This is a genomic window from Rhodococcus sp. D-6, assembly GCF_040256695.1.
GTDB lineage: Bacteria > Actinomycetota > Actinomycetes > Mycobacteriales > Mycobacteriaceae > Rhodococcus > Rhodococcus pyridinivorans.
The window spans coordinates 3,501,863-3,616,059 of sequence record NZ_CP132970.1 but is presented as its reverse complement, the minus strand read 5'-3'; the positions used below and the strand labels follow the sequence as shown (position 1 = coordinate 3,616,059).

The 114,197-nt window shown below is 68.4% G+C and carries 103 protein-coding genes and 3 pseudogenes (2 of these 106 running past the window's edge); 51 read left to right on the top strand and 55 right to left on the bottom strand.

Annotation, left to right across the window (positions count from 1 at the left end; translation table 11 throughout):
* From RBB84_RS16810 to RBB84_RS16800, 3 genes and pseudogenes are all read right to left on the bottom strand, one after another.
* Positions 1-9, bottom strand: a pseudogene (locus RBB84_RS16810) (MFS transporter); its annotated part reaches 396 nt to the left of the window's first position; the annotation flags it as partial.
* 76 nt (positions 10-85) lie between these two features.
* Positions 86-1,372: an MFS transporter gene (locus tag RBB84_RS16805; RefSeq protein WP_228045185.1), complete on the bottom strand. Its 1,287-nt coding sequence runs from the start codon at positions 1,370-1,372 to the stop codon at positions 86-88.
* Positions 1,373-1,621: 249 nt separating this feature from the next.
* A pseudogene (locus tag RBB84_RS16800) lies at positions 1,622-1,765 on the bottom strand (fatty acid--CoA ligase); the annotation flags it as partial.
* Between the two features lie 286 nt (positions 1,766-2,051).
* Between RBB84_RS16800 and RBB84_RS16795 the strand changes: the two are divergent.
* Positions 2,052-3,386: a cytochrome P450 gene (locus RBB84_RS16795; protein WP_064257485.1), complete on the top strand. Its 1,335-nt coding sequence runs from the start codon at positions 2,052-2,054 to the stop codon at positions 3,384-3,386.
* Between the two features lie 360 nt (positions 3,387-3,746).
* A complete protein-coding gene (locus RBB84_RS16790) occupies positions 3,747-4,469 on the top strand; it encodes a M23 family metallopeptidase (protein WP_006553745.1) in 723 nt (240 codons plus the stop codon).
* Positions 4,470-4,567: 98 nt separating this feature from the next.
* Here the strand turns inward: RBB84_RS16790 and RBB84_RS16785 are convergent, their stop codons facing one another.
* Positions 4,568-6,538, bottom strand: a complete 1,971-nt coding sequence (locus tag RBB84_RS16785) for a M13 family metallopeptidase (protein ID WP_064257484.1) — start codon at positions 6,536-6,538, stop codon at positions 4,568-4,570.
* Between the two features lie 113 nt (positions 6,539-6,651).
* Between RBB84_RS16785 and RBB84_RS16780 the strand changes: the two genes are divergently transcribed.
* Positions 6,652-7,857, top strand: a complete 1,206-nt coding sequence (locus tag RBB84_RS16780) for a serine hydrolase domain-containing protein (RefSeq protein WP_064257483.1) — start codon at positions 6,652-6,654, stop codon at positions 7,855-7,857.
* Between the two features lie 242 nt (positions 7,858-8,099).
* Here the strand turns inward: RBB84_RS16780 and RBB84_RS16775 are convergent, their stop codons facing one another.
* The 4 genes from RBB84_RS16775 to RBB84_RS16760 all read right to left on the bottom strand — a co-directional run bounded on the left by RBB84_RS16775 (position 8,100) and on the right by RBB84_RS16760 (position 11,672).
* Entirely contained in the window at positions 8,100-9,023 is a 924-nt protein-coding gene (locus RBB84_RS16775; RefSeq protein ID WP_024102111.1) for a PaaI family thioesterase, read from the bottom strand.
* 125 nt (positions 9,024-9,148) lie between these two features.
* Positions 9,149-9,760 carry a DUF1707 domain-containing protein gene (locus RBB84_RS16770; protein WP_064257482.1) on the bottom strand — a complete coding sequence of 204 codons (612 nt, stop codon included), beginning with the start codon at positions 9,758-9,760 and terminating at the stop codon, positions 9,149-9,151.
* A 53-nt stretch (positions 9,761-9,813) separates the two neighbouring features.
* On the bottom strand, positions 9,814-10,470 hold the full coding sequence (locus RBB84_RS16765) for a response regulator transcription factor (protein WP_033096339.1): 657 nt from the start codon (positions 10,468-10,470) through the stop codon (positions 9,814-9,816).
* The gene (locus RBB84_RS16760; RefSeq protein ID WP_064256107.1) at positions 10,467-11,672 is read right to left on the bottom strand and encodes a histidine kinase; all 1,206 of its coding nucleotides are present in this window, start codon (positions 11,670-11,672) and stop codon (positions 10,467-10,469) included. The genes RBB84_RS16765 and RBB84_RS16760 overlap by 4 nt, the downstream gene beginning before the upstream one ends.
* A gap of 116 nt (positions 11,673-11,788) precedes the next feature.
* On the opposite strand from RBB84_RS16760, the gene RBB84_RS16755 reads away from it, so the two are divergent.
* Positions 11,789-12,322 carry a hypothetical protein gene (locus tag RBB84_RS16755; RefSeq protein ID WP_024102108.1) on the top strand — a complete coding sequence of 178 codons (534 nt, stop codon included), beginning with the start codon at positions 11,789-11,791 and terminating at the stop codon, positions 12,320-12,322.
* A gap of 117 nt (positions 12,323-12,439) precedes the next feature.
* Entirely contained in the window at positions 12,440-12,910 is a 471-nt protein-coding gene (locus tag RBB84_RS16750) for a hypothetical protein (RefSeq protein WP_064256108.1), read from the top strand.
* 9 nt (positions 12,911-12,919) lie between these two features.
* On the opposite strand, the gene RBB84_RS16745 is transcribed toward RBB84_RS16750, so the two are convergent.
* Positions 12,920-13,939, bottom strand: coding sequence for a sigma-70 family RNA polymerase sigma factor (locus RBB84_RS16745; RefSeq protein ID WP_064256109.1), 1,020 nt, complete (start codon positions 13,937-13,939; stop codon positions 12,920-12,922).
* Between the two features lie 186 nt (positions 13,940-14,125).
* Here RBB84_RS16745 and RBB84_RS16740 point away from each other — a divergent pair, with 186 nt between their 5' ends.
* From RBB84_RS16740 to RBB84_RS16710, 7 genes are all read left to right on the top strand, one after another.
* Positions 14,126-15,562, top strand: a complete 1,437-nt coding sequence (locus RBB84_RS16740) for an AarF/UbiB family protein (RefSeq protein ID WP_052039957.1) — start codon at positions 14,126-14,128, stop codon at positions 15,560-15,562.
* A 113-nt stretch (positions 15,563-15,675) separates the two neighbouring features.
* Positions 15,676-16,485: a crotonase/enoyl-CoA hydratase family protein gene (locus RBB84_RS16735; protein WP_064256110.1), complete on the top strand. Its 810-nt coding sequence runs from the start codon at positions 15,676-15,678 to the stop codon at positions 16,483-16,485.
* A gap of 40 nt (positions 16,486-16,525) precedes the next feature.
* Positions 16,526-17,683 (top strand): acyl-CoA dehydrogenase family protein, encoded by a 1,158-nt coding sequence (locus RBB84_RS16730; RefSeq protein ID WP_006553733.1) that lies wholly within the window; start codon positions 16,526-16,528, stop codon positions 17,681-17,683.
* A 2-nt stretch (positions 17,684-17,685) separates the two neighbouring features.
* Positions 17,686-18,717, top strand: coding sequence for an AMP-binding protein (locus tag RBB84_RS16725; protein ID WP_064256111.1), 1,032 nt, complete (start codon positions 17,686-17,688; stop codon positions 18,715-18,717).
* Positions 18,714-19,322: a TetR/AcrR family transcriptional regulator gene (locus RBB84_RS16720; protein ID WP_231911995.1), complete on the top strand. Its 609-nt coding sequence runs from the start codon at positions 18,714-18,716 to the stop codon at positions 19,320-19,322. The genes RBB84_RS16725 and RBB84_RS16720 overlap by 4 nt, the downstream gene beginning before the upstream one ends.
* On the top strand, positions 19,319-20,464 hold the full coding sequence (locus RBB84_RS16715) for an acyl-CoA dehydrogenase family protein (RefSeq protein ID WP_024102101.1): 1,146 nt from the start codon (positions 19,319-19,321) through the stop codon (positions 20,462-20,464). Before RBB84_RS16720 ends, RBB84_RS16715 begins: the two co-directional genes overlap by 4 nt.
* Complete coding sequence (locus tag RBB84_RS16710) at positions 20,461-21,501, top strand: acyl-CoA dehydrogenase family protein (protein WP_024102100.1); 1,041 nt, start codon at positions 20,461-20,463, stop codon at positions 21,499-21,501. Before RBB84_RS16715 ends, RBB84_RS16710 begins: the two co-directional genes overlap by 4 nt.
* 113 nt (positions 21,502-21,614) lie before the next feature.
* Here RBB84_RS16710 and RBB84_RS16705 read toward each other — a convergent pair whose 3' ends face one another.
* Entirely contained in the window at positions 21,615-24,191 is a 2,577-nt protein-coding gene (locus RBB84_RS16705; protein WP_064256201.1) for an AMP-binding protein, read from the bottom strand.
* Positions 24,192-24,450: 259 nt separating this feature from the next.
* Positions 24,451-24,873, bottom strand: a complete 423-nt coding sequence (locus RBB84_RS16700) for an STAS domain-containing protein (RefSeq protein ID WP_064256113.1) — start codon at positions 24,871-24,873, stop codon at positions 24,451-24,453.
* A gap of 293 nt (positions 24,874-25,166) precedes the next feature.
* On the opposite strand from RBB84_RS16700, the gene RBB84_RS16695 reads away from it, so the two are divergent.
* Positions 25,167-26,393: a DICT sensory domain-containing protein gene (locus RBB84_RS16695; protein ID WP_064256114.1), complete on the top strand. Its 1,227-nt coding sequence runs from the start codon at positions 25,167-25,169 to the stop codon at positions 26,391-26,393.
* Between the two features lie 16 nt (positions 26,394-26,409).
* Here RBB84_RS16695 and RBB84_RS16690 read toward each other — a convergent pair whose 3' ends face one another.
* The 3 genes from RBB84_RS16690 to RBB84_RS16680 all read right to left on the bottom strand — a co-directional run bounded on the left by RBB84_RS16690 (position 26,410) and on the right by RBB84_RS16680 (position 29,245).
* Entirely contained in the window at positions 26,410-27,420 is a 1,011-nt protein-coding gene (locus RBB84_RS16690) for a DICT sensory domain-containing protein (RefSeq protein ID WP_082921004.1), read from the bottom strand.
* Between the two features lie 134 nt (positions 27,421-27,554).
* The gene (locus RBB84_RS16685) at positions 27,555-28,331 is read right to left on the bottom strand and encodes a CoA-transferase (protein ID WP_064256115.1); all 777 of its coding nucleotides are present in this window, start codon (positions 28,329-28,331) and stop codon (positions 27,555-27,557) included.
* Positions 28,328-29,245: a CoA-transferase gene (locus RBB84_RS16680; RefSeq protein WP_006553722.1), complete on the bottom strand. Its 918-nt coding sequence runs from the start codon at positions 29,243-29,245 to the stop codon at positions 28,328-28,330. Before RBB84_RS16680 ends, RBB84_RS16685 begins: the two co-directional genes overlap by 4 nt.
* A 72-nt stretch (positions 29,246-29,317) precedes the next feature.
* Between RBB84_RS16680 and RBB84_RS16675 the strand changes: the two genes are divergently transcribed.
* Positions 29,318-30,214: a LysR family transcriptional regulator gene (locus RBB84_RS16675; RefSeq protein ID WP_024102093.1), complete on the top strand. Its 897-nt coding sequence runs from the start codon at positions 29,318-29,320 to the stop codon at positions 30,212-30,214.
* A 52-nt stretch (positions 30,215-30,266) separates the two neighbouring features.
* Here the strand turns inward: RBB84_RS16675 and RBB84_RS16670 are convergent, their stop codons facing one another.
* A complete protein-coding gene (locus RBB84_RS16670; protein WP_024102092.1) occupies positions 30,267-31,682 on the bottom strand; it encodes an MFS transporter in 1,416 nt (471 codons plus the stop codon).
* 205 nt (positions 31,683-31,887) lie between these two features.
* Here RBB84_RS16670 and RBB84_RS16665 point away from each other — a divergent pair, with 205 nt between their 5' ends.
* Both RBB84_RS16665 and RBB84_RS16660 read left to right on the top strand, forming a co-directional pair.
* The gene (locus RBB84_RS16665; protein ID WP_024102091.1) at positions 31,888-33,108 is read left to right on the top strand and encodes a CaiB/BaiF CoA-transferase family protein; all 1,221 of its coding nucleotides are present in this window, start codon (positions 31,888-31,890) and stop codon (positions 33,106-33,108) included.
* 184 nt (positions 33,109-33,292) lie between these two features.
* Complete coding sequence (locus tag RBB84_RS16660) at positions 33,293-33,586, top strand: WhiB family transcriptional regulator (RefSeq protein WP_006553718.1); 294 nt, start codon at positions 33,293-33,295, stop codon at positions 33,584-33,586.
* A gap of 5 nt (positions 33,587-33,591) precedes the next feature.
* On the opposite strand, the gene RBB84_RS16655 is transcribed toward RBB84_RS16660, so the two are convergent.
* Entirely contained in the window at positions 33,592-34,284 is a 693-nt protein-coding gene (locus RBB84_RS16655; RefSeq protein ID WP_064256116.1) for an SDR family NAD(P)-dependent oxidoreductase, read from the bottom strand.
* A gap of 217 nt (positions 34,285-34,501) precedes the next feature.
* Between RBB84_RS16655 and RBB84_RS16650 the strand changes: the two genes are divergently transcribed.
* The 4 genes from RBB84_RS16650 (at position 34,502) to RBB84_RS16635 (ending at position 38,889) form a co-directional block, all read left to right on the top strand.
* Positions 34,502-35,215, top strand: a complete 714-nt coding sequence (locus RBB84_RS16650) for a dienelactone hydrolase family protein (RefSeq protein ID WP_064256202.1) — start codon at positions 34,502-34,504, stop codon at positions 35,213-35,215.
* A gap of 129 nt (positions 35,216-35,344) precedes the next feature.
* Positions 35,345-37,279 carry a 2-oxoacid:acceptor oxidoreductase subunit alpha gene (locus tag RBB84_RS16645; RefSeq protein WP_064256117.1) on the top strand — a complete coding sequence of 645 codons (1,935 nt, stop codon included), beginning with the start codon at positions 35,345-35,347 and terminating at the stop codon, positions 37,277-37,279.
* Positions 37,276-38,346: a 2-oxoacid:ferredoxin oxidoreductase subunit beta gene (locus tag RBB84_RS16640; RefSeq protein WP_064256118.1), complete on the top strand. Its 1,071-nt coding sequence runs from the start codon at positions 37,276-37,278 to the stop codon at positions 38,344-38,346. The genes RBB84_RS16645 and RBB84_RS16640 overlap by 4 nt, the downstream gene beginning before the upstream one ends.
* A gap of 129 nt (positions 38,347-38,475) precedes the next feature.
* Positions 38,476-38,889, top strand: a complete 414-nt coding sequence (locus RBB84_RS16635; protein WP_060650299.1) for a hypothetical protein — start codon at positions 38,476-38,478, stop codon at positions 38,887-38,889.
* A gap of 69 nt (positions 38,890-38,958) precedes the next feature.
* On the opposite strand, the gene RBB84_RS16630 is transcribed toward RBB84_RS16635, so the two are convergent.
* Together RBB84_RS16630 and RBB84_RS16625 are read right to left on the bottom strand one after the other, a co-directional pair.
* Positions 38,959-40,002, bottom strand: a complete 1,044-nt coding sequence (locus tag RBB84_RS16630) for a MaoC family dehydratase (RefSeq protein ID WP_064256119.1) — start codon at positions 40,000-40,002, stop codon at positions 38,959-38,961.
* A 5-nt stretch (positions 40,003-40,007) separates the two neighbouring features.
* Complete coding sequence (locus RBB84_RS16625) at positions 40,008-40,883, bottom strand: CoA ester lyase (RefSeq protein ID WP_064256120.1); 876 nt, start codon at positions 40,881-40,883, stop codon at positions 40,008-40,010.
* Between the two features lie 211 nt (positions 40,884-41,094).
* Between RBB84_RS16625 and RBB84_RS16620 the strand changes: the two genes are divergently transcribed.
* Genes RBB84_RS16620 through RBB84_RS16610 form a run of 3 tightly spaced genes read left to right on the top strand, consistent with a single transcriptional unit; the run spans position 41,095 to position 43,500 of the window.
* On the top strand, positions 41,095-42,246 hold the full coding sequence (locus RBB84_RS16620) for an acyl-CoA dehydrogenase family protein (RefSeq protein WP_064256121.1): 1,152 nt from the start codon (positions 41,095-41,097) through the stop codon (positions 42,244-42,246).
* 26 nt (positions 42,247-42,272) lie between these two features.
* The gene (locus RBB84_RS16615; protein ID WP_006553711.1) at positions 42,273-43,019 is read left to right on the top strand and encodes a GntR family transcriptional regulator; all 747 of its coding nucleotides are present in this window, start codon (positions 42,273-42,275) and stop codon (positions 43,017-43,019) included.
* Positions 43,020-43,047: 28 nt separating this feature from the next.
* Positions 43,048-43,500 carry a MaoC family dehydratase gene (locus tag RBB84_RS16610; protein WP_006553710.1) on the top strand — a complete coding sequence of 151 codons (453 nt, stop codon included), beginning with the start codon at positions 43,048-43,050 and terminating at the stop codon, positions 43,498-43,500.
* Positions 43,501-43,503: 3 nt separating this feature from the next.
* Here the strand turns inward: RBB84_RS16610 and RBB84_RS16605 are convergent, their stop codons facing one another.
* The 4 genes from RBB84_RS16605 to RBB84_RS16590 all read right to left on the bottom strand — a co-directional run bounded on the left by RBB84_RS16605 (position 43,504) and on the right by RBB84_RS16590 (position 46,717).
* Positions 43,504-44,625 (bottom strand): PQQ-dependent sugar dehydrogenase, encoded by a 1,122-nt coding sequence (locus tag RBB84_RS16605; RefSeq protein ID WP_064256122.1) that lies wholly within the window; start codon positions 44,623-44,625, stop codon positions 43,504-43,506.
* A gap of 56 nt (positions 44,626-44,681) precedes the next feature.
* Entirely contained in the window at positions 44,682-45,119 is a 438-nt protein-coding gene (locus RBB84_RS16600) for a MaoC/PaaZ C-terminal domain-containing protein (protein ID WP_064256123.1), read from the bottom strand.
* Positions 45,116-45,562, bottom strand: coding sequence for a MaoC family dehydratase N-terminal domain-containing protein (locus RBB84_RS16595; protein ID WP_019290845.1), 447 nt, complete (start codon positions 45,560-45,562; stop codon positions 45,116-45,118). Before RBB84_RS16595 ends, RBB84_RS16600 begins: the two co-directional genes overlap by 4 nt.
* 93 nt (positions 45,563-45,655) lie before the next feature.
* Positions 45,656-46,717 (bottom strand): alanine racemase, encoded by a 1,062-nt coding sequence (locus RBB84_RS16590; RefSeq protein WP_024102079.1) that lies wholly within the window; start codon positions 46,715-46,717, stop codon positions 45,656-45,658.
* Positions 46,718-46,731: 14 nt separating this feature from the next.
* On the opposite strand from RBB84_RS16590, the pseudogene RBB84_RS16585 reads away from it, so the two are divergent.
* The 4 genes and pseudogenes from RBB84_RS16585 to RBB84_RS16570 all read left to right on the top strand — a co-directional run.
* A pseudogene (locus RBB84_RS16585) lies at positions 46,732-46,986 on the top strand (hypothetical protein); the annotation flags it as partial.
* Entirely contained in the window at positions 46,983-47,624 is a 642-nt protein-coding gene (locus tag RBB84_RS16580; RefSeq protein WP_064256125.1) for a TetR/AcrR family transcriptional regulator, read from the top strand. The pseudogene RBB84_RS16585 and the gene RBB84_RS16580, both read left to right, overlap by 4 nt.
* Positions 47,614-48,486: an alpha/beta hydrolase gene (locus tag RBB84_RS16575; protein ID WP_019290848.1), complete on the top strand. Its 873-nt coding sequence runs from the start codon at positions 47,614-47,616 to the stop codon at positions 48,484-48,486. The genes RBB84_RS16580 and RBB84_RS16575 overlap by 11 nt, the downstream gene beginning before the upstream one ends.
* 4 nt (positions 48,487-48,490) lie before the next feature.
* A complete protein-coding gene (locus RBB84_RS16570) occupies positions 48,491-48,964 on the top strand; it encodes a nitroreductase family deazaflavin-dependent oxidoreductase (protein WP_024102076.1) in 474 nt (157 codons plus the stop codon).
* A 7-nt stretch (positions 48,965-48,971) separates the two neighbouring features.
* On the opposite strand, the gene RBB84_RS16565 is transcribed toward RBB84_RS16570, so the two are convergent.
* The 5 genes from RBB84_RS16565 to RBB84_RS16545 are packed head-to-tail and all read right to left on the bottom strand — an operon-like array spanning position 48,972 to position 53,247.
* On the bottom strand, positions 48,972-49,793 hold the full coding sequence (locus RBB84_RS16565; protein WP_006553699.1) for an ABC transporter permease: 822 nt from the start codon (positions 49,791-49,793) through the stop codon (positions 48,972-48,974).
* Positions 49,790-50,962, bottom strand: coding sequence for an ABC transporter substrate-binding protein (locus RBB84_RS16560; protein ID WP_064256126.1), 1,173 nt, complete (start codon positions 50,960-50,962; stop codon positions 49,790-49,792). Before RBB84_RS16560 ends, RBB84_RS16565 begins: the two co-directional genes overlap by 4 nt.
* Positions 50,959-51,699: an ATP-binding cassette domain-containing protein gene (locus tag RBB84_RS16555; protein ID WP_064256127.1), complete on the bottom strand. Its 741-nt coding sequence runs from the start codon at positions 51,697-51,699 to the stop codon at positions 50,959-50,961. Before RBB84_RS16555 ends, RBB84_RS16560 begins: the two co-directional genes overlap by 4 nt.
* Entirely contained in the window at positions 51,675-52,724 is a 1,050-nt protein-coding gene (locus RBB84_RS16550) for an acyl-CoA dehydrogenase family protein (protein ID WP_024102073.1), read from the bottom strand. The genes RBB84_RS16555 and RBB84_RS16550 overlap by 25 nt, the downstream gene beginning before the upstream one ends.
* 7 nt (positions 52,725-52,731) lie before the next feature.
* A complete protein-coding gene (locus RBB84_RS16545; protein WP_016694511.1) occupies positions 52,732-53,247 on the bottom strand; it encodes a DUF4242 domain-containing protein in 516 nt (171 codons plus the stop codon).
* A 366-nt stretch (positions 53,248-53,613) separates the two neighbouring features.
* Here RBB84_RS16545 and RBB84_RS16540 point away from each other — a divergent pair, with 366 nt between their 5' ends.
* Entirely contained in the window at positions 53,614-54,144 is a 531-nt protein-coding gene (locus tag RBB84_RS16540) for a TetR/AcrR family transcriptional regulator (protein ID WP_228045181.1), read from the top strand.
* Positions 54,145-54,170: 26 nt separating this feature from the next.
* On the opposite strand, the gene RBB84_RS16535 is transcribed toward RBB84_RS16540, so the two are convergent.
* Positions 54,171-55,289 carry an energy-coupling factor ABC transporter permease gene (locus RBB84_RS16535; protein WP_064256128.1) on the bottom strand — a complete coding sequence of 373 codons (1,119 nt, stop codon included), beginning with the start codon at positions 55,287-55,289 and terminating at the stop codon, positions 54,171-54,173.
* 134 nt (positions 55,290-55,423) lie between these two features.
* Here RBB84_RS16535 and RBB84_RS16530 point away from each other — a divergent pair, with 134 nt between their 5' ends.
* Both RBB84_RS16530 and RBB84_RS16525 read left to right on the top strand, forming a co-directional pair.
* On the top strand, positions 55,424-56,650 hold the full coding sequence (locus RBB84_RS16530) for an acyl-CoA dehydrogenase family protein (RefSeq protein ID WP_064256129.1): 1,227 nt from the start codon (positions 55,424-55,426) through the stop codon (positions 56,648-56,650).
* Between the two features lie 166 nt (positions 56,651-56,816).
* Positions 56,817-57,569: a hypothetical protein gene (locus tag RBB84_RS16525; protein ID WP_019290857.1), complete on the top strand. Its 753-nt coding sequence runs from the start codon at positions 56,817-56,819 to the stop codon at positions 57,567-57,569.
* A 16-nt stretch (positions 57,570-57,585) separates the two neighbouring features.
* Here RBB84_RS16525 and RBB84_RS16520 read toward each other — a convergent pair whose 3' ends face one another.
* Together RBB84_RS16520 and RBB84_RS16515 are read right to left on the bottom strand one after the other, a co-directional pair.
* Positions 57,586-58,398 (bottom strand): alpha/beta hydrolase, encoded by an 813-nt coding sequence (locus RBB84_RS16520; RefSeq protein WP_064060499.1) that lies wholly within the window; start codon positions 58,396-58,398, stop codon positions 57,586-57,588.
* Positions 58,399-58,420: 22 nt separating this feature from the next.
* Entirely contained in the window at positions 58,421-59,956 is a 1,536-nt protein-coding gene (locus RBB84_RS16515; protein ID WP_064256130.1) for an ATP-binding cassette domain-containing protein, read from the bottom strand.
* Positions 59,957-60,149: 193 nt separating this feature from the next.
* On the opposite strand from RBB84_RS16515, the gene RBB84_RS16510 reads away from it, so the two are divergent.
* The 3 genes from RBB84_RS16510 (at position 60,150) to RBB84_RS16500 (ending at position 64,489) form a co-directional block, all read left to right on the top strand.
* Positions 60,150-61,919 (top strand): penicillin-binding transpeptidase domain-containing protein, encoded by a 1,770-nt coding sequence (locus RBB84_RS16510; protein WP_064256131.1) that lies wholly within the window; start codon positions 60,150-60,152, stop codon positions 61,917-61,919.
* 78 nt (positions 61,920-61,997) lie between these two features.
* Positions 61,998-63,677 carry an NTF2-like N-terminal transpeptidase domain-containing protein gene (locus RBB84_RS16505; RefSeq protein WP_024102066.1) on the top strand — a complete coding sequence of 560 codons (1,680 nt, stop codon included), beginning with the start codon at positions 61,998-62,000 and terminating at the stop codon, positions 63,675-63,677.
* A 74-nt stretch (positions 63,678-63,751) separates the two neighbouring features.
* Positions 63,752-64,489 (top strand): sulfite exporter TauE/SafE family protein, encoded by a 738-nt coding sequence (locus RBB84_RS16500; protein WP_006552709.1) that lies wholly within the window; start codon positions 63,752-63,754, stop codon positions 64,487-64,489.
* A 21-nt stretch (positions 64,490-64,510) separates the two neighbouring features.
* Here RBB84_RS16500 and RBB84_RS16495 read toward each other — a convergent pair whose 3' ends face one another.
* The 5 genes from RBB84_RS16495 to RBB84_RS16475 form a co-directional block, all read right to left on the bottom strand.
* On the bottom strand, positions 64,511-65,983 hold the full coding sequence (locus RBB84_RS16495) for a peptide MFS transporter (RefSeq protein ID WP_033096407.1): 1,473 nt from the start codon (positions 65,981-65,983) through the stop codon (positions 64,511-64,513).
* Between the two features lie 129 nt (positions 65,984-66,112).
* Positions 66,113-66,493, bottom strand: coding sequence for a DUF3054 domain-containing protein (locus tag RBB84_RS16490; RefSeq protein ID WP_006552707.1), 381 nt, complete (start codon positions 66,491-66,493; stop codon positions 66,113-66,115).
* Between the two features lie 133 nt (positions 66,494-66,626).
* Positions 66,627-67,181, bottom strand: coding sequence for a YceI family protein (locus RBB84_RS16485; protein WP_019290865.1), 555 nt, complete (start codon positions 67,179-67,181; stop codon positions 66,627-66,629).
* A gap of 89 nt (positions 67,182-67,270) precedes the next feature.
* Positions 67,271-68,392, bottom strand: a complete 1,122-nt coding sequence (locus RBB84_RS16480; protein ID WP_228044692.1) for a YbhN family protein — start codon at positions 68,390-68,392, stop codon at positions 67,271-67,273.
* Positions 68,393-68,476: 84 nt separating this feature from the next.
* On the bottom strand, positions 68,477-69,985 hold the full coding sequence (locus tag RBB84_RS16475; RefSeq protein WP_019290866.1) for an adenylate/guanylate cyclase domain-containing protein: 1,509 nt from the start codon (positions 69,983-69,985) through the stop codon (positions 68,477-68,479).
* Between the two features lie 174 nt (positions 69,986-70,159).
* Here RBB84_RS16475 and RBB84_RS16470 point away from each other — a divergent pair, with 174 nt between their 5' ends.
* The 3 genes from RBB84_RS16470 to RBB84_RS16460 all read left to right on the top strand — a co-directional run bounded on the left by RBB84_RS16470 (position 70,160) and on the right by RBB84_RS16460 (position 72,725).
* Positions 70,160-71,362: a DUF5931 domain-containing protein gene (locus RBB84_RS16470; protein ID WP_024102063.1), complete on the top strand. Its 1,203-nt coding sequence runs from the start codon at positions 70,160-70,162 to the stop codon at positions 71,360-71,362.
* The gene (locus RBB84_RS16465; RefSeq protein ID WP_006552702.1) at positions 71,362-71,988 is read left to right on the top strand and encodes a response regulator transcription factor; all 627 of its coding nucleotides are present in this window, start codon (positions 71,362-71,364) and stop codon (positions 71,986-71,988) included. The genes RBB84_RS16470 and RBB84_RS16465 overlap by 1 nt, the downstream gene beginning before the upstream one ends.
* Before the next feature lie 62 nt (positions 71,989-72,050).
* On the top strand, positions 72,051-72,725 hold the full coding sequence (locus tag RBB84_RS16460; protein ID WP_006552701.1) for a DUF1707 domain-containing protein: 675 nt from the start codon (positions 72,051-72,053) through the stop codon (positions 72,723-72,725).
* A 57-nt stretch (positions 72,726-72,782) separates the two neighbouring features.
* Here the strand turns inward: RBB84_RS16460 and RBB84_RS16455 are convergent, their stop codons facing one another.
* Genes RBB84_RS16455 through trmB form a run of 3 tightly spaced genes read right to left on the bottom strand, consistent with a single transcriptional unit; the run spans position 72,783 to position 77,635 of the window.
* Positions 72,783-76,190, bottom strand: a complete 3,408-nt coding sequence (locus tag RBB84_RS16455) for an MMPL family transporter (protein WP_350246289.1) — start codon at positions 76,188-76,190, stop codon at positions 72,783-72,785.
* A 9-nt stretch (positions 76,191-76,199) separates the two neighbouring features.
* Positions 76,200-76,892 (bottom strand): NYN domain-containing protein, encoded by a 693-nt coding sequence (locus tag RBB84_RS16450; protein WP_006552699.1) that lies wholly within the window; start codon positions 76,890-76,892, stop codon positions 76,200-76,202.
* Positions 76,889-77,635, bottom strand: a complete 747-nt coding sequence (gene trmB / locus RBB84_RS16445; protein WP_082921007.1) for a tRNA (guanosine(46)-N7)-methyltransferase TrmB — start codon at positions 77,633-77,635, stop codon at positions 76,889-76,891. The genes RBB84_RS16450 and trmB overlap by 4 nt, the downstream gene beginning before the upstream one ends.
* 135 nt (positions 77,636-77,770) lie before the next feature.
* Here trmB and RBB84_RS16440 point away from each other — a divergent pair, with 135 nt between their 5' ends.
* The 5 genes from RBB84_RS16440 to RBB84_RS16420 all read left to right on the top strand — a co-directional run bounded on the left by RBB84_RS16440 (position 77,771) and on the right by RBB84_RS16420 (position 83,037).
* Complete coding sequence (locus RBB84_RS16440) at positions 77,771-78,415, top strand: hypothetical protein (protein ID WP_064256133.1); 645 nt, start codon at positions 77,771-77,773, stop codon at positions 78,413-78,415.
* A complete protein-coding gene (locus RBB84_RS16435) occupies positions 78,412-79,797 on the top strand; it encodes a hypothetical protein (protein WP_064256134.1) in 1,386 nt (461 codons plus the stop codon). Before RBB84_RS16440 ends, RBB84_RS16435 begins: the two co-directional genes overlap by 4 nt.
* 38 nt (positions 79,798-79,835) lie before the next feature.
* Positions 79,836-80,213, top strand: a complete 378-nt coding sequence (locus tag RBB84_RS16430) for a DUF6802 family protein (protein ID WP_006552695.1) — start codon at positions 79,836-79,838, stop codon at positions 80,211-80,213.
* Positions 80,214-80,493: 280 nt separating this feature from the next.
* Positions 80,494-82,326, top strand: coding sequence for a phosphoenolpyruvate carboxykinase (GTP) (locus RBB84_RS16425; RefSeq protein WP_006552694.1), 1,833 nt, complete (start codon positions 80,494-80,496; stop codon positions 82,324-82,326).
* A gap of 342 nt (positions 82,327-82,668) precedes the next feature.
* Positions 82,669-83,037, top strand: a complete 369-nt coding sequence (locus RBB84_RS16420; protein ID WP_231911996.1) for a hypothetical protein — start codon at positions 82,669-82,671, stop codon at positions 83,035-83,037.
* A gap of 3 nt (positions 83,038-83,040) precedes the next feature.
* Here RBB84_RS16420 and RBB84_RS16415 read toward each other — a convergent pair whose 3' ends face one another.
* The 3 genes from RBB84_RS16415 to RBB84_RS16405 are packed head-to-tail and all read right to left on the bottom strand — an operon-like array spanning position 83,041 to position 85,312.
* Positions 83,041-83,517 carry a VOC family protein gene (locus RBB84_RS16415; RefSeq protein WP_019290872.1) on the bottom strand — a complete coding sequence of 159 codons (477 nt, stop codon included), beginning with the start codon at positions 83,515-83,517 and terminating at the stop codon, positions 83,041-83,043.
* A gap of 59 nt (positions 83,518-83,576) precedes the next feature.
* Positions 83,577-84,746: a zinc-dependent alcohol dehydrogenase gene (locus RBB84_RS16410; protein ID WP_033096319.1), complete on the bottom strand. Its 1,170-nt coding sequence runs from the start codon at positions 84,744-84,746 to the stop codon at positions 83,577-83,579.
* Complete coding sequence (locus RBB84_RS16405; protein ID WP_019290874.1) at positions 84,746-85,312, bottom strand: SRPBCC family protein; 567 nt, start codon at positions 85,310-85,312, stop codon at positions 84,746-84,748. Before RBB84_RS16405 ends, RBB84_RS16410 begins: the two co-directional genes overlap by 1 nt.
* Positions 85,313-85,788: 476 nt before the next feature.
* On the opposite strand from RBB84_RS16405, the gene cysK reads away from it, so the two are divergent.
* Positions 85,789-86,724, top strand: coding sequence for a cysteine synthase A (gene cysK / locus RBB84_RS16400; RefSeq protein WP_024102055.1), 936 nt, complete (start codon positions 85,789-85,791; stop codon positions 86,722-86,724).
* A gap of 8 nt (positions 86,725-86,732) precedes the next feature.
* Positions 86,733-87,311: a serine O-acetyltransferase EpsC gene (gene epsC, locus RBB84_RS16395; protein ID WP_024102054.1), complete on the top strand. Its 579-nt coding sequence runs from the start codon at positions 86,733-86,735 to the stop codon at positions 87,309-87,311.
* 86 nt (positions 87,312-87,397) lie between these two features.
* Here epsC and RBB84_RS16390 read toward each other — a convergent pair whose 3' ends face one another.
* Positions 87,398-88,846 (bottom strand): aldehyde dehydrogenase, encoded by a 1,449-nt coding sequence (locus RBB84_RS16390; protein WP_006552686.1) that lies wholly within the window; start codon positions 88,844-88,846, stop codon positions 87,398-87,400.
* A gap of 73 nt (positions 88,847-88,919) precedes the next feature.
* Positions 88,920-89,441 carry a nucleoside deaminase gene (locus tag RBB84_RS16385; protein WP_064256136.1) on the bottom strand — a complete coding sequence of 174 codons (522 nt, stop codon included), beginning with the start codon at positions 89,439-89,441 and terminating at the stop codon, positions 88,920-88,922.
* 110 nt (positions 89,442-89,551) lie between these two features.
* Here RBB84_RS16385 and RBB84_RS16380 point away from each other — a divergent pair, with 110 nt between their 5' ends.
* Entirely contained in the window at positions 89,552-89,968 is a 417-nt protein-coding gene (locus RBB84_RS16380) for a hypothetical protein (RefSeq protein WP_006552684.1), read from the top strand.
* Positions 89,969-89,974: 6 nt separating this feature from the next.
* Here RBB84_RS16380 and RBB84_RS16375 read toward each other — a convergent pair whose 3' ends face one another.
* The 3 genes from RBB84_RS16375 to RBB84_RS16365 form a co-directional block, all read right to left on the bottom strand.
* The gene (locus RBB84_RS16375; protein ID WP_024102052.1) at positions 89,975-90,406 is read right to left on the bottom strand and encodes a CBS domain-containing protein; all 432 of its coding nucleotides are present in this window, start codon (positions 90,404-90,406) and stop codon (positions 89,975-89,977) included.
* A gap of 106 nt (positions 90,407-90,512) precedes the next feature.
* Positions 90,513-91,415, bottom strand: coding sequence for an ROK family protein (locus RBB84_RS16370; RefSeq protein WP_006552682.1), 903 nt, complete (start codon positions 91,413-91,415; stop codon positions 90,513-90,515).
* 22 nt (positions 91,416-91,437) lie between these two features.
* Entirely contained in the window at positions 91,438-92,193 is a 756-nt protein-coding gene (locus RBB84_RS16365) for a class I SAM-dependent methyltransferase (protein WP_006552681.1), read from the bottom strand.
* Between the two features lie 165 nt (positions 92,194-92,358).
* Here RBB84_RS16365 and RBB84_RS16360 point away from each other — a divergent pair, with 165 nt between their 5' ends.
* Complete coding sequence (locus RBB84_RS16360) at positions 92,359-93,588, top strand: glycosyltransferase family 4 protein (protein ID WP_019290883.1); 1,230 nt, start codon at positions 92,359-92,361, stop codon at positions 93,586-93,588.
* On the opposite strand, the gene RBB84_RS16355 is transcribed toward RBB84_RS16360, so the two are convergent.
* On the bottom strand, positions 93,499-95,250 hold the full coding sequence (locus RBB84_RS16355) for a hypothetical protein (protein ID WP_041803457.1): 1,752 nt from the start codon (positions 95,248-95,250) through the stop codon (positions 93,499-93,501). The two genes, RBB84_RS16360 and RBB84_RS16355, sit on opposite strands and share 90 nt — an antisense overlap.
* 120 nt (positions 95,251-95,370) lie before the next feature.
* On the opposite strand from RBB84_RS16355, the gene RBB84_RS16350 reads away from it, so the two are divergent.
* Positions 95,371-96,594, top strand: coding sequence for a xylose transporter (locus RBB84_RS16350; RefSeq protein WP_024102050.1), 1,224 nt, complete (start codon positions 95,371-95,373; stop codon positions 96,592-96,594).
* A 28-nt stretch (positions 96,595-96,622) separates the two neighbouring features.
* On the opposite strand, the gene RBB84_RS16345 is transcribed toward RBB84_RS16350, so the two are convergent.
* A complete protein-coding gene (locus RBB84_RS16345; RefSeq protein WP_197481826.1) occupies positions 96,623-97,858 on the bottom strand; it encodes a DUF3068 domain-containing protein in 1,236 nt (411 codons plus the stop codon).
* A 246-nt stretch (positions 97,859-98,104) separates the two neighbouring features.
* On the opposite strand from RBB84_RS16345, the gene RBB84_RS16340 reads away from it, so the two are divergent.
* Positions 98,105-99,277, top strand: coding sequence for an acyltransferase (locus tag RBB84_RS16340; RefSeq protein ID WP_064256138.1), 1,173 nt, complete (start codon positions 98,105-98,107; stop codon positions 99,275-99,277).
* Here the strand turns inward: RBB84_RS16340 and RBB84_RS16335 are convergent.
* The 4 genes from RBB84_RS16335 to RBB84_RS16320 form a co-directional block, all read right to left on the bottom strand.
* Positions 99,166-103,452 (bottom strand): alpha-(1->3)-arabinofuranosyltransferase, encoded by a 4,287-nt coding sequence (locus RBB84_RS16335; RefSeq protein WP_064256139.1) that lies wholly within the window; start codon positions 103,450-103,452, stop codon positions 99,166-99,168. The genes RBB84_RS16340 and RBB84_RS16335 overlap by 112 nt on opposite strands.
* Positions 103,433-103,606 (bottom strand): DUF2613 domain-containing protein, encoded by a 174-nt coding sequence (locus tag RBB84_RS16330; RefSeq protein WP_006552672.1) that lies wholly within the window; start codon positions 103,604-103,606, stop codon positions 103,433-103,435. Before RBB84_RS16330 ends, RBB84_RS16335 begins: the two co-directional genes overlap by 20 nt.
* Before the next feature lie 140 nt (positions 103,607-103,746).
* Positions 103,747-104,829: an isochorismate synthase gene (locus tag RBB84_RS16325; protein WP_006552671.1), complete on the bottom strand. Its 1,083-nt coding sequence runs from the start codon at positions 104,827-104,829 to the stop codon at positions 103,747-103,749.
* A 55-nt stretch (positions 104,830-104,884) separates the two neighbouring features.
* Positions 104,885-105,352 carry a universal stress protein gene (locus RBB84_RS16320; protein ID WP_019290888.1) on the bottom strand — a complete coding sequence of 156 codons (468 nt, stop codon included), beginning with the start codon at positions 105,350-105,352 and terminating at the stop codon, positions 104,885-104,887.
* A gap of 113 nt (positions 105,353-105,465) precedes the next feature.
* Here RBB84_RS16320 and RBB84_RS16315 point away from each other — a divergent pair, with 113 nt between their 5' ends.
* Together RBB84_RS16315 and RBB84_RS16310 are read left to right on the top strand one after the other, a co-directional pair.
* Entirely contained in the window at positions 105,466-106,644 is a 1,179-nt protein-coding gene (locus RBB84_RS16315) for a glycoside hydrolase family 3 N-terminal domain-containing protein (protein ID WP_024102046.1), read from the top strand.
* A 75-nt stretch (positions 106,645-106,719) separates the two neighbouring features.
* The gene (locus RBB84_RS16310) at positions 106,720-107,328 is read left to right on the top strand and encodes a TetR/AcrR family transcriptional regulator (protein WP_024102045.1); all 609 of its coding nucleotides are present in this window, start codon (positions 106,720-106,722) and stop codon (positions 107,326-107,328) included.
* A gap of 114 nt (positions 107,329-107,442) precedes the next feature.
* Here the strand turns inward: RBB84_RS16310 and RBB84_RS16305 are convergent, their stop codons facing one another.
* Both RBB84_RS16305 and RBB84_RS16300 read right to left on the bottom strand, forming a co-directional pair.
* Positions 107,443-108,300 carry a MaoC/PaaZ C-terminal domain-containing protein gene (locus RBB84_RS16305; RefSeq protein ID WP_064256140.1) on the bottom strand — a complete coding sequence of 286 codons (858 nt, stop codon included), beginning with the start codon at positions 108,298-108,300 and terminating at the stop codon, positions 107,443-107,445.
* Positions 108,301-109,647, bottom strand: a complete 1,347-nt coding sequence (locus RBB84_RS16300) for a 3-oxoacyl-ACP reductase (protein WP_064256205.1) — start codon at positions 109,645-109,647, stop codon at positions 108,301-108,303.
* Between the two features lie 124 nt (positions 109,648-109,771).
* Here RBB84_RS16300 and RBB84_RS16295 point away from each other — a divergent pair, with 124 nt between their 5' ends.
* Positions 109,772-111,085 carry an acetyl-CoA C-acetyltransferase gene (locus RBB84_RS16295; protein ID WP_006552665.1) on the top strand — a complete coding sequence of 438 codons (1,314 nt, stop codon included), beginning with the start codon at positions 109,772-109,774 and terminating at the stop codon, positions 111,083-111,085.
* A gap of 231 nt (positions 111,086-111,316) precedes the next feature.
* Entirely contained in the window at positions 111,317-113,896 is a 2,580-nt protein-coding gene (locus RBB84_RS16290; RefSeq protein ID WP_064256141.1) for a VanW family protein, read from the top strand.
* Between the two features lie 231 nt (positions 113,897-114,127).
* Here RBB84_RS16290 and RBB84_RS16285 read toward each other — a convergent pair whose 3' ends face one another.
* On the bottom strand, positions 114,128-114,197 hold the end of the coding sequence (locus tag RBB84_RS16285; protein ID WP_006552663.1) for an acyl-CoA dehydrogenase C-terminal domain-containing protein. It continues 1,766 nt past the right edge of the window; only the last 70 of its 1,836 coding nucleotides appear in the window; its start codon lies off the right edge, out of view — the gene reads right to left on this strand; it ends in the stop codon at positions 114,128-114,130.

Here is a 114,197-nt window from a genome sequence, read left to right as displayed (position 1 = left end):
CGAGACGGTGCCACCGTCCACATCGACGACCGGGTCGTCGATTCACGAGCCGTCTCCGAACCTCGAACCTCGAACCGGGGCAACATCAGTGATGGGACAAGGCCGCGGGGCGTGCTTCGGTATCGATACCCGGGATACCGCGTCCCCGCAGCGATGCGCCCGCGGTCTCCGCCACGAAGTAGAGGGCGACGAGACCGACCGCGCACGCGCCCATCATGTAGAAGGCCGGCATGAGATCGTTGCCGGTCCGCTCGACGAGCCATTCGTTGATCGCGGGAGCCGTACCTCCGAAGATCGAGGTGGCCACGTTGTACGAGATCGCGAACCCGGCGAACCGGACCTGCGTGGGGAACATCGCGGGGAAGGTCGCCGAGATGGTCGACAACTGCATCACGTACAGCAGGCCGAGCACGGTGAAGCCGAGGATCGCCCAGCCGAAGCCCACCGACATCAACATGTACATCGGCACGGCGAGAACGAACAGACCGCCCAGCGACGCCGCCCAGAGGGGCTTGCGCCCGATGCGGTCCGACAAGGAGCCGGAGAACGGGATGACCGCCATCATCGCGAGCTGACCGATCAACACCAGGATCAGTGCCGAAGTGGTCGTCAGACCGATCCGGTCCTCGAGATAGGTCGGCATGTAGCTCAGCAACGTGTAGTTGCAGACGTTCAGCGCGATGACCAGACCCATCATCGTGATGATCGGTCGCCAGTAGCGGGTGAGCAGGTCCTTGAACTCGGCGCCGACGCTGGCCTCCTCCTGGTGCGCCTCCTCCAGTTCCTTGAAGACCGGCGTCTCGTCGAGTTTCGAACGAAGGTAGAGGCCCACCAGTGCGAGCGGGCCGGCGACGAAGAACGGCAGTCGCCAGCCCCAGGTCGCCATGAAGGCATCGGTGGACATCAGATCGATCATCAGGACGAGGAACGCACCGACGGAGAAACCACCCAGCGTGCCGAACTCGAGGAAACTACCGTAGAAGCCACGTTTGTGGTCGGGGGAGTACTCGGCCATGAAAGTCGCTGCGCCACCGTACTCACCGCCGGTGGAGAACCCCTGGATCATGCGCAACAGCACGAGCAGCAGAGGTGCCCAGAACCCGATCGACTCGTACGACGGGACCGCGCCGAGCAGAACCGTCGAACCACCCATCAACAGGATGGTGAGCGCCAGGATCTGGCGCCGACCCAACCGGTCGCCGAGTGGACCCCACACGAAACCGCCCAGCGGCCGCATGACGAAGGAGACCGCAAAGACACCCAGCGTGAGCAGTGTCGCGGATTCGAGATCGCCGGGGAAGAACGAATCGGCGATGTAGGTGGCCGTGTAGGCATAGACGCCGTAGTCGAACCACTCGGTGAAATTACCCATGGCCGACGCACCGATGGCGCGCCGTACCGTCTCCGGCTGCTCTTCGTGAGCGTCCGGCTTGGGGTCGACAAAACCGTTCTTCACTATGGTCTCCCCCTGCGATCGAGGTCAGTGCCTCAGCGGATACCCGAGTCGACAGAGGGTGAAACCGCTTCCCGTGAAGTTCCTCGAAGCCGTGGTCAGGCGGACAATCTGCTGAGCGGGCGTACCGACGAGGCATAACCGTGCCCGCTCACGCCGGCCCGCTGCGGAGTCGACGGTTGCGGCGGTGGCCTCCGGATCGTCGAGATAGCCCTGCATCACGTTGTATCCGCGGATTAGCACCTCGCTGTCGTCGGCGATGCTCACTTCCACACCGTCGCAGGGTTTTCCGACGGTCGTGGCGATCTGTTCGATGCGCACTGGGAGGCGGCCGACAAGGTGCTCTCGCGGCAAGCAGGCGCGCGGAAAATAGGGCACAGGGGAAATCGGGACGGGTAGTTGTCACTGCAGCGCCGACCGTTTGCGCGCCCTGAAGACAGTTGCATGCCGTCCGAAGGCGTGCTTCTGTCCGCGGACCGTGCAAGCCTGCTCGTTCCGGGGTTGCGGTGATCTCCCTCTGCGGGTCCGGACGGACGTTTGGATGTGCTCCCGACGGGAAGCCTTCACAAGTCCTGCCCCTCCGACGCCGGGAGCACCTGTGCCTGCAACGACCGCGACCGTTTCGCCCACCGACGCCGCTCGGCTCCTCGGGCAGGTGGCCGTGCCATTCGTGGCGGTGGGACCGATCGCTCGTCGGCGTTGGGCGATGAAGCTGCTCGAGAAGAACCAATCCGATGCCGGCGTGGTCCGCCTGGTCGCCGATCTACGGAAGCGGCACGGTGACGGACCGGTGGTCGTGCCGATCCCCGGCCGCACCCTCGCGATCGTCCTGACGCCCGAGGATGTGGACCGGATCCTGCGTACCGACACGGCATCGTTCACTGCGGCCAACAAGGAGAAGGTGGCCGCACTCAGCCCGTTCCAGCCCAACGGTGTGCTCATCTCCCGAGGGAACATCCGCGCCCAGCGACGCGCGTTCAACGAGTCGGTCCTCGAACCGGAACACGCCCTGCACCGTCTCGCGGCCGAATGGGTTCCCGTGATCGAGCAGGAGGCGCAGGATCTGCTCGAGCATGCGAGGTCGCGCGGTGAACTCGACGCTCCTGATTTCGTGCAGACCTGGTGGCGCCTCGTTCGGCGACTCGCGTTCGGCGACGCCGCCCGCGACGACGAGAGCATCACCGACCAGTTGTGGACGCTGCGCTCGAACGGGAACTGGTCGTTCGCGCATCCGCTCCGGCACCGCCTGCGCGATCGGTTCACCCAGAACCTGCACCGTCATGTCACGGCGGCTCCGTCCCAGAGTCTGGCCGGGGTGGTCCGGGACCTCGCAGCGCCGGCGTCCGTCGACCCGATCGGGCAGATGCCGCACTGGTTGTTCGCGTTCGACGCCGCAGGCATGGTCAGCGCCCGAACCCTGGCGGTGTTGTCGACCCATTCCGAGCAGCGTCTGCGCGTCGAGTCGGAATTGTCGGGAACCGAAGCCGGGACACCGCAGGTCTACGAGTACCTGCGGGCCTGCGTGCTGGACACGACCCGGCTGTGGCCGACCACTCCGGTGATCCTCCGGGACTCCGTGGAAGAGACCACGTGGAGCGACGGTGCGGGTGGTACCTCCACGATTCCCGCCGGTACGGGCTTCGTGATCCTGTCCTCGGCCTTCCACCGCTCCGACGACCTGCCGTTCGCCGACACCTTCGAACCCGAGATCTGGCTCGACGGCCGCGCCGAGCGCTATCCCGCGCTCGTGCCGTTCAGCGCCGGACCGACGGTGTGCCCCGGGCGCAGCATTGTGCTGTTCGCGGCGAGCACCTTCCTTGCGACTCTGCTCCGGTCCGCCGAGTTCACCGTGGTGTCGGATATGAAGCCGGATCCGGCGCGTCCGCTGCCCGCGACGTTCGACAATTTCGGTCTGCGTTTCGCGGTGCGGTAGGACCCTCTCGGCTGGGGCCGCAATACCGCCTCGATACCCCCTCGGAGATCGTTTCCCCGTTATCCGAAGGCGTGACGTCACTCACGGTTCACCCCGGTTTTGCGACCAACGCGTGAGGTCGATGGTGGCGATGTGAATCGAGTAGGGCAAATCGGGCGCTTTTTGTCCGATACCGGTCGGTTTGGAGTCAAGGCGACACGCTGAGGTCGTCAAAGGTCGAAGTACTCTGTGATGGAATCGTGACCCTTTCGTTACCGAGGGCCTGTCCCAGAGGAAACTGCTGTGATCCGAAATCCTGAATCCACCCACACCCGAGAAGCCACCGATCTGCGACGGCGCGCAACCCGCGCCGGCAGGTGGATGGCAGTCGCGGTCCTCGCGAGCGCCGTCACCGTCGGCGGAACGACGGTCGCGAACGCCGCAGGCGACCGGGTCCGCGTCGAGTCCGCCACCGCATGGACGGGCGCCGGGGAGAACCTCTCGACCGCACCGCAGGTGCTGAAGGTCGCCGGTGTCGACGCATCCCACTACACCGAGAAGCTGAACCGCGCCGCCGAGAGGGAAGCACAGCGTGTCGTCGAGGCGATCGCTGCCCAGGAGGCAGCACAGCGTGCCGAGGCCGAGCGGATCGCCCGCGAGGCCGCCGAGCAGGCCGCTCGTGAGGAGGCCGCGCGTCGCCCCGCGCTCGCCTTCCCCGCTGCAGGAACGCTGACCTCGGGCTACGGTCCGCGCTGGGGGACCAACCACAACGGTATCGACGTCGCCAACTCGATCGGCACGCCCATCCTCTCCGTCACCGACGGCGTCGTGATCGAATCCGGTCCGGCCTCGGGCTTCGGCCTGTGGGTGCGCATCGCGCAGGACGACGGCACGACCGGTGTCTACGGCCACATCGATCAGTCCCTCGTCTCGGTCGGCCAGCACGTCCGCGCCGGTGAGCAGATCGCCACAATGGGCAACCGCGGCCAGTCCACCGGCCCGCACCTGCACTACGAGGTGTGGCAGCCGGGCGGCGCCAAGGTCGACCCCATCCCGTGGTTCCACGCGCGCGGCGTTCCGGTGCCGAGCTCGCACCTCGGCTGATCCGGTAGGCGACAGCCCGAGAACGGCCCCCGAAACGAACGCCCCGAAACGACCACTGCCCCGACGCTGTCCGCGTCGGGGCAGAGTCGTGCGTGGAGTTACCAGATGCGCACGCGCTCCGAAGGATCGAGATACAGCCTGTCGCCCTCGGTGACGCCGAACGCGTCGTAGAAAGCGTCGATGTTGCGGATCACGCCGTTGCAGCGGAACTCCGGCGGCGAGTGCGGGTCGACGACGAGGCGTCGTGACGCCTCTTCGTCGCGAACCTTCGTACGCCACACCTGCGCCCATCCGAAGAACACGCGCTGCAGGCCGGTCAGGCCGTCGATGACCGGCGCGGGCTTGCCGTCGAGCGCGATCTCGTAGGCCTTCAACGCGATTGACAGGCCACCGAGATCACCGATGTTCTCGCCGATCGTGAAGCTGCCGTTGACACGCTGTCCGGGAAGGGCCTTCGGCTCGAACTCGTCGTACTGCGCGATGAGGGCCGCGGTGCGCTTACCGAACTCCTCGCGGTCCGAATCGGTCCACCAGTTCTCCAGATTGCCGTCGCCGTCGTACTTCGCGCCCTGATCGTCGAATCCGTGGCCGATCTCGTGCCCGATGACCGCGCCGATACCGCCGTAGTTCGCGGCGTCGTCGGCATGCAGGTCGAAGAACGGGGGCTGGAGAATCGCGGCGGGGAAGACGATCTCGTTCATCCCCGGGTTGTAGTAGGCGTTGACCGTCTGCGGGGTCATGAACCACTCGCCGCGATCGACCGGACCACCGAGCTTGCCGAGATCGCGGTCGTATTCCGCGGCGTACCCGCTGCGGTAGTTGCCCACCACGTCGTCCGGGGTGATCGTCACAGCGGAGTAGTCGCGCCAGGTGTCGGGATAGCCGACCTTGGGGGTGAACTTCTCGAGCTTGCGCAGCGCGGCCTCGCGCGTGGCCGGGCTCATCCATTCGAGGTCGGTGATGGACTGCCGGTACGCCTCGGTGAGATTGTCGACGAGCACCTGCATGCGCGTCTTCGCCTCGGCGGGGAAGTGCCGTTCGACGTAGAGCTTGCCGACGGCCTCGCCGAGCAGGTCCTGCACGAGCGACACACCGCGCTTCCAGCGGTCGCGGATCTCCTGCGTACCGGTGAGCGTGCGGCCGTAGAACGCGAAGTTCTCGTCGACGAACGCCTCGGACAGGTACGGAGCCCGCGCGCGCAGCACCCGCCACACCGCCCAGGCCTTCCAGTCGTCGAGGTCCTCGTCGGCCCACAACGTCGCGAACGTCTCGAGGAAGCTCGGCTGACGAACGACGATCTCGGCCCACTGTTCGGTGGTCGCGCCGGTCGCGGTGATCCATCCCGTCCAGTCGAACTGCGGAAGATCGGTGCGCAGCGAGTCGAGGGTGAGCAGGTTGTAACTCAGGTCGGCGTCGCGACGCTTGACGACGTCCCAGTGCCCGGCGGCCAGCCTCGTCTCGAGCGCGACCACCTTCGCCGCGTCGTAGGGCAGGTCGGCGAGGGCGAACATCCGGCCGATGTGGGCGGTGTACCGGTCACGGATCTCGGCGTAGCGGTCCTCGCGGTAGTACGACTCGTCGGGCAGCCCGAGCCCGCCCTGCGAAACGTGCATCAGGTACCGCTCGGAGTTCTTCGAATCGGTGTCGACGTAGTGCGCGAGCGCACCCGTCACGCCGGCGCGCTGCAACCCGCCCAGTACTGCCGCGAGCGCGGCGCGGTCGGCAGCGCCGGAGACCGCCCGGAGTTCCCCGCGGATCGGATCGAGACCGGCTGCCTCGATCGTCGCGGTGTCCATGAACGAGGTGTACAGGTCGCCGATCTTCTGGGCGTCGGTGCCCGGCTCGGCGCCGGACGCCGCGGCCTCTTCGATGATGGTCCGCACGTCGACCTCGGCCTTGTCGGCGAGCGTGCGGAAGGCTCCGTCGAGCGCGCGGTCGGCGGGGATCTCGTGTTCGGCGAGCCATCGGCCGTTCACGTGTTCGAAGAGGTCGTCCTGGGGGCGGACCCGTTCGTCGACGTGTCCGAGATCGATGCCGGAGCGAATCTCCGAGTTCTGCGCGAGGGTCATGCTCCCCATCCTTACACCGGAAGGGCAGGTCGTGCAGTCACCCTGCGGACCGGACCGCCGCGGAAGTGGGAGAACACCCTCGGGAGCGTTTACATACTCCTACCATCGCCCTCATGACCGAAGGTTCCACGACGGAGCCGCCCGTGGCGACCCCGCCCACACAGATGCTGGTCGATCCGCGCTTCATGCCTGTCGCGGATCTGTTCTTCCGGATGTTCTACAAGCCGAGTCAGGGCGGCGGCGCTCTCGCCTGCTACCTGCACGGCGAACCCGTCCTCGACATCTGGGCGGGCTGGGCCGCACGCGACAAGCGGTGGACCCGCGACACCGTGGTGCTGTCGTTCTCCACCGGCAAGGGGGTGGCCAGCACGGTGGTGCACCGCCTCGCCGAGCGTGGCCTGCTCGACTACGACGCAGCCGTGGCCGAGTACTGGCCGGAGTTCGCCGCGGCCGGCAAGGAGACGATCACCCTGCGACAGCTCATGTCGCATCGCGCCGGACTGCACAGGTCCCGCGGTCTCGTGCCCGGCAGGGAAGGACTGCTCGATTCAGAGGCGGTGGCCGCCGCGCTCGCCGCCTCCCCACCCGATCCACGACGTTTCCACGGGCCGGGTTATCACGCCGTCACCTATGGCAACCTCGTCGCCGAGATCGCATCGCGCGTGACCGGGGTGTCCTTCCAGGAACTCGTGCGCACCGAGATCGCCGAGCCGCTCGGCACGGACGAGTTCTGGTACCACGTGCCCGAGGACCAACGGCACCGCATCGCCCGGGTGTTCCCCAAGGTCAACTTCCTGCCGGCACCGTGGACGACGGCGTCGGCGGTGCTGTCGCACGCGCCGGGCGTGCGGGGTCTCGCCGAGGCAGGCATGGCGGAGGGCTTCGACGAGTTGATGCGCAGTCCGTCCGCGCACGACGCCGTCATGCCGGGATGGAACGGTGTGTTCACCGCTCGGGCCCTGGCCCGCATGTACGCGGCGATCGCGAACGGCGGAGCGATCGACGGTGCCCGCCTGTTGAAGGAGGACACCGTCGGCCAGTTGCTCGAAGTGCAGACCCGGCGACGCGACTACGTCCTCGGCATCCGGCCCAACTGGCGGCTGGGTTACCACCCCGGATGGGTCGCCCTGAGGCAGCAGCCGCTGCGGTCGGTCGGCCACTACGGCTTCGGCGGCTCCGGAGCGTTCGCCGACCCGGAGACCGGACTGTCGGTCGCGTTCGTCACCAACCGCATGGGCAACACCTTCACCACGATCTCCGACGGCCGGTTCCCGAGGCTCGGCGCCGCGGCGGTGACGGCCGCGCGCAGAGCAGCGTGATCAGACGTCGACACCCACGTTGACCGCGGCGAGGACCCGGTCACCCTCACGTGCGGTGACCGTCGTCCCCGTCGGGTCGTGGATCGAGTCGGTGTCGTTGCGAGTGTCGCGGCCGCTGTGCTCGGTGTACGGCTCGACCGTCCTCGTTCATGATCTCTCCTCCGTGCGTCCTCGTTCCGACCATCGTGCGTCCGGACGCTCGAGGCACGGTGCGAGAAAGCTGGGAGATTCCTGCGAATCCGTTACGCGCGGTGCAGCAGCTGGACGTTGGCATGTGCGCGCACGTAGACGGTGCCGTCGGTGGCGCACAGCGTCGTCTCGAAGGACGCGAGTCGCCGTCCGGCCCGCACCGCTTCGGATCGCAGTTCGATGACCGGCCCGGGGACGGCGGGCGAGCGGAGGTAGTCGAGGCCGATCTCCAGCACGCGATAGTTCTGATCGATGCCTGTCAGCGTCTGTGCGGCCAGGCCGGTGACGGCCTCCGCCATCGACACGAGCACACCGCCCTGCACCGAACCGATCACGTTGGCCATCCACTCGCGCGGCGACAGCCGGGCCTGCACGACGCCGCGCTCGGCGGCTGTCACCTCGAGTCCGAGCAGCCCGGCGAGCGGTCCGCGCGGAAGAGTCCCGGTGGAGATGCCCGTGACGATGTCGAGGCCGGGCAGTTCGGCCAGGATCGCCACATCGGACCACGGTTCCGGCTCGTCCCGCTCCGGCACGGCCTCCGACGCCTCGGCGCCGAGTTCCATCGGCGTGCGCCCGACGACGATGGAGCGGCCGACCAGGTGCGCGACGAGAGCACCCTGCTCGTCGCGCACGTCGGTGCCCGACACGGCGGTGGACTCGTCGAAGAACAGGCTGCTGCCGTGACCGACGAGGGCCCCCGAGGCGGGGAAGGGGTGGGCGAGCGTCGCCGTCACGTGCGACAGCACGCTCTGTGGTCGCTCACCGGTCTCCGCGAATCGCGCGATACCGGCGGGTGCGCCCGCGGCGACGTCGGTGAAGACGCCGATGGAGGCGAGCGTGGTCTGCCCGCGGTGGTCGAACAGGTGCGATCCGACGGACTGGGTGACCGAGACCGACGCGTCGTCGGCGACCTCGATGCCGACGCCCATGAAACGACCCGGACGATCGACGGTGAACTGTGCGGTCTCGATTGCCATTCCTTGCTTCTACCAGGAACAGCGCAATAAAGAGCAATCGGGGAGTGGTTCGTCCCGGTCCGCGATCACCGGTCGACCCCGCTCTGCGGTCACCCCTCGGCTCAGCTCCGTGACTGTCGGTCGCTTCAGCTCCGTGGCGTCTCCGGACCGCGACGACCCTCGAGTTCCCGGATCCGCTTCGACGCCTCCTCGAGCCGCTTCTTCCGTTCGGTGGCCTCCGACTTCTTGAGCTCTTCGTAGACCTTCTCGTCGTCGTCGCTGTACTTCAGGATCAACCGCGGAACGCTGAGCGTGACGATCAGCGACGGCCACACGATCCACGCGTAGCTCCAGTCGAGAGCGATCTGCAGGACGAGGAAGGTCACGAGCGTGACGCCGATGATGATCCAGTCCAGCGTCTCGACCATGCTGCCCCGTTCGCGGAGCGAGGCCAGTTCGTCCTCCGGGGACTGGGGTGCCGTCGCAGAGGAGCTGTCGTGGCTGACCGCCGGCGCGGAGGAGTCGTGGGTCATCCGGATGTGACCGTCGACCTGTTCGAGGGGAACACCGCCGGGTAGCCCCCGGAAGGAGGGGAGCAACGCCGAAAACGTTCGCGCCGAAGATATCTCTCCGGATCGTTCGTAGAACTCGGCGCTGTCGAGCCGGCCCGCGGCGTAGTGTTCGCCGAGTGCGTTCAACGCGTGCATGCGTTCGGCGTCGCTGAGCAGCAGGTCGTCGTGATCGGAAGTGCCGGTCATTGTTTTTCCCGCGCTTTCGGAGTCGGTTGTCGAATCCTGGTGCATCCTCGATCCTAGAGCTGATGGTCGGGCATGTCCCGGGCGAGGATGGCCGCCTGGATCCGCGATTGCAGCCCGAGTTTGTGGAGCACCCGGGCGACGTGTGTCTTCGCCGTGTTCTCACCGATGCCGAGGCGGGTGGCGATCTGGCGGTTGGACAATCCCTCGCCCAGGCACGCGAAGACCTCCTGTTCGCGTGCGGTGAGGGCGTCGATATCCGGACCGTCCGGAACATCCTCCCGCCGAGTCGATTTCGAGACGAACGCGTCGATGACGGTTCGCGTGATCTGCGGTGAGAGCACGGACTCCCCGGAGTGCACCGCCCGGATCGCGTCGAGCATGGCATCCGCGGAGGCGGTCTTGAGGAGGTATCCGGCCGCTCCGGCCCGAAGACTCTCGAAGACGTACTCGTCGATCTCGAAACTCGTCAGCACCAGCACCCGGGCACTCGTCTCCTCGGTGATGGTGCGGGTCGCGGCGATCCCGTCGACGTGCGGCATGCGGATGTCCATGAGGACGACATCCGGGGCGAGGGCGCGCGTCTGCGACACCGCGACGGCACCGTCGGCGGCTTCGCCCACCACCTCGATGTCCTCGCTCGTGTGGAGCAGGAGCCGCAGGCCCGCGCGGATGGCACTGTGGTCGTCGGCGAGCAACACCCTGATCGTCACGTCGTGCTCCTGGTCGCGATCGGCAGTTGCACGTATGTCCTCCATTCGTTCCCGTCGCGACCGGAGCGGGCGTGCCCGCCCACCGCGGCGGCGCGTTCGGCGATGTTGCGCAGGCCGTGCCCGGCGCCGCGGGCCGGTGACGGGTCCGGGGTGTCCGGGTCGCCGATCGGGTTCACCACCTCGATCCCGAGGCGGCCGTCGGTGTCGTCGAAACGAAGGGTCACCGGCCGTCCGGGTGCATGCTTGACCGCGTTCGTCAGGGTCTCCTGGACGATGCGGTAGGCCGTGAGATCGACCTCCGCGTCGAGGTCTGCGGGTGGACGACCGTCGATCCGGACGGAGGTGCCGGCGGCGCGTGCGGATGCGGTGAGCGGTTCGAGGTCGGCGAGGCGACCCGCGGTGGTGATCTCGTCGTCGGTGTCGTCGCTGCGCAGCAGACGCACCATCGACTGCATCTCCTGCAGGGCGGCCACGCTGCCGGAGCGCACGGACTCGAGCACGGTCAGCGCTCTGTCGGGATCGGAATCGCGGAGGCGGAGCGCGGCCTCGCTCTGGATCGCGATCGACGACAGGTGCCCCGCCACGACGTCGTGCAGGTCGCGGGCCAGACGCTGTCGCTCGGTGGTGATGGCGGCGCGACGGTCCAGTTCCGCGACCCGCGAGAGAGCCTCGGCGCGTGCCCGTTCGATCTCGGCGGCGTCCCGATGTGTGCGGACGGATCGGGCCCACCAGATCGGGACGACGATCACGAGCGCGGCGATCGACACGGCCCATACGGCGATGCGCAGTTCTCCGAAGTACACACCGAGCGCGACGGCGCCGACGACGATCGGGACCAACGGGGCGCGTTCGAGGAAGCGACTGGTCCGCGCCGAGCCGAAGAGCGTTGCGGTGTACAGCAGGTCGCCGTATGCGATCCAGACCGGCAGCGAAGGGCCGACGACGAGGTCGACCAGTACCGGAACCGTGCCCAGCAGGAGTGCGAGAAGCGGTCGTGTGCGACGCATCGTCATCGGTGCACACACGCACGCGAGCAGAACCAGCCACACCCACAGCGGCTGCGGCGGCCGATCCTCGACGAGCACACCGAGATCCAGGGCGTACAACAGCGCGCCACCCGCGAAGTACGCGAGGGCGACGAGCAGGGAGTTGTAGCGCGGGTTCACGAATCCCACTCGAATCTCGGATTCACGGTTGTCCACGGGAACGATTCGACCACAACCGGGGGAGGATCAGGGTCGGCGTCACCCGAAGTGATGAGGCATCTGCCGCCCATCGGGCGACGCGCGCGGGGGGATGTGCGCGCGATTCTGAGGTCATGTTCAGCCACATCGCCGCTTTCATCGTCGGGTGCGAGATCGCGTTCTGGGTCGTGCTCGCGGTCGGCCTCGTGTGCCGGTATCTGCTCCGGCTCCGGAGGACGGGCACGGTGCTGCTCGCCCTGATCCCGCTGATCGACGTCGTTCTGCTCGCGGCCGTCGCGGTGGATCTGCACAACGGGGCGGAGGTCGGCTGGGTCCACCGCGCCGCGGGTATCTATCTCGGTGCGAGTGTCGCCTTCGGGCCGAGCGTCGTCCGGTGGGCCGACCGGCGGTTCGCCTATCACCTCGCGGGTGGTCCGAAACCGGAACGCGCTCCGAAGGAGGGCCCGGAGGCCTTCCGCAAGGAATGTGTGGACTTCGGGCGATGGCTGCTCGCGGCCGGGATCAGTGCGGCAGCCGTACTCGGGCTCGGGTCGACCGTCGCGAACGGCGAACAGGCCTCGGCGCTGTACGGAATCTTCCCCACCCTCGCCACGATCACGGTGATCTGGCTGATCACGGGCCCGGTCTGGGTGCTCGGCAAGCAGTGACGACCACACCGCGGCGAGAAATCTCGGGGTGCGCGATGAGTTCTCGCGGGGCGGCCGGTCTGTATCCGTGACACCCACACCGCGCCCGCGCAGGACGGGCCGAACGCAGGAGAAACCATGTCGCGCATGCTGTTCGTCAACCTCGCCGTAGAGAACGTCGCCGCCTCCCGTGCATTCTTCGACACGCTCGGATTCACCTTCAACGACATGTTCTGCGACGAGAACACCGCGTGCCTGGAGATCAACGAGCAGACCTACGTGATGTTGCTCGAGAAGCCGCGATTCCGCGACTTCATCAACGACGACATCTGCGACACCACGAAGGCCCGTGAGGCGCTGATGTGCGTGTCGGCCGACAGTCGCGAAGGTGTCGACGCGCTCGTCGACGGCGCGATCGCGGCCGGTGGCAGCGAATGGGTGACGACCGGCGCGCAGAAGGCGCAGGAGGAGATGGGGGACTTCGCCCACCAGCGGGCCTTCCGCGACCTCGACGGCCATGTCTGGGAGGTCATGTGGATGGACATGTCGGCTGCGGCGCAGGCCTGGGCTCCGGAGGACGCCGAGGAGAACGCCACCGCAGAAGCCTGACCGCGACCGTCAGCGGGCTGCCGGGTCCTCCGGCAGCCCGAACCTGGCGAACAACCCGGCGGTGTCGTCGGAGAAGAAGACGGTGGCGTGCGCGACCCTACCGTCGACGATGTCGAGCACCTGCAGTTGGAAAGGGTGGTGGCGGCCGTCCTCCCCTCGCATGTACAGCCCGAATGCCGGCTGGCCGTTGGCCACGGTGGGAAGCAGCACCTGGTCGCCGGGGCCCTTCGCGGGGCACTGGTGCTTGATGAGGGTGACGATCGCGTCGGGGCCCTGGTACCAGCCCTCGAAGGGTGGCATCTCCCAGACGGCGTCCTGGGTGAGCATCTCGACGAGCGAATCGATGTCGTACTTCTCGAAGCCGTCGACCCAGCGCTGCAGCAACGCCTTGGTCTCGGCGCTGTCGGGTTCGGCGAGGTCGTCGTCGCGGACCTGGGCGTCTTTCAGCTGCGCACGTGCCCGTTGCAGAAGGCTGTTGACCGCCGCCGTCGACGTGTCGAGCGCGGCTGCGACCTCGGTGGCGCGCCACTGCAGGACCTCGCGGAGCAGCAGGACCGCGCGCTGACGAGCGGAGAGATGCTGCAGGGCCGCGACGAAGGCGAGGCGGACGGAATCGCGGGAGGCAGCGATGGTGGCGGGATCCGACGGATCGTCGGTGGCGTACCCCACGGGGAACGGCTCGAGCCACGGCACCTCGGGGCGGGTGACCAGATCGTCGGTGGGATCGGAGCTGGGCGCGCCGAGCCCGGTGGGCAACGGCCGGCGACTGCGGCCTTCGAGCGCCGTCAGGCACACGTTGGTGGCGATCCGGTGCAGCCACGTGCGCAGTGAGGAGCGGCCGCCGAAGTTCTCGTAACCGCGCCAGGCGCGCAGGTAGGTCTCCTGGACCAGGTCTTCCGCATCGTGCAGCGACCCGCTCATGCGATAACAGTGGGCGAGCAGTTCGCGACGGAACGGCTCGGCGAGTTCCATGAAATCGGTCGACGTCGATGTCGAACCGGCAGATTCTTCGAGCAGTTGTTCGGTCATGAGCGCGATACCCCCGGCTGGTCGGACCCGAATCCGCTACCCGTCAGAGAGTAGTCGGGGGCACCGACAGAAGACAGATGATCGCCGGGTCTCGATCGGGGGGCCGGATACAGGTACCGTGCACGAAGTCGCGCCGAGGTGAGCGCGTGGTGGACGGAGTGGGGACAGGTCGTGCACGAGTACACGCTGCGCGAAGGCGTATCCGGAGCGCGGGGTCACAGCAGGCCCGAGCGCAACGGGCCCGTCGGCCCCTTCGCCGACGTCCTTCCACCCGGGGCACTGGACGTCGAGCGGCCTCCGCTCGACCGGTTCGGGCCGGCCGAGCTCGGACGGGCCGTGGTCGTCGCCGCCGTCCTGATCGCCTTCGTGGTGTGGGCGGTGTTGCGGTGGACCGTCCGGCCCCGGCAGCACAGCGTCGTCGAAGCGGCCGCGCACGGCACCGTCGACGCCTTCGAACATCTCGGGCCGACCTTCGTGAAGCTGGGCCAGCTCATCGCGTCGTCACCCGGACTGTTCCCCGCGGCCCTCGCCGACGCGTGCCTGCGCATGCTCGACGACGTGCCGACCTTCCCTTCCGAGCAGGCCCGCGCGGTGATCGAGGAGGATCTCGGACACCGCATCGACGAGATGTTCGAGTCGTTCGACGATGTGCCGCTCGCCGCGGCGTCTGTGGCCCAGGTGCACGGGTGCGTGCTGCGCGACGGCCGACGGGCCGTGGTGAAGGTGCAGCGACCGGGGATCGCGCACCGCATGCTCGTCGATCTGCGCGCCGCCTACATGGGCGCGAAGCTGCTGCAGCTCTTCGAGTTCTTCCGTATCGCGAACACTCCGGGGATCATCCGCGATCTCTACAACGCGACGATGACCGAGCTCAACGCGGCGGTCGAAGCGGATCGTCAGGATCGTTTCCGCCGCAACATCTCCGCGTTCGGCGACAACGCCTACGTCACGGTGCCCGAGGTGTACTGGCAGTGGTGCGGTCCGCGGGTGATCTGCATGGAGCGTCTGCAGGGCAAGCCCGTCGACCGGGTGGTGCCGGGCCAGGACGATCTCGACACCTCCCTGCTCGTGCGCCGCGGAGTGAAGGTGTGGATGGAGGCGGTGCTCTGTCACGGCCCGTTCCACGGCGACGTGCACGCGGGCAATCTCTGGCTGCTCGACGACGGACGTGTCGCGCTGCTCGACTTCGGCATCGTCGGCGAACTGCCCGAGAAGTGGCGCGCGCTGCTGCGGGCGTTGTTCCGCGCGGCCCTGCTCGACGGGGACTTCACGGCGGTCGCGCAGAGTGTGCGGGCGCTCGGTGTCGCCGCCGATCTCGACGTCGACGACGCGGCGGTCGGCCGGCAGGTTGCCGAGATCTTCGGTCCGCTGCTCGGTCAGGACGTGGGGGAGTTGCGGCTCAGCGAACTGATCGGTGCGCTCGTCTCGCTCGGCCGCAAGTGGAACACGTCGACGCCCGAGGAACTCGTGTTGTTCGGGAAGCAGCTCGGATATTTCGAGCGCTACGCGACCGCGCTGGCGCCGGGCTGGGTGCTCGGCCGCGATCCCTTCGTCTTCCGGAACATCTTCCCGGACGAGGTAGCCATAAGAATCGCCGAATCGAACGTGAGCCTGCCCGACTGAGCCACGAGCCCGTTCGGTCTTTACAGGATCCGACCGGCCCCGTAATTTGAACGATCGTTCGACCAAATTATGGTGCGAGCCACACACTGGTTACCGGAAGGACCGCGACCGCAATGGCAACTTCGCAGGACGTCGTACTGAGCACGCGCGACGGAAACGTCGTGACCTGGACGATCAACCTTCCGGAGGCACGCAACCCGATCTCGGGTGACGACGTCATCGATCGCCTCGTCGAGCTCGCCGAGGAGGCAAACCGCGACATCGACACCCGCGTCGTCATTCTCACCGGCGCCGGATCGGCCTTCTCCGCCGGCGGCAACGTCAAGGACATGGACGAACGTCGCGGCATGTTCGGCGGCAGCCCCCACGCCCTGCGCGAGGGCTACCGTTACGGCATCCAGCGCCTGCCCCGCGCCATCTACCACTGCGAGGTCCCGGTCATCGCCGCGGTCAACGGACCGGCCGTAGGCGCCGGCTGCGACCTCGCGATGATGTGCGACATGCGGATCGCCTCGTCGAAGGCGTTCTTCGCGGAGAGCTTCGTCAAGCTCGGCATCATCCCCGGCGACGGCGGCGCCTGGCTGCTTCCGCGCGCGGTCGGGGCGGCGCGCGCCGCCGAGATGGCCTTCACCGGCGACCGCGTCGACGCCGCGACGGCATTCGACTGGGGCATGGTCTCGCAGGTCGTCGAACCCGAGCAGCTCCTCGACGCCGCGAACGCGCTCGCCGCCCGCGTCGCCGTCAACCCCCCGAGCGCACTGCGCATGACGAAGAAGTTGCTGCGCGAAGGTCAGCGCGTCGATCTCGACACGCTCCTCGAACTGTCGGCCTCCTTCCAGGCGCTCTCGCACCACACCGAGGACCACCGCGAAGCCCTCTCGGCGTTCCTCGAACGACGCACCGGCGACTTCACCGGCAACTGACCTTCCCCTCTCCTTGCCCCCACACCCCGGAGGACAAGCCATGCAGCGGACGATCTTCACCGAAGAACACGAGCAGTTCCGGAAGATGGTGCGCGACTTCATCGAACGTGAGGTCGCGCCGCATCGCGAGGAATGGGACGAGATGGGTCGCCCGCCCCGCGAATTCTTCCGCCGGCTGGGCGAACTCGGCATCCTGGGGATCCAGGTCCCCGAGGAGTTCGGCGGAGGGGGCGAGTCCGGCTTCAAGTTCAACACGATCGTCTTCGAAGAGGTTGCGCGCGCCGGAGTCTCGTTCGGCTCCTACACCGTGCACGCCTGCCTGATCCTGCCCTACCTGCTCGAGTACGCGACCGAGGAGCAGAAGCAGCGCTGGCTGCCCGGCTTCGCCGACGGCTCGATCATGACCGCGATCGCGATGACCGAGCCCGGCACCGGTTCCGACCTCGCCAACATCGCGACCTCGGCGAAGCTGTCCGAGGACGGCAAGCACTACATCATCAACGGCGCGAAGACCTTCATCACCGGCGGCGTCACCGCCGACCTCATCCTCACGGTCTGCCGTACGAGTCCGTTCGATCCTGAGAACCGCCGCGGCGGCCTGTCGATCATCGCGGTGCCCACCGACACCGAGGGCTTCGCGGTAGGCCGCAAGCTCGACAAGATCGGCCTGCACCAGCAGGACACCGCCGAGCTCTCGTACACCGACGTGAAGGTGCCGGTCGAGAACCTCCTCGGTGAGGAAGGCGCGGGCTTCGGCTACCTCACCCACAACCTGCCGCAGGAGCGTCTGAGCATCGCTCTGAACCAGGTCGGCTTCGCCGAGGCCGCCATCGCCCACGCGATCGCATACACCAAGGAACGCAAGGTCTTCGGCAAGCCCGTCGCCTCGTTCCAGAACACCAAGTTCGTGCTCGCCGAGTGCTCGGCCGAGACCCAGGCCGCGCGTGTCTACGTCGACCACTGCCTCGAACTGCTCGACCGCAAGGAACTGACGGTCGCCGATGCGGCCCGCGCGAAGCTGTTCTGCACCGAGGTCTCCGGTCGCGTCATCGACAAGTGCCTGCAACTGCACGGCGGCTACGGCTACATCACCGAGTATCCGATCGCCCGGCTGTACGCCGACACCCGCGTGACCCGGATCTACGGTGGCACCAGCGAGGTCATGAAGACGATCATCTCCAAGGATCTGGGGCTGTAGGCATGTACCCGGGCCGTTACGCCGCCGTCGCCCCGGATCGGCCCGCCGTGCACGAGGCTGCGACCGGCCGGACACTCACCTATCGGGAGCTCGAGGGCGCGTCCGTCCGGTTCGCGCACTGGCTGCGCGCACACGACGTCGGGAAGGGCGACCACATCGCGGTCGTCACCGTCAACGACGCCACTGCGTTCGAACTATACTGGGGGGCAGTTCGTTCGGGCGTCTACGTCACCTTCGTCAACACGCATCTCGCTCCCGTCGAGGCGGCCTACCTCGTCGACGACTGCGACGCGAAGGTGCTCGTCGTCTCGGCGCCGCTCGCCGATCTCGCCGAGGCGATCGTGCCGCTCACCCCGAAGGTGACGCACCGTGTCGCCTTCGACGAGAACACCGTTTACCTGTCGCCGGCACCGATCTACCACGCCGCGCTCTTGCGGTACGGCGTGTCGACGCAGGCGCTCGGTGGCCCGGGCACACTCGGCCTGGCGCGCATCTGCGACGAGAACGGCAATCGGCTACCCACCGGCGAGATCGGCACCGTCTACTTCGAGCGGGACGACTTCTCGTTCGAGTACTACACGGATCCGGAGAAGACGGCGTCGACCAGGCACCCCTTCGAGGGCAACTGGTACACGACCGGCGACATCGGATCTCTCGACGAGGACGATTATCTGTTCCTCACCGGGCGCGACAAGTTCACGATCATCTCGGGTGGGGTGAACATCTATCTGCAGGAGATCGAGAACGTCCTCGCGCTGCACCGGTCGATCGCGGATGTCGCGGTGGTCGGCGTGCCGGATGCGGACCGCGGTGAACGTGTCGAAGCGTTCGTGCAGCTCGTCCCCGGGGCAGAGGGATCCGACGAGGCCGAGGACGACATCATCGGGTTCTGCCGGGAGCGCCTCTCGCGTTTCAAGTGCCCCCGGCACGTGCGGTTCGTCGACGAACTGCCGCGCACGCCGACGGGCAAGATGGTCGAGGGCAGGCTCGGCGAGCTGATCGCGCAGTACGCCGATACCGGAGCGTTGTCGTGAGAGTGCTGTCGCCGAAGCAGCGCGTCTTCATCGAGGCGGGCCGGAAGGAGTTCGTGCGCAACGGATACGGCTCGTCGTCGATCCGGACCATCGCGCAGGAGGCAGGCGTGAGCCTGTCCGCCCTGTACTACCACTACAAGAACAAACAGGATCTGCTGCTGGCGATCCTGCTCGACGGCGTCGACACCTACGACGCGGTCTGTGACGCCGAACTCGCCCGCGTCGGCGACGATCCGGTCGAGCAGATCCGCGCGTTCGTCAAGGGGAACGTCATCTTCCGCACGCAGTTCCCCGAACAGGGTCGCATGATCGCGACGGAGGTGCGCAATCTCGAACCCGAGGGTGCGCGACTGTACGAGGAACGCCGGCGCGCCGGCCGAAGGCGGATCCGCGACATCATCGATCGCGGTGTCGCACAAGGCGTCTTCACCACGAAGTATCCCGACGACTGCCGCCGATCGATTTTGGCGATGGTCTCGGCTATCGCCAACTGGTATGACCCCGCGGGCCCGGACGACCCGGACGAGATCGCGGAACGCTACGCGGACCTGTCGCTGGCGCTGTTGTGTCCCACCATCACCGGTGGAGAAGGAGATCGACGATGAGTGCACGACTCGTACCAAGGGCGGGTACCCCCGACCCGGCACTGACGGAACTCCGTGCCGAGGTACGGGCGTTCCTGAAGGAACAGATCGACGCGGGCGTGTTCACGCCGGGCATCGACACCTGGCTGACGCGATGGAACCCCGATTTCACGCGTGCGCTCGCCGCTCGCGGCTGGGTCGGCATGACGATCCCCGTCGAGTACGGCGGACACGGACGAACCTTCATGGAGCGCTTCGTCGTCACCGAGGAGTTGCTCGCAGTGGGCGCTCCGGTCGCCGCCCAGTGGGTTGCCGACCGCCAGGCCGCACCGTCGCTACTGAAGTACGGCACCGAAGAGCAGAAGCAGCGGTTCCTGCCGGGCATCGCGGCCGGTGAGATCTGCTGGGCCATCGGAATGTCCGAGCCCGACTCCGGATCCGACCTCGCGAGCGTCAAGACGAAGGCCACGCAGGTGGACGGTGGGTGGCGGATCTCCGGCACCAAGTTGTGGACGTCCGGGGCCCACCACGCCGACGCCTTCTTCGGCCTCGCGCGGTCCGCCCCGCTCGATCCCGCGCACCGCCACGACGGGCTGAGCCAGTTCATCGTGCTGCTCGACTCCCCGGGCGTGACCATCCGCCCGATCCTGTCGATGTCCGGCGACCACCACTTCAACGAGGTGCTGCTCGACGACGTCTTCGTCCCGGACGACCTGGTGCTCGGACAGATCGGCGCCGGCTGGGAACAGGTGACGAGCGAGCTCGGTTACGAGCGCAGCGGTCCCGAACGTTTCCTGTCGACCTTCGGGGTGCTCGAATCCCTCGTACACGGTGTGGCCGACGGCAGCGTCGAAGCGGACACCCGCATCGGAGCGACCATCGGACGCATGGCGGGCCTGCACCGCATGTCCACCGCGGTCTCCGAGTCCCTCGAACGTGGCGAGAACGCCGAACTCGCGGCGTCGGTCGTGAAGGTGCTCGGCACGAAGACCGAAGGTGACCTGGCGGATCTCGCCGACGAGGTCGCGGGATACACCGCGGCCGACGCACATCTGGCCGAGCTCGTCCGGGCAGGAGTCATGCAACGACCGGGCTTCACACTGCGCGGCGGCACGAGCGAGATCCTCCGCGGGGTCATCGCACGAGGATTGGGGATGAGATGAGCGGGCAGGACGCACTGCAGTCGACGGAACTGCGCGATTTCGCACAGATGTTGTCCGAGGTGTTCACCTCGGGTGACGACCACCGCATCGGTGAGGTCGTGGAACTCGATCGTGCCCTGTGGAGCACCCTCACCGAGCTCGGCCTCGATCGGCTCACGGGTTCGGAGGAGAGCGGCGGAAGCGGCGCGGGATGGCTCGAGGCCGCCCTGCTGCTCGAGGCCGCCGGCAGCGCTGCTGCTGCCGTGCCGGTGGCCGAGAACGATCTGCTCGCGGGCTGGCTCCTCGAGCAGGCGGGCCTCGATGCGGCGCCGGCGGTGCGTACTGCCGCGGTGCTCGACGCCGACGGCCGCGCACGCCACGTGCCGTGGGCCCGGTTCGCGGACTCGATCGTCGTGTTGTGGGAGTCACCGCAGGGATGGCAGGTCGCCGAGGTCGCTCGCGGCGATGTCGAGATCGTCGAGGCCGTGAACCTGGCGGCGGAGCCCCGCGATCACATGTGCGTCGACCTGTCGGCACTGTCCGGGCGCGACGTTCCGGCGGGCACCGCCGACGAGTTCCGCCACCGGGGCGCGCTCGTCCGTGCGCTGGCCACCGCGGGTGCGATGGATCGGGTTCTCGAGCTCGTCGTCGATCACACCACTGCCCGCGTGCAGTTCGGTCGTCCGCTGGCCAAGTTCCAGGCGGTGCAGGCGCTCGTCGCCGACATCGCCACCGAGGCCTCGCTCGTGCACGCCGCCGCGGATGGTGCGGTCGATGCCGTTCTCGCCGGTGGTTTCGATGACGCGTCGACCCGCTTCGCGATCGCGGCGGCCGCGTCGTGTGCCGGACATGCGGCGTCGGTCGTCGCCCGAAACGCGCATCAGGCACTCGGCGCGATCGGCTTCACGATGGAACACGAGCTGCATCGGCACGCCAACCGGATCCTGTCGTGGCGCAGCGAATTCGGCACGGTCGCGTCGTGGGATTCCGAACTGCTCGCCGCGGCCGGTGAAGCCGGGGACGTGTGGGCGTTGATCACGGGTGGCCCGGCACGCTGACGAGCACGAGACATGTCGGTGCATGCTTCAACGCGGTCTTATCGATGTCGTTCACAGGGGCGAGGACTGCACACCACGCGTCCCGGGATCTTCGAACCAGTAGCAGTGACAGTTCACGCCACCGGGGATCTCCCCGGCATCTCCGCAGCGTGGGACGGGGGCGAACCACTGCTGGTACCGGCCGGATTCGGATCGGATTTCGCCCGCGCAGCACCGACCCGTCGACGCAGAGCAAGGGTGACCGTCACGGCTTGCCAGAAGAGAATGCCGACCAGAATCGACAGGGCGAACGCCAACCAGGGATGGTCCTCTCGCAGCGGCAGATACACCTGGAAGTGCGTCAGGTAGATGTAGAGCGACGCGCTCGCCAGCACCCCTGCGATCCGGCTCAGCACAGGTGGGCAGGGAACGGACTCGAGCCACACCAGCAGGCCCAGCCCACCGATGACGAGAAGTTCTCGCTGGAGATCACCCGAGAAGTATCCGGGCACCGTGGCTGCGATCACCGCCGTGACGATCATTCGGTGCCACACGGTCGTCGACGTAGCGGCAGCCCAGCCCAGGGCGAACAACCAGAAGACCATCGACGCGCTCAGAATCAGATTGTTGCCGTCCCCGAGCTCGATCACGCGGTAGCGGGGGAGCAGACCCACACCCACCAAGGCCATCGCGAACCAGAACGAGTGCCTGCGCTCAACACGGTCGATGAGCGGGATGGACAACACCGCGATGACTACGAGCAGGATGTACACGATCGCTTCGATGAACCAGTACCGCCATTCGGGCGTCCACCCGTCGGGGCCGAGAATGCCGTTGAGCAACAACGCACTGGTCACGAGATAGTCCCCGGTCAGTGCGATCACGACGCCGAGCCACACCATGCTGGGTACGGCAATTCGGGCGACGCTGCCCAGGACATGTCGCACCCGTTCGGTACGGGGAGTGGCGAGATGAAAGCGTGCGAAGTTGTATCCGGCGACCCCCAGCAGCACATGCGCGCCGCCGAGAACCCCGAACAACCGGATGTGCGAACCGACGATCAGCACGATCGCAACAGCGCGGAGCAGCACGTTGGTCTCGACCGCCCGCCACCATCGTCGCCGGGGCGTAGGCACGAAATCCTTGATCGCGGTGGTGTGCCAGTTCTGGGGTAGATAGCCGAGCATGCGCTCGAGCCGCAGAGACATCTGCACATAGGACAGCGAGTCGCCGCCCAGGCTCACGAACGAGCTGTCGTCGGTGACCTGCCCACTGTGCAGCACCTCGGCATACAGGGTCCGCAGGGCGGCCGTGTCCACGACGGTGCTCTCTGCCTCGGGTGAATCGGGCGTCGCGTGGTGCACGAGCTCGGCCACTGCCCGAAGGTCGGGTTTGCCCGTGCCGGTCCGCGGAAGCTCGTCGACGAGACACACCCGCACGGCCGCGACGGGAAGACCACAGGCCCGTGCGCTCGCGGACCGGATCGCCTCGAGATCGCTCGCGCCCTCGACCGCCACGATCATGTCGTCCGTCCCGCCGACACAGCATGCCGTCAGTCCCTGTTCGGCGAGGGTCGACTCGACCTGCTGCAGGTCGATCCGTAGCCCGAAGATCTTGACGAAACGGCTGCGTCGGCCCACCACCTCGTACACGCCGCCGTCGATCTGCCGCGCGAGGTCGCCGGTCCGCAGTTCACCCTCGAGGACGTCCCCGAGACCCAGATCCTCGGGCGTGTGCGCGTAGCCGAGCATCACGTTCGGCCCCGTGTAGATCAGTTCACCGGTGCCGTCCGGAGCGTCCGGTATCGGCTCGAGCCGGAAGGATCCACCGGGAACAGCTCGTCCGATCGACTGCGGATAGTCGGAGGCGAGTTCCGGAGGCAGGTACGCCATCCGTGCGGTCGCCTCCGTCTGCCCGTACATGACGAAGAAATCCCAGCCCCGCTCACGGCCCGACTGCGTATAGGCGCGGACCCGATCCGGTGAGAGTCGACCGCCGGCCTGGGTGATGTAGCGCAGGTCGGGTAGGTCCAGTTCGTCGAATCCGAACCGATCGAGCAGATCGAACGTGTAGGGCACGCCGGCGAAGCTGGTGCCGCGGTGGTCTCGGAACAGCTCCCAGAACGCCGGGTCGGTCACCGAGCGGCTCGTGAGGATCACTGCGGCTCCGCGCAGTAGGTGGCTGTGGATGACAGAGAGCCCGTAGCAGTAATGCATCGGCAGCGTCGTCACTGCCCGGTCGGTACTACGGATGTCGAGGTACTCCGCGATCGACTCTGCATTGGACTGCACGTTGCGATGGGACAGGCGGACGAGTTTCGGGGAGCCCGTCGAGCCGGAGGTGCTCAGCAGCAGCGCCAGGTCGGGGTGCAGTACATGCGCAGAACCGTTACCCCGTTCCTCGATCGTCACGGTCCCGTCGATACTGCGCACCACCACGTCGGGTCGGTATGCGGCGATCAGGCCTTCGAAGGCTGCGGGGTGGTCGCCCGGCGCCAGCAGAACCGGATGTCCGGCGAGTAGCGCTGCAAGGTAGACGACAAGAACATCGATCTCGTTGGCACCTGCGATCAACACCAGTCGGCGGGTGTTGCCCAGCCGGGCAGTTGCCCGATGGACTCGGTCGGCCAGGTCGCTGTAGGTGACGGTTTCCTGCTGGGTGATCAAGGCTGGGGCGTCACCGAAGTCTTCCAGATGGAGGACGAAACGCACGCGAGGATGTTCCTTGCGGAAGAACGGGCTGAGCACCGATAGAGTGTAAGGGCTGCCAAACCTGACAACCGAGGGCTTGAATTGGCCTTTACCACCACCTTATGGGGTTCGCCCCCCACACACATGTCGCCGCGGTCGTGGGTGGATCCGATGCTGCAGTCGTGTCCGAGGTGTTGCGACGCGCGCACGTGGCGGGCGCGCACTGCTACAGCAGTCGGTTGCACGCCGGCCGGACGCCGTCACGCGCCCCTTGCTGTGATCAGGCAGCGGGTGCTGTGCCCGCGTCGCAGGGTGCGGCATCGGCTGTGACGTCGAGGCCGGGAGCGAGGATGTCGAGCAGCATGCGCACCTGGCGTGTGGGTGCGACGACGTGGAAACGGCCGGGCCGGATGTGAACGGCATCGGCGAGCATCGAGGCGACCTCGGAGTACATGAAGGTCACCTCGGACAGATCGACGACGACGTGGTCGCCCGAGTGTGCGAGGTCGCCGAGAGTGGAGGCGAACTCCGCTCGGGCGGTCATGTCGAGATCTCCCTTCGCCCGCAGGACGCTGCAGCGACGGGAGGGCGAGTGGACGTCGAGACGGTAGCGCGGTGCTCGGGCGACCGTCTCTGCACCGACTCGTGAGAGTGCGCCGGTGTGGGTGACGATCCTGCGGGTGGTGCTCGTACGTGTGCTCATTGCGGTCTCCTGTCGGCGTGGATTTCGTGCCGTCCGGTGCGGGCTGGATCACGAGCAGACGGTCGGCCTGCTGGGGTCGTGGTGAGAACGTCGGGGTCCGGTGAGAACTCGCCTCGGGCTTGCACAGAGCCTGTCCGACGGATGTCGCTTCGCCACCAGCCGTTCCATAACGGAACGATAACGAAACATCACGGTTCTGTAACGTAGGCGTTCGGAGCTGCGAACATATCCTATGTTCCTGGCTCCGTCGGCCCGAGCGGACGATCGGTGGCCGGAGATGGGATGCTGGATCCATGAGCGCTGTTCCTGCCGACGCTGCCGCCGACGCGGAGGCCGCGTTCGGCGGCCTCGTCGTGGAGACGGAGCTCGCCCCCATCCATCGGCTCGGCAGCGGTGCGCTGTCCGCCGTCGAACTGCAACTGCGTGGTCCGGAAGGATCATCGTTGCACGATGCGACCGCTCTGAGCGAGGCCGCCCGGGCGATGCATCAGAAGTCGGAACTGGACCGGATCAAGTGGCGCAGGGCCGGACGGCAAGCCGAGTCGGCGGTTCCGCATCTGGTGACCGTCGATCTCGATTCGCTCGACGAACTCGGCGCGCTCGGGGATCGAGGGGGCCCGACCACGGTCGCTCTCATCACCGAGCAGGCGCTGATCGCCGCCCCTGCCAGGACGCTGCGCACCATTGCGGCGGCGCGCACCGCCGGCATGCTCGTCGCGGTGGACGGTGTGGGAGCGCGTGCTCAGGCCCTCGCGCTGCTGCCGCTCGTCGAACCGGATGTGATCATCACGTCGCCGGCCCTGATCGCGCGTGCGGCCGACGCCTCGACGGCGAGGATTGCCCACGCCGTCGCCGCGTACATCGAATCCAGCAGCGCGGTCGTCATCGCGCAGGGCGTCGATTCGGAACTGCATCGCCGCCGCGCTCTGGGATTGGCCGCCGAATACGGAATGGGCGCGCTGTATCCGACAGTCGGATCGACCGGGGATGCCGCGCAAGCGGATTCGGATGTCGAACCGATATCGCTGCGTCCGCGACGGGCCGTTCCCGGCGGCCCCGAACTCACTCCCTTCGCTCTGGCGTCCGAAGGACGCAGACGCACAAGTAGTTTCAAGCGACTTCTGGTGTCGATGAGCAAGCTGCTCGAGACCAACGCGGTGGGAGCGGGACCGGAGACGATCGTGCTCGGCACCTTCCAGCGCGCCGAGCACTTCACCCCGACCTCCCGGGTTCGATGGGCGCAGCTCGCCGAGCAGGTCGCCTACACCGGGGTCTACGGCGTCGGAATCGATCCCTACGTCGACTCCGCGGTACACCACGCGCCGTTGGACCCGAACGATCCGATCGTCGACGAATGGAACGTCGTCGTCCTCGGTCCGCACTTCGCGTGCGTACTCGCCGCGCTCGACATGCACACCGACGCAGCGGATCTCGACCGCGAGTTCCGCTACGTGCTGTCCTACGACCGCGGCACCGTGATCCGGTGCGCCCACAGCATCCTGGCGCGTTTCGAGGGGTGACCCGAGGGAGAGCGGCTCAGGACGAGGGTGGGACCTCCAAGGGGACCGGTCGGGGACGGGACAGGGTCGCGCGCGCCGCGCGGGCGACGGCCTCCCGGTCGTAGGAGACGACGTACTCGAACTCCCGCTCGCCGCCGGCCGTTCGACGGTGCAGGTCGAGGGCAGAGAGCGCGCACGCGAACGACTCTCCCAGGAGGATGACGTTCCACTCGTCGACGAGGGGATCGTGCGGCTCGATCGGGACGAGGTCCGGGCCCGAGGTGCTCGTGCCGAACCCGACCGCGAAGACCGCGACGTGCGCGAGGGTGTCGGCCATCGACAGCCATCGTCTGCGTGCGGCCCCGGTGAAGTGGTCGTGGTGCTGGAAGGTGCCGAGGGCGATCGTGTCGGGTCCGGCCTCCCCGGCTCGCGCCTCGAGGTCGGCGCTCATGGACACGAGCAGACCCTTGCCGCTCCGCACGCGTTCCCGACCGGCAGACAGGATGCGGAAGGGCGCGGCGGTCGCGTCGTCGAGCGGCGCACTCCAGGTGGGTTCACGGAACAACCCTCCGCGCGGCGACGAAGGGCCGGCTTCACCCTCCGCAACGTGTAGTGCTGTACCGCAACCGAAATCGATACCGTGGGCGAGGGCCGCCTCGCGATGAAGGTCGGAGTCGACGCCCTCGGCGAGAACGACGGAGTTCGTGCGCTCGCAGTGGGCCCGCAACGACAGCAGGGTAGTGGCGGCCCGCAGGTCGGATGCGACGAGCGCCTCGGCCGGTACGACGACCACCTCCGGCTCGACCAGAGCCAGGACGACCGTGGCGCGGGACGCCGATTCCGCGATGCGTACCGCCACGGCGAATCCGCGCTCGCGCACAGCGGCGATCCGGTGCAGGACCGTCGGGGGATCGGCGAACACCTCGTGCTCGTCGACCAGTGCGACGGCATCGCGTCCGGCCACCGGCCTGTGCGCGAGGTCGGTCAACGGCATCACAGCCGCGACGACCGTGTCGTCCACGAGGTCGTGGATCGTGCTCGCGTGCATGACGTGCCGCCTTCCCGCATCACGCGGCGGTCCGTCCGCCGAGCATCACGCCGGACGCGCGCAGGCTCGCAGGATCCGGGGCGTCGTCCGTTGCGGACATCCTGCCAGCCGCCACGTCGGTCACGTCGACGGGATCACCGCAGATACAGGCGGACCTTGTCGATCTCGTTGCGCAGCAGGTCGATCTCCTCGGCGGTGGGATCCTCGGTCAGCGTCAGCTCGTCGGAGACCTTCAGATCCCAGCCGGTGGCGGCGCGGACCTGGTCGACGGTGACACCGCGGTGGATGCTGGTCAGTTCGAGTTCGTCGAAGGAATCTTGCCGCGACAGCACGCCCAGACTGGTGAACACCTTCGTCACCCCGCGGCCGCGGGGCATGATGCCGACGCCCGCCTCACGGGCGCGCACCGGGCTCGGGGTCGTGCAGAAGTCCAGCTCGGCGGGGAAGGCACTCGGATCGTGGCGTCGCATGATCACGAACACCTCGCCGGCGTTGGGCATGATCTCGACGGCTCCGCCGCCGCCGGGCAGGCGCACGGTGGGCTTGTCCCAGTCGCCGATGATGCTGGTGTTGAGGCTGCCGTCGCGGTCGATCTGCGCCGCCCCGAGGAACCCGACGTCGACGTTGCCGCCTTGGAGCACGTACCCGAACAGCGACGCCATGGACACCACGGATTCGGCGCCGGAGACCACGACGGAGTCGGCGATGCCCTCGGCCATCGCCTCGGGGTGCGCACCACAGACCCCGGATTCGTAGATCAGCTCGACGTCGGGGTTCGACGTGCGGGCGGCGAGGTCGACGGCGAGGGTGGGCAGACCCACCCCGGCGAAGACCCGGACCTTGCCGGCCAGGGCCCGCGCGGCGACGGAGACGATCAGTTCGGTGGTGGAGAAGGTTTCGGCGGTGGTCACTTTCGGCTCCCGTAGTCGACGGTCCCGGAGGGGCGCGGCGCGACCTCGAGGTCGGCCCAGTACTCTTCGCCCAGTTTCTCGAGGTATTCGGCGTGATCGGCGGTGGTGAGGACCCATTCCTTCAACCAGGTGCGCAGTTGCTGGGGGTCCTTGCTGATCGCGGTCCATCGGCGGTAGAACGCGCAGTCGCGGTCGTAGTAACCCTGCGCGTAGGAGGGGTGCGCTCCGCGCGGGCTCAGCACCACCGCGTCCACCGCGTGCGAGGGGACGAGGGTGCGGCTGGGATCGGAGCGGATCACGTCGTCGTCGACGATCTCTTCGACCACCACGATGGCCTTCTTCGCAGCGTAGACCGCTTCCTGCTGCACACCGGCGATGCCCCAGATCTGGACGTTGCCGGAGCGGTCGGCGCGCTGCGCGTGGATGATCGTCACGTCCGGGTTCAGCGGAGGCACGACGTAGACGCTGCCGCCGCTGAAGGGATCCTCGACGAGCCGGATGTTCGGGTTGATCTTCGGCAGGTCGCTGCCGGCATACGAGCGCAGCGGGAAGAAGGGCAGCCCGGCCGCGCCGGCCTGGTAGCGGCAGACCATGCCGTAGTGGCTGTACTCCTCGACCTCGAGTGCGACGGGGTCGTGGCTCTCGATGCGCCGGCGGATCTCGTACAGCGACCCGGCCGAGCCGCTGGCGAAAAACGAGGCGACGAGCTTCGACACGCAGTCGGCGGCGATGAGCTGATCGGAGATGATGTCGGGGGTCATGCGGCACAACGTCAGGTCGCGCCTGCCCTGCCGGATGATCTCGTGCGCCGCGGCGAACGGGATGAGGTGCGAGAAACCCTCGAGGGCAACGGTCATGCCGTCCTCGACATAGGTGGCGATCGCCTCGCGCAGGGTCATGAGTTTGTCCGGCATACCCGGTCGTCCTCCGTGTGGTCGGTAATTCGGTGTCGGATATCAGGCGCCCGCAGGCGCAATAATCGACGGGTGGAGATCCAGCAGGTGAAGGCGTTCCTGGCGGTGGCGGAGGAACTGCATTTCGGTCGCGCGGCGCAGCGGCTGCACATGGCCCAGCCGCCGCTCAGCCGCACGATCCGCAGGCTCGAGAAAGAACTCGGAGCCGAACTCTTCGAACGCAACACCCGCAGCGTGCGGTTGACGGAGAGCGGTCGCGCGCTCGTGGAGCCGGCCCGGAACATCCTCGACGCCTGCCGGCTGGCCGAGATGGCGGTGACCGCCGCGGGGTCGGGCCAGACCGGCAGGGTCCGTATCGGTTTCGCCGGTTCGTCCTCGCACTATCTCGTGGGCCGGTGGGCGAAGCTCGTGCGGCGCACTCATCCCGGTATCGAATTCGTGCTCGACAGTTCGGCGTACGCGAGCGAGGCGCTCAACAAGCTGGCCGCGGGCAAGCTCGACATCGGCATCGTGCGCCTGTTGTTCTTCCCACCGGGGATCGCGTCGCGCGTCGTGGCCCGAGAGAACCTCGTCGTGGCGCTGCCCAAGGAGCACCCGCTCGCCGACCGTGAGCAGGTCCGGCTCGAGGACCTCGCGCACGAGGCGTGGGTGATGCTGCCCGCCGAACCCGGATCGATGCTGCGCGAGCTGTTGCTCCGTATCGCCCACGACGTCGGATTCACGCCCAGAATCGTTCAGAGCGCCCCGGATTCGCTGTCGCTGATCGCCCTGGTCTCGGCCGGGGTGGGATGTTCGATGACGGTCTCGTCGGTCGCGGCGAACGTCATCAACCCCGAGGTCGTGTTCGTTCCTCTCGCAGATCATCCCGAGCCGCTCGACGTGCGGCTCGTGTGGCGGGAGGACGACGACAGTGCCGCGCTGCGGGAGGTTCTCCGCCTCTCCGAGGAAGCGCTGCCGACTCCGGATTGACCGGGGCCGGCCGGCGACTGCGCCGGCCGGCCCCGAGTGCGAGCGATCCGTCCTAGGCATGGACGCGATCTCGTGGGGTGTCGTCGGTTCCCGGAGTACGGCGGTCGTGCTCGGCCGCCTCCGACTGCTCGAGGGCGAGTTCGTCGGCGTCGGACTTCTCGGCGACCGAGGGTGCCTTCGGGTCGTATCCGGTGCGCTCGAGCAGTGCCAGGGTGCACACGAGGGAAACCGCTGCGTAGCAGGCCGCCGCGATGGCCACGCCGGTGACGTCACCGGACGAGTTGAGCAGGTACTGGGCGAGAACCGGGGTGCCACCACCGACGATCAGCGAGCACAGCTGGTAGGCGAGCGACAGGCCCGAGTACCGGATGTTTGCCGGGAAGGCGCGGGCCAGGATGCCGGCGATCGCGCCGTAGAACATCGAGTGCGGAATCGTCGCGAGGCACATACCGATCACGGCGACCGCGAAGGTCTCGGTGCGAATCGCGAAGAACATCGCCGGCATGAGGAACAGCTCCGGGACGATCATCAGGAGCATGGCCCTGCGCATGTCGATTTTCGACACCAGCACGGCACCGAACGGCTGCACGATGAACTGCACGACGAGGGCGATGGCGATGATCGCGAGGAAGGTGCCGCGCTCGTAACCGAGTTCGCTCGTCGCCCACGACAGCGCGAAGGTGTTCTTGAAATAGGTCACCTGGGCGAGGGGCAGTGCACCGGCGCCGAGCAGGACCAGGACCCAGTGCTTGCGCAGCACTTCCTTGATCGGGAGCTTGACGGTCTTCTTGCGTGCCAGAACGGCTTTCATCGCGTCCGATTCCTCGAGCTTGAGGCGGATCACCATGCCTATGACGACCAGCACGCCCGACAGCAGGAACGGGATGCGCCAGCCCCACATCATGAACTGCGGGGTGGGCAGCGCTGCGAGGAAGAAGAAGGCCATCGTCGACAGCAGGTTGCCGGCGGGCGAACCCTGCTGCGCGAACGCCGAATACAGGATTCCCTTGCCCTTCGGGGCGTTCTCGCTGGCGATGAGGACGGCGCCGCCCCATTCGCCGCCGACCGCGACGCCCTGCACGATGCGCAGGAAGACCAGCAGGACCGGCGCCCACATTCCGATCTGCGCGTAGGTGGGGAGCAAACCGATGCCCACCGTCGCAATGCCCATCATGACGAGCGTGATGACGAGGGTGTTCTTGCGTCCGAGGCGGTCTCCGAGATGGCCGAAGATGACGCCACCGAGTGGGCGGGCGAGGAAGCCGGCCCAGAGGGTGACGAACGCGAGGAGGGTCGCGACACCGCTCGAGAGTTCGTCCGAGAAGAAGACCTGGCCGAACACCAGCGCGGCGGCCGTGCCGTAGATGTAGAAGTCGTACCACTCGATGGTGGTGCCGATGAAGGAGGCGATACCGGCCTTGCGGGCCTTCCTCGCGATCTCCTGATCGGTGGGTGTGGACGAACTCATGCGCCCTCCGTCTGCTACGCCCCCGGACGAGGCGGGTGGAATGTGGTCTGCGTCTCAACAGAGAGTGGCAGGGCTCGGCTTTCCAGTCCAATACCCAATAGGACCCGAATCGATACCGCAGAGGTATTACTGGGGAGTCCGTGTTCGTCCTGGTAGACATGCAGCGACGCCGGATGGGGGAACCGCGAACGCGAAAGGACATCAGGTGACGAGCGACCGAACCGATCGGACCGAGGTGGAGGTTTCTGCCGGCCTGCCGCTGGAGGGCATCACTGTGGTGAGCCTCGAACAGGCGGTCGCCGCGCCCCTCGCGACGCGCCATCTCGCAGACCTCGGAGCCCGTGTCGTCAAGGTCGAACGCGTCGGCGACGGCGACTTCGCGCGCGCCTACGACGGTGCCGTGCACGGCCTGGCCGCACACTTCGTCTGGCTCAACCGCGGCAAGGAATCGTTCGCGGTGGATCTCAAGGCTCCCGAGGGCATCGATGCGGTGAAGGCGCTGATCCGCGGTGCGGACGTCTTCTTGCAGAATCTCGCTCCCGGCGCGGTGGAGCGTCTCGGACTCGGTGCCGACGACCTGCGTGCCGACCACCCGGAACTGGTGGTGGTCAACATGTCCGGTTACGGCACCGACGGACCGATGCGCGACCGCAAGGCCTACGACATGCTCGTGCAGTCCGAGACCGGCCTGTGCTCGATCACCGGCACGCCCGAGACTGCGGTGAAGACGGGCATCCCCACCTCGGACATCGCCGCGGGCATGTATGCGCTCACCTCCATCCAGGCGGCGCTGTTGCGCCGGCACCGCACGGGCGTCGGCGCGACGATCGACGTGTCGATGTTCGACGCGACCGCCGAATGGCTTGGTTATCCGATGTACCTGCAGATGTACCAGGGACGCCAGGTGCCGCGGATGGGTCTGTCGCACACCTCGATCGCGCCGTACGACAAGTACCCCACCTCGGACGGCGAGATCCTCATCGGCGTGCAGAACGACCGGGGCTGGCGCACGCTCACCGATGTGCTCGGCATGCCCGAACTGGGCGACGATCCGCGTTACGCCACCAATCTCGAGCGGGTGCGTCGCCGCGAGGAGGTCGATGCGCTGGTCGGGCAGGCCACCAAGCAGTTCACGAGCGCGGAGCTCGACGAGAAGCTCGCCGACGCCGGTGTGCCGGCCGCGCAGCTGCGGGATCTACGCGGGCTCATCGAACACCCCCAGCTCGCGACGCGCGATCGCTGGCGTGAGGTGCAGACCGAGGCGGGTCCGGTGCGCGGCATCCTGCCGCCGATGAACTTCCGCGACGTCGAACTGCCGATGGGTGCGGTTCCGGGTCTCGGTCAGCACACCGACACGGTGCTCGCCGATCTCGGGCTCACCGACGAGCAGATCGCGGGTCTGAAGAAGGCCGGCATCGTCGGCTGATCCGCCCTGTCTCGTCCGCTCATCAAATGTGCGGCCATAGCGTCCGGTGCTTATAGGTATCCGAAGCGACTGGCATCGTCGATTCTGATGGATTTGTCCTGCTCAGCGATTGACGATCCCCGCCGGGTACCGAAAAATCGCCGTACAAATACTCGTTCGACGAGTGCGGGTCCGTGATGGCCCGATGGGCAAGGAGGCGGCGATGTACGGATCCGGGGACCGTGACTGGGTGGTCGCGGCGCGGTGCCGCGGGGTGGACACGTCGATGTTCTTCCCTCAGCCCGAGGACGGCCGTGGTGCGGTGCTCCGGGCCGAGCGGCAGGCGAAGGAGGTCTGTCGCTCCTGTCCGGTGATCGACGCGTGCCGAGTGCACGCCGTGCGCACCGGAGAGACGCACGGCGTGTGGGGCGGCATGAACTACGCCGAACGGCGAGCGTTCGAACGTGCGATGAAACTCGGTCGCCTCCAGTCGGTCTGACGTTGTCAGCCGACGTTGGTGACGGGGATCAGACCACCGGTGACGGAGGCGCCCGCATCGGAGATCAGGAACTCGATGACCTTCGCGATGTCGGCCGGCTTCGACCAGCGGCTCGTGTCGGCGTCGGGCATCGCGGCGCGGTTGGCCGGGGTGTCGATGACGACGGGCAGCAGCGCGTTGACGCGGATGTGGTCGTCGCGGTACTCGAGCGCCATCGTCTCGACCAGCGCCGACACCGCAGCCTTGGAAGCGATGTAGGGGGCGCCGCCCGGGAAGGGGTTGAGCGTCGCGGCGGTGGAGATGCAGACGATCGATCCACCGCCGCGGCGGATCAGGTGGGGCAGCGCCGCCTGGCTGACGGAATAGGCGGTGCGCAGGTTGAGATCGAGCTGGGAGTCGAGGACCTCGATCGGGGTTTCGTGCACCCGCGGTCCCGAGGCGAAGCCGCCGACGAGATTGACGACGCCGAAGAGGGGAGCGTCGGGGTCGTCGCACGCCAGGTTCAGGGCGTCCTCGAGCTGTTGCTCGTCGGAGACGTCGGCCTGGACGAGTTGGAGGTTCGGATGCATGCCCACGCGCTCGAGCTCGTCACGGACCAGCCACGGCACCACGACCCGCCATCCGGTGTCGAGGAGATGTTTCGTCACGGCGCTGCCGAGGCCGCCGGTGCCACCACTGACCAATACGGTGCGAGCCATCTGCCTGTATCCCTTCCGAGCGAGCCGTCTGCCGCGCTCCGACCGTACGTCGGTGCTTGAGAGGAACGATACCGCAAAATGGAAATGGTGCTCTCATTTTTTTCGGTGGGTGGGACGGACGGCCACTGAGCTGCAGTGACGGGTGGATGTGCTACCCGCTGAACGACTTCATACGAAGATCATGACGAACAAACGACGCAAAGTGGAAGGACGGTCGATGACCGACATCGAGGCAGAATTCGTTCACATCGGAGGTCTGCGCGCCTATCTGGCCAGGCCGCTCGGCGGTGCCACCGGAGGAATGCTGCTGCTGCCCATGATCACCGGCGTCGACGCCCAGGTCCGCGAGTACGCGCACGACATCGCCGGAACCGGTGTGACCGCGCTCGTCTGGGATCCCTGGCACGGACCGAGCGCCGACGACACCTCGCGCGAGGAACTCGTGGAGTTGATGCGGGGCCTCGACGACGAGAAGTGCCTCGCGGAGATGGCGACCCTGCTCGACCATGCCTTCGGTGAGCTGCGCCTGGAGAAGGTCGGCGTGATCGGATGGTGCCTCGGCGGACGCCTCGCCCTGATCCTCGGCGCCCGCGACACGCGGGTCGCGAACGTCGTGGCCTACCACCCGTCGATCGCGGTGCCGCCCGCCCCGAACCACACGATCGACGCCGTCGAACAGGCAGGTCGCGTCGCTGCACCCGTCATGGTGCTGCACGCCGGCGCCGACACGATCATGAGCGCCGAGACCTTCGCGAACCTGCAGGCGACGCTGCAACAGCGCGAGACCGGCGCGACCATCACCCATGTCTACCCGGGCGCCGAACACGGTTTCTCCTCCCGCGACCGGCACGGCAATCCCGTCAACGCCGACGCCTACGCCGTGTCGTGGCCACAGGCGTTGAGCTTCGTCGGCGACACCGTCCGCTCCTGACGCGTTCGCTACAAAGTTGGCTTTCCGCTGCGGTGATTGCCGGCCATTGCTGTAGCGGAAAGCCGATCTTGTAGCGGATGAGCAGAATTTTCGGGAGAAACGGTTGCACATGCGCGCGTGAGGGCCACGATGGAGCGCATGGCGTCGAGCGCGAAACTCGAACAGGTCGTCATCCGCATCGCCGGCGACTCCGGCGACGGCATGCAACTCGCCGGTGACAGGTTCACCGCCGAGGCGGCGGCCTTCGGCAACGACCTTGCCACACAACCCAACTTCCCCGCCGAGATCCGCGCACCTCAGGGCACTCTTCCCGGGGTCTCGAGCTTCCAGATCCAGATCGCCGACCACGACATCCTCACCGCCGGCGACCGGCCCGACGTGCTGGTCGCGATGAACCCGGCGGCCTTCAAGGCCAACGTCGGCGACCTGCCCCGAGGCGGCACCGTCATCGTCAACAGCGACGAGTTCACCAAACGGAACCTGAGCAAGGCGGGCTACGACGCCGATCCGCTCGGCACCGACGCGGTGGAGCACCTGACCGTCCACGCCCTGCCGATGGGCACGCTCACCGCTGGAGCCGTCGAACCCGCCGGCGTCGGCAAGAAGGACGCGCAGCGCTCGAAGAACATGTTCGCGCTCGGTCTCCTGTCGTGGATGTACGGGAGGCCGATCGCGCCGGTCGAGACGTTCCTCGAGCGCAAGTTCGCGTCGAAGCCCGACATCGCGCACGCGAACGTCCTCGCCCTGCGCGCCGGCTGGAACTACGGGGAGACCACCGAGACGTTCGCCACGACCTACGAGGTGGCCCGCGCGTCGCTGCCACCCGGCACGTACCGGCAGATCACCGGCAACACCGCCCTCGCCTACGGTCTCGTCGCGGCGGGTCGCGCGGCGGGGATGGACGTCTTCCTCGGTACCTACCCGATCACCCCGGCCTCCGACATCCTCCACGAACTGAGCAGGCTCGAACGGTTCGGCGTGCACACCTTCCAGGCCGAGGACGAGATCGCGGGTATCGGCGCTGCGATCGGCGCGTCCTACGGCGGCGCGCTCGGCGTCACCAGCACGTCGGGCCCGGGGATCGCCCTGCAATCCGAGGCCATCGGTCTGGCGGTGATGACCGAGCTGCCGCTGATCGTCGTCGACGTCCAGCGTGGTGGACCGTCCACGGGCCTTCCGACGAAGACCGAACAGGCCGACCTGATGCAGGCGATGTTCGGCCGCAACGGCGAATCGCCCGTCGCGATCGTCGCTCCGCAGTCACCCGCCGACTGCTTCGACGCCGCACTCGAAGCCGCGCGCATCGCCATCACCTACCGCACCCCGGTCATGCTGTTGTCCGACGGTGCGATCGCCAACGGATCCGAACCGTGGCGGATCCCCGACATCGACGACCTGCCCCGCATCGATCCGCGCTTCGCCGCGTCGCCGGGTGACGACGATCCCGGCTACCTGCCCTACGCCCGCCACGCCGACACCCTCGCGCGCGACTGGGCGACACCCGGCACCGCAGGTCGCGAGCATCGGATCGGCGGACTCGAGAAGGCCGACGGCACCGGCGACATCTCGTACCACCACACCAACCACGAGCTGATGACCCGACTGCGGGTCGCGCGGGTGGCCGGCATCGACGTCCCGGATCTCGACGTCGACGACCCCACCGGCGACGCCGAGGTGCTCGTGCTCGGCTGGGGTTCGTCGTACGGGCCGATCGGGGAGGCCGTGCGTCGCGCCCGGCGAGCGGGGCATGTCGTCGCCCGCGCGCACCTCCGGCACCTGGCGCCGATGCCGAAGAATCTCGGCGACGTGCTCGGCCGCTACCGGCGCGTGCTGGTCCCGGAGATGAACCTCGGTCAGCTGTCCTTCCTGCTGCGGTCGCGGTTCGATGCCGACATCCAGCCGGTGACGAAGGTATCCGGCATGGCGTTCCGCGCCGACGAACTCCACGACGCCATCGAAGCCGAGTTCGCCGGAACACTCGCCGACACCGAACGATCCCGGACGCCGGCCGCGGTCGCCTCGTCGACGAAACTCGACCCGACAGCAGAGAGGGCACGAGCATGACCGGACTCCTCGGCCACGATCTCGGACTCCGCCCGCACACCGACGCACTCGACGGTGTGCCCCGGACGGACGACCCGCAGAAGGCGAAGGACTTCACGTCCGACCAGGAAGTGCGGTGGTGTCCGGGTTGCGGCGACTACGTCATCCTCGCGACGGTCCGCAGCCTGCTGCCCGAATTGGGTGTCCGGCGTGAGAATATCGTGTTCGTCTCCGGTATCGGATGCTCGTCGCGCTTCCCCTACTATCTCGACACCTACGGTGTGCACTCGATCCACGGACGCGCCCCGACACTCGCGACCGGTCTGGCGGTGACGCGTCCGGATCTGTCGGTGTGGGTCGTGACCGGCGACGGCGACGCCCTGTCGATCGGCGGCAACCATCTCGTCCACGCCCTGCGTCGCAACGTGAACATGCGGATCCTGTTGTTCAACAACCGGATCTACGGCCTGACCAAGGGGCAGTACTCGCCGACCTCGGAGGTCGGCAAGGTCACCAAGTCCTCACCCGGTGGGTCGGTCGACGCGCCGTTCAACACCCTGTCGCTCGCGCTCGGCGCCGAGGCGTCCTTCGTCGCACGTGCTCTCGACTCCGATCGCGCCGGACTGACGGAGGTCCTGCGCGCGGCGGCACACCATCGCGGTGCGGCCTTCGTCGAGATCCTGCAGGACTGCCCGATCTTCAACGACGGCTCGTTCGACGTGTTGCGCAAGGACGAAGCGCCGTCGCACCTGATCCCGCTGCGGCACGGCGAACCGATCATCTTCGGCGTCGACGACGAGCTGTGCGTCGTCCGAAAGGGTTTCGGTCTGCGTGTGGTGCAGCGCTCCGAGGTGGACGCCGCCGACATCGTCGTGCACGACGCGCACACCGACGACCCCGAATACGCGTACGCGCTGTCGCGGCTGTCGGACCAGGACCTCCGTTACGTCGTCACGGGGATCGTGCGGCAGGTCGGGCGGACGACCTACGACGACGCGGAGCGCGCTCGGGTGCGGACCGCGCGGGAGTCCGGCACCGCCGACCTGCAGCAGTTGCTGCGGGGCGACAACACGTGGACCGTGCCCTGATGCCCGTATTCGCTACCGTCCTGGCTATTCGCCGCCGCAATTGCTGTGGCGGATGGTCGAAGTCGTTGCGGATCGGGCATGTATGAACAAACTGTTGACAACAACTTGTTCACGCGCCATCCTGGGATCATGTCCGAGGAAGGTTTCACCCCACCCGATCCGAGTCGCGAACGCGCCCACCGTGAGTACGCGGGGCTCTTCCGGATCGCCGAACGGCACGGCAGCACTCCCGAACAACGGGCCAGGCAGTCGCACCCCGAGATGCTCGACCCGCTCGGCGCCATCCGTCTCGTCGCGGCACTGGCGGGCGGCGTGCACAGTCCCGGCCCCGACGAACCCGAGGTCGACGACGCCGACGTCATCGCCGCGCTCGGCCTCGTCCCGAAGGCGCGCGCCGAGATGGACCAACTCGAGGCGCTGATCCTCCGCATCGCGCGGGAGCGCGGGATGACCTGGCAGGAGATCGCTTTCGGCCTCGGTCTGGGAAGCACCCAGGCGGCCCGGCAGCGCTACGAGCGCCTCGTCAAACGAGTTGATGCATAACGACGAAACCGACATTGTTCGCGATTTTCCAAACGATTTCGCGCACAACGTCGGTTTCGGCAGGGGCTGTCAGGCCATGAGTGCGGTGAACCGCCAATCCAGCACGGGCGCCCGCTCGGCACCGCCGCGGTTGCCATTCGCGGCACCGCCGCGGTTGCCATTCGCGGCACCGCCGCGGTGCGCGTAGACGACCGACCGCAGGTTCAGCACGCCACCGCCCTCGGCGAGGGGCTCGGCGGATTCGATGTGCAGGTCGCTGGTGAGGGTGTCGCCCTCCTGCACCGGACCGGTGTGGTCGCACGCCTTCCAACCCAGCACCGTCACGAGATTCGGCAGCGCGCGCGTCGCCTGCGAGAAGGCCAGGCCGATGGTGTGGCCGCCGTACACGAGACGACCCGACGCGCCGACCCGCTCGTCGTGGTGCGTCGCCGCGATGTTGAGGCTCAGGCGCGCGAGTTCCGGTGCGCTCGAGACGACATCGCCGCTGGACTGCAGCACGGCACCGGCGAGGGACTTGTCGAAGTGCTCGCCCGGCACCTTCGACCGGTAGACATCCAGATCCCAGTCGGCGGGCGCGGACCACTGCGGTTCGTCCTGCGGTCCGATGGCCGAGAGGTCGTCGGAGTGCACGACGCGGTCGGGGTCGGGGTTCTCCCTCAGCGGCAGCATCGCGCAGCGGTAGAAATCGAGGACGGTGTTGCCGTCCTGATCGACCGTGTTCATGCGCAACGCCGCGAGACCGGTGGGCCTGCGTCCGGGCTTCGCCGAATTCTCCTTCAGTCCAACGACTTCGGTGGTGGTGTAGAGGGTGTCGCCGATGTGCGGGAAGCGGCGGAAACGCAGGCCGCGGTAGAAGAGGTTGGCCTTGACGTGGTGCGTGACGAGCGTGGACTGCCCGATCGCGATGTCGGTGACGAAACCGGCGTGCGCGACCGGCCCACCCGCGACGGCGGCCGAGAGGTGCTTGTCGAGCGGAAGACGCAGGCGGTCACCGAGAATGCTCTGGTGCGCGGCGGCGAGGCCGTCGGTGAGCGTCACGGCGGGGGCGGTGTCGAAGACCTGGCCGACGGTCAGTTCGTCGAAATAGGGTCCGCCGACGTACGAGGTGGTCATGGCTTTCAGGCTCCGATCTTCGACAGGGTGCGGCGGGCGGCGACGGCAACGGCCTCGTCGAGCATCTGCCCGTCGAGCTGGGCGGCTCCGGCACCGCGGTTCTCGGCTTCCTCTAGCGCGTCGAGAACCTTGCGGGCGGCGTCGACCTGATCGTCGGTGGGGGTGAAGGCCGCTGCCGCAGAGGTGATCTGCGCAGGGTGGATGACCCACTTTCCGTCGAATCCGAGATCGGACACCCACTGCACCGAGTGACGGAAGGCGTCGTCGTCGGCGATGCCGAGGAACGGGCCGTCGATCGCCTGGACACCCGCAGCGCGGGCGGCGTGCAGCACGCGGTCCTGCACGTAGAGCCAGTGCTCGGGCGCGCCGGTGCGGGCGCGGCCCAGGGAGGCGCCGAGGTCGGCGTAGCCGATGATCACGCCGGCAACCCGGGGCCCGGCGACGATCTCGTCGATGCGCTGCACGCCGGCAGGGGTCTCGATGAGGGCCTGCACCGGGACGGTCGAATCGCCGAGGATGCGGTCGGCCTCGACGAGGTCGTCGGCGCTCTCGACCTTGGGGATCACGATCGAGGCGAGGGCGTCGCCGAGTGCGGCGCACGTGCGCAGGTCGTCCTCGAACCAGGGGGTGCCGCGTCCGTTGATGCGCACGGAGACGGTGCGTGCGGCGCCGTGTTCGCGGATCAGGGGAGCCACGAGTTCGCGGGCGGCGTCCTTCTGGGCGGCGGTGACGGCGTCCTCGAGGTCGAGGACGACCTCGTCGGCGGCGGAGGCGAGGGCCTTACCGGCTTTGCGTTCGTCGGATCCGGGGGCGACGAGAACGGCGCGCCGGCGGAGGTGTTGCTCGGAAGACACGGGGACCTCGGGGAGTTCGGTCGGCAATGACGGCGCTAAATGTACGGCCATTGTTGGCGGTATGCCACCCCACGGAGAGGTGTGCTCATAGGAAGGTGCAGTCGTTCGTATCGTCGAAAACTCTGCAATCACGACGTCGAATGACGGTCTTTGCGTTGACAACGTCCGAGCCCGGTCCACAAAATGGCCGTACAAAGTTCCCGGGTCCGTGTGGCCCGTCCCCAACGAAGGATGCCCCGTGACCTACCTGAACGACGAAGAGACTTTTCTGGTCGAGACCGTCCGCGACTTCATCGATCGGGAGGTCAAGCCGTCGGTGCAGGAGGTCGAGCACGCAGGCGAGTACCCCGAGAAGTGGATCGAGCAGATGAAGCAGATCGGCATCTACGGGCTCGCCGTGCCCGAGGAGTACGGCGGCTCGCCGGTGTCGATGCCTTGCTACGTCCAGGTCACCGAGGAACTCGCCCGCGGATGGATGTCGCTGTCGGGTGCGATGGGCGGGCACACCGTCGTCGCCAAGCTGCTGACCCTGTTCGGCACCGAGGAGCAGAAGAGCAAGTATCTGCCCAAGCTCGCCACCGGTGGGATCCGGGCGACGATGGCGCTGACCGAGCCCGGCGGCGGCTCCGACCTGCAAGCGATGACCACGACCGCCAAGCGTGACGGCGACGAGCTGGTCATCAACGGTGCCAAGACGTGGATCACCAACGCGCGTCGCTCGGGGCTGATCGCGCTGCTGTGCAAGACCGACCCCACCGCGCAGCCGCGCCACAAGGGCATCTCCGTCGTGCTCGTCGAGCACGGCCCGGGCCTGACCGTCTCACGCGACCTGCCCAAGCTGGGTTACAAGGGCGTCGAGTCGTGCGAGCTGAGCTTCGACAACTACCGCATCTCCGTCGACGCGATCCTCGGCGGCGAGCCCGGCAAGGGCTTCGCCCACATGATGAAGGGCCTCGAGACCGGCCGCCTGCAGGTCGCCTCCCGCGCCCTCGGTGTCGCGACCGCTGCACTCGAGGATTCCCTCGCCTACGCGCAGCAGCGCGAGAGCTTCGGTCAGCCGATCTGGAAGCACCAGTCCATCGGCAACTACCTGGCGGAGATGGCCACCAAGCTCACCGCGGCCCGGCAGCTGGCGCGCTACGCGGCGGAGAAGTACGACAGCGGCGAGCGCTGCGACATGGAAGCCGGTATGGCCAAGCTGTACTGCTCGGAGATCGCGATGGAGATCGCCCTGAACGCGGTGCGCATCCACGGCGGCTACGGCTACTCCACCGAGTACGACGTCGAGCGCTACTTCCGCGACGCGCCGCTGATGATCGTCGGCGAGGGCACCAACGAGATCCAGCGCAACGTCATCGCGAGCCAGCTCGTAGCACGCGGCGGACTGTGACGACCGGCCGCTAGGATCGGTCCGTCATGGACTACAAGGTGCGGGAAACGGAACCGGCCTACGCGCAACTCGCGCGCCAGCTCCGGGAGGCCGTCGAGGCGGGACGGTACAGCGACGGCACGCGGCTGCCCACCGAGGCCGAACTCGCCGAGGAACACGGCGTGAGCCGGCAGACGGTGCGTCGCGCCTTCCAGGATCTCGTGGCCGACGGCATCGTCTACCGTGTTCCCGGCCGCGGCACCTTCGCGAACGAGTCGGGCCGGCGTTATCGGCGCCAGCTCGGCTCGATCGAGGATCTGCTCGCTCTGTCGGCCGACACGGTCATGCAGATCGTCTCGCCGTTGCGGCGCGGGGTCGACATCGATGCGGCGAGCCGGCTCCGCCTCGACACCGACGTGCTGTACACCGCGGTCTTCAAGCGTCTGCACGACGGAATCCCGTTCGTCCTCACCACCGTTCATCTGCCCGAGCACGTCGCGGCACACGTGCTCGATTCGCCCGAGCTGCAAGCGGGCGCGTCGAGTCGGAACACGATGATCGGCCTGCTCGAACCCCATCTCGACAGTCCCATCGTCGAAGCCGCACAGTCCATCACGGTCGCGCTCGCCACCGAACAGGTGGCGACCGAACTGAATTGTGAAGTAGGACATCCCTTGCTGCGCGTCGACCGGTTGTACTCGAACGACGATGGCGTGCCTACCGAGTTGTCGGTGAGTTACTTTCTGCCCGAGCACTACACCTATCGCGTCACCCTCAGGCGAGCCGGTCTCTGACCGTCGCCGCACATCGACAGGAGCAACAATGCGGGTTCTCAACGGAATCGACGAGGTCGAGAAGGCCGTCGGCGAGCACCTCGGCTACAGCGATTGGCTCGAGATCGACCAGAAGCGCATCGACCTGTTCGCCGAGGCCACCGGTGATCACCAGTGGATCCACGTCGACCCCGAGCGTGCGAAGGACGGCCCGTACGGCAAGACCATCGCCCACGGTTACCTGACCTTGTCGCTGCTGCCGGTGCTCGGCACCCAGATCTTCTCCCTCGAGGGCCTGAAGATGAAGGTCAACTACGGCAGCAACAAGGTTCGCTATCCCGCGCCGGTCCCCGTCGGCTCGCGGATCCGTGCCGGCGCCGAGTTCACATCGCTCGAGCGCACCGCCAAGGGTGCGAACCTCGTCGTCGGATACACCATCGAGATCGAGGGTGGAGAGCGCCCGGCGCTGGTCGCCGAGACGGTGGTCGTTCTCGTCCCCTGATCGTCAGGAGATCTCGATCCGGAGGATGCGGTCGTCGTCGTCGGCCGGGCTGCCGCGACCGTCCCGATTGGACGTCGTCAGCCACAGTGAGCCGTCCGGCGCGGCGACGACGGTCCGCAATCGTCCGTACTCGCCGACGAAGAAGTCGGTCGCGGTGACTGCGGTGTCCTGCACATCAGTATCCGGGATATCGATGCGCCAGAGGCGTTCTCCGCGCAGGCCTGCCATCCACAGGCTGCCGTCGAACCATGCCAGGCCCGACGGCGACGCCTGCGAGACCGGCCAGGTGAGGACCGGATCGACGAATTCGCCGGAGCCCCCGGCCCCTTCGGTCACGGGCCACCCGTAGTTCGCACCGGCCGTCACGAGATTCAGCTCGTCGACGTCGTTCTGCCCGAACTCCGACGCCCACAACCGTCCCCGGCCGTCGAATGCGAGTCCCTGCACGTTGCGGTGACCGAGCGAGTACACCGGCGACGCCGGATCCGGGTTGTCGGGCGCGGGTTCGCCGTCGCCGGTGATGCGAAGAATCTTGCCGCCGAGTGATTCCGGATCCTGGGCGAGTTCGCGCTCGCCCGCCTCGCCGGTCGCGACGTACAGCATCCCGTCGGGACCGAAGATCATCCGCCCGCCGTCGTGGATCCGTCCGGCCGGGATACCGTCGAGGATCACCTCCGGTTCGGCGAGCGTGGTGCCGTCGAAAACGGCTCGGAGTACCCGGTTGTCGCTGCCGGTTGTCACGTACAGGTACACGAAGCGGTCGGTGTCGAAGGTCGGCGACACCGCGATTCCCAGCAGTCCCGATTCGCCCTGCGCGAGGGTCTCTCCGACGCGACCGACCTCGCGGACCTCGCCGTCGGTGATCTCGACGATCCGGCCGGTGTTGCGCTCGGTCACCAGTGCAGAACCACCGGGAAGAAAAGCAACTCCCCACGGAGTGTCGAGACCGGACGCGACGATGCCGGTGACGCGCGGAGTGGCCGTCTCGGACGCCGAGTGCTCGACGATGGTACGGCTCACCCGGGCGGTGCCCTCGTCGACGGACGGACTCGACGGGGACGCACATGCCCCGAGGTACACGGCTGTTGCTGCGGCGGCCAAGCCGGCGAGAAGTGTCCGCGACATGGGTCGATCCTCTCTTACCGAGGTCCGTTCCGTCGGCGAATTCCCGGCGCTCGGAGTCAGGACGAGAACGCGAGCCGGACCTGGGTCTTGCCGAGCACCCGCCGGTCGTCGACGGATACGGTGATATCGATCCGTGCGGTGCGCTCCGCCTCGTCGCGGCGGGCGACCCTCGCAGACACCGACAGGACGGCACCGTACATCGGGTCGACCACAACGGGTCGCGTGAACCGTGTCTCGTAGGAGACGACCACGGTGGGATCGCCGAGCCGTTCCGTGAGGGTCTGCAGGGCGAGGGCTGCGGTGAGCATTCCCTGGCAGAGCACGCCAGGGAGCCCTTCGCCGGCCGCGACGACGTCGTCGTAGTGGATCGGGTTGAAGTCGCCCGAGGCACCGGCGTAGCGGACCAGATCGCTGCGGGTCACCGTCAGTTCGGTCTTCGCGATGACCGCACCGACCTCGAGTTCGTCGAATCGTAGTGCGGTGCCGAGTGTCATGCGTCGTCTCCTCGGTGAAGCAGTGTCGAAGTGACTACCGCGACCAGATCGTCCGTGTCGTCCCGGATCTCGCAGATCGTGGACAGGATGTGGTTGCCGGCGCGTTCGGTGACCTCCGTGATGGTGAGCGTCGCGGTCAAATCGTCGCCGGCCACGATCGGGCGCCGGTGCTCGACCTTCTCCGACCCGTGCACCACCCGGTGCAGCTCGAGACCGGTACCCGGCGTCTCCAGAAGCTGTGTCACCGACGGACTCTGGACGACGGTGGTGAAGGTCGTAGGAGCCACGACATCAGGGAAGCCGGCGGCCCGGGCTGCCTCCGGGTCGAGATGGATCGGATGCGTCGATCGGACGGCGCGGGCGAATTCCCGGATCTTCTCCCGGCCGACGAGATAGGACGTCGGCGGAAAGATGCGTCCGGCAAGGTCGGGGTTCAGCGGCATCAACGCAGCGTAGCGACGTGCGGGGAGGATCGGTGTCGTGTTCGTGACCTACACGCCGAATTCGAGGTGATCGTGTGGGGGACCGTCTCGGGATCACGTGTTGCACCCTCTTGCCGCGACCTTCCATCGCTCGACTACCGCGTCGCCGGAGACCGTGATCAACTCGTCCGCGAGGTTCACGGCATTGCACACGTGGTTGGGGATCACCCGCACCCTGTCGCCGAGTTGTGGGCGGGTCGATGCCTCCGGCCACTGCACCGTCGCGTGATGCTCCGACAGTGCGGTGATGCGCGCGTCCGGTTCCCCGAGGATGCGTCCGTACCCCGTGGCCCACGCGGCTCGATCGGCGCCGAGCGCCTTGGAACCGGCATCGAGCACGATCACCTCGTCGCGAGCGGAAACGACGGTCGCCAGGGCGGTCAGCGCGATGTCGGATTCGCTCACCGCGCCGAGTTCGAGTTGCTGCGCATCACCGAAGACGTACACGCCGGGACGCAACTCGGTTGCAACCGTGGGCACGTCGAGATGTGCCGTGGGGGAGGAACCCCCACTGATCACGGTCGGCTCGATCCCCGCTGCTCGTAGCGACGCCGCTGCTGCCGCCAGTGCGTCGGCTTCCTCCCGTGCTGCGCTGTCGGGCGCGTCGGGTGCGTACGAGTGGCCGGGGAAGGTGAAGACGCCGCGCACGTCGAGGCCCGCCTCGCGGGCCGCCGACGCCACGGTTCCGGCCTGTTCGGGCAACACGCCGGTGCGGTGGTGCCCGCTGTCGATCTCGACGAGCACCCCGATCGCGGTGCCGGCGTGCTCGACGAATTGCCGGGCTCCGGTCGCGGAATCGATCCCGACCGTCAGGCGCACCCGGTCGGTCAACGCGCGCAGCCGTGCACCGCGGGCAGCGTCGACCCACAGCGGGTACGCGACGAACAGGTCGTCGAAACCCTCGTCGGCGAAGACTTCGGCTTCGGAGACGGTCGCGACCGTCAGGCCGCGGGCTCCCGCACCGAGCTGGCGTCGTCCGATCTCGGAGCACTTGTGCGTCTTCGCGTGGGGTCGCAGCGACAGGCCTCGTGAGGCGGCGGACTGCGCCATCCGCGCGATGTTGCGGTCGAGGATGTCGCGGTCGACGAGCAGTGCCGGGGTGGTGTCGAGGTCCATGGCCGAACCGTAGACCTGCCGGACTGAACGCCGACGTCGATGCCTATCACGAGTCGCCGCTCGAGGAGTTCGGTGGCATCCGCCGCATGGTCAACCGCAACGACCGCGCGGTGACGGCGACGGCGGTCGCCGGCCGGGTGGTCTTCCGCGACGGCGAGTTCGTGCCCGGTTACGGACATACCGTCGGCACCGGCCGGTTCCTGCGCGCCGGGGTGGAGGAGCGCGGACCCGCGCCGATGCGCATCCCGGCGGGTGAGCCCGTCGCGTGAGTGCATCCGTAGTACGCCGTACCCAGCAGGAGCGCAGGGAGGAGACGATCGGCCGCATCCTCGACGCGACCATCACTGCCCTCGCCGGGCTCGGCTATACCGCGACCACGATCGGTGAGGTGTGCCGGCGCTCGGGGGTGTCGTCGGGTGGGGTGTTCCGGCACTTCCCCACGCGACTCGACCTGATGATCGCGGCGGCCGACGCCGTCCGGGAACACCAGTTCGCGAACTTCGAAGCGGGTCTCGCGGCGCTCGGCGACGAGCACGCGGACATCTCCGAGTCGCTGCGGGTGTGCCTCGAACTGCTGCGCACCGCCTGCCGGGCCCCGATGAACGCAGCCTGGTACGAACTGCTCGGCGCGGCGCGCACCGACCCGGCGTTGCGGGAGCATCTAACGCCGATGGCCGAGCGCTACCACGCCCAGATCGTCGATCTCGGCAGGTCGCTGCCTGTCGCGGCACGGTTCCCGGCCGACGTCTTCGACACCCTCCTGCTGTCGCTCGTGCACATGTTCGACGGCGAAGCGCTGGCGTCGACGGTGCATCCGCAGCCGGAACTCGAGGTGCGACGGATCGAACTGATGGCCCGGATGTCGGCGCTCGTCACATCTGACATAGGTTCGAATAATGAGCAATAGTGGATCTGCTCCTCAGTGGTTCGTCGACGCCCTGGCCACACCCGTCGAGACCGGGAAGGTCGAGGCAGCCGGTGCGACCATCGCCTACCGGGCGTGGGGCGAATCCGGTCTGCCGGGCATCGTGCTGGTCCACGGCGGCATGGCGCATTCGGGGTGGTGGGACCACATCGGCCCGCAGCTTGCCGCCGGACGTCGTGTCGTCGCGCTCGATCTGAGCGGTCACGGCGACAGCGACCACCGCGAGCACTACACCCTGGAAGCGTGGTCCGCGGAGGTCGTCGCTGCGGCCCGCGCCGGCGGTATCAGCGGTCCACCGGTCCTCATCGGTCACAGCATGGGCGGGATCGTCTCGTTCGCCGCCTCACATCTCCACGGCGACGAACTCGCCGGTGTGGTGATCATCGATTCGCCGATCCGCGACATGACGCCCGAGGAACTCGAGATGCGCGCGAAGGCCGTCGCGAACGCCGGACCGCCGAAGGTGTACGCCGCGGCGGAGGACGCCGTCGCCCGATTCCGCCTCGTGCCGCCGCAGGACGACGCCGAACCCTACGTGCTCGAGCACATCGCCCGCGGATCGCTGAAGCAGGTCGACGGCGGCTGGTCGTGGAAATTCGACAATCTCCGCATGGGACGTGAGGGGCGCCGTAGCCTCGAGGCGATGAGTCCGGGATGCGCCGTCGCCTACTTCCGCTGCGAACGCGGCATCATCGACGACGCGCTCTACGGGCGGATGGTCGACAATCTGGGTCCTGACGCGTTGTTGATCGATCTTCCGGCCTCGGGCCACCATCCGATGATCGATCAGCCGCTGGCCGTCGTCGCCGCAGCCCGGACGCTGCTGGCAGCCTGGGGGAGATGACCGCATGAATCCGCTCCGACCGGTCGCCGTCCGTATCGGAGCGTTGCCGTGGTTGCCGCGGTATTCACAGCCGATCATCGCGGTGGACAAGACCATCCAACGGGCCACGCGCGGCAAGGTCACCCTGCTCGCGATCGCGGGACTGCCCTCGCTCGTGCTCACCGTGAAGGGCCGCAAGAGCGGGGTGCCGCGGTCCACACCGCTGCTGTGTGTGCCGCACGACGGGGGATGGCTCGTGGTGGGGTCGAACTGGGGACACCCGAAAGCCCCGTCCTGGGCGATCAACCTGCGCGCGGCCGACCAGGCGCAGGTGCTGTACGACGGGCACGAGCACGCGGTGTCGGTGCGGATCGCGGAGGGCGACGAACGCGCGCGGCTGTGGCAGGTGCTGCTGCAGACGTGGCCGAACTACGCGCTGTACGCGAAGCGCACCGACCGGGTGCTCCCCGTCTTCGTACTGACGTCGCTCGAGTCCTGATCGCAGGTCAGAGCGGGCGGTCGGCTTCCTCGACGCTCACCGGCCTCCGCCGTTCGCGCAGCAGGTGCCGCGCCGCCCAGTCGAGCCAGAACCCGAGGAAACCGATCACGACGATCACGGCCATGACCTGGTCGTAGGCGAGCTGGTCGCGGGCGTTGAGGATCTGGTAGCCGAGACCGGACCGCACGCCGAGCATCTCGGCGGGGACGAGCACGACCCACGCGATACCGAGACCGACCCGCAGACCGGTCTGCACCTGCGCGCGGATGGCCGGCAGGACGACGGTGGTGAGCAGTTCGAGTCGCGTCGCACCGAACGAGCGGGCCACCATCAGATAGCCCTGGTCGATGCCGTGCACACCGGCCGCCGTGTTGATGACGATCGGCCAGATCGCGGCGGCGGCGATGAGGAAGAAGACGGGCTGGTGGCCGATGCCGAACAACGCCACGGCGATCGGCGCCCACGACAGCGGCGAGATCATCCGCAGGAACTGCATGATGGGCATCGTCGCGCGCTCGACCAACGGGTTGAGTCCGATCAGCAACCCGAGCGGGATGCCGAGCGTCGCGGCGATCAGCAGACCCACCAGCAACCGCCACAGGCTCGCGAGCGTGTCGGGCAGCAGGACGCCGCGTGCGAACAGGTCGACGATCGCCGGGAAGACGTACTGCGGGGCGAAGTCCCGCACGAGCGAATCCGGCGCGACGAGCACCGTCGTCACCAGCCACCACAAGGCGATCGCGATGACGATGGCGACGGCCTGGGGGACGAGGGGCAGCTGCCGGACGGTGCGGGCCGTCTCCGGCGCCGTGCCGGTCGGGGCGCTCACGAAGGATCGACCTCCTCTGTGCGGGTGAGATCGGAGGGAAGGCCGAAGGCATCGGTGCCATCGACGCGGGTGAGGGATGTGCGGACGAAGCGGTCGTCGACGAGGTCGTCGTGCACCGTCGCAGGGTCGAGACGAGAGAGGAACCGCGTGTCGCCGTCGACGACGGTGTCGTGCATCGCCTCGATCAGTGCCGCGGTGAAGGTCGGGAAGGGGAACGGCTGGTACCCGATGCGTTGCGGCTGCCACTGCGGGTGCACCGTGCCGGCCTCGCGGTCGGGATAGGTGAGGGCCTTCGTGATCGCGGGCAACGGCTGCGGAAGGTATCCGGCGGACAACATCGCGGCCGCGGCCTGACGGTCGGCGCCGATCTGCAACTGGGCGGAGACCACCGAGTCGGTGAGGGACTGTACGGCGACGGGGTCGCGTTCGATCAGGTCCTCGTGCACGAGCAGGGCGCAGCACGCGTGGTCGCGCCACACATCACCGAGGAAACGGTGGATCCGCCCCACCCCGCGGACCTCCGCGGCGGCGTTGAATGGATCGGCGACGGTGAACGCGGCGATCGAGCCGTTCGCCAGGGCCGGGATCATGTCGGACGGACCCATCACGACGAGGCCCACGGTACGGGCGGACTTCGACGGCGCCTCCCGCACGACCGGTGTCAGTCCGTGCGCCCGCAACAGCTGTTGCAGAGCGATGTTGTGGATCGACCACCAGAACGGGATCGCCACCGTCTGACCTGCGAGATCGCTCAGGTCGGTGATGTGCGGGGCGACCGTCAGCGCCGAGCCGTTGGTGTGGTTCCAGCCGAGGATCCGCACGGAACTACCCAGGCTGTACCGCAACTGGACCGCCATGGGCATGAGCAGGTGCACGACGTCGACGCGCCGGCTGATGAAGGCCTCGGCGAGCGACGCCCAACTGCGGAAGAGCACCGGCTTCGCGGAATCGACGACGCCGGAGGGATACAGGCTCGACCCGTGCGCGACGAGCAGCGGCGCGGCGTCGGTGATCGGCAGGTAGCCGATGCGCAGTTGCCCAGTGCGATTGGCGCGGTCGGTGGTCGCGGTGCGCGCGAGGTCGATCGTGCCGGCGATACCCCCGGCTGCCGCGAGGCCGAGCGCACCGCGCATGAGGGTGCGACGGCTGAACAGGACCGGATCGGTCATGTCGCGGACAGCGACGAATCGCGGTAGTGCGCCAGGATGGCCGGACGCAGCGCGTCGCGGTCGAGCGCAGACATGCCGCCGAGCGCCCATTCCTGCTGCACCACACCCGAACTCCCGAACAGTGCGATGCGGTCGGCGAGTTCGAGCGCCTCGTCGATGTCGTGGGTGACGAGGACCGTCGTGAAACCGAGATCGCGCGCGAGTTCGCCGAGCCACGACCGCAAATCGGAGCGGGTGGCCGGGTCGAGGGCGCTGAACGGTTCGTCGAGCAGCAGCAGTCGCGGACGCACCGCGACGGCGCGGATGACGGCGATGCGCTGGGCCTGACCACCGGACAGCTGGTCGGGGTAGTAGCCGGCGAGCGCGGAGAGGCCGAAACGCTCGAGGAGCGAATCGGCGTAGGCGGTGTCGAACCGCTCGCGGTGCGCGGCGAACCGTCCACCGAAGGCGATGTTCTCGCGCACGGTGAGCCACGGCATCAGGAAGGGCTGCTGGAAGACCATCCCGGTGTGCGGACGGTTGTCGCCCTCGGTGTCGGGCCAGTCGACGGAACCGCGATCGAGGTGATCGAGACCCGCGACGATCCGCAGCAGCGTCGACTTGCCGCTACCGCTGCTGCCGAGCACCACGAGGAACTCGCCGGTCGCGATATCCAGATTCACCCCCTGGAGAACCGGGCTACGGCGACCGGCGAAACTCTTGTATCCGTTCGCTATTCGTACTGCGACAGTTCCCACCGCAGCTGTCCTTCCGACGGCGATTGAATGGGCAGGAAGGCCGCCTCACGGAATCGGCGGTTGGTGGCGCTGGCCGTCGCGTATCCGGCACCGCCGCGCAGTGTCGCTTCGAGGCGGGTCGCGGCGACGGCGACGACCGAACCGTCGAGACGCAGGCGGATGAACTCCGCAGGAGCGATCGAGGTGGGATCGGTGGCGAAGCGGTACAGTCGTTCGCGCAGTGACTCGTACTGCGCCGAAAGCTCTTCGTACTCACCGGTGAACTGCTCGCCCAGTCCGTGCAGACGGCCGACGGCCTCAGTGAGCGATGCGCGTGCCATGCCGACGCAGAACGAGGTCTGCAGCATCATGAAGGTGGGCCGGATCGAACCGCAGAAGTTTGCGAGATCCTCGGTGAGGATGTGCGACTGCGGAATCCGCACACCGTCGAGCTTCAGCGAGGTCGACGACGTGGCGCCGAGCGCGAGCAGTTCGGGTGAATCCGCGATGGTGATGCCCTCGGCGTCGGCGCGGACGACGGCGACGAGGCGATCACCGTCGGCGGTGCGGGCCGGGAAGACGATCACCGAGTCGGGAAAGACGTTGGACGCCCAGTGGATCGGGCCGGTGACGGTGATGCCGTCGTCGGTTCGTTCGGCGACGAGGGGGAGCTCGCCGAGACCGGCAAGATGCTTGAGCGCCGCGGCCATGGCGGTGACGCCGATCGTGCGGCCGGACGCGAGGTCGTCCCGGTAACGATCGCGCAGGAACTGCGGTGCGCGATCGATGTATTCGAGCGCCATGCGCTGCGCCCACAGCGAGAAGCCGACGGTGAGCGATTCGGCGGCGACCTCGTCGATGACCGCGACCATCTCGGAGAGACACTCCCCGCTCAGCCCCTTGCGGAGAAGGCCGAGCTCGCCTGTACGGGCGATGTCGGTGCGGATGTCGGTTTCTCCGCGATCGAGAGCAGCTGCGCGATCGCGTACGAACTCTGCGATCGCCGCGCGCGGTTCCTCGCTCGTCCGGTCAATGGCCGCGGTCATCGGATGCTTATCCTTCGAGGGAGTGGAGACGGTCGATGGGCGTGCTGACGACCTCGCGGGCGCGCACGACGGCGGCCTCGTCGGGGGCGTTGTAGAAGCACAGGCACTTGTCCATGTCCTCGCGGACGTAGGTGCGCAGGAAGCTCACCTCGGGGACGTCGGCGTACTTCGGTGAATTCGCCTTCTTGCGCGCGAGGTAGGTCTCCATGTCGATGGTGTCGGGGATGTCCCACTCGACGAGGTAACCGGCCTCGGGGCGGGTGGCCTTGATCTGGTCGAGCTCGGCGCCGACCAGACGGACCTCGTTCGGGCCGACGATCTCGGCGACATCGAGGGAGGCCGACTCGAGCTGGGCGGGGCGGCAGGCGTCGAACTCGGCGATCGCGAAGACACGCGTGCCGCCAGTGGTGACCTGCGATTCGATCAGTTCGCCGCCGGCGGCGACGACAGCATCGTCGAAGGCCTTGATGGCAGCTTCGGCCTGGCCCTCGGTGGGGACGAGTTCGTAGAGATACAGCGACATGGGGTCACCTTCCGGGAAAGCGGGTTGGAACTGTGACCGGTCCGGGCACGGCGGGGCGCCGTTTCGTCTTCGGACGGGGCGACTACGGCATGCGGCGCACGCAGACGAGGCCGGTCAGAGAGAGGAGCGACAACACGCAGCAGTCGACACCCGCACGAAATCCACGTGCAGGCGGCGAGTCAGAAGGCTGTGTGCCACGTGCTTCACCGTACTGTGAATAGAACGGTCTGTCTATCGCGCCCTGTCCGTTACTCTGGGTACGTGCGTACGTTCGTCGAGAGTGAATCGATCGGCACTCCGAAGGGCACGGCCGGTCCGAAGGGGAGAGCCGAGCGATCGCCGTCCAAGCCCTCACCCTCCACACGTCTGCTCGACACCGCGAGCACGCTCTTCGCCGAGCACGGTATCCGTGCGGTGGGCATCGACCGCATCCTCGCCGAGGCCGGCGTCGCCCGCGCGAGCCTCTACTCGTCGTACGGGTCGAAGGATGCACTGGTGCTCGCCTATCTGGAGGATCTCGACCAGCGCGACCGGCAGCGGTGGCACGCCGCCGCCGAACCGCTCGACGATCCGATCGCGAAGATCCTCACCTTCTTCGATCTCGCGATGCAGTCGGCGCCGAAGAAGAACTTCCGGGGATGCCAGTACGCCAACGCCGCGACGGAATTCCCCCAGGAGCCTCTCGAACCGGTGCTCGCGCACCGGGAATGGCTGAATTCGACGCTCGTCGACCTGCTGAATCTCGCCGGGGCGACCGAATCCGAGGTGGTGGCCGGGCGCGTGCAACTGATCTACGACGGTGCCTTGTCCGGCAGCAAGTTCGAGCACTCCGTCGAACCGATCCGGCTCGGCCGCGACATGGCTGCAGCGATCATCGAGACGCATCTCCCCCGCTGACCCGGGGTCCGCGTCGACCCGTGGACTCAGCCTGCCGAGTTGCTCCGCTGCTGTGTGCGGCGCTCCGTGGTCGCGGAGATTGCCGGCCGCGGCACGAGAGCGCGGAAACACACGCTCGCCAACACGAAGGTGCCGAGCGTTCCCAGCACGGCGGCAATGCCCGTCGAACCGGGACGGTCGTCGATGGTGTAGTCGGCCAGTGCGCTGTCGGCGAGCCGATGTTCCTCGACGTCCCGTGCCATGCAGTCGCCTGTGAGATCCTCGGTGAGCGAGTCGATCTCGCAGCCGCGTGAGGTGGCCACCTCGAGAGCGCCGGGGGTGTCGACGGCGAGCGGCGCGAGGATCCCTGCGACGACGAGCGAGGTGAACGCCAGGCCGATGAACAGCGTCCCGCGAGCGCGCGGACGCGGAGGCGGGGGCGGCGAGGCGGTCGCGTCGAGAGGATTGACCGGAAGCCGGGTGAGATGGACGGATTCCGGGGAGATCCGCGCAACGGCGAGCACGACGGCGGCCGTCACCACACCCTCGACCAGCCCGACGGGAATGTGCGTGGCGTAGAGGAATCCGATGTTCGACACCGGAACCGCAAAGGTGCCGCCGAGGGCGTACTCGACGACGAAACCCGTCACCGCCGCAAGGACCGAGACGAACCCTGCGACGAACGAGACCAGGCCGAGCATGACGAACCGCCGCACCCCGTGGTGTTCGCACAGTGCGCGCAGCACCGTCGCGGCGAGGAAACCGGCGGCGATGGCGACGAGCACCATGTTCGTGACGTTGGCGCCCAGTGCCGACAGGCCGCCGTCGGCGAAGACGAAGGCCTGCACCACGAGGACGATCGTCAATGCGACCGCACCCACGAACGGGCCGAGCAGGATCGCCGCGAGCGCGCCGCCCACGACGTGGCCGCTCACGTCCGGCAGCACCGGAACGTCGACCACCTGCAGGGCGAACAACAGGGCGCAGACCACCGCCGCAGTGGGCACCGACCTCTTGCTCAGGTCGCTGCGTGCGTACCAGGCGGCGATGCTGACCCCGATCACGGCGATGACGAAGAACCACGCGGACGCGCGGTCGGCGATCAGGCCGTCGCCCATGTGCAGGGCGAGGACGTCCGTGCCGGCAAACCCACTCGAATCGACCATCTCCGATGTCCCTCTCGCCGACGGAGTGCTCTGCGGCGAAGGCTAGTACCGGCATCGGGGGAGGCGGAGCGTTTTCGAGAGCTCGGCGGGACGGGAGCCTGGGCAAAAAGTGAAACCCGTTCTATATTTGCGTCATGTACGAGTGGTCCGGCACAGACCTCATGTTCCGCGATGCGCTTCGCGGTTTCATCGAGAAGGAAATCCGCCCGCACGTCGACAGTCTCGAATCGGGAGAACTGCCGCCGTACGACATCATCCGGAAGTTGTACGCGACTTTCGGCATCGACGAGATGGCCCGTGAGTCGCTCGAACGCGCCCTCGCGAAAGAGGAACGCGGAGAGAAGCCTTCGGGGTCGTCCGGTGGTACCGGCGGGTCGCCGGGGATGGCGGCGTTGCTCAACATCGAGATCGCCGGGGTGAGCCTCGGGCTCATCGCCTCGCTGGGCGTCAGCCTGGGCCTGACCGCGGGCACGATCCGCAGCCGCGGCACCCTCGCGCAGAAGAAGCGATGGCTGCCCGAGTTGGTGACCTTCGAGAAGGTCGGAGCGTGGGCGATCACCGAACCCGATTCGGGTTCGGACGCCTTCGGCGGGATGAAGACGACGGTGCGCCGCGACGGGGAGGACTACGTCCTCAACGGCCAGAAGACCTTCATCACCAACGGTCCGTACGCCGACGTGATCATCGTGTACGCGAAGCTCGACGAGGGCGACTCCTCGGTGGATCGCCGCGACCGCAAGGTGCTCGCATTCGTGCTGGACAAGGGCATGGAAGGGCTCACCCAGAGCCCGCCCTTCAAGAAGATGGGCATGAACTCCTCGCCGACGGGCGAGCTGTTCTTCGACAACGTGCGCCTGACCCGCGACCGGCTGCTGGGTGAGACCGAGGACGGCGGTCGCAGCGACGGCAAGGACAGCGCGCGCGAATCCTTCGCCACCGAACGTATCGGCATCGCCTATCTGGCCCTGGGCATCATCGAGCAGTGTCTGAAGCTGTGCACCGAGTACGCGAAGTCGCGGAAGTTGTGGGGCAAGGAGATCGCACAGTTCCAGTTGATCCAGCTCAAGCTCGCCGAGATGGAGATCGCGCGGGTGAACGTCCGCAACATGGTCTTCAGCGCGATCGAACGCACGCAGGCGGGGAAGCCGGTGAGCCTGTCGGAGGCGTCGGCGATGAAGCTGTACTCGTCGCGGGCTGCGACCGAGGTGGCGATGGAGGCCGTGCAGCTGTTCGGAGGAAACGGATACATGGCCGAATTTCGCGTCGAACAACTCGCGCGTGATGCGAAATCGTTGATGATCTACGCCGGTAGTAACGAAATTCAAGTAACACATATCGCGAAGGGATTGCTCGCACAGTAAGCCCTGAATACGACCGCTCGAAATTAGCAAAAAGGACAATTTTCGGAGGGGGGATGACAATTCCCCCACTGTGTCGACTATTGTTCGCCATGAGAAAAGTTATGCCGGTCGCCGACGAGGGGAGCGACCGGTCCGGAGGGGAGTCCGAGCGGAAATCGGGGGAGCGATGTACGCGGAACGAAGGGACGGCGAAAAGCCGTCGGTCACGACGGACGGCAGGAGCGCTCGCGCAGAGCGCACCCGGCAGGCCGTCATAGAGGCTCATATCGCGCTCATCAGGGCGGGAGAGCTCAAACCCACAGGGGCGCAGATCGCCTCGCGGGCCGGGGTGTCCCTGCGATCGTTGTGGGGACACTTCGGCGACCTCGAGACATTGTTCGCCGTCACCGGCGCCGAGCTGATGCGGCGCCAGGTCGACGCCTACGAGCCGATCGATCCGTCGCTGCCGCTCGAGGAGCGGATCGACGCCTACTGCAGGCAGCGGGCGGAGATGCTCGAATACATCGCGCCGTTCGCACGGTCGTCCGAGATCCGCGTGCCGTTCTCGCGCGAGTTGCAGCGCAACCGCGTGCGTTATCTCGACCGGGCGCGATACGAGATCAGGGCGTTGTTCTCCGACCAGTTCGAGGGCGTCGACGGCACCGTCCGCACCCACATCGAGAACCTGCTGGGTGTGTCGACGACCTGGCCCACCTGGGTGTCGCTGCGGGACGTACTGCGTTTGCCGGTGCCCGAAGCCGTCGAGGTCATGAAGCGGTCGGTGTCGGCGCTGCTCGCGGAGGCATCCGGAGCCGGCCGGCAGCAGGCGGTGGCCCGTGTTGCGCAGGAGAAGGCCGCGGTCGCACCGCACCGGAGGGCGCAGCAGTCCCGGCCGGTGCCGGCGATGACACCGCGGGAACAGGTCGTCGTCCCGGCCTGAGCGCCCGGCCTGAGCATCAGAGCGTGTCGGTCGGTTTCCGACCGGCGCGTGCCGAGAGAAAGGTCTCGACCGCAGGCAGCGCGGCCGAGACCGTCTCGGCATGGTCCACCCCGCGCAGGATCGCGAGTCGCGCACCGGGGACGGTGCGCGACAACGCGCGGGTGTCCTCCACGCGCAGGCGATCGTCCGACCCGACGACGGCGAGCACGGGCACGTCGATGTCGGCGAGCATCTCGTCGTCGATCCCCGGTTCCCGATCCGACCGGCGGAAATAGGCGGCGAGAGCCTGCGCGTCGTTCTTCAGGAAGGCCGAGCGCGTCGCGGGATCGACCGGCGTGCGACGCCGCTCCTCCCAGGCACGGACGAAACCGTCCATGCCCTCGCGCTCGAGCACGTCGACGGTGCCGGGGAAGAACATCGCGTCCATCGATCCCGCCTGGGGGCGTGCGCTCCCGCCGAGCAGCGTCAGACTCGACAGTCTGTCCGGAGCGTCGACGGCGAGCGCGAGTCCCGCACGGGCGCCGAACGAATAGCCGACGTAGTGCACCCGGTCGACCCCGGCCGCATCCAGGACGGCCAGCAGGTCCCCGACGATCGCGTCCATCGCGTAGGCGTCCTCGTCGTGAGGGGTGTCGCTGCGGCCGTGCCCACGCAGGTCGGGCATGACCAGCCGGAAATCCCCGCTGAGTGCCTTCACGTAGCCGAAGGCCCGCCACACCGCCGACGACAGGGCACTGCCGTGGACCAGCAGCACGACCGGTGCCCCCTCGGGACCTGCCGTGGTGAACCGGATCCGGGTGCCGTCGGCGGGATTCGTCGCGTGGCTCATCCCAGCAGTATCGCCGAACGGCTCACCGCCCGAGCTCGACCGACCGATCCACCTCCACTTCCTCCAGGAATCGTTCGTCGTGCGAGACCACCACGAGCGCACCGCTGTAGGCACGCAGGGCCTGGGTCAGGTGCGCGAGACCGGCCAGGTCGAGGTTGTTGGTGGGCTCGTCCAGCAGCAACAACTGCGGAGCGGGATCGGCCGCGAGCACGATCGCGAGCGCGGCCCGCAGTCGTTCCCCACCCGACAGTGCCCCCACGGCGACCTCGGCGTGCCGGCCGCGGAACAGGAAGCGCGCCAGACGTGCCCGCACCTGCTGCGGAGTCAGGTGCGGTGCACGATCCTCGGCGTTCTCCGCGACCGAACGATCGTCGTCGAAGATGTCGAGCCGCTGCGGGAGCAACGCGAAGGGAACGTGGGGTTCCGCCTCGACGATGCGGTGCAGCAGGGTCGTCTTCCCCGACCCGTTGGGGCCGCGCAGCGCGATCCGTTCCGGCCCGACGATCTCGAGCGGTGCGTCCGCCACACGCCGGCCGGGTGGAACCGCGGTTCCGGGCAGGTCGATGCGGATCTCCGGATCGTCGCGCACGGCGTCCTTCGCGCGATCGAGGTTCTCCCGTGCAGTGGTCAGATCCTCCTCGTGCTCACGGCGGAATCGCCCGGCGGATTCCTGCGCCTGCCGTTTGCGCGCGCCCATGACGATCTTGGGTTCGCGCTTCTGCTCGTACATCTTCTGCCCGTAGCGTTGCCGCCGGGCGAGCGTGACGTGCGCCGCCGCCAATTCGCGTGCCTGGCGCCGCACGTCGTTACGGGCGTCCCGCACTGCGGCCCGTGCCGCCTCCTGCTCCTCCGCGACGATCCGTTCGTACTCGCCGAATCCGCCGCCGAACAGGCGCAGAGCCCCGTTGCGCAGTTCGGCGATCGAGTCCATGCGGTCGAGCAGTTCCCGGTCGTGCCCGGCGACGAGCACCGTGCCGGGGAACCGGTCGAGCGCATCCTGCAGGCGCGCACGTCCGTCGGCGTCGAGATTGTTCGTCGGCTCGTCGAGCAACAGCGCGTCCGGCTCGTCGAGCAGGCGTGCGGTGAAGGCGAGCAGCACCGTCTCCCCGCCGGAGAGCTGACCGACGGTGCGGTCGAAATCCCCGACGCCGTGCAGGATCCGGTCGAGGCCGACGCGATGCATGAGCGCAAGAGCGCGGTCCTCGATGTCCCACCGATCGGCTACGACCTCGAAGTCCCGATCGTCGAACGATCCTGATTCGATGCGGCGCAGGGACTTTCGGATATCGCCGATGCCGAGGACGGAATCGACCGGCACCGTCGGATCGAGGGTCACGTCCTGAGGGAGGTAGGCGACCCGTCCCCGCACCGTCGACGAACCGGAGGTCGGGCGGAGTTCACCCGCGATCAACCGGAGCAGGGTGGTCTTCCCACTTCCGTTGCGTCCCACCAGGCCGATCCGCCCCGCCGGGACGACGGCGTCGAGATCCTGCACGGCGATGGTGCCGTCCGGATGGGCGTAGGAGAGTGCGGACAGCGTGATACCGGATGAAGACATGATGGCTCCCGAAGGGTGAGGGTCGAGTGCGCGAGTGCGCGGGGGACGGGACCTCTCACAGGAGCAACGGACTTCTCCGATCGACGGGTACGGGATGCGAACACCATGGTGAGCCCGCACCGTCCGGGATGCAACCGAATATTTCACCCCGACTCCTACCTGCGATAACAGGCACGGGCTCGAAAATGCAGGCATGATCGGGACCGTGTGGATCCGACTGATCGGTATGGGAGTCGCGACAGCCACGGTGCTGTCGCTGTCGGCGTGTGCCCTCGGCCCCGATCAGCCCGAGACGATCGCGGAAGAGTTCGCTGCCGCCCTCGACGCCGGCGACGTCTCCGGAGCGGCAGCGCTGACCACCGATCCGGTGGCCGCGGAGTCCGCGATCGATGTCCTCTTCGCCGGCCTCGGCCACGACGACCCGACCGTGAGTGTCGCGGGGACGGGCGACGGCGACACCTTCGACCTCGACGTGACGTGGAACTTCGGGGAGGGCCGCGACTGGTCGTACCGCACCACCGGCAGCGCGACGGAGGACCCCGAGGCCGACGCGTGGCGGGTCCGCTGGGACCCCACGGTGCTGTCACCGGAACTGGCGGGCGGCGCGTCGCTGGAGTATCTGACCACCGTCGGCGCCCCGCCGACGATCTTCGACCGGGCCGGGCGGCCGCTCATGGGGGAGCAGGTCGTCACCGTCGTGAACCTGGATGCCACCGCCGATCCCGCCGCGGTCGCTCCCGTGCTGGCCACGGTCGTCCCGACGATCACGGCGGAGAGTCTCGCCGAGCAGGTCGCGGTGGCCGCCGGCGGCGCTGCGGGAGTGATCACGCTGCGTGAGGAGGACCTCGCACCGATCGAGGATCGCCTCGCCGTGCTGCCCGGCGTGACGCTCGTGCCGCAGACCCGTCTGCTCACCACCGAGCGCGACCTCGCCTCGCCCGTGTGGTCCGGCCTCGCCGAACTGTGGCAGGAGGGGCAGGACGCCTCGGCCGGCTGGGTGATCCGGCGGGTCGCGGCGGACGGCACGACGAGCCAGGTCGCCGGCGAAGCCGGACCGGAGGCACCCGACCTGACCAGCACGATCGACCTCGACCTGCAGCGACGGGCCGAGGAGGTCCTCGCGGGTTTCGACGCGCCCGCGGTGATCGTCGGGATCGAACCCTCGACGGGCGCGATCCGCACGATGGCCCAGAACGACGCGGCCGACGCCGAGGGGCCGATCGCCGCGACCGGCCTCTATCCGCCGGGGTCGACGTTCAAGGTGGTGACGACGGCGGCGGCGCTCGATGCCGGGCTCGCCGAACCCGACACCGTGCTGCCGTGCCCGGGCGTCGCCTCGGTCGGCTCCCGAACGATCCCGAACGACGAGAACTTCGATCTCGGCCCCGTGCCGCTGCACACCGCGTTCGCGTTCTCGTGCAATACGACCATGGGGCAGCTCGCTCTGGACCTGCCGCCCGACGCCCTGCGCGCCACCGCGGAACGCTTCGGTCTCGGCATCGATTACGTCACGCCCGGTCTCGTCACGGTCACGGGTAACGTGCCGGTTGCAGACACCGATGCTGCCCGCGTGGAGGCAGCGATCGGACAAGGTCGGGTGACGGCGTCGCCGTTCGGGATGGCGCTGGTCGCAGCCTCGGCGGCGAACGGCCGCACGCCGGTTCCGACGATCGTGGAGGGGCGGCCGGCGACCGCGGATCGGGAGGCCGAACCGATGCCCGGGAACGTGCTGACGGCACTGCGAGAGATGATGCGCGAGACTGTGATCGAGGGTACAGCCGGCACGTTGCGCGACATTCCCGATCTGGCGGGGAAGACGGGGACGGCGGAGTACGGTGACAACGTCGGGGCGCACGGCTGGTTTATCGGATCACAGGATAATCTTGCCTTTGCGGTGTTCGTGTCGGGGGCGGACGGCTCCGCCCCTGCCGTCGAGGCGGCGGGGCGATGGCTGAGGGGGTAGGACGCGTGGCGCAATTGTGATGTGTTCGTGCACAACGCGTGCTGGTATCTCGTGTGACTGAAGTGAAGGTTGTTACATATGAGATTTCGTGATTGGCGGGGGAAGCGGGGGCGCATCGTCGCGCTGGCCGTGTGCCTCGTCGTGGCTGTCGTCGCTCTGACGACGGTTGTGTTCTCGGATTCTCGAAGCGAGGCGCAACGCCTCGTCGACGACTTCGTTGCCGCCCTCGACGATCGTGATGCGGGCGCAGCGGCGGCCCTGACCTCCTACCCGAACGCGGCGGAGGAAACGATCTCGCAGATGTACGACGGTCTGTCCGACGGCACCGTCGACTACGACGTCACCCAGCTGGTCGAACTCAACGACGACTCGGGATACTTCACGCTCTCCGCCGGCTGGAATTTCGGTGAGGGCAAGGACTGGTCGTATCAGGTCACCGGTTCGGTGCGGAAGCTCGCCGTCGGCTGGCGTGTGTCCTGGGACCCGGAGGTCGTCGTCCCCGACCTGTCCGGCGGACGCACCGTCCACCACGTGCGCACCGACGCCGCGCCGCCGAAGATCTTCGACCGCACGGGCCGCCTCCTCATGGAGGAACAGACCATCAACGCCGTGGTGCTCGACCCGGCGGCGATGCCCGACCCCGTCGACACCACCACTCGTCTCGCGGCGGTTCTCGAGCCGGTCGCACCCGTCATCACCGCCCAGCTGATGCAGGAGCGGATGGCGGAGAACCCCGGAAACCGGATCACCGCGGTCAAGCTCCGCGACCAGGACTACCAGTTCCTCGAGGGCGGCATCGTGTCGATCCCCGGGGTCGAGGTGCTCACGACACCCACCCTGATCAGCGCCGATCGGCGGATCTCCACGCCGCTGCTCGACTCGCTGCGCTCGGCCTGGCAGCTCGAACGCGACCGGACGGCAGGCTGGGCGGTCACCCTCGAGGATCCCGAGGAGGGCCCGATCCAGGTGGCGGGCTTCCAGGGCCCGCCGCCTCCGGACCTGCAGGCGACCGTCGACTCCCAGGTGCAGCTCGCCGCGAAGGAAGCGGTCGTCACCGCAGGTACCCCGGCCGCGGTGGTCGCCATCCAGCCCTCGACCGGTGGCATCCTCGCCGCCGACGTCAACAACTGGGCCATGGAACTCGGTCCCGTCATCACCCACGGTCTCTACCCGGCCGGCGGCGTTCTCGATCCGGTCCGGCTCGCGGCCGGCCTCGAGCGCGGCGTCGATCCGAACGACGTGGGATCCGATGACGTCGCCTCGACCGCCCGTCGCCTCGGCCTCGGCGTCGACTACGACGTGCCGGGCTTCGAGTTCGAGACCTCGCAGATCGGGCACAACCGCTCCGGAGTTGTCCAGTTCGCTGGATCGGATTCCGACGAGAACCTGATCACGCCGCTCGGCGCCGCGGTGCTGGCCGCCTCGGTCGCACGGGGCAGCGTCGCTGCCCCGACGATCGTGCAGGGCCAGGAGACGGTCGTCCACGACGCCCCCGAGGCGCTGCCCGGTTCTGTGATCGACGCCCTGCGCGGCATGATGATCGACAACGTGCAGAACGGTCCGGCGTCCTTCCTCCGCGGACACGCCGGTCTCGCGGGTATCGCCGCGGCGAGCGGTGAGGACCGCTGGTTCTTCGGCTACACCGGCGGCGACCTGGCCTTCGCGGTCTTCGTCGCCGATGCCGACGGCGGCGACCGCGCGATCAAGATGGCCGACACCTTCCTGCGCAAGCTCGGAGAACCCCTGCTCGGGGAGTGATCGGCCGGAGGCCGGTCCATGGTGCGCTGATCCGCCGGAGGCCGGTCCGCGGCGTACAGGTACGTTGAGCGACCGTGACCGTCCTCGACCTGGCACTGCTCGTGGTTGCCGGATTCTTCGCGGGTGTCGTCGGGTTCGTCACCGGCCTGGCGTCGATCGTCTCGTATCCGGCGTTGCTCGCCGTCGGCCTCCCGCCGGTCGCGGCGAACGTCACCAACACCGTCGCGATGGTCGGTGTGGGTGTCGGGGCGCTGACCAATTCGGCGCGGGAGGTCGTCGACACCGGCCCCCGCGTGTGGTGGTGGACGCTCTACGCCGCGCTCGGCGGCGTGGTCGGCGCGGCTGTCCTGCTCGTCGCGCCGCCCGACTCGTTCGAGGCGATCGTTCCGGGTTTCGTCGCGCTCGCCGCTCTCGCGCTGCTGCTCCAACCACGCATCCGCACCCTGGCCGGCGGTCGCGACCTGCCGCGGGTGTTCTCCGTGGCGGTCTTCGTCGTCGCGGTCTACGGCGGATACTTCGGTGCCGGCGCCGGCGTCGTCTTCTACGCGCTGGTGCTTATCTGCACGTCCGAGCAGATTTGGCGCGCGAGCATCCTCAAGAGCTACCTGCTCGGCGTCGCCAACCTGGTCGCGGCGATCGGGTTCGCAGTCTTCGGACCCGTGCACTGGGGTGCGGCGGCCGCCATGGCCGTCGGCGCGTTCGCGGGTGGCTACTGCGGTCCGCCGCTCGTGCGGCGCATACCCCCGAACCTGCTGCGCGTGGGTGTCGCGCTCGCAGGGTTCGGGTTGGCGGTATGGCTCGCTCTCCGCTGAGCAGCGTCCTGTGCAGTGGTGCTACTGCACGCCGTGCATGAGCTTCTTGATGTGCGGCGCGAAGAGGGCCAGCACGATGCCCACTGCGATCGACGCTCCGCCGATCCACAGGTAGTACGGCACCTCGTTGTTCTCGTCGTAGAACCCCGCGAGGGTGCCGGCCATGGCCGTACCGCATGCGACGGACAGGTAGAACAACGCGACCATCTGCGTGTGGAAGTTCTTCGGCGCGAGCTTCGTCGACAGCGACAGTCCGACGGGGGACAGGAACAGCTCGGCGAAGGTGAACAGCAGCAGGATGAAGACCAGTCCGAGCAGCGGAGCGCTGTTGGGGCCGCCACCGGCCATGGGGATGAAGCACAGGAAGGCGATGCCCATGATGATCGTGCCTGCGGCGAACTTGATGGGCGACGAGGGCTGACGCGGTCCGAGTTTGGTCCACACGGCGGCGAAGACACCCGCGAACAGGATGATGAAGACCGGGTTGATCGACTGCACCCAGGACGGCGGGAACTCCCACCCGAACAGATTACGGTCCAGGCGTGTGTCGGCGTAGACGGCGACCATCGTGAACTGTTGCTGGAAGAGCGACCAGAACACCGCGCTCGCGATGAACATCGGGATGAACGACAGCACCCGGCTGCGCTCGACCGGCGTGATCTGCTTGCTCGACAGCATGAGGACGAAGTAGGTGATCGTCGCGATGATGGTCAGGGCGACGACGATGTCGGACATGTTGCTCGTCGTGACGAGGCCGGTCAGCGCGGCGACCGCGATGAGGACCACGGCGACCAGACCGATCCCGGCGGCTTTCGTGCGCGTCTCGGCGGGAAGCGGATGGGGTGGCACCTTGCCGATGTCGCCGAGATGCTTGCGGTAGATCGTGTACTGCAGCAGGCCGAGGAACATGCCGACCGCGGCGAGACCGAAGCCCCAGTGGAAGCCGTAACGCGTCTGTAGGAAGCCGGTGAGCAGCGGGCCGACGAGCGCGCCGATGTTCACGCCCATGTAGAAGATGGAGAAACCGGCGTCGCGTCGCGGGTCCTGCTCGTCGTAGAGATCGCCGACGATCGACGTCGCCGTGGCCTTCAGGCCACCGCTACCGAACGCGACCAGCACCAGGCCGATACCCACCCCGACGAAACCGGGCAGCACCGCGAGCGCGATGTGGCCGAACATGATGAGCACGGCGCTGTAGAACAGGGTCCGTTCGGAACCCAGCAGCCGGTCGGCGATCCACGCCCCGAGAATCGTCGACAGGTAGACCGTGCCGCCGTAGGCGCCGACGATGGAGGTCGCAGCCCCCTGGCTGATCCCCAGCCCGCCCTCGGATGCCGAGTAGTACAGGTAGTAGATCAGGATGCCCTGCATGCCGTAGAAGGAGAATCGCTCCCACATCTCGACACCGAACAGGTTGGCCAGGGGTAGTGGCTGACCGAAGAACCGATGGTCGGATCGCGACCCGGTCAGAGTAGGTGGTTCCAGCGTGGACATGATCTCCACTGTTCCACCGCACGGGGCGCGAGCGCGAAAAATTCGCGTATCCCGCGGTCGCAGATCACACTTCGCGTGCGAGTGCGAGAGCTGCGACCGGAGGGTCGGTACTGGTCGACCTCGGCGAGGTCAGTGAGCGTCGACCTTGCGGTGCTGGAGCAGTCCGACGACCACGCGCCAGCCCACCAGGAACAGGCCCAAGAAGATCGTCGCGACGATGATGAAGGCGGTTGCGGTGCCCTGACCGGTGACGGCCCGCAGCAGCATCCCCACGACGAGGGTGCTCACCCACACGAGCAGTCCGGTGGGAACGGCCGCGAAGGCGTCGAACTTGTCGCGGTAGAGCCACGCGGTGAAGAACCATCCGACGGTGAGGCCGCCGAGGAACGGCCACGCCGTTCCTGCGAGCCCCACGAGATCGAGCACTTCGTCGTGACTGGAACGACCGAGCACGGCGAATACGACGACGAGAACGACGTCGATCGCCAACGCCGGGATGTACTTCTTCACGGGTCCAGAGTAGCGGCGGCGCGGGGCGCGTCGGAATCTCCGGCGCGTGCTCTCGAGCACGATCCGGACCGGTAGAGCGGTGGAACGCGGCAGCGCCCCTGCCGGAGCAGGGGCGCTGTCTGTGCGAGAGGGGTCAGGCCTGCAGGCCGGCCTCGATCTCGAGGGTGATGGTGATCTTGTCGCCGACGACGGCTCCGCCGCCTTCGAGCGGCATTTCGATGCTGATGCCGAAATCCTTGCGGTTGATGACGGTGGTGGCCTCGAAGCCGGCGACCGGGCCCTGGCCCATGCCGGGGTTGACGCCGTTGAACTCGAGCTTCAGGTCGACCGGGCGGGTGACGCCGTGGAGCGTGAAGTCGCCCGTGACGATGTAGTTATCACCGTCGGCACGCACGTCGGTCGAGGTGAAGGTGGCGACGGGGAACTGCTCGGCGTCGAAGAAGTCGGCGGAGCGGATGTGCGCGTCGCGGTCGGCGTTCTTGGTGTTGATCGACTTGACGTCGATCTCGGCGTTCACCGATGCGGTGCCGTCCTCGGCGACGGTGATGGCGCCGGAGAAGTTCTCGAAGGTGCCGCGAACCTTGCTGACGACGAGGTGCCGGACGGTGAAGCCCACGTTCGAGTGGACGGGATCGATGGCCCAGGTGCCGGTGGTCAGGCCGGGGAAGGTGGTGGTGGCGGTAGTCATGGTGGTCCTCCTCGATGGTCAAACTTTCAACTGCTTGTCGACAACCATGCCACCAAATAGTTGCATGCGCAACTACATCGTGAGGTGGATCACGCCGGCTCGGGATTCTCGACCGGACGACGCCGCCGCTCCAGGGCGCTGCGCTCGTGTTCTGCGCGCTCGGCGATCGGATCGATCTCGTCGGGTCCGTTGCCCCGGTACATCGCGGCGACGGTGGCCCAGCCCGCCAGGGCCACGAACGCGAAGCTCACCATCCGATACACGAAGACCGCTGCCAGCGACTGCGACGCGCTCAGCCCGGCAGCGGTGAGCGTCGCGATGAGGGTGCCGTCCACGAATCCGAGGCCGCCCGGTGCGAGCGGCACGCTGCCCACGGCCTTCGCCGCCGCGAACGCGATGAACAACCCCGCCACCGACGGGGAGCCGCCGACAGCCCAGCACGCCAGTCCGAGGCACGCGACATCGGCTGCACGGTGCACGGCCGACCACGCCACCGCGGCCACACCGTCGCGACGCGCGAGTTCGACGGACTCGAGCTGCGCGAGGGTGCGTTCGAAGACGTCGAAGCCGGTGTCCCTCGGCTTCCTCGTGATGCGGTTGACCCGACGGAGCACCCACGTGCCCGCCGCCTCGATCGACGTGGGGTTCTTCGCGACGTACCGCAGGCCGAAAATCAACGCGATCGCGCCCGCGAGCGACAACACGAGAGTGACGGGGCTGATCCGGCTGCCGACCGCGAACGCACCGATCATGCCCACCGACGCCAGGGTCACGGCCGCGATGACGCCGGAAACCGCGAGTTGCCACGAGGCGACCACGGGGGTCGCACCCCACTTGCGGGTCTGCTTGTAGGTGAAGGCCGTGGAGAAGACCGGACCTGCGGGCAGGGTCACCGCCATCGCCGTGCTGCCGTAGATCACCGACGCCGAACGCCAGTGCCCGACGCGCACCCCGCCGGCGCGGAGCAGTCGCTGCTGCACTCCCGCGAAGCCGCTGAGGGAGATCATCTGCGCCAGCACGGCCGCCGCGAACCAGCCCCAGTGCATCTCCGTGACCGCGCGCCACGAGTCGCTCATCGTCGGCCACAGGTAGATCGCCTCGACCGTCAGCAGAGCCACGAGGGCGATCGCCGACACCCACTTGATCCACCGGAACGAGCCCCGACGCGGCGTGGCGTCGGGGCATGGAGGATCGTCGTGCGGCTGCGCCACGCTGTTCACCGTAACCGACCCTCGGGTCACGAAGAGGGCGCTGTGGCCGTTCCGCGTCGTTCGCGGGTGTCGCGGGACGGACCGTCACTCGTCCGTCGAAGTGTTCGATTCGTCCGTCCCGTTCGCTTCTCCGGGGGCTCCGGGATAGCGAACCGGCCATGCGAGATGGGTCATCCGCCGCCGGCCGCGAAGCTGCACCTCGTCGCCGAGTTCCCAGTGGCTGCGCTCCTCGTCGTCCGCGAAGTACAACGCGCTCGACGACGCGAGAACCCTACTCGGACGCAGTTTCGCCAGCTCGGTCAGGCGCGAGGCCTCGTTGACCGGGTCGCCGATCACCGTGTACTCGAAGCGCTCCGCCGCGCCGATGTTGCCGGCCACCGCGAGTCCCGCCGACACGCCGATCCCGACATCGAGTCCGGTGATCTCGTCCAGAGCGAAACGCAGTTCGCGGGCCGCCGCGAGCGCCGCCGTGGGGGCGTCCGGCCGGTCGAGGGGAGCGCCGAAGATCACCAATGCCGCGTCGCCCATGAACTTGTTGACGAAGCCGTGATGATGGTCGACCACCTCGACGACGACACGGAAGAACTCGTTGAGCAGTTCGACGACCTCGCTCGGTGGGCGCTCGGCGGCCGTCGCCGTCGAACCCACCATGTCGACGAACAGCACCGCGACGTAGCGCGTCTCACCACCGAGCTCGGTGCCGTACTGCAGGGCCCGGCGCGCGACGTCCTCACCGACGTGCTGACCGAACAACTCCCGCAGACGCCGGCGTTCGTCGGACTCGGCCATCATGCGGTTGAAGCCGACCTGTAGGCGTCCGATCTCACTGCCGTCGAACACCTCGACCTGCACTCCCGAGGCGCCGCGCTGCACGCGTTCGATCGCCCAGCGCAACTGCTTGATCGGGTCGGAGATCTGCGCCGACGTCAGCAGCGACAACACGAGCGCGAGACCGATCGACGTCACCGCGAGGGCGAGCACGGACAGGGCGAGCGCGTCGGCGTCGAAGTCGGTGTTGGCGCTCAACTGCGTCACGCACAGCAGCACGATCCCGGCGACCGGCATGAGCGTGCCCAGGCCCCAGGTCATGGCCAGGCGCGTGCCGACGCCGGGAGCCATCGTCCGGTCGAAGTTCCCCTCGCTCAGCGCCCGCGCGGCGACCGGCCGCAGGATGCGTTCACCGAGCATGTAGGTGAAACCGAAGGTGCTGGTCGCGGCCATCGCGACGGTGACCGAGACCGCCACCGCGAGCGACGGCATCTCCTCGGCGGTGAGGAAGACGAAGAGCACGCCGCCGAGCAACCACAGACCGAGGTGCACGATCGCCTGTCGCAGCGGGGCGTGCAGGGCCGCCATCTGTTCGGCCCGGGTGGGCGGGCCGCCGCGGAGCTGCCACCGGACGACAGAGCGCAGCGTGATCGCTGCGGCGCCGAGGCTCACGATGCCGGCGAAGACCAGGTACACCGCGAAGACCGCGAAGTTGCGGACCCGATCCGCGATGATGGCGTCGGTCTCGGCGATGGGGATGCCGTACCGGACGAAGGCGAACACGAGCATCGCACCGAACAGGTTCGACGCGCCCATGGAGACCATGTAGAGCGGCCAACGACTCCGCAAGGTGGCGGCGACAGCTCGGTACGACCTCAGCACGACTTCAAATCAAACCACTGTGCGGACGGTCACAGGATGGGGCGGTCACTGTTGGAGGCGCGGAGTGGTTGGATTCACTCGCCCCACCTACTGTGACGAAAGGTGCGAAACGTACACATGAGGCCGCCTCCGACCGGTCCCGACGCGGATGCACCCCTGTGGCGGGCCGCCCAGGTCTTCCGGCTCGTGACCGTCGCATATGCGGTGGGATCGCAGTTCTCGACCGTCGTGAACTACACCCGTCCGGGCTTGTCGTGGTTCTTCACCGGGGTACTCGTGACGTGGTCGCTCGTCTCGGCGGTGTTGCTCTCCCGCGAGGCACGACTGCGCCGCACGGTCACCGTGGTGGACCAGATCCTCGCCGTCGCGTTGATGGCGGCGACCCGATTGGTCGCCGACCACGACTGGTACAGCAACCACCAGACCATGCCCACCACGCTGTGGGTCGCCAACGCCGTGCTGTCGGCCGCGATCCTCGGCGGTCCGCTCACGGGCATCGGCTCGGCGCTGCTGATGTCCGTCGTCAGCGCGGTGGTGCGCGACCAGATCAACCTCGACCTGTGGCGCGACGCGACGGCGCCGGTGCTCGTCGCGTGCGGTGTGGCAATGGGTTTCGCCACCACCACCGCGCGCAGTGCGCACCGGCAACTCGAGCAGGCCGTGCGCGTGGCAGCGGCCACCGAGGAACGGGACCGGCTCGCCCGGCAGGTGCACGACGGCGTGCTGCAGGTGCTCGCGCTCGTGCAGCGGCGCGGACTCGAGCTGGGCGGTGATGCGACGGAACTCGCCGAGTTGGCCCGCGAACAGGAGACCGCGCTGCGGCAGCTGATCTCCGAACAGGACACCGACGTCGACCGCGGCGGTGAGCATGCCGACCTCACCGCCCTCGTCCGGGCCAGGGCCGGGACCGGTGCGACGGTGTCCGCTCCCGCCGGCCCGATCATGATCCCGCGGGATCGAGCGGAGGAACTCGCGGCGCTCACGACAGCGGCGCTGTCGAACACGCAACTGCACGCCGGCGCCGGTGCCGCCGCCTACATCCTCCTCGAGGATCTCGGCGACGAGATCGTACTCAGCATCCGGGACGACGGCGTCGGGATCGAACCGGGCAGACTCGACGAAGCTCGCGAACAGGGACGCATGGGGGTGTCCAAGTCGATCGTCGGGCGAGCGGAATGGCTCGGCGGCGTCGCACTGCTCGACAGCGATGTAGGCGAAGGAACCGAATGGGAGATCCGGGTACCGAAGGGGAATGAGTGGCCGAGATCAGCGCGGAAACACACGAGAACAGCACAGAGGAACGCAGCACCGTCAGCGTGATGGTGGTCGACGACCACCCGATCTGGCGCAACGCCGTCGGACGTGACCTCGAGGAGGCCGGGTTCACCGTCGTCGCCGAGGCCGACGGTGTCGCGAGCGCCGCGCGCCGTGCCGCCGTCGTCCGCCCCGACGTCGTGCTCATGGACATGGCGATGCCCGACGGCACCGGCACGGAGGCGACCCGCGCGGTCCTCGAGGTCTCCCCGGACAGCCGGGTGCTGGTCCTGTCGGCGTCCTCCGAACGCGACGACGTCCTCGGCGCGGTCAAGGCGGGCGCGTCCGGCTATCTCGTGAAGAGCGCCTCGGTGCACGAACTCGTCGACGCCGTCCTCGCGACCGCGCGGGGACAGGCCGTCTTCACCCCCGGACTGGCCGGGCTCGTGCTCGGCGAGTACCGCCGGATGTCGAACGACGTCGCCGACCGGAGACCCCCACCGACCCTGACCGGCCGGGAGACCGAAGTGTTGCGTCTCGTCGCGAAAGGGTTGTCGGCGAAACAGATCGCAGCGCGACTGACGCTCAGCCACCGCACGGTGGAGAACCACGTCCAAGCGGCGCTACGCAAACTGCAGCTCGCCAACCGCGTCGAACTCACCCGCTACGTCATCGAACAGGGCCTCGAATAGCGCCCCGCACAGTGGCTCCGACGACTTCGGAGGCATACCGTTCGTCCCGTTAAGCTCAGGGCATGGAACCGAAGGATCTGCGGGTGTCGGACGCCGAGCGCGAGCACGTCGGCGAACTTCTGCAGCGGGCGGTCGGGCAGGGAATGCTCTCGCTCGGGGAGTTCACCGAACGGATGGACACCGTCCTCGCGGCCAAGACCCGAGGCGACCTGAACCAGGTGCTCGTCGACCTGCCCGGTATCCAGATCCGGCCCGAGTTCCAGGAGCAGAATCTGCCGGGCATGTCGCAGGCGCACTATCCGGCGCCGAGTGCGGCCGGCTACCCCGCGCCGAGTGCAGCTGCTTTCCCCGCGACCGGCCAGGGCGCTCCTCTCGTGATCAAGGGCCGCGTCTCCGGCATCGAACGCAAGGGTCGCTGGCACGTGCCGCCCGCCGTCGTTCTCGACACCGTCGCGTCCTCCGTGACCCTCGATTTCACCGAAGCGGTGATGCAGACGCAGGTCGTGCGGATCGACGTGAGCGACTACCTCAGCTCGATCAACATCGTGCTCCCCGCCGAGGCCACGGCCGACGTCAACGGCGTCGAGAACGTCGCGTCGAGCGTGTCGTCGAAGGTGCGCGGCGGAGCGCCGTACGGACCGCTGCACGTCGTGGTGACAGGCAAGGTCCGCGGCGGGAGCTTCAACGTCACCCATCCGCTGTCCACGCGGCTGCGGAAGTTCTTCAACGGCAGCTGACCCCGGAAACACCCGAGGCGACCCGCTCTGCGGGTCGCCTCGAGTTCGTTCGTCAGATCAGTCGCGACGCTGCCGGGCGATCAGCTCACTGACGCTGATCGAACGGCCGCTGTCGGGACCGTGGCGTCCACGCCTCCGCGACTCCGCGTCGTTCTGCTCCGGCTGCGATTCGTCCGCTTGCGCTTCCGGCCGCTCGCCGGCCGGGCGGGGCGGCTGCTCCGGACCACGGGACCGGGAGGGCAGAGGCGGACGGGGACCGTTCTGTGTCGGCGGCTGCATGCCCTGCGTCGGCGGCTGCTGAGTGCCCGGCACGGGCGGTCGGGCAGGTCCCTGCGCCGGAGGTCGCTGGGCCTCCGAGGTCGGGGGACGTTGCGAGTCCGGCGCCGAGGGGCGCGGTGCGTCGGAAGTGGGCCTCGGTCGCTGGGCCGAAGACTCCCCGCCGGGCGACGTACGGCGCAACTGCGACAGCCAGTTCTCGATCGCCTGCGGATCCCGTCCACGACCGGTGCCGGGTTCGCTCGGACGCGGAGCCGGGGCACCGGGCAGAGCTTCCGCATCGCCCGGGACAGCGGGCGGTCGGATGAAGGACTGCGGCAGCGGCGGCGGAACCTCCCCGCGCTGACGGCGGGGGAGCGGAGGCACCGACGACGGCGACGACGGGTCGGACGCACCGCGCTGTGTGGCATCGAGCGCACCGCGCTGTGTGGCATCGAGCGCACCGCGCTGTGTCTGATCGAGCGCACCGCGCTGTGTCTGATCGAGCGCACCGCGCTGTGTCTGATCGAGCGCACCGCGCTGCGTGACATCGCGCTGCGGCATCTCGGGGGCACGACGTTCGGGCTTCTCCGGGACACCCTTCTCCGTGCCTCCGAGCCCCGGAAGAGCCGAGCCGTTGCGCTCGTCCACCGGCGGCCGACCCTCCGGGCGACGACGCGGCTCCGGGATCGGACGCGACGGACGCCCCGGACCCGTACCGGGCTGCACCGGACGGCTCGCCGGCATCGGACGCCCGGCTGCGGGCGGCACCCGTTCGCCGTTCCGCGGAGCAGCAGCAGGGGGACGACCGGACGCGGGCGTGGCCGGACGGACCGGGGGGCGGCCCGGGGCCTGCCGTCGCACCGGCGGCGGCGTGAGATCGCGGAGCTTGCGCTGTTCGGCGGCCGGCCTCGGCGGAGCGATCTTGGGCAGCGGCTGCGTGAGGTCGGAGCCGCCCTCGAAGGCACCTGCCGGGAAGCGGTGCGCGCCCGTGGCCGCGACCGTCGCCGGCCCGAACATGCCGACGGTGATGAGTTCGGGAACGTCCTCGGGCATCAGTTCGTCGGCGAGGATCGGCTCGCCCAAGCCGATCTTCTCCTGGATCCGCTTCATCCACGCCGGAGCCCACCAGCAGTCGTCGCCGAGCAGTTTCATCACGGCGGGCACGAGGAACATGCGGATGACGGTCGCGTCGATGATCAGCGCGGCGATCATGCCGAACGCGATGTACTTCATCATCACCAGCTCCGAGAACCCGAAGGCACCGGTGACGACGATGAGGATCAGGGCGGCCGCGGTGATGATGCGACCGGTGTGGGCGGTACCGATACGGATCGACTCGGTGGTGCTCGCCCCCATCGATCTCGCCTCGACCATTCTGGAGAGCAGGAACACCTCGTAGTCGGTCGACAGGCCGTACACGATCGCGATGATCAGCACGAGCACCGGCGACATGATCGGCCCCGGGGTGAAGTTGAGCAGGTCGGCGCCGTTGCCGTCGATGAAGATCCAGGTGAGGATGCCCAGCGTCGAGCCGAGACCCAGGGCGCTCATCAACACGGCCTTGACCGGCAGCACGAGCGAGCCGAACGCCAGGAACATCAGCAACGTCGTCAACAGCACGACGACCACGACCATCAGCGGCAGGGTCTCGAGCAGGGCCCCGATGGAGTCCTGCTCGATCGCCGGGGTGCCGCCGACGAGCACTTCGACACCCTCGGGCCATTCGGCTGCGTGCAGGTACTCGACGGTGTCGGCGGACTCGTTGCGGTCGGTCAGACCGGCCTTGAGCACACGGACGCCGTCCTTCGCGGGGCCGGTGATCTGGAACTTCTCGACGAGGCCGGGAGCTTCGCTGGCCGTCGTGATGATCTTGTTGAGGTCGCCGCCCTCGGCGCCGCGGACCACGAGCTTGACCGGCTCGGCGCGCTGGCCGGGGAACAGTTCGTCGAAGGTCTCCTGCGCGACGCGCGTGGGGTGCTCGGGCGGCAGGTAGGTCTCGTTGATGCCGCCGAACTTGATGCCGGTCAGCGGCATGATGAGCAGCAGCAGGCCGATGACCGTCGGGATGGTCACCTTCATCGGGTTGACCATCACCCAGCGGCACAGGCGGCCGAGGAAACTGTTCTCGACCTGCTCGTTCGACTGGATCTGCCCGAAGCGTTTCATGCCGAACTTGTCGATGCGCCTGCCGAGGATGCTCAGGATGGCGGGCAGGATCGTGATCGACAACAGGGCAGCCAGTGAGACCGCCGAGATCGCGCCGTAGGCGACCGACTTGAGGAAGCCCTGCGGGAACAGCACGAGACCACCGAGGCTGGTGACGACCATCGTCGCCGAGAACACCACCGTGCGACCTGCGGTGACGACGGTGCGTCGCACCGCCGCCGGGGTGTCGTAACCCTCGGCGAGTTCCTCACGGAACCGCGACACCATGAACAGGCCGTAGTCGATCGCCAGGCCCAGGCCGATCAGTGAGACGACCGGTGCGACGAACGAGTTGACCTCGGTGAAGTTGGTGATCAACCGGACGATGCCGTTCGCCGCGACGATCGTGAGACCACCGGTGATCAGCGGGAGAGCGGCCGCGACGACGCCACCGAAGACGAAGAACAACAGGATGCCGACGGCCGGGATCGCGAGGATCTCCATGCGCTTGATGTCGTTGGCCATCGTGTCGTTCAGTGCGCCGGAGATCGGCTGCAGACCGGCGAGCTGCACGTCGACGCCGTCGATGTAGAAGGCGTCCTTGATCTCGCGGAAGTTGCCGGTCAGCTCCGTGTCGTCCTCGCCGGCGATCGCGACCGACGCGATCGCGTGCTGACGCGACGGATCGGCCAGCGACGGCAGCGACGGCGCGTCGTCGGTGGGCCAGTACGCACCGTTGATCTTGAGGATTTCGTCGGGATGCTCGGCGACCAGCGAGTTCAGGCTGTCGGTGACCTTCGCCGCGAACTCGGGATCGTCGACCGTGCTGCCCTCGGGTGCTGTGTACAGCACCAGCACGTCGCCCGCGGTGTCGCGGCCGAAGGTGCCGTCGGCGAGCTTGGCAGCGGCGACGGACTCCGAACCGGGATCGTCCCAGCCGCTCTGGCTGAGGTGATCGTTCAGGCTCAGCCCGTACCCGGCGAGCGCGAGCAACCCCGCGACCATCACCGCAATGACGGTGAAGCGCGCGCGGTAGACGAGCTCTCCCCAACGGTCGAACACGTAAGTCTCCTATTCGGCGACGCTCTTGCGCCCCACCAGGAGAGCAGAAAGCGGTCGGAACGGCTGCAGCCAGGCACCCTCGTCGGGCAGCGATTCCAGGCTGACGCGGGGCAGCGGTTCGCGGAACACACCGGGAATGTCCTCGAGATCGAGGAACTGGATGATCTCGGAGGTCACCGCCCAGCTGGCGTGCTCGCGGAAACCGAGCACCTGGGTCGCGATGCCCTCCTGTGCGAGCCGCTCGAGGGGTTCACGGAACGCCTGCCCGTCGGCGGAGGCCACCATGACACCCGCGAGACCTTCCCGGTGCCTCAGCTCGATGTGGTCCAGCATGTCGGAGTCGACATCGCTGTCCTCGTCGATCTTCGGCTTGGCGAACACCGCGAAGCCCACATTACGCAAGGCCTCGACCCAGGGGCGGACGACGTCCGCGCTGCCGGGGGCGATATTGGTGAACACCGTGGCTTCGGGTTCGAGGGTCGCGGAGTGCAGACGCGACAGTTCGGCGGTGCGTCCGAGCAGCCACCGGCCGAGAGCGTCGAAGCGCGGGCGGTAGGCCGCGGTGGGCCGGCCGCCGAGGATCGCGCCGAGGCCCATGTCGAGGTTGGGTGCGTCCCAGACGAGCAGGACCTTTCGGACCGGCTCGACACCGTCGATCGCGGAGGGGTCGGTCACGCCGGGAAGCTCTTCATGGACACTCATGCTCCGATCTTCCCCCAGACGAACTCGTTGATAGCGCTACCCACCTGGTGTGCCTTGTCCTCGAACTTGGTGACGGGGCGTTCGAGGCTGATCGGGCAGGTGCCGGTGAAGCGGGCGAGGCGCGGTTCGGCATCGCCCACCTCGGCGATGGCCTCGGCGTAATCGGCGTGGTCGGTGGCCACGTGCAGCACTCCACCGGGCTTCAATCGGTCGGCGATCAGGGCGAACGTCGGGGCCTGCAGGAGTCGGCGCTTGTGGTGGCGGGCCTTGGGCCACGGATCCGGGAAGAACACCCGCACGCCGGTGAGTGACGCGGTGGTCAGCATCTTCTCGAGCACCTCGACGGCGTCGCCGCGCAGGATCCGCAGGTTCCGGATCGGCGCGTCGGTGTTGCAGCTGCGTTCGATGTTCTGCAGTGTCTGGGCGATGCCGGGCTTGTAGACCTCCACGGCGATGAGGTTCACCTCGGGCTCGGCTTGGGCCATAGCGACCGCGGCGGTTCCTGTTCCGGATCCGATCTCGAGGACGAGGGGCGCGGAGCGACCGAACCAGGCGTCGACGTCGAGCGGTTCGTCGCCGACTTCCTTGCCGAGTTCGGGCCAACGACGGTCCCAGCACTGCTGCTGGGGGTCGGTCAGCGATCCACGGCGGGACCGGAAACTCGTCACCCTGGGGTATAGGCGGTTCCCGCGGGTCGGGCGCTCCTCGAGCGTCTCGGTGGTGTGCTGATCGGCTTCGTTCACCGGTCCATTGTCGCGTATTCCGAGAGTGTGTGGCGGGAGTGACCTGAGTGGCCACAGTGTTTTCTCAGGGAAGCATTCGTTCGGCTGCCTGTCAGCGATCTCTCTGCGACAATTTCCGCCGACGATCGGGGGATCATGACGGGGGAGTTGTGGCACCACCTCGCCGCGCAGGTCGAACAACTGGATGCGCAGGTAGGGCGGTTGATTCGCAGGGCGCTGACCGAGCATACGGCCGCGCTGCGGGTGCAGGTCGCGGGGCGGGCCGGGACCGGCCGGGAGAGCGTCGAAACGCAGGTACGCGAACTGCTGCTCCGCAGGGTCGATATCGAGGGTGGGCAGGTAGACGCGGCCGTGGGCGGAGTGGCAGTGGACACGCCGGACGGTCCCGACCCGGTCCTCGACGGTGACGTCGTCGTCTACGTCGTGCCGCGTCGTCTCGACCCGGCCGTCGCCCATCCGGCCGACCGCGCCGCGCTGACGGCCGTGGATCCTTGTCGCCTCGTCCTCGTGGTGACGGGTGGGACGGATGACAGCGAGTGCGCTCTCGTCGCGCGTGCGACGGGGGTGCCGCCGGATCAGGTGGTCGCGGTCCGCGATGAGGAACTGCTCGGGGAACGGCTCGCCGCGCGTGCGGTCGTGGCGCGCCGCCTACGTGACGAGGAGCTCGCCCGGGTCGTGGCGGGTGTCCCGGCGGCACCGCAGGTGCGCGAACTCGTCGAACAGACACTCGACCTGGTCGGGCTGGACCCGATGGAGTCCGTCGCCGCGGGACTACGGTGACACCGCCGAGCGGACTCGTGGATCCGGCCGACGACGTCCTGCGCCGATGGAACCCGCGCGGATGGATGGGACTGCACCGGCCGGCCGCGACCGGCGTGCGGGTCGTCGGAGTGCCCGGTTCCGGCGCCGGCACGCTGGCAGCGGAGCTACGACCTCTGGGCGGGCTGGACATCACGGACGATGGCCGCGCCGTCACCCTCGTGGTGTTCGACCCGTCGGCGACGATCGGCCGCACCGAACTCGACCTCGTCCGCTCGGCGGCAGCCGAGTCGATCGAGGTCGTCTGCGCACTGACGGGCATCGACCGCTTTCCCGACTGGCGTGCGGTCCGCGACGCCGACGTCGAGATCCTGCAGCGGCACGCATCCTGGCTGCCGAGGGTCGTGGTCCTGCCCGTGAGCGCCGCGGCCGCTCGGCGGGCACGCGAACTCGAGGACGACGCGAGCGAGGCGGTCCGGCAGACCCTGCTCACCGCGTCCGGACTCGTCGAACTGCGGGACGTCCTGGCCGCCACGGTCCGGTCGTCGCACGACCCGCGACGAGCACGCGCCGCGGTCGTCGCCGCCACCCGGCCGATGATCGAGGAGGAGATCGGACGACTGAGCGCGGAGGACGAGGAAGGGGGCCTGCGTGCGGAGCGCTCCCGCCTCACCGCCGCAGCACCACCCGCGACCTCCGGCCCCGACCTGCGCCGGCTGCAGGTGACGCTGTTGCAGGAGGTCGCGATGCGCGTGCGGGCGGCGTCCACCGCCGCGGGCGAGGTGCTCGAGACCGCGGACGCGGATGCGGTGGTCACGACGATCGACACCCACGTCGACGACCTGTGTGCGCGGCTCACCGACGAGACGGCCCGGATCGCACCGGGCACTCCGGCGCCGGAACCCACGCGCACGGCCCGCCCACCGCAGACCGCGCGGTCGATGGAGGACACGCTGACGGTGGTCTTCGGTGCGTCGGCAGGCGCGGGTCTCGGCAGACTGCTCCTCACCCCGTTCGGGGACCTGCCGGGCTGGATGTCGCTGGTGGTCGCGATCGCGTGCGCGGTTCCGGCCGCCGGATGGCTGATGCGGATCCGTAGGCGAATCGCCTACCGCGACCGGATGCGGCGGTGGATCGCCGACGAGCTCGCGACCGTACGGGCGGAACTCGACACCTGGATCCGCACCCGCATCCACGAGACGGAACTGCAGTCCACCGCGCTCGCGGTCGCTGCGCGCGACCGGCACGCGACCCGCGTGCGGGAACGCGTCGCCGCGATCGACGCGGAGATCACCCGTCGCCGGGGCGAGCGGCGTGCCCGCACCGCCGCGTGCGAACGCGACCTGGCGGCACTCGGACACATCCCGGAACCGCAAGGTGCCGGGGTGCGTCCAACCGGATAGGAGCGATCCGGCGCGTGCCGGGTCGGAAAGGGGAGACGATGGCCGAATTCGCCGGCTCGGGTGGCACACCCCAGCCGTTCACCGATCCCTTCGATCCGTCCGGGTTCGATCCGTCCGAGTTGGCCGCCTGGGCCGACGAGCTCGCCCCGACGACCGACCTCGACGGTGACGGCGCCGCCGAGACGGTCGTCGCCGATACCGAGCACTGGGGAGTCGGTGGCGACTGGGGCGACGGTCTGGTGGTGGCCACCGACACCGATCTCGACGGCAGCAGCGATCGCCTCTCGGTGATCGCGGACGACGGCCGTTACGGCGTGTGGGAATACTGTCGCGAGCTCGACGGATCGGGTCGGTGGAGTCGACTGGACACAGGTAGCCTTGAATACGACGTACACCACGGAGAAGAGTCGAAGTGATTCATATCCGGCTGCGCAGCAGGGGGAGGGGACGGTATTGTGCGCAAGTTCTGAATCGTTTCTGTGAGATTTCCGACCGGCCCCGAGTGACGCCGGTCGGCATTCCGACGTTAACCTCTATGAAAAGGACATCCGGCGCCTACTTCGCCTGTTCGGCCACGGACGAAGTAGGTGGTACCCCTGCCGAGAGGGGCAAGCCCGGGTCTGCCCTCGTCCGCACAGAAGAACGTGCAGGTCGGAGGTGGGATCCCGGTTCCGGGCACACCCCAGGAGAGTTTTGATGACCTCAGCGACCATTCCCGGTTTGAACGGTACCGACGACAAGCTCCCGACCCAGCATGCCGAGTTGCTTGCCTGGGTCCAGGAGATTGCCGAGCTCACCCAGCCCGATCGTGTCGTATGGGCCGACGGATCCGATGAGGAATGGGACCGTCTGACCTCTCAGCTGGTCGAGGCAGGCACCTTCACGCGTCTGAACGACGAGAAGAAGCCGAACTCGTTCCTGGCCAATTCCGATCCGTCGGACGTCGCACGCGTCGAGTCGCGCACCTTCATCTGCTCGAAGAACGAGATCGACGCGGGCCCGACCAACAACTGGGTCGACCCCGACGAGATGCGTGCCACGATGACCGAGCTGTACCGCGGCAGCATGCGCGGACGCACCCTCTTCGTCGTGCCCTTCTGCATGGGCCCGCTCGGAGCCGAGGACCCGAAGCTCGGCGTCGAGCTGACCGACTCGGAGTACGTCGTCGTCTCGATGCGCATCATGACCCGCATGGGCAGCGCGGCTCTCGAGAAGCTCGGCACCGACCGTCCGTTCGTCAAGGCGCTGCACTCCGTGGGTGCGCCGCTCGAGGCCGGTCAGCAGGATGTCCCGTGGCCGTGCAACGACACGAAGTACATCACCCACTTCCCCGAGACCCGTGAGATCTGGAGCTTCGGCTCCGGCTACGGCGGCAACGCCCTGCTCGGCAAGAAGTGCTACTCGCTGCGCATCGCGTCGGCCATGGCGCACGACGAGGGCTGGCTGGCCGAGCACATGCTGATCCTCAAGCTGATCTCGCCCGAGGAGAAGGCCTACTACATCGCCGCGGCGTTCCCGTCGGCCTGTGGCAAGACCAACCTCGCGATGATCCAGCCGACCATTCCGGGCTGGCGTGCCGAGACCCTCGGCGACGACATCGCGTGGATGCGTTTCGGCAAGGACGGCCGCCTCTACGCCGTGAACCCCGAGTTCGGCTTCTTCGGCGTCGCGCCGGGCACCAGCGCCGACTCGAACCCGAACGCGATGGCGACCATCGAGGCCGGCAACACCATCTACACCAACGTCGCGAAGACCGACGACGGCGACATCTGGTGGGAGGGCATCGGCGGCGAGACCCCGGCGCACCTCACCGACTGGCTGGGCAACGACTGGACCCCCGAGTCCGGCACCAACGCCGCGCACCCGAACTCGCGTTACTGCACCCCGATGTCGCAGTGCCCGATCCTCGCCCCCGAGTGGGACGACCCGCAGGGTGTGCCGATCTCCGCGATCCTGTTCGGTGGCCGCCGCAAGACGACGGTGCCCCTCGTCAGCGAGTCCTTCGACTGGCAGCACGGCACCTTCCTCGGCGCGACCCTGTCGTCCGAGCAGACCGCCGCGGCAGAGGGCAAGGTCGGTAGCGTCCGTCGCGACCCGATGGCGATGCTGCCCTTCCTCGGCTACAACGCCGGCGACTACCTGAACCACTGGATCACGCTCGGCAAGAACGCCGACGAGGACAAGCTGCCGAAGATCTTCTACGTCAACTGGTTCCGTCGCGGCGACGACGGCCGCTTCCTGTGGCCCGGCTTCGGCGAGAACTCGCGCGTGCTCAAGTGGATCGTCGACCGCATCGAGCACAAGGCCGGCGCGCAGTCCACGCCGATCGGCTACGTGCCCAGCGCCGCCGACCTCACGCTCGACGGTCTCGATGTCGATCCCGCCGACGTCGACGAGGCCCTGAAGGTCGACGTCGAGGAGTGGAAGTCCGAGATCGACGGCATCGCCGAGTGGTTCGAGTTCCTCGGTGAGAAGGTGCCCTCGGGCATCCGCGACGAGTTCGAGGCCCTCAAGCAGCGCCTCGGCTGAGTCCGTACACGACGACGAATGCCGTTCCCGGTTTCCCGGGGGCGGCATTCGCCGTCTGTGGGGTGAAATCCGGGAAATCGTTCACAGCGGACATCTCGGTTGTGCCACGCCGACCGGTGACGTAGTTCGACGATGCACTGCAACTACTTCCGTCGGCGAGCGGGTCGTCTCGTGCGTGGTTCGAGTCGTATCGGTCGGAAGTGTGCGGCACTGGTGGGGGCGACGGCGCTGGCCTGGGCGCTCCTGGCGGCGCCCGCCACCGCACAGAGCGAAGAGCAACTTCGTCGGCGGACGTCGTTCTTGGCGAGAAGACCACGGTGGCAGCGGCTTACGCGCTGGCAGTTGCCCCGGTACTCGGAACTTCCCCGAACGGCCCCGCCGCCGAGGCGCGGCGGCCTCCGGGTTCCGTGGGGTGTGGTCGTCGACGGCAACGACAACATCTGGGTTGCGAACTTCGCCGGCCGGGCCGTCTCCCAGTTCTGCGGCAGCAGGGCAGTCGCCTGCCGTCCCGGAACCGCCACGGGCGCACCGATCTCCCCGGACGTCACCGGCTACGGACTCGACGGCCTCGTGCGCAACACCGGCATCACGATCGACCAGACCGGGAACGTGTGGGTGGCGAACAGTTGGAAGCAGATCCCGATCCAGACCAATCCCGGCGGCTCCGAGATGGTGGCCTTCGTCGGGGCCGCCGCGCCAGTGACGCCCTGAGCGTCACGCGTTCTGCGTTGCCGCCCACTCGTCGAGCCGTCGCTTCGCTTCCTCCGCGGGCACGTTCTCGACCCGCGTCATCACGGCCCACCGATGACCGAACGGATCGAGGATCGACGCGAACCGGTCGCCGGTGACGAAGGTCGACGGTTCCTCGAACACCCGGGCACCGAGGGCGACGGCCCGCGCGAACACGGCGTCGGCGTCCGCGCAGTACAGCACGTACGAATGGTCGACGTCGTTCGTTCCACTCGGTGCGTGCAGGCCGATGCCGGGATGGGGATCGCTCAATTGCAGTCGGCCGTTGTCGAAGTCGAGCTCTGCGTGCATCACCGTCCCGTCGGGGCCGTCCATCCGCTCGACGACGGTCGCTCCGAACGCGTCGCAGTAGAAGTCGATCGCGCGGGAGGCACCGTCGACGACGAGGAAGGGGGTGAGGGAGGTGTATCCCTCGGGGATGGGGTTCACCGAATTCGTCATGGCGCCAGTGTCGGACGCCGACCGTGCGCTCGTATTGAAGAAATCCGACCGGTGACGACCTAGGGGCGGAAGACCGCGCGCAGGCAGTCGTCCTCCTTGTTCTTGAACATCTCGTAGCCGCGTACCGCGTCGGTGAGCGGAAGGTCGTGCGTCATGAGCCAACTCGGGTCCAACCTGCTCTCGAGGACGTGTTCGAACAGGGTGGGCATGTACCGCTGGCCATGTTGCTGCGCCGTCCGCAGGGTCAAGCTCTTGTTCGTCAGCACCGCCATCGGGAACTTGTCGGTGACACCGTAGATGCCGAGCACCGACACGACTCCGCCCTTGCCGCAGGACAGGATCGCCTCGCGCAGGGAGGTCGCGCGGTCGCTCTCCATCCGCAGCGCCTGCTTGACCTTGTCGTAGGCCTGCATGACGCCGGTTCCGTGACCCTCCATGCCCACAGCGTCGATGCAGGCGTCCGGTCCGCGTCCGCCGGTGCTCTCGCGGAGCGTCTCGTAGACGCTGTCGACCTCGGCGTAGTCCACGGTTTCGGCGCCGACCTTCTTCGCGGCGCGGTCGAGGCGGTCTCGGAAACGGTCGATCACGATCACCCTGTCGGCGCCCATGATCTTCGCGCTTGCCGCGGCCATGAGACCGACGGCGCCGGCGCCCCAGACCGCCACGGTGTCGCCCGGGGTGATGTCGCAGAAGTCGGCGCCCATGTAGCCCGTCGGTACCGCGTCCGACAGGAACAGGGCCTGTTCGTCGCCGACACCGTCGGGGATCTGGAAGCAGTTGACGTCGCCGAAGGGCACGCGGATGTACTCGGCGTGCGAACCCTGGTACCCGCCGAAGGGATGGGTGTAGCCGTAGATTCCGCCGGTGGGATAGCCCAGCACGGGTTGCTGCATCGCGGCGTTCGGGTTGGTGGTGTCGCACACCGCGTGCAGGCCGTCGGCGCAGTACGGGCACTTCCCGCATCCGATGAACGACGGCACGACCACCCGGTCGCCGACCCGCACGTTCGTCACCTCCGGGCCGGTGTCGACGATCTCGCCCATGAACTCGTGGCCGATCACGTCGCCCTCCCGCATCCCCGGCAGGTACCCGCCGAGGAAGTGCAGATCGGACCCGCAGGTCGTGGTGAGGCGGACCGCCACGATCACGTCGTGAGGGTTGACCAGGCCGGGATCGTCGACCGTCTCCACCGACAACTCGTTCACCCCCATCCAGCACAGGGCTCGCATCACGCGTCTCCTTCCGATTCACGGGCACTCGGACTGCCCTGCAGGGTGGGGATCTCACCGGTCTGCATGAGAGCCCGCGCACGGTAGAGCGCAGTGAAGGTCAGGGCGCCGGTGACGAGATCGGGGACGGGAACCTCGGCGCGCAGGGTCATCTCGGTGCCGCCCCGGGGCGCGTCGGACACTGCGAGCACTACGCGCGGACCCGGGGTGTCCGCGTCGTCCTCGCCGACGAACGCGAGTCCTTCCGAGGTGACGTCGACGCGGGTGTCCCAGGTCGTCGTCCCACCGGGGCTCTCCCAGGTCCAGCGCAGCCGGTTCGCTTCGACCGTCTCCACCCGGACGTGGTCGCCGAAGACTCTGCTCAGGTTCTCGGGATCGCGCCAGAACTGCATGACCTGTGCGCGCGGAGCCGCGACGGTCACCGTCTGCGGTTTCCGAGCGTCGACGGGCCGGTCGACGGCGCGCCGGACGAATCCGCCCACCGAGCGACCGGCGTCGTCGATCGCCCTGTTCGCGTTCTCCACGACTCGACTCGCGTTCTGCACGACTCTGTTGAAGTCGACCACGGTCGTCTCCTTGCTCGGATGCTCGGGTCGGTGTCCGGTACTCGGTACTCGGTACTCGGTGTTCGGTGTTCGGTGGAGTCAGGGTTTTCCGCGTTTCGGCGTCTGTTCGGCGACACCGTGCCGTAGCGGGGGGTGATCGTCCACTGTGCTTCGTCGAGTGCACGGATCCTCGGCGCGAGCGTGCCCGGCGCCAGTTCGTCGTAATCGGGGACGGGAAGATCGTGACGACTCATATGGTCGGCTACCCGTGCTCGGTGGCCGGGCAAACCCGGTCGAGCCGGTCCGAAATCTCGCGGGGCACGAACCCGTCGAGGCCGGGCCGGGCGACGACACGCCGACTCGCCGGGGAATAACGACGGCGTACGGATACGTTCGTACATCGATGGGCCCGCCGAGTCGTCCGATGACGGCGAAATGGTGCAATAGACCGAGACCGCGACCCGAGCCGCCGTGTGTGGCCATGAGGAGGATCGAGCATGAGCAGGATCTACGACAACGTCACCGAGCTGGTCGGACGGACCCCGATCGTCAAGCTCAACCGCCTGACCGAGGGAGCCGGCGCCACCGTCGCCGCGAAGCTCGAGTTCTACAACCCGGCCAACAGCGTCAAGGACCGCATCGGTGTCGCGATCGTCGACGCCGCCGAGAAGTCCGGTGAGCTGAAGCCCGGCGGCACCATCGTCGAGGGCACCTCCGGCAACACCGGTATCGCGCTCGCCATGGTCGGCGCTGCGCGCGGCTACAAGGTCATCCTCACGATGCCCGAGACGATGTCGACCGAGCGTCGCGTGATGCTCCGCGCCTACGGCGCCGAGATCGTCCTCACCCCCGGCTCCGAGGGCATGAAGGGTGCCGTCGCGAAGGCCGAGGAGATCGTCGCGAACACCGAGAATGCCATCCTGGCCCGCCAGTTCGGCAACCCGGCCAACCCGGAGATCCACGAGCGCACCACCGGTGAAGAGGTCTGGAACGACACCGACGGTGCCGTCGACATCTTCGTCGCGGGCATCGGCACGGGTGGCACGCTCACCGGTGTCGGCCGCACCCTCAAGGACCGCAAGCCCGACGTGAAGGTCGTCGGTGTCGAGCCCGCCGACTCGCCGATCCTCACCGGCGGTGAGCCCGGCCCCCACAAGATCCAGGGCATCGGCGCGAACTTCGTGCCCGAGGTCCTCGACCGCGAGATCTACGATGAGATCGTCGACGTGAAGTTCGACGACGCCATCGAGGTCGCCCGCCGCCTGGGCACCGACGAGGGCATCCTCGGAGGCATCTCGGCCGGCGCCAACGTGTGGGCCGCACTCGAGATCGCGAAGCGTCCGGAGAACGTCGGCAAGCTGATCGTCGTCGTCGTTCCCGACTTCGGCGAGCGCTACATCTCCACCCCGCTCTTCGAGCACATCCGGGACTGATCGCCGTCGTGGGTATCCTGCACACTCTCCGGGAGGATCTGCAGTCGGCGCGCGGCCACGATCCGGCCGCGCGCAGCGACGCGGAGAACGCCATCGTCTATTCGGGGCTGCACGCGATCTGGTCGCACCGCATCGCGAACCGGATGTGGCAGGTGCCCGCCCTGAAGGGACCTGCGCGGATCCTCGCGCAGTTCACCCGGTTCCTCACCGGCATCGAGATCCACCCCGGCGCGACCATCGGCCGGCGCTTCTTCATCGACCACGGCATGGGCGTGGTCATCGGTGAGACGGCCGAGATCGGCGACGATGTGATGCTCTACCACGGCGTGACGCTCGGCGGCCGGTCGCTGGCGAAGGAAAAGCGTCATCCGACGCTGGGCAACCGGGTCACCGTCGGGGCGGGGGCGAAGATCCTCGGCCCGGTGGTGATCGGGGACGACAGCGCGATCGGCGCCAACGCCGTGGTCACCCACGACGTGCCGGCGGATTCGATCGCAACGGGTATCCCCGCGACCGTCCGGTCCCGCAAGAAGCACGAACCGCTCGTGGATCCGACGACGTACATCGATCCCGCGATGTACATCTGAGGTCGCGTCCTCCCGAAACACGAAAGAGGGGAGGATCTGTGCGAGTTCTCCGTCGAGAACGCACATATCCTCCCCTTTTTCCGGGATCAGCCCTCGTAACCGAGCGGGTACAGCACCGACTTGGTTTCGCAGTACGCCTCGACGCCCTCGGGACCGTTCTCGCGGCCGATACCGGAGTTCTTGTAGCCGCCGAACGGTGAACCCGGATCGAATGCGTACCAGTTGATTCCGTACGTGCCGGTGCGCACGCGCGAGGCGATCTCGAGGCCCTTCTCGACGTCGGTGGTGTACACCGAACCGGCCAGGCCGTAGTCGGAATCGTTGGCGATCTTCACGGCCTCGTCGACGCTGTCGTAGGGAATCACGCAGATGACAGGTCCGAAGATCTCCTCGCGGGCGATGGTCATGGAGTTGTCGACGTCGGCGAAGATCGTCGGTTCGACGAAGTAGCCCGTCTCGATGCCCTCGGGGCGACCACCGCCGAGCACGAGACGCGCGCCTTCCTCCTTGCCCTTGGCGATGTAGGACTCGACGCGATCGCGCTGCTTCGCGGAGATCAGCGGACCGAGTTGTGCGCCTTCGGTATCGGGCAGTCCGACGGGGAAGAAGGCCGCGGTCGCGGTCATCTTCTCGATCACCTCGTCGTAGCGCGACCGCGGCGCGAGGACGCGGGTCTGCCCGACGCAGGCCTGACCGGTGTTCATCAGGCCGGACATCACCAGCATCGGCATCGTCGAGTCGAGGTCGGCGTCCTCGAGGATGATCGCTGCCGACTTGCCGCCGAGTTCGAGTGAGCAGCGCTTGAGTCCGCGCGCGGCGATCTCACCGATGTGACGACCCACGGCCGTCGAACCGGTGAAGGTGATCTTGTCGACGTCGGGGTGCGAGACCAGGTACTCGCCGGTCTCGGCGCCGCCGGGCACGAGTGAGAGGACGCCCTCGGGAAGTCCTGCCTCCGTGAAGATCTCGGCGAGGACGTTCGTCGTCAGCGGCGATTCGGGAGCGGGCTTGAGGACCACCGTGCATCCGGCGAGCAGGGCGGGTCCGAGTTTGTTGAGCATCAGGAACAGCGGCACGTTCCACGCGATGACGGCGGCGACGACGCCGACGGGTTCGCGGCTGACGCGGCTGCGACCGAACAGGCCGGTGCGCTCCTCGGTCCACGGGAACGAATCGGCAAGCCCCGCATAGTAGTCGAGTGTGGCCAGGCCCGACGTCAGCTGCATCATCTCGACCGAGGCCGGCGGCTGGCCCATCTCCGCGGTGAGCGAGGCGCCGATCTCCGCACGACGCTCCTCGATGAGCTTTGCTGCCTTGCCGAGGATCTCGGCGCGCTCGCTCGGGGTGGTGCGCGACCACGGGCCTTCGTCGAAGGCCGTGCGGGCGGCGGACACCGCGGCATCGATGTCCTGCGGTCCCGCGACGGGCACGGAACCGACGCGCTCTTCCGTGGCGGGGGAGAACACCTCGAGTCTCTCGTCGGTCGACGGTGCCACCCATCGGCCGCCGATGAACAACTTGTCGTAGTCGGTCATGTCGCTTCCTCACCTGGCTGTGCTCGTGTATCGGCCGCATTCGTGTGACCTCGAACACTAGAACACGTTACAACTATTGACCAGGGGGTGACCAGACCGGGCGGGACGGGAAGGCTCGATCTCCGAGATGGCAGCGACGGTGCAGGAGCCGAATCTCCTGCTCGAACTCGGGAACGGGCCCGTCGACGACGGCCTCCGGCACGACCTCGCGGATCGGCAGCGGACGGACCGGTGCCGGCGGCACGCCCATCTCGCCGAGCCACCGGACCAGTTGCTCGGAGGACGCCGCGTAGACGATCCGCCCCAGGCCCACCCAGCCGTGTGCGGCCGCGCACATCGGGCAGTGCTCACCGGAGGTGTAGACGGTGGCGGTGGCACGCCGGTCGGGTTCGAGATGTTCGGCCGCCCACCGCGCGAGCGCGAACTCGGGATGCCGGGTGCGGTCGCCGCCGGCGATGCGGTTGCGGTCCTCGGCCAGGACCGTGCCGTCCGCGTCGACGAGCACCGACCCGAACGGCTCGTCACCTGCCGCGACCGCCTCCTCCGCGAGTTCGACGCACCGCCGCAGATGCTGCAGATCCGTGTCGTTCACCATGGACGTCTCCTTCCTCCCTCGACTGCACCGTAGGGCGGGGGAGGAGCCGGGTGGCGCGAATCGGCGACCGTCACCACACTGGAGGGTGCCCAACGGTCAGGAGACATGTCATGGCGGAGAACAATCCGTTCGGGTTCGACCCCGAAGATCTCGACCGCGTGGTGCGGGAAGCCGGGGAGGAACTGCGGGAACTGAAGGACCGTATCTTCTCCTTCCTCGAACCGCCGGTGGCGCCGACGCGCACGCAGCCGCGGCCCGAGACCACCGGTGAGAAGGGCGACGGCGTCTGGGTCGTCTACACCACCGAGGACGACGGCGTGGCCCGCGTCGACCAGGTCCATCGCACCGAACTCGACGCGCTGCGCACGCTCAAGGGCAACACCGACCCGCGACGCTCGGTGCGGTTCCTGCCCTACGGGATGAGCGTGAGCATCCTCGATCGCCCGAGCGCCACCGAGGGCGGTGCCGCAGAGGAGAGTGCCACCGGCGACACCGCTCCCGACGACGCCGCGACCGGCGAGAACTGATCAGTTCTAGCCACCATCGTGGATGTAGGAGGCGAGCTGGTCGCGTTCGGTCTGTAGTTCGTCGATGCGGCTCTTGACCACGTCGCCGATACTGACGATCCCCACCAGCCGAGCGTCCACCACGACCGGTAGGTGCCGGATCCGTTGTTCGGTCATGGTCTCGGCGAGACTGTCGACCGAATCGGTGGGCAGGCAGGTCGTCACCGTCCGCGACATCAGTTCGTGTGCCGGGGCGGCGAGGATCGACGGTCCGCGTTCGTGCAGGGCGCGTACGACGTCGCGTTCGGTGACGATCCCGGCGACGGTCTTGCCCTCGCACACCACCATCGCGCCGATGTTGAACCGCGCGAAGTCGCCGATGAGCTCGCACACCGTGGTGTCGGGCTCGACCGTGTGCACCGCCGAGCCCTTGTTCCGCACAATGTCAGCAATCCGCATCCGGTACCGCCGATCTGCTCGCAGAGCATCCCGGCGGCCCCTCACCGGTTTCCGCCGGGACTCCGATGTGGTCCTCAGGGTAGGCCGGAAAACCGGGTGTGCCCGGTCAGGTTATCCAGTCGTGACCTGCGGCGACGATCGATGCGCCGGTGAGGGTGCCCAGTGCGCCGAGTTCGGCGGGGACGATCTGCAGGTCCTGCACGAACCGTAGGCGGGCGTGCCGGGCCGCCGACGCGAGCATCGGCCGCCACAGGTGCCCGCCCGATTGCGCGAAGCCGCCGCCGACGACCACGCGTCCCACATCCGTCAGTGCTGCTGCCGACGCGATGACCTGGCCCAGTGCCGTCCCGGCCCGTTCGAGGGCCGCGGCGGCGACGCCGACCCCGGCCTCGGCGTCCGTGGCCAGCGCGACACCGTCGGGTCCTTCCCAGCCGTGGGCACGGGCCCAGCGCACCGCCGACGGGCCGCTCGCCACGGTCTCGATGCAGCCGACGCCTCCGCACGCGCACACCGTCGTGCCGTAGGGCGAGACGACGTGCCCGATGTGGCCGGCGTTTCCGGTGCGGCCGCGCACGATCCGGCCGCCGAGCACGAGACCGCCGCCGATGCCGGTGCCGAGCACGACCCCGAGCAGGTCGGCGACATCGCGTCCGGCACCGAAGCGCTGTTCGGCGAGGGTCGCGGCCGCGCCGTCCATCACCGGATCGACGCGGGCGTCGGGGAACACCGAACGCACGGCGTCGACGAGTGCGAAGCCGGAGCTCCACTCGGAGATGTTGATCGGGCCGATCGTCCCGGCGTTCGTGTCGACCGGTCCTGCCGCGGCGATACCCACGGCGGTCACCGGTCCCTCGCCGATCTCCGCGACCTCCCGCAACAGTCCCGCGCACGCGCCCCACACGTCCTTCCGGGGAACCGGCACGGATCGGGCTTCGAGCGGGGTGCCGTCGTCGGCGGCGACGGCCGCGGCGAGCTTGGTGCCGCCGACGTCCAGGGCCAATGCGGTCATGGCGACGACACTAAGCGACGGGTCAGCGTCGGCGCAGGACCAGTACCAGGTTGCTGGCGAGGAACTCCCGGACGCCGGGCACGTCCACGAGCCACCACGCCCAACTCGGGTGGTAGCGGGGGAAGGCCGCGAGCAGTTCGCCATCGGGTGTCGAACGTGCCCAGCGCAGACCGTCGCTCGCGCCCACGTCGAACAGCGACACCCCGTACCGGTTCTTCGGCTCCCTGCCGTGCTTGCGAGCGTAGCGCCGGGCCGCGTACTCGCCGCCGAAGGCGTGCCACGGACCGGTCTCGTGCCCGCCGAACGGTCCCCACCACAGGGTGTACGACAGCACCATCAGTCCGCCGGGCCGCGTGACGCGCAGCATCTCGTCGGCCATCACCCACGGCGTCGCGACGTGTTCGGCGACGTTCGACGAGAAGCACACGTCCACCGACCCGGTGCGCAACGGCAGCGCCAGGCCGGAGCCGCGGATCGCGCCGCCCACCTGCAGGCCGGCGGCGTGCATCTCCGACGGGTCGGGCTCGATCGGCACGTAGCGCGAACCCACCTCGGTGAACACGTCGGCGAAGTAGCCCGGTCCGCCGCCGACGTCGACGACCGTGGTGCCCGTCAGATCGGCGCCGGTCAGACCCGTGTAGAGATCGCCGATGAGGTCGACGGTGTCGCGCGCGAGACCGCCGTAGAACTTCTCGGGTGCCGTCTGCTCGAACCGGAAGCTGCCGAGCAACCCCACGGAGCGGCGCAGTGTGGCGCGGCGGGCGAACAGCCGGGTCACGTCGGTGCGGGGTCGGGTCGTCGATGGCACGTCCAGTCACCTTAGTGCGGGCCTCACACTCGTCCCTCACCTGTTGCCGCCCGGCACCCGCTACTGTGTCCCTGTCATCGTCCGAGTCACATCTGCCCGGCCGGGTGGTCGAGTCGACATACAGGGGGTCACCGCGTGCGGGAGGTTCTGCTGCTTTGCTGGCGCGATAGCGGACATCCGCAGGGTGGTGGCAGCGAGCGGTATCTCGAACAGGTCGGGGCGCAGCTCGCGGCGCGCGGCGTCCGCGTCGTCCTGCGGACTGCCTCCTATCCCGGAGCCGCCGAGCGAGACCGGATCGACGGCATCACCGTCAGCCGCGGCGGGGGACGGCTCACCGTCTATCCGCGCGCGCTCGCCGCGATCCTCGCAGGCAGATTCGGTGTCGGCCCCCTCGCCGGTATCCGTCCCGACGCCGTCATCGACACCCAGAACGGCATTCCGTTCTTCGCCCGGCTCGTCGCCGGTGCGCCCGTCACGGTGCTCGTGCACCACTGCCACCGCGAACAGTGGCCGGTCGCGGGCAGGCTGATGGCCAAGCTCGGCTGGTGGATCGAGTCGTCGCTCTCGCCGCGCGTGCACCACCGCAACCAGTACCTCACCGTCTCCCTTCCGTCCGCCGACGAACTGCGCGCTCTCGGGGTCGACCGGGAGCGGATCGCGGTGGTCCGCAACGGTGTCGACGCCGTTCCCGCCGGTGTCGCGGTGGGTGGCGACGACACGCGCACGGCCCACCCGAGCGTGTGCGTGCTCTCGAGGCTGGTGCCGCACAAGCAGATCGAGGACGCCCTCGCCGCGGTCGCGGCGCTGCGCGGCACCGTCCCGGGGCTGCATCTCGACGTCATCGGCGGCGGCTGGTGGGAGCAGAACCTCCGCGATGCGGCCGCCGAACTCGGCATCGGCGACGCCGTCACCTTCCACGGCCATGTCGACGAGCAGCGCAAGCACGAATTGCTCTCCCGCGCTTGGATTCACGTGATGCCCTCGCGCAAGGAGGGGTGGGGACTGGCGGTGGTCGAGGCCGCCCAGCACGGTGTGCCCACCATCGGTTACCGCAGCTCCAAGGGATTGACCGACTCGATCATCGACGGCGTGACCGGTGTGCTCGTGGACTCGCCCGCCGAACTGACCGCCGCCGTCGCCGATCTGATCGCCGACGCCGACCGTCGTCGTCAGCTCGGCAACAAGGCCCGCATCCGCGCGGGCGAGTTCTCGTGGGAGGCCACGGGAGAGGGCGTGCACGAGGTCCTGTCCGTCACGACCTTCGGGCACACCGTCTCAGGACTGTTCCCGCGCGCCGACGAACCGTCGACGCTCGCCGACCCGCTGCCCGAGCGCGCAGCCAGCGCCGCCGGCCAGTACCAGTAGCCACACGACGTGCGCCCCGATCGCCAGGGCGCGATGGGGTGACGGGGTCGAAGTGCCTCCCTCCACCCGGTACAGGCTCAGATCCTCGTCCTGATAAGCGGTCTCGAGGGCTCCGAGCGTGCTCTGCGCGTCACCGAGTTCGCCCGGCGTGCCGTGCTCGACGAGCACCCAGCCCACCCCGCGGGCGGCGAGCGCACTCGGATCCGCGCCGGACAGCAGCAGGGCTTCGACGTCCTCCGCGCGACGACCCTCCCCGGCGACACTGCCCTCGGCGACGATCAGGGTTCCGGTCTGCAGGACGTCGGCGCGCAGCATGCGCGGGGACGGATCGAGCACCGGTACGGGCCCGGAGAAGTCGAAGACCCGGAACATGCCCACGGGCAGCACCGCCACGTCGCCGTCGTCGGCCATGACGATCTGCGACACCTTCTCCCAGCCCAACGGATAGCGCACGGGCTGCAGTTGCCCGCCCACACCCCACACCAGGTCGGGCAGCGCGACCAGCACGGCGGCGATCGCGGCCGCCGCCCACACCGGTTCGGGCGCCACGAAGCGCCGGGCGAGGACGGTCGTGCCGGCCGCCGCGGCGAGCGCGTAGGCGGGCATCGCCCACGCGACCCACTTCTGGGTGTCGCGCAGCAGTCCCGCGCCGGGCACGTTCACCATCGCCCATTCGCCGACGGCGAGTCCCGGGCCGGTCGCGGCGAGGGCGACGACGAGCACCGCAAGGACGGCAGGCACCGCGACCGCGACGATCACGGAGTTCCTACGTCGCCGCCACAGTGCCGGCACCCCGCACGCCACCACCGTGAGCAGCAGCAAGGTGCCCATCAGCGCCCATGCGGTAGTGCGCGAGGTGGGGACGGATTCGGCGTTCCAGATCCCGCCGAGCCCTGCCACCGAACCGATCGTGCCGAGCAGTGGTTCGGCCCGGGCGGCGAAGGCGCGCACACCGGCCGGGTCCGCTTCGGTACCGCCACCGGCGAGCGCCGTCGCGATCAGCCACGGCAACGACACCGCGACACCCAGCGCGAGTGCGCCGCCCACGCGCGGCAGCACCCGCGTCCGCCCACCGGGCGCGACGAGGACGGCGCAGGCCGTCACGATCGCCAGCAGGGCACCGGTCGGGGTCAGCCCTGCAGCGGCCAGGCAGACCGCCAGCGACGCCCAGCCGCCGCGTCTCCGTCGCCGGATCGCGACGGCCGCACAGATCGTCCACGGCAGCGCGGCGTACCCGGCGAGCAGACTCCAGTGGCCCTGCAGCAGCCGCTCGGCGACATAGGGATTCCAGATCGCGACCGTCGCCGCGACGAGCCGGGCGCCGGTTCCGCTCGTCGGCAGCACCACCGCGACCAGCCGTGCCGCACCCCATCCCGCCGCCCACAACGACGCGACGAGCAGCGCCGTGACCGCGACACCACCGTCGACGACGGTGCTCACCCACGCCAGCAGGGCGTCCTGCGGCACCGCGCGGGCGGCGGCGTCGGACAGACCGAGCGCAGAATCGGTGAGGAACGATCGGGGAGTGCTCACCGCGTCGCGGAAGAGCAGGTAGCCGGGGGAGACGAGGAACGGACCGAGCACCGCGACCGTCAGGACGAGGGACCAGACCGCCGGGAGAGCCGCCGTCGTGGACATGCGGGACGACTCCGGGCGGGACATGGCGGCAGAATACGGTGTCGTTCCGGATGGGAGGATGAGCGGATGCCGCGAACACCCCGACCCGCGTCGGAGGGAACCGAGACCACTCGTGGTTCGACGACGGGAACCGCCGTCACCGGCATGACACTGGTGACGGTCGGCGCGATGACCGCGAACCTCGCGTCCTATCTGTTGCACCTGCCGGCGGGACGCTGGCTCGGGCCCGCCGGATACGGCGAGTTCGCGAGCCTGCTCGCCGCGCAGCTCGTCCTCGCCGTGCCGGCACTGGCGTTGCAGACGGTCGTCGCCCGGGAGGCCGTGCACGGCACCGGCGCCGCGGCGCTGCGTCGTCTCGGTTACCGCTGCGCCGTGCTCGCCATCGTCGTCGCGATGCTCCTCGTGCCCGTCGTGGCGTGGGCGCTCGACACGAGTGTCGGCGGGGCGTTCGGGTCGCTCGTCACCGCGCCGCTGCTCGTCCTCCTCGCCGCCGAACAGGGCCTGCTGCAGGGGCGGGGCAGGTTCGCAGCGCTCAGCGTCGTCCTGTCCGCCGCGGGCGTCGCGAAGGTGGTGCCGGCCGTGGCGGTGCTCGCCGTCGGAGGCGGCCCCGGTGCCGCGCTGTTCGCCGGGGCGCTCGGCACGGGTGCGGTCGCGCTGGCCGCGAGTGTGCTCGTGGGCCGGACGTCGGGTGGACGGACGGAACCGGTCCCGACCGCCGGGGCGGTGCTGCGTGCCTCCCAGGTGCAGCTGGCCCTCATCGCGCTCACGTCGCTCGACCTGCTGCTCGCCCGCATGCTGCTCGATCCCGATTCCGCCGGGTTGTACGCGCTGGGGGCGGTGGCGACGAAGGTCGCCTTCTGGTTGCCGCAGGCGGTCGGTGTGGTGCTCTATCCGCGGATGGCGAATCCCGCCCAGTCGGCGGCCGCGGTGCGGTCGGCGCTCACCGTCCTCGTCGCGATCGGCGCGGTGCTCGTCGCCGGCGCGGCGATCTGCGCACCGATCGTCCCGATGCTGGTCGGCGACGCCTACGGGCCGGTGCAGTCGCTGCTGTGGCTGTTCGCACTGCAGGGCGCGTGTCTGGCCGTCCTGCAGGGCGCGCTGCTGTCGGCGATCGCCGGGGAACGTACCCATCTCGCGCTCGTCGCGTGGGTGGGCCTCGCCCTCGAGGCGGTGCTGATGTTCACGGTGGCGTCGACCCTGCGGCAGTTCATCGCCGTCGCTGTCGGTGTGGCCGCCGCGACGGCCGCGGTGGTCGCGGTGCTCGCTCTGCGCGGTGCTGGGGCGACCCGGTCGTCCACGGACGACGCGGCGACCCCGTCCACCGACGAGTCACCCGCGAACGACACCGCCCCCCACCGGGATCGGTGAGGGGCGGCTCGGTTCGTCTACCGGACGATCACTCCTGCGTCGGAGGCTTCCGCAGATCGGTGCGCGGGATCTCCTGCGTTCGATCCGTCGTCCAATCACGCTGCTGCGCGTTCGGATCGGTCTGGCGCGGGATGACCTCGGTGCGGTCCTCGGTGTGATCGCGCTGCGCGCCGCCCGAATGCGCCGGGCCGACCGTGGTCGTGGCCGGGCCTGCCGGGGCGGGACCGCCGGTCGCGGTGGCGGGACGACGGTTGCCGCCACCGCGGATGCCGAGCACGAAGCCGACGATCAGCAGAATGACGCCGAGGATGCCGAGGATGATCGGCAGGGTGCGGCCGAACAGCGAGATGGTGTCCTGGCCGTCCTTGGCCTGGCCGATCTGGTACTCGATCGTCTCCTCGTCGAACGGCAGTGTCACGTCGAGGACCGTCACCTCGGGCTTGTCGGCCTCGCGGGCGTAGTACTGGTCCTGCTGCTCCTGGCCCTTGACGACGACACCGGTGACCGGGTCGACCCACAGGTCGCGGATGTTGTTGTACCAGCGGGTCATCGTGATCGGCTCGTCGCCCTCACCGACACCCCAGGTGGAGGCGGGCAGGCTGAGCTTGTAGGTCGGGACCTCGGGGTCGGCCTTCGAGAGGTCGATCGGCCCGATCTCCTGGCTGAAGTGGTAGACCTTCATGCCGTTGATCTCCTCCTCACCGACGAAGTCGATGGGGAAGTTCTCGCGAGCGTTGATGTCGTAGTACGGGTACGACTCCTGCTGGACGTCGAACGGGAACTTGTACTGCAGTCCGGCGCGGTTGTCGATCTCCACCGGCGGCTTGTCGGCGCTCACCTGGATCGTGCTCACGCGCTCCGGGAACTCCTCCTCCGAGACGGGCATGGAGGTCTTCCGGTCGATCGTGAGACGGTCGACGACGGCCGAGACCAGGCCCGTGTCCCCTTGCATGTCGAGTCGTCGCACGGTCTGGCCTGCCTGCAGCGTCATGACCTCGGCGTTCGAGGGATCCTCGACGGTGACGAAGCGCTGCGCGACGATCGGCACGTCGCGGTCGACCTGCGCGTTGCCGGCGAGCAGCTGACGGGAATTGAGGATGTCGCCCGTGCCTTCGGCGACCGTGGTCACCTCGAGATCGAGCGGTGTCGTTCTCAGCTTCCCGAGCGTGTACGTCGGCACGAGAATCGCGATCACCAGGAGGAAGGCCCCCAGGCCCACCAGAATCATTGCCAGTATCCGGCCGGAGCTCGAACGCTCAGCCATGCTTTCTCCTCACTCAACGGTCGTCATCGAGTACCCCCACCGGCAGCAGCAGGGCTGCACGGATCGCCTGGCATCCGGCCCGCGAACACCACGTGAGCTCAGACACTAACAGCCCGGTATGGCAATATGCGCGCTCGCTCGCCGCTGGGACGGATCGGTAGTCGATCTTCGTCGCTGCCGGGGTCGTCCCGTGCCGGGTGATCCTGCTCTGTCCACCGCCCCCGCGACACGGCACACTGGTGCCCGATGACCACCACCACCGACCGGAACCGCAGCATGAGCGGATTCCTTCCGGCACTCGAAGGAATGCGCGGTTTCGCCGCAGTGGGCGTGTTGATCACCCACGTCGCGTTCCAGACCGGCGCGGTGCACGACCCACTGATCGGCCGGGTGTGGGCGCGGTTCGACCTCGCAGTCGCCCTGTTCTTCGCCCTGTCCGGCTTCCTGCTGTGGCGACCGCACGCCGCCGCGGCCCGCGCGCTCGGGCCGTCCCCCTCGACGACCCGCTACTTCCTCTCCCGCGCGACCCGCATCCTCCCCGCCTACTGGACCGTCGTGATCCTGGTGCTGTGGTTGCTGCCCGGCGCGGGCGGCGGCGCGACGGTGTGGTGGTCGAATCTCGCGCTCGTGCAAGTGTTCGTCCCACTGACCCTCACCGAGGGCCTCACCCAGATGTGGAGTCTGTCGGTGGAGGTCGCCTTCTATCTCGTGCTGCCGCTGCTGGCGCTGGCGGTGAGCGGGCTGCGCGGGGACGCCGCCCGCTACCGCGTCCCGCTGCTGCTCGCCGTGAGCGCACTGTCGCTGCTGTGGGCGTGGCTACCGGTCGGCACCCCCGACCACATCAACCACACCAACTGGCTGCCCGGCTATCTGCCCTGGTTCGCGGCGGGAATGATCCTCGCCGAACTCGTCACCGGCCCCGAGACGTGGATGCACCGGTTCGCGGCGCGGCGCGCGGTGATGGGAGCGATCGCCGTCGCCGCCTTCGCTGCCGCCACCACCCCGCTGGCCGGACCGGAGACGCTCACCGATCTCGCACCCACCGAATATCTCGCCAAGATCGCCCTGGGCGCGATCATGAGCTTCGCTCTGCTCGCCCCGCTGACCCTCGCACCGCGCCGCCAGCACCGCGTCCTGGCGAGCCCGGCCGCACTGGCCGTCGGACGCTGGTCGTACGGCGTGTTCATCTGGCATCTCGCGGTGCTGTCGATCGTCTTCCCCGTCTTCGGGATCCCGGCTTTTGCGGGGCACTTCTTATTCGTCCTGACGGTGACGGTCGTGCTGAGTCTGGCCGTCGCGTCCGTCAGCTACGCCCTCGTCGAGGAGCCGGCGCGGGCCGCCTTCCACCGTTGGGACAAGGCCCGGCGCGGTACCGCCGCCAGGCCCACCGCGACCACGCCGACGAGCGCCGCGAACTGAATCAGGAACGAGTGCCCGACATATCCGTCGGGTGATCGCCACGGCCCGGTGGACAGCAGCGCCATCGCCAGCATCGTCGCGCCACCCGCGGTGCCTACGAGCACACGCGACGCCAGGACGGGGCCGCGGCGCACCGCGAGCGCACCGATCCCCACCGCGCCGGCGACCGCGACGGCGGCACCGGCCCATCCCGCGAGGAGCGTCGCGGCGACCAGCACACCGGTCAGCGCGAGAACCGACGAACCCCAGGTGCGCGGCATCGGACCCGGATCCTCGACCCGCCGCCGCGGCCACACGGCCGCCGCGAACAACGGGACGAGCAACAGCAACCCGCCGAAGATCCCGAGCCGGTACCAGCGCTCGGTCGCGAACTCGAGTGTCAGCGTCTGCTCCGGCCCGGCCGGCACGATCCAGCCCTGCTGCCAGCCGTCCACGACGACCGGCGTCGCCACGGCACCGTCCGGGGTGCGCGCCACCCAGCCGACGTTGGTGCTCTCGGGCACCACCACGAGCCGGTCCTCGTCGCCCGCCGGAACCATCACTTCGCGCAGGTTCTCCGTCCAGCGGCCCTTGTCGAGTTCCGTCGGCTCCGCGACGGGCGCGTCGGGACCGGGGACGTCGAGCCGAAGGCCCGAGACGACGAAGGCCGCACCGGGATCGACGTCGATGTCGACCCGGCCCGGGTTCATGCCGACGACGTCGGTGCCGCACAGTGTCGCGGGGACCTCCACGCCCGCCGCGAGATCGGCGACCCGCGCGGTGAGCGACGTGCGGTAGCTGCGTCCGTCGATCTCCACGACGGGTCCGCGCTCGCAGTCGACGGTCACCGTCTCGTCGTAGACGGATCCCTGTGCCCCGATCGGCCCGTCGTCGCCGAGCACCGACACCTCGGCGAGCCCGGGCGGGGTGAGTTTCGAGAAACCCAGCACTGTGCGATCGAGGGTGTCGCGCCAGTGCACCACGGTGAGTTCGATCCGGTCCGTGACGTGCGGGGTCAGATCGACGATCGTGTCGTCACCGTCGAGTTCGCGCACCTGCGGTCCGTTGCCGAGATTCACCGCGACCCGCGACGGCGCGACCGGCAGCGCTCCCAGCGCCGTCCTGATCTCCAATCCCGTGACGCGTTGTTCCTCAGGAAGCTCCAGCGTGAGCGACGGCCGCGGCGCACCCGCTTCGAGCGAGCTCTCCTCCGCGGTCCACGACGTCCGCGGGTCGCCGTCGGTGAGGGCGAACGCCGAGCCATGCAGGTCGACGACGTCGGCGTCACCGCGCGCGACGACCCGATCCGAACGGTCCGCGAGGTCCTCGAGCGCCGGCCCGGGGCGCGCGCGCAGGAGCAGTTCCGGGCGGACCCAGGTCTCCTGCGGCACGTCCAGGGTGCGGGTGAACATGCCGGGTTCCTCGGCGGAGGTGGCGAGTCCCCGCGCGCAACGGACACGGTCGTCGGTGTCGACGCAGCTGCCGCGGCCGGGGAATTCCTGGCCGAGCTGCCATCCGCGTACCGCGGCGTCCTCGACCGGGCCCGGCACCACGATGCGGCGACGGATGTCGATCGGGCGTGGTTCGTTCCGGTCGGTGAAGTCCTCGACGACCACCTCGGTGAGACCGAACTGGTTGCCGACCGTGCCGCGTTCGGTGTGCACGGACGTGATGCGGATCCACGAGGTGGTGCCCAGCGGCAGCGCGACCGTCTGTTCGCGTCCCGGTTCGTCGACGCGCACCGCCGTGCTGCCCCGGTCGGTGGACACCTCGAGCCACTTGACGGGATCGCCGAGAGCACCGGAGCTGGTCGTCAGGTGCAGCAGACCCGCTTCGATCGGCCGGTCGAGGTCGAGCTGCAGCCACTGGCCGATCGCCGATTCGAGTCCGTTGCTGTGCCAGCCGGTCGTCGGATCGCCGTCGACCACCGCGGCCGGGCTGCTTGCGACCGACGTGCCACCGAGCTGGGTGGCATCCGACGCCGCGCTGGACACGCTGATGCGGGCGCCTTCCCATTCGGCCCGGACGAGTTCGGTGTCGGGCACCGGATAGTCGGGGACGGCGTTGTGGGTGCGACGCGGGTCGTCGGCGGTCCGGATCGTCGACGAATGATGGTCGACCTGCCCGTAGTCCGTCTCGCGGTCCGTCGGGGTGTCGGTGACCGTCACCTCGTCGACGGGCAGACCCGCGCGGGCCGCGTCGGCGGCGAGGAGCGTGGGACCGACGAACTCGGGCTGCGCGGTGTTGCGGCGCAGCAGCGCTTCGGGGCCGCCCTGCACGACCGGCACGTCGGCGACGTCCACGACGTAGGGACCGACGGGTGCCGCGGCGGGTTCGGCGACGCGGTAGATCTCCACGGCCGGATAGGCAGGTCGCAGGTCGGCGTCGGTGACGAAGTCGTCGGGGTTGTCGAAGACGATGTCGTCACCGAACTCGGCGACCCGCTCGATGCCCGGCGAACCGTCGAGCGCGCGATGCACGAGTGCCGGTCGCGCGGCGGGAGAGGTGTCGGGATCGAGGTCGTTGCGCACCACCAGGAAGCCGATGCCCTGACCGCGCAGGGTCGCGGCGAGACCATCGGACGGGCGGCCGTCGGCGATGTCGCGTTGCACGGCGTCGAGGGCACGGATGGCGCCGGGTGGCACGAGCGGGACGGCGTCGCGCACCGCCCACGGCGTCGATGCGAGTGCCTGCAGCGGTTCGTCGCGGGTGAGCCCCCACATCTGGCTGCCGAACGGCGCGCCAGGAACGATGAGGGCGCGTTCGCCGCGCTCGCTCGTGTTGTCCTCGAGCCAGGCCGCCGTGGCGTGCCAGTGCTCGGGGACCTCGTCGAAAGCGCCGCGCGGAGCGAGCCGCCCGGTCCACGCGAGTGAGGTCGCGAGCGTCATCGCGACGAGGATCAGCGTCGTCACCGCGACCATCGGATTGCGTTCGGGATGCGCGAAGGCGTTCCGGGCACGTGACCACGGCACCGATCCGGGCAGAGGAACGGCGCGCAGTAGGTGCGCGATCCCGAGCACGATCGGCAGTCGCACGAGCGGCTCGAGCTTGTGGACGTTGCGCAGCGGCGCACCGGCGGTGTCGAGGAACAACCGGACCTGCTCGGCGAACGGCGAGTCGAGCTGGCCGACGTAACCGACGCCCATGCCGACGAGACCCACCACGAGGATCAGGGTGAAACGACCGCGCGCGGGCATCGACCGCATCGCGAGACCGGCGAGACCGGCCGCGGCCAGGGCGCCGGTGACGAGGACCGCGGCCGGTTGCGTGACGAGCACGGCGCCCGCGATGCGTTCGGGGGAGACGAAGGGCGTCCAGCTGCTGGTGCCGCGCAGCACCTCGGCGAGCGACGTCCATTCGGTGGTGACACCGGACGATTCGATGAAGTCGAGGAAGGGCGGACTGACGCGACCGAGCAGCAGCAGCGGCACCATCCACCAGGTCACCGCGACGACGCACAGCGGCAGCCACCACAGGGTGAAGCGCCACCAGCGCCGGTTCGGACGGTGCGCGGCCCACCACAGCGCCGCGACGAGACAGGCCGCGGCGGTCGCGACCGCGTTGATCGCGCCCATGAGCGCCACCGCCACGGCGGACTGCGCGGCGAGCCGGCGGGCCGAGCCCGGATTCTGCGTGTTCAGATACCGCACCAGCGGCAGCAGCACCCACGGCGCCAACATCATCGGATGTGCTTCCGACGAGATGGAACCGAGCGTCGTGAGGACGCGCGGGGACAGCACGAACACCGTCGCCGCGATCAGACGGGAGCTACGGCTCCCGATACCGAGGGCTTCGGCGAGGCGGACGAGACCCCAGAATCCGGCGACGAGCAGCAGCACCCACCACACCCGCTGGGTGATCCACGGGGGGATGTGCAGCAGTTGACCCGCGGCGAAGAACGAGCCGTGCGGGAAGAAGTAGCCGTACGCCTGGTTCTGCACCTGCCCGAGCGGCGCCACACTGCTCCACTGGTGAGCGGCGCGCGTGAGGAATCCGATCGGGTTCTGCGTCAGGTCGTACTTGGTGTCGGCGACGACCAGGCCCGGAACCTGGGCGAAGGACAGGACCACCGCCACCGCGGTGACTGCGTACAGCCACCGGCGGGACAGCGGTTCGGCGGACGGGAGCTCCGTCTCGCCTCGGTACGTGCGTGAACTCGAAGCGTTGCCGGCGCCGTCAGCGGCTGCCGTACTCAACCTGGTTCAGGAGGGACGAATCGGCGTTGCCACTGCGATCGATCTGAGGGCGCGAATTCTCCTGCACAGCGGCCGTTACGCCGAAGACCGCCACGGCGCCGAGTACGGCACCGACGACCACGCTACCCAGGCCCGGTCCCAGGAACTTCCCCATTCCGTCTCCCCATCTCCAGTGACGCAGGCAGTCATCGCCGGCCGCCACGCTGTCTATCGGTCCGCGCCAAACTATCACCCCGGAAGGCGGTGGTGGACGGTGCGAGCCTCCGAGTCGCTCTTTACCGTCGCCGCGGTGCGCTAGACGCCCAGTGCGCCGAGTAGTGTGCGCAGTTTCGCGGTGGTCTCGTCGAGTTCGGCGAGGGGGTCGGAGTCGGCCACGATGCCGCCTCCTGCCCAGGCCACGGCGCGTCGGCCGTCGGAACTGAGCTCCGCGCACCGGATGGCGACGAACCAGTCGCCGTCGCCTTGTTCGTCGCACCAGCCCACCGCGCCGCCGTAGAAGCGCCGGTCGCCCTCGACCCGGGAGATGACGTCCAGCGCGGCCTCGGTGGGGGTGCCCGCCACGGCCGGGGTGGGGTGCAGAACGTGGGCGAGGGTGAGCGCGTCGGTGTCGGGGTCGCGGAGGGTGCCGGTGATCGGCGTGGCGAGATGCCAGACATCGGGTGTCGCGGTGAGCTCGGGCTTGTCGGGGATGTCGAGGTCGCTGCACAGCGGGGCCAGTCGCGTGCGGATCCAGTCGACGACGTAACCGTGCTCGGTGAGGTTCTTGTCCGAGGTCAGCAGATCCTCACCGGCGCGGCGGTCCTCGTCCGGATCGGCCCGGCGCGCGGCGGTCCCGGCGAGGGGACGGCACGTGACGGTCTCGCCACGGCGGCTCACGAGCAGTTCGGGCGTCGCCCCGACCAGCGTGTGACCCCAATAGCGTTCGCCCGCCGCGCTCAGATCCAGCGCGTACGTCGCCGCGTCGGGATGGCGTTCGATCATGCGGGCGGCGAGAGCGAGCGGGTCGAGCGGTGCGTCGGCCTCGAGGGCGACCCGCCGGGCGGCGACGACCTTCTCCATCTCCCCGAGGGACATCTGCTCCACGAGCCGGCGCACCCGCTCGACGTGCACGCGGGGCAGTGGCAGTTCGGCGGAGATCCGCACCGGCGGCAGGTCCGACAGGTCGGGCGGGGCCTGCCACGGGCCGTCGAGGATCTCGACGTCGTCGGGCTGCGCGAGGGCCACCGGACGGTGCCGCGAGAACGGCAGTGCACCGACGACGATCGTCGCCTTACCGCTGCGGAGTGCCTGCGTGGCGGAGTGGACGTCGTCGAAGAACCGGCGGGTGCCGGTGGCGTGCACCGAGCGTTCGGTGCGCGAGAGCAGGAATCCGTCCATGGTGGATCGACAATATCCCTGCCCGCACCCGGCGCCGGTGACCCGGTGCGGGGCGTCAGCGACCCGGCGGCACGATCAGGACCGGCCGGTGACTGTGCCGGAGCACGTGATCGGCCACCGACGACTGCAACAGGGACCGCAGACCGGTGGTGCCGCGGGTGCCGGTGACGATGATGTCGACGTCCAGCTCGTCGGCGGCCTCGATGATCGCCGACCACACCGCGTTGACGACCTCGACGGTGCGGCCCTCGGCGTGCAGACCCACCGAGCGGGCCATCTCGAGCCCCTCGTCGTTGGTGATGCGCGCGTCGGACAGGGCGACGTCCTCGCTGTCCTCGTCGGGCACCCAGTCGGGTTGCATGACACCGGACAGGCCGGACATGCGGGCGGCCTGCCGGACCATCGGCTCCCAGGCGGTGACGACGACGGCACGGCACGACTCGAGGAAACGACCCGCATACTGCACGGCACGCTTCGAGTTCTCGGAACCGTCGTAGGCGATGAGGATCAGATCTGCGCCCACCGCGTACCCCCTGGGTCGGATTCGGATGCTCGGGTGCACCTTAACCCGCCGGAGCGTCCCCGGGGGAGGTTCGAGCTGTGGATCCGCGAGGTTCGTCCGCTACCGTCGGCACCATGCGGATCCGTCACACTGTCGCCGCCGTGCTCGCGGTCGCCCTCACCACCGCGGGATGCGGTTCGTCCGATTCGGGCGGCGACGACCCGGTCGAGACGACGTCCGACACCGCGCCCGCCTCGTCCACCACAGCGACCGCCACGACCACCGAGGCGACCGCGGCCGCGACGTCGGCGACCTGCGGCGACGATCTGCTCGCCCGGTTGACGCTGCGGCAGAAGCTCGCCCAGTTGCTCAACGTCGGGGTCACCGGAGCCGCCGACGCGCAGGCCGTCGTCGAATCCGAGCAGATCGGTGGCATCTTCATCGGCAGCTGGACCGACGCGTCGATGCTCACCGACCGTCTCGTGCCGCAGGTGGCCGCGCGGAGCGCATTGCCGCTCATGGTCACGATCGACGAGGAGGGCGGCCGCGTGTCGCGCGTGGGCGACCTGTTCGGGCCCGATCCGTCCGCGCGGGTGACGGCGCAGACGATGACGGTCGACGAGACCTACCGAATGGCGTTCGAACGTGGACAGGAACTGAAGTCGCTGGGCATCACGGTCGACTTCGCGCCGGACGTCGACGTGAGCAGCCAGCCCGACGACTCCGTCATCGGCGACCGCTCGTTCTCCGACGATCCCGAGGTCGTCACGCAGTACGCCGGCGCCTATGCGCGGGGACTGATCGACGCGGGCATCATGCCGGTGCTCAAGCACTTCCCGGGACACGGCTCGGCCTCCGGTGATTCGCACACCGGTGCCGTGACCACCCCACCGATCGAGCAACTGCAGCAGAGCGATCTCGTGCCGTACCGCAGCCTGGTCTCGCCCGAGGTGGGCGTCATGCTCGGCCACCTCGACGTGCCGGGTCTGACCGGCGGGCTGCCCGCGAGCATCAGCCCGGCAGCGGTGGACCTGCTCCGCTCGGGTGCCTACGGCGGCCCCGCCTTCGGTGGCGTGATCTTCACCGACGATCTGTCGGGGATGCGCGCGATCACCGACACCTACGGCATCACCGAGGCCGTCGAGGCCGCGATGGTGGCGGGCGTGAACCAGGCACTGTGGCTGACCACCGACGAGGTGCCCGCCGTGCTCGACCATCTCGAGCAGGTCGTCGCGGAGGGCACGCTCTCACCGGAATGGGTCGACGAGTCGGTACGGACCGTGACACGCGCGAAGGGCGCTCTGGACTGCTGAAATGTCGCAGGTTGCTTCGACCGCAGGCTTCCTACCGTAGAGTAAGAACTTCATTCGAGGAGTCCGGGAGGAGTCATGGCGGGCGGAACCAAGCGACTGCCGCGTGCGGTCCGCGAGCAACAGATGCTGGACGCCGCCGTCGAAGTGTTCTCCGAGCACGGTTTCCACAACACATCCATGGACGCCATCGCGGCGCGGGCGTCGATCTCCAAGCCGATGCTCTACCTGTACTACGGGTCGAAGGACGAGTTGTTCGCGGCGTGTATCGCCCGCGAAGGGCAGCGGTTCGTCGAGGCACTCACACCGGCGGGCGACCCCACCCTCGCCCCGCGTGAACAACTGCGGGTCGCGCTCGAGTCGTTCCTCGGCTTCGTCGACGAGCACCGGCCGTCGTGGATGGTCCTCTATCGTCAAGCGCTGTCGCAGCAGGCCTTCGCGCCCCAGGTGCAGGGCAGCCGCGACCGGCTGATCGAACTCACCGCGCACCTGCTCGAATCGAGCACGCGCGATCCGGAACCCGACACGAACTTCACGATCATGGCCGTCGCGCTCGTCGGTGCCGGTGAGGCCGTCGCCGACCGCATCGCCGGCGGTGAGATCGATGTGCAGCAGGCAGCGGATCTGCTCGAGAACCTCGCGTGGCGCGGTCTCGCGGGACGCAAGCGCTCCGATCGGATGCACTGATCCGTCCCGCCGGGAACACCTCGGCCACAAGGATATTCACCGCACGAGGGTTCGGGCGGGGCGGGACGCCCCCATCGCGTCCCGCCCCGCCCGAAATCTCGGTGATTCCTCGCCCTACCGCAGGGTGGCGGTCAGGTGCGGGTACTGCTTCTTCGGATGCCGCAGTGCCAGATCCCATCCGTCGGCGACGTGCTGCGCATACAGGCTCAGCGACGACGGCAGCAGGACCGGCTTCCCGAACCGCACCGCGTAGGTCACCTTGCCGGGGATCCGTCCCTCGACGGCCGAGAGGGTGGCCGCCGCGCTCCACATGCCGTGGGCGATGGTCTTCGGGAATCCGAAGGCCTTGGCGCCCAGGGGCGACACGTGGATCGGGTTGCGGTCACCGGAGACCGCCGCATAGCGGTCGATGACCTTCTGGTCGACCCGCAGTGTGGAGGTGGGGACCGGGGGGATCTCCTCCTCCTTCGGCTCCGGCTTGGGCTGACCCGACAGCGACGTGCGCTGCTGGTGCAGGAAGGTCGACGTCTGCCGCCACACCAACTCGCGTCCGACGTTGACCTCGCTGACGAGATCGACGAGCAGGCCCTTACGGTGTTCGCGCATGTTCTCCGCGTGCACCGCGATGTCGAGCGGCTCGGTGACCGAGATCGGCCGGAACTGCTCGATCACGTTCTCGGCGTGCACCGAACCGACGGCGGCGAACGGAAAGCCCTTCGACACCATCAGTTTCATCACGAGCGGGAACGTGAGGATGAACGGATAGGTCAGCGGCAGGCTGTCGCCGAACCGCAACCCGCACACCTTGGTGTACTCGGCGAGATCGTCGGGATCGACCTTCAGCGACCGCAGGACCAGGACGTCGTCGGGCAGGCTGTCGCCCGACGCACCCACGACGGGCAGTGCCCCGAGCACGGCCCGGCTGTAGATGTCGAAGGTCGACGGCAGCGAGGACAGTTCGATCCGTGCCATCTAAGCCCCCAGCATGGACTGGCCGCACACGCGCACGACCTGCCCGGTCACGGCGCTCGACGCGGGGTTCGCGAACCACGCGACGGTCTCGGCGACGTCGACGGTCTCACCGCCCTGCTGCAGCGAGCTCATCAGACGACCGGCCTCGCGGGTGGCGACCGGGATCGCGGCCGTCATGGCGGTCTCGATGAAGCCCGGGGCGACGGCGTTGACGGTGATCTTCTTGTCGGCGAGCGCCTCGCTGGTCGCCTGGACGAGGCCGATGACACCGGCCTTCGAGGCGCCGTAATTGGTCTGGCCGCGGTTACCGGCGATACCGGCGATCGACGACACGTCGATGACCCGGCCACCCTCCTTCAGCGCGCCCTTCTCGACGAGCACGTCGGTGATCTTCCGCGGGGCGATCAGATTCACGCCCATCACGGAATTCCAGCGAGCGGCGTCCATGTTGACGAGCAGCTTGTCGCGGGTGATGCCGGCGTTGTGGACGATGATGTCGGCGCCGCCGTGACGCTCGAGCAGGTGAGCGGCGAGCTTCTCGCCGGCGTCGGGGGCGGTGACGTCGAGCGCGAAGGCGGTGCCGCCGACCTTGTTGGCGGTCTGGGTCAGCGCGTCGCCTGCAGCGGGGACGTCGGCGGCGACGACGGTCGCGCCGTCGCGGGCGAGGACCTCGGCGATCGTCGCGCCGATGCCGCGGGCCGCGCCGGTGACGACCGCGACCTTGCCGGCAAGCGGACGGTCCCAGGACTCGGGGGCGGTGGCGTCGCCCTCACCGATACGGATCACCTGGGCGTCGACGAAGGCCGACTTCGCCGAGAGCAGGAAGCGCAGCGTCGACTCCACGCCGGTCAGGCCGGTCGCGGCCTTCGGGGAGACGTAGACGAGCTGCACGGTGGCACCGCGACGCAGTTCCTTGCCGACGCTGCGCGTGAAGCCCTCGAGGGCGCGCTGGGCGATGCGCTCGTCGACCGACCCGGCCTCCTCGGGCGTGGTGCCGAGGACGACGACGCGGCCGCTCGGGGCGAGATTGCGCAGGGTGGGCTGGAAGAACGTGAAGAGCTGTTCGAGCCCCGTGGGGTCGGTGATGCCGGTAGCGTCGAAGACGAGTGCGCCGAACTTCGTGTCGGACGGCTCGGCGAACGTGTAGTCGCTCAGGAGGTTGCGGATCGGTTCGACCAGGCGGCCGTTGCCGCCGAGCAGGACGGGGCCGGGGAGCGGGGGCTCGCCGGGCTGGTAGCGCCGGAGCTTCTCGGGCTGTGGCAGACCGAACTGCTTGGCGAGGAACGCTCCGGGTGCGGACGAGATGAGCTGGGCGTAGAGCTTGGGTGCGCCCTTGGCTTCGGCCACGATTCCACCTTCTTCGATTCGGTCGTCGGTGCAGTGTTCGACAGCAAGCGTGTTCGACAACAAACTTACCCGTGAGTAAGAATAGTAGCCAGAATTCGAATCCGTCCGAAACCGGGAGACACCAGTGACCACCAAAGCCCGTTCCACGCAGCAGCGCCGTGTCGCCGTTCTCGGAGGCAACCGGATCCCGTTCGCCCGGTCCGACCGCAAGTACGCCCGCGCGTCCAACCAGGACATGTTCACCGCCACCCTCGACGGTCTCGTCGGCCGCTTCAACCTGCAGGGTGAGCGCCTCGGTGCCGTCGTCGGCGGTGCGGTCCTCAAGCACGCCCGCGACTTCAACCTCGTCCGCGAGAGCGTGCTCGGCAGCGCGCTGAGCCCCTACACCCCGGCCTGGGATCTCCAGCAGGCCTGCGGCACCGGCCTGCAGTCGATCATCGCGGTCGGCGACGCCATCGCCGCCGGACGGATCGAGGCGGGTATCGGCGGCGGCGTCGACACCACCTCCGACGCCCCGATCGCCGTGAACAACCAGCTCCGCGAGTTCCTGCTCTCCCTGAACCGGGCCCGCACCACGGCCGACCGGGTCAAGCTGCTCGGCAACGTCCGCCCGTCGATGCTCGGCATCGAGATCCCGCGCAACGGCGAGCCGCGCACCGGCCTGTCGATGGGTGAGCACGCCGCGATCACCGCCAAGGAATTCGGTGTCTCCCGCGAGGCGCAGGACGAACTGGCCGTGGCGAGCCACCGCAACATGGCCGCCGCCTACGACCGGGGCTTCTTCGATGACCTCGTCACCCCGTTCCTCGGGCTGACCCGCGACGACAACCTGCGTCCCGACTCGTCGGTCGAGAAGTTGTCGACGCTGAAGCCGGTCTTCGGCACCAAGCTGGGCGACGCCACCATGACCGCCGGTAACTCGACGCCGCTCACCGACGGCGCGTCGGCCGCGTTGCTGGCGAGCGAGGAGTGGGCCGCCGAGCGTAAGCTCCCCGTGCTTGCCTACCTCGTCGACTCCGAGACCGCCGCGGTCGACTACATCCACGGTGGCGACGGGCTGCTCATGGCACCCACCTACGCCATCCCGCGCCTGCTGCAGCGCAACGGCCTGACCCTGCAGGATTTCGACTTCTACGAGATCCACGAGGCGTTCGCTTCCGTGGTGCTCGCCACCCTCCAGGCGTTCGAATCGGAGGAGTACTGCAAGGGCAAGCTGGGCCTCGACGCCCCGCTCGGCTCGATCGACCGCAGCAAGCTCAACGTCAACGGCTCGTCGCTCGCGGCCGGCCACCCGTTCGCCGCGACCGGCGGCCGGATCGTGGCCTCGCTGGCCAAGATGCTGCACGAGAAGAAGCAGGAGACCGGCAAGCCCGTCCGCGGCCTGATCTCCATCTGCGCCGCAGGTGGACAGGGTGTGACGGCGATTCTCGAGGCCTGATCGATACCCCTCGGAAGTCGTTGAGAGAGGAAAGTTCCGTTCGGTGTGTAACGCTCCGCGACGGACAGCGATAGACCCATCGACCCCGCGCTGCTGCCTGACCCCCGACCTGGTAGCAACGCGGGGTCTTCGCATTCCGGGCGCAGCCGCTCTGAACCGGGGCACTACCCTTGAAAGCAGGTAGTCGGCGCGCGAATTCGAAGGCGTGCCCAGCTTTGCGAAGGGATCTGGGTGAGCGGCAGCAACGGGACCGACGAGTCCCCTCACGAGCACGACGACGCACGGACCGAGAACATCGGTTCGTCGCCGGAATCCGCTCGTGAGGGTGAAGGCGCGTCGGCTCCTACCGAGCGGTTCGAAGCGGTCGATCCTCACCGGGAGGTGGCCGAGGCGAAGGCGAGCAGTGTCACCGAGTCGCAGGCGAGCAGTGTCACCGAGTCGCAGGCGAGTGATGTGACCGAGTCGCAGGCGAGCAGTGTCACCGAGTCGCAGGCGAGCAGTGTCACCGAGTCGCAGGCGAGTGATGTGACCGAGCCGCAAACCGAGGCCCCGGCTGCCTCGCAGGCTCCCACAGAGGTCCGAGCCGATGGCACGAACCAGGCGGCTCCCACCGGTGCTGACGAACCCCCGACCCAGAAGGTCCATCCCTCGGAGGAGCCCACCGCGGTCATCCCGGTCGTCGCGCCGGGAAACCGGGCACCGGGTGACGGATCGTCCGCCGCCACCGATCGGCTCCTCCGTTTGCAGGGGCAACAGAACCCGGCACAGCCCGGTCCCGAACAGGCGGGGGCTCCCGTCCCACCCACGTCGACGGCAATGCCCTCGGCCGCCCACCCACCGCAAGGCGACCAGCCGACCCAGCAGATGCAGGCGGGTCCGCCGCCGCAGGGACCGCCTCCTGTCACTCCTCCGCCCACCGGCGGACCGCGAGGTTCCGGCGGAGACGGCGACGAACCGGGCAAGCCTGGATCGAATCTGCCCCGGCGCACGATCGCGCTCGTCGTCGGTGGCGTCGTCGCACTGTTCGCCGTGTTCTACGTGGCCGATCTGGCGTTGTCGTCGGGCAAGGTGCCGCGCGGTGTCACCGTCGCAGGTGTCGAGATCGGCGGCATGTCGCTCGACGCGGCGGAGGCAGAGCTCACCGAACAACTGACGCCGCGGCTCGACATGCCCGTCGACGTCACCGCCGGCGACACTCAGGGGCAGATCGTGCCCTCGGAGGCCGGGATCGGGATCGACTGGCCCGCGACCCTCGACCAGGTGGGTTCGCAGCCGCTCAATCCGTTCACGCGACTCGCGTCGTTCTTCGGGAACGACGAGGTCGGCGTGGTCTCCACACGCGACGAGGTCGCCCTGTCCGCAGCCATCGAAAAGGCCGCCGCTGCCGCCGCGCACGAACCGCGCGAGGGCAACATCGTCTTCGAGGACGGCACACCCGTTCCGGTGACGCCGCAGCCCGGCCAGCAGCTCGACGTCGCAGTCGCGGGCGACGTCTTCGCCGAGCGCTGGCCTTACGGTGATGTCTCGCTGCCCGTCGAGAGCGTCGACGTCACCGTCACCCGCGAGGGCCTCGACCGGGCGCTGGCGGAGGTCGCCGTTCCGGCCGTGGCACAGGATCTGGTCGTCCGGGGACTCGACGGGGCCGTCGGTGTGCTGCCGCGCGATGCGGTGGGCGCTGTCCTGTCGTTCGTGCCGGACGGTTCGGGCGGACTCGAACCGCAGTACGACACCGAGGCCGCGATCGGCATCCTGGCGCCGCAGCTCGCCCCGTCGGAGACCGAACCGAAGGATGCGCGGATCGTCCTCGACGGTGGTCGTCCGACGATCGTGCCCAGCGAGACCGGCGAGATGGTCGACTGGCCCGTCACCCTCGAGAGGTTGCCCGACCTGCTGAAGGAAGCGGGCGACCGCAGCACCGACGCGGTGTACAGGAAGGCCGAACCCGAACTCACCACCGAAGGCGCCGAGAAGCTCGGCATCAGGGAAGTGGTCTCGGAGTTCACCACCAGCGGCTTCGAATACGCTTCCGGCGTCAACATCCGGCTGGCCGCGCAGGAGATCAACGGCGCCATCGTGAAGCCGGGGGAGACCTTCTCCTTCAACGACTACACCGGTCCGCGCGGTGCGGCGCAGGGGTACATCGAGTCGGGCATCATCGAGGCCGGACGTCCCGGTAAGGCCGTGGGCGGTGGCATCAGCCAGCTCGCGACCACCCTCTACAACGCGACCTACTTCGCCGGGATGGAGGACGTCGAGCACACCGAGCACAGTTACTACATCTCCCGGTACCCGGCGGCCCGCGAGGCCACGATCTACGACGGCGCCATCGACCTGAAGTTCCGCAACCCGTTCGACACGGGCGTCCTGATCCAGACGATCGGCACGAGCTCGGACATCACGGTGCGCATCTGGGGCACCAAGACCGTCGACGTCCAGTCGGTCACCGGCAACCGCACGAACTTCACCTCGCCCAACACGATCACGTTGCCCGCCGGTTCGGCCTGCATTCCGTCGAGCGGCGCGCAGGGCTTCACCGTCACCGACACCCGGATCGTCACCGACGCACGGACGGGCGCGCAGATCTCGAGCGCGACCCGCACGGTCCGGTACGACCCGGTCCCGATCGTGAAGTGCATCAGCCCCGAACCGGAACCGAGCGACGAGCCCTCGGGCGGCGGCGACGCGACCTCCGACGACACCGGATCGGAGGACGCCGAGGCCGAGGACGCACCGGCGCCCGCACCCGAATCGCCTGCGGCCGAAGCGCCGGCAGTCGAGGCACCTGCAGTGGGTGGAACCGAAGAGGAGTAGCGGACGTCCTCGAAACTTCGGGGAGGTTGTGTGCGGTTCCGGTGAAGGAACACGCACACAACCTCCCCTTACTTCGTCACTCCGGAAGCGGCGCCACGTCGGGGATCTGGCCGTCGAGGAGGCGGAGCTGCTCCCGAGAAACGACGAGACCGACGTCGTGTGCGAAATCCGTGGGGGAAATCGCGCACAACGTCGGTCTCGTCTATCGCGCTACCGCCGTGAGCGGTTCGATCAGAACGCTGCTTCGTCGAGCTCCATGATGTCGAGGTCGACGTCGGTGATGATCTGACGCGCGACGCTC

Bases quoted from the DNA above. Each gene is read 5' to 3' on its own strand.
- RBB84_RS16330 (WP_006552672.1), bottom strand. From the start codon at position 103,606: ATGGGGAAGTTCCTGGGACCGGGCCTGGGTAGCGTGGTCGTCGGTGCC.
- RBB84_RS16530 (WP_064256129.1), top strand. From the start codon at position 55,424: ATGTACGAGTGGTCCGGCACAGACCTCATGTTCCGCGATGCGCTTCGC.
- RBB84_RS16575 (WP_019290848.1), top strand. From the start codon at position 47,614: ATGAGCAATAGTGGATCTGCTCCTCAGTGGTTCGTCGACGCCCTGGCC.
- RBB84_RS16700 (WP_064256113.1), bottom strand. From the start codon at position 24,873: ATGAGCACACGTACGAGCACCACCCGCAGGATCGTCACCCACACCGGC.
- RBB84_RS16635 (WP_060650299.1), top strand. From the start codon at position 38,476: ATGTCCGAGGAAGGTTTCACCCCACCCGATCCGAGTCGCGAACGCGCC.
- RBB84_RS16645 (WP_064256117.1), top strand. From the start codon at position 35,345: ATGGAGCGCATGGCGTCGAGCGCGAAACTCGAACAGGTCGTCATCCGC.
- RBB84_RS16465 (WP_006552702.1), top strand. From the start codon at position 71,362: ATGGTGGTCGACGACCACCCGATCTGGCGCAACGCCGTCGGACGTGAC.
- RBB84_RS16345 (WP_197481826.1), bottom strand. From the start codon at position 97,858: ATGGCTGAGCGTTCGAGCTCCGGCCGGATACTGGCAATGATTCTGGTG.
- RBB84_RS16775 (WP_024102111.1), bottom strand. From the start codon at position 9,023: ATGGCAATCGAGACCGCACAGTTCACCGTCGATCGTCCGGGTCGTTTC.
- RBB84_RS16410 (WP_033096319.1), bottom strand. From the start codon at position 84,746: ATGCGAGCCCTGTGCTGGATGGGGGTGAACGAGTTGTCGGTGGAGACG.
- RBB84_RS16415 (WP_019290872.1), bottom strand. From the start codon at position 83,517: ATGACGAATTCGGTGAACCCCATCCCCGAGGGATACACCTCCCTCACC.
- RBB84_RS16680 (WP_006553722.1), bottom strand. From the start codon at position 29,245: ATGCCGGACAAACTCATGACCCTGCGCGAGGCGATCGCCACCTATGTC.
- RBB84_RS16570 (WP_024102076.1), top strand. From the start codon at position 48,491: ATGAATCCGCTCCGACCGGTCGCCGTCCGTATCGGAGCGTTGCCGTGG.
- RBB84_RS16745 (WP_064256109.1), bottom strand. From the start codon at position 13,939: ATGACCGAACAACTGCTCGAAGAATCTGCCGGTTCGACATCGACGTCG.
- RBB84_RS16605 (WP_064256122.1), bottom strand. From the start codon at position 44,625: ATGTCGCGGACACTTCTCGCCGGCTTGGCCGCCGCAGCAACAGCCGTG.
- RBB84_RS16610 (WP_006553710.1), top strand. From the start codon at position 43,048: ATGCGGGTTCTCAACGGAATCGACGAGGTCGAGAAGGCCGTCGGCGAG.
- RBB84_RS16730 (WP_006553733.1), top strand. From the start codon at position 16,526: ATGCAGCGGACGATCTTCACCGAAGAACACGAGCAGTTCCGGAAGATG.
- RBB84_RS16380 (WP_006552684.1), top strand. From the start codon at position 89,552: ATGGCGGAGAACAATCCGTTCGGGTTCGACCCCGAAGATCTCGACCGC.
- RBB84_RS16370 (WP_006552682.1), bottom strand. From the start codon at position 91,415: ATGACCGCATTGGCCCTGGACGTCGGCGGCACCAAGCTCGCCGCGGCC.
- RBB84_RS16750 (WP_064256108.1), top strand. From the start codon at position 12,440: ATGTCGCGCATGCTGTTCGTCAACCTCGCCGTAGAGAACGTCGCCGCC.
- RBB84_RS16430 (WP_006552695.1), top strand. From the start codon at position 79,836: ATGGCCGAATTCGCCGGCTCGGGTGGCACACCCCAGCCGTTCACCGAT.
- RBB84_RS16695 (WP_064256114.1), top strand. From the start codon at position 25,167: ATGAGCGCTGTTCCTGCCGACGCTGCCGCCGACGCGGAGGCCGCGTTC.
- RBB84_RS16805 (WP_228045185.1), bottom strand. From the start codon at position 1,372: ATGGGTAATTTCACCGAGTGGTTCGACTACGGCGTCTATGCCTACACG.
- RBB84_RS16590 (WP_024102079.1), bottom strand. From the start codon at position 46,717: ATGGACCTCGACACCACCCCGGCACTGCTCGTCGACCGCGACATCCTC.
- RBB84_RS16655 (WP_064256116.1), bottom strand. From the start codon at position 34,284: ATGGCTCGCACCGTATTGGTCAGTGGTGGCACCGGCGGCCTCGGCAGC.
- RBB84_RS16470 (WP_024102063.1), top strand. From the start codon at position 70,160: ATGAGGCCGCCTCCGACCGGTCCCGACGCGGATGCACCCCTGTGGCGG.
- RBB84_RS16545 (WP_016694511.1), bottom strand. From the start codon at position 53,247: ATGTCGCTGTATCTCTACGAACTCGTCCCCACCGAGGGCCAGGCCGAA.
- RBB84_RS16630 (WP_064256119.1), bottom strand. From the start codon at position 40,002: ATGACCACCTCGTACGTCGGCGGACCCTATTTCGACGAACTGACCGTC.
- RBB84_RS16310 (WP_024102045.1), top strand. From the start codon at position 106,720: ATGGCGGGCGGAACCAAGCGACTGCCGCGTGCGGTCCGCGAGCAACAG.
- RBB84_RS16660 (WP_006553718.1), top strand. From the start codon at position 33,293: ATGGGCAAGGAGGCGGCGATGTACGGATCCGGGGACCGTGACTGGGTG.
- RBB84_RS16535 (WP_064256128.1), bottom strand. From the start codon at position 55,289: ATGGTCGATTCGAGTGGGTTTGCCGGCACGGACGTCCTCGCCCTGCAC.
- RBB84_RS16350 (WP_024102050.1), top strand. From the start codon at position 95,371: ATGACACTGGTGACGGTCGGCGCGATGACCGCGAACCTCGCGTCCTAT.
- RBB84_RS16390 (WP_006552686.1), bottom strand. From the start codon at position 88,846: ATGACCGACTACGACAAGTTGTTCATCGGCGGCCGATGGGTGGCACCG.
- RBB84_RS16710 (WP_024102100.1), top strand. From the start codon at position 20,461: ATGAGCGGGCAGGACGCACTGCAGTCGACGGAACTGCGCGATTTCGCA.
- RBB84_RS16560 (WP_064256126.1), bottom strand. From the start codon at position 50,962: ATGACCGATCCGGTCCTGTTCAGCCGTCGCACCCTCATGCGCGGTGCG.
- RBB84_RS16520 (WP_064060499.1), bottom strand. From the start codon at position 58,398: ATGAGCCACGCGACGAATCCCGCCGACGGCACCCGGATCCGGTTCACC.
- RBB84_RS16340 (WP_064256138.1), top strand. From the start codon at position 98,105: ATGACCACCACCACCGACCGGAACCGCAGCATGAGCGGATTCCTTCCG.
- RBB84_RS16725 (WP_064256111.1), top strand. From the start codon at position 17,686: ATGTACCCGGGCCGTTACGCCGCCGTCGCCCCGGATCGGCCCGCCGTG.
- RBB84_RS16550 (WP_024102073.1), bottom strand. From the start codon at position 52,724: ATGACCGCGGCCATTGACCGGACGAGCGAGGAACCGCGCGCGGCGATC.
- RBB84_RS16485 (WP_019290865.1), bottom strand. From the start codon at position 67,181: ATGACTACCGCCACCACCACCTTCCCCGGCCTGACCACCGGCACCTGG.
- RBB84_RS16650 (WP_064256202.1), top strand. From the start codon at position 34,502: ATGACCGACATCGAGGCAGAATTCGTTCACATCGGAGGTCTGCGCGCC.
- RBB84_RS16305 (WP_064256140.1), bottom strand. From the start codon at position 108,300: ATGGCACGGATCGAACTGTCCTCGCTGCCGTCGACCTTCGACATCTAC.
- RBB84_RS16475 (WP_019290866.1), bottom strand. From the start codon at position 69,985: ATGGTCTCCATGGGCGCGTCGAACCTGTTCGGTGCGATGCTCGTGTTC.
- RBB84_RS16375 (WP_024102052.1), bottom strand. From the start codon at position 90,406: ATGCGGATTGCTGACATTGTGCGGAACAAGGGCTCGGCGGTGCACACG.
- RBB84_RS16505 (WP_024102066.1), top strand. From the start codon at position 61,998: ATGAGATTTCGTGATTGGCGGGGGAAGCGGGGGCGCATCGTCGCGCTG.
- RBB84_RS16495 (WP_033096407.1), bottom strand. From the start codon at position 65,983: ATGTCCACGCTGGAACCACCTACTCTGACCGGGTCGCGATCCGACCAT.
- RBB84_RS16450 (WP_006552699.1), bottom strand. From the start codon at position 76,892: ATGAGTGTCCATGAAGAGCTTCCCGGCGTGACCGACCCCTCCGCGATC.
- RBB84_RS16460 (WP_006552701.1), top strand. From the start codon at position 72,051: ATGGAACCGAAGGATCTGCGGGTGTCGGACGCCGAGCGCGAGCACGTC.
- cysK (WP_024102055.1), top strand. From the start codon at position 85,789: ATGAGCAGGATCTACGACAACGTCACCGAGCTGGTCGGACGGACCCCG.
- RBB84_RS16790 (WP_006553745.1), top strand. From the start codon at position 3,747: ATGGCAGTCGCGGTCCTCGCGAGCGCCGTCACCGTCGGCGGAACGACG.
- RBB84_RS16615 (WP_006553711.1), top strand. From the start codon at position 42,273: ATGGACTACAAGGTGCGGGAAACGGAACCGGCCTACGCGCAACTCGCG.
- RBB84_RS16355 (WP_041803457.1), bottom strand. From the start codon at position 95,250: ATGTCCCGCCCGGAGTCGTCCCGCATGTCCACGACGGCGGCTCTCCCG.
- RBB84_RS16770 (WP_064257482.1), bottom strand. From the start codon at position 9,760: ATGACCGGCACTTCCGATCACGACGACCTGCTGCTCAGCGACGCCGAA.
- RBB84_RS16325 (WP_006552671.1), bottom strand. From the start codon at position 104,829: ATGGACGGATTCCTGCTCTCGCGCACCGAACGCTCGGTGCACGCCACC.
- RBB84_RS16425 (WP_006552694.1), top strand. From the start codon at position 80,494: ATGACCTCAGCGACCATTCCCGGTTTGAACGGTACCGACGACAAGCTC.
- RBB84_RS16600 (WP_064256123.1), bottom strand. From the start codon at position 45,119: ATGACACTCGGCACCGCACTACGATTCGACGAACTCGAGGTCGGTGCG.
- RBB84_RS16690 (WP_082921004.1), bottom strand. From the start codon at position 27,420: ATGCACGCGAGCACGATCCACGACCTCGTGGACGACACGGTCGTCGCG.
- RBB84_RS16715 (WP_024102101.1), top strand. From the start codon at position 19,319: ATGAGTGCACGACTCGTACCAAGGGCGGGTACCCCCGACCCGGCACTG.
- RBB84_RS16785 (WP_064257484.1), bottom strand. From the start codon at position 6,538: ATGACCCTCGCGCAGAACTCGGAGATTCGCTCCGGCATCGATCTCGGA.
- RBB84_RS16315 (WP_024102046.1), top strand. From the start codon at position 105,466: ATGCGGATCCGTCACACTGTCGCCGCCGTGCTCGCGGTCGCCCTCACC.
- RBB84_RS16595 (WP_019290845.1), bottom strand. From the start codon at position 45,562: ATGCCGCTGAACCCCGACCTTGCCGGACGCATCTTTCCGCCGACGTCC.
- RBB84_RS16515 (WP_064256130.1), bottom strand. From the start codon at position 59,956: ATGTCTTCATCCGGTATCACGCTGTCCGCACTCTCCTACGCCCATCCG.
- RBB84_RS16525 (WP_019290857.1), top strand. From the start codon at position 56,817: ATGTACGCGGAACGAAGGGACGGCGAAAAGCCGTCGGTCACGACGGAC.
- RBB84_RS16780 (WP_064257483.1), top strand. From the start codon at position 6,652: ATGACCGAAGGTTCCACGACGGAGCCGCCCGTGGCGACCCCGCCCACA.
- RBB84_RS16755 (WP_024102108.1), top strand. From the start codon at position 11,789: ATGTTCAGCCACATCGCCGCTTTCATCGTCGGGTGCGAGATCGCGTTC.
- RBB84_RS16385 (WP_064256136.1), bottom strand. From the start codon at position 89,441: ATGGTGAACGACACGGATCTGCAGCATCTGCGGCGGTGCGTCGAACTC.
- RBB84_RS16510 (WP_064256131.1), top strand. From the start codon at position 60,150: ATGATCGGGACCGTGTGGATCCGACTGATCGGTATGGGAGTCGCGACA.
- RBB84_RS16670 (WP_024102092.1), bottom strand. From the start codon at position 31,682: ATGAGTTCGTCCACACCCACCGATCAGGAGATCGCGAGGAAGGCCCGC.
- RBB84_RS16440 (WP_064256133.1), top strand. From the start codon at position 77,771: ATGACGGGGGAGTTGTGGCACCACCTCGCCGCGCAGGTCGAACAACTG.
- RBB84_RS16640 (WP_064256118.1), top strand. From the start codon at position 37,276: ATGACCGGACTCCTCGGCCACGATCTCGGACTCCGCCCGCACACCGAC.
- RBB84_RS16735 (WP_064256110.1), top strand. From the start codon at position 15,676: ATGGCAACTTCGCAGGACGTCGTACTGAGCACGCGCGACGGAAACGTC.